This window comes from Nonomuraea sp. NPDC049784 (genome assembly GCF_040659615.1).
Taxonomy (GTDB): Bacteria; Actinomycetota; Actinomycetes; order Streptosporangiales; family Streptosporangiaceae; genus Nonomuraea.
In genome coordinates, this window is the sequence record NZ_JBFAMX010000006.1 from 1 (window position 1) to 98,917 (window position 98,917).

Sequence of the window (98,917 nt, forward strand, 5' to 3'; positions counted from 1 at the left end):
CATATCCAATTTTTTGTTATGGTTGTTACGCCGTGTCCTCTCCCTACCCCGGGGGCCCCCGGGGGCGGCCACGCCCCCCGCGGCCGCTTGAAGAAGCCGATCGCGATGTTCGTGGTCTTCGCGGTCCATGTCCGCTCGACGGTGTACGTGTCCGGCTCGGCGGGCTGCTCCTGGTCCGGCTTGCGGAAGAAGAACCAGCCGCCGACGACGAACAGCGCGAGCGACACCACCACGGCGAACACCGCGGCGAGAGAGTCGGTCATGACCAGCTCTCCACGGTCGCCCGCATCACCTCGACGGTGAACGCGTCGTACTGGACCGGCCCCCAGACCGAGCCGAACGCGATACCGCCGAAGATCCACAGAAGAGAGCAGGCCACGAATGTCGGCATGTCGGGCTTGGCGTCCTTCGCGATGTCCTTGACGACCGCGCCGGCCAGGAACGCGAACGCGGCGGCGAGTAGGAACAGCACGACCGAGCCGAGGAGAGTCGCTATCGAACCGCGCGTGGCCATCTCCACGAGCCACGCACCGAGGTTCACGAACAGGCGGCCGGTCGGCAGCAGGAACATGCTGGCCGAGAACAGCAGCAGCAGACCGGTGGCGATCACACCGAGGGGCTTGCCGGGCAGCTTGTCCTTCTTGCGGATGCCCGCGAAGACCCAGCCGAGGCCGAAGGAGAAGCCGCCGCCGAGAACAAGAGCGATCATGAGGGGTTTGCCTTTCAGAGCAGGGACAGCAGGAGGGGAAGGGAGATCATCAGCAGGTAGAAGCCGGTCGTGATCGGGCCCCAGGACTTCAGGCCCGGCCAGCACACGGCGGACCAGGCTGCGACCCACACGCGCGGGAATCCGGACAGGGACTTGAGCGGCGGGAGCTGCGCGCGGCACAGGCCGGGAAGGCCTTCCTCGCGGAACTTCCGCCAGCGGCGGCGGTAGTCGCCCGCGCCGAGGAACCCGATCGACGTGCACACGAAGCACCAGCAGACGGCGAACACGCCGTGCACACGCGCGAACGCGTCGAGCACTCCGGCCTCGAAAGGCACGTACTCGCGGTCCCGGTGGTAGGCGCGCACCGTGGCGACCGAGGGGAGCCGCGCCGTGCGCAGGCCGCGCATCCGCGCCCGGTCTTCCAGGACCTCGACCCAGGAGAGCCGCGGGACTCGCGCCGGCGAGGGCGCCGGGGCCGCCGTGGGGGCGGGCTGCTCGGCGGTCTCCTCCGGCTGGTCGGCGGGCACGCCGGTGGGCGGGTTGTACTGGAACATCACTGGCTCTTCTCCGCCTCGTCGTTCAAGGCCTCGGCGAACTGGCGGGTCTGCGTGGCCAGGTCCACGCATGCCGACTGGGCACGGCGAGGGTCGCGCTCGTGCAGCTCGGATAGTTCCGACATCAGCCAGCAGGCGGTTCGCCAGTACAGCCGCCACGGTTTGGACTTCTCCTTGGCCGCGGCCTCGATGAGCGCGACGTGCTCGGCGCGCCGGTTGGCGGCGCGGTTTGATGCCATCTGTCCTCCGTCACTGTGCGTAAGTTGTGTTACGGTGGCCTCGCGCGCGCAACGCGCAACGCGCAACGCGCCTATGCGTTGGAACCCCCGCACACCCGGCCTTGGCCTCGTCTGCGGCGCCCCGCGCCCCCGAGCGCGGTCACGAACAGTCACGACAAGCCCCCGGCGCACGCCCGCGCGAACGCGTCCCAATCCGGCTCGCAGGCGATCTCCGGCAGCGAGTCCAGGTGCCACATCAGCAGCGACCGCGGCACCCGCAGCGCGACCGGCTCGGGCGTCCGCACGTCCCACCGCGCGAACTCCTCATCCAGCGGGAACGCGGTCAGCGCCGCGCACTCGGCCCACCCGGTTAGGCCCGCGGTGAGCACGTCCAGCGGCACATCGACGCCGGCGCGGCCTTCGGCGGTGAGGCGGACGTGGTACGGGCTGTCGGCGCGGAACTCCAGCTCGACCATGACGACGGTCGGGGTGTCGGCGAGGTGGTCCCAGGTGGGGACCGGCATGTAGCGGACGGCGGTCTCGTGGGTGGGGATCATGCTGCGTCTCCTGTCGTGGTCCGGTTGGTCCGGTCGGTGTGGTGGTCCGGTGCGGCTGGTCCGGTGGTCCGCTGGTCCGGTCCCGTGTCGGGTCCGCTCGGCTGGTCCGCTGGTCCGGTTTTGGTCCGGCTGGTCCGGCCGCGCGGGCCGCGCTTTTGGTCCGGTTGGTCCGGTCCGGAGAGGAGGCGGACCAGCTCGTTGGCGACATCCGTCGAGGCGGTCTCGCCCGCCGCCCGCAGCGCGGCCTGGAGGCTGCGGCGGGTGAGTCTCTTACCGTCCTGCTTGAGCTCCTCCGCGATGCGTACACCCAGCGGGAGCAGCTCATTTGCCCGCGCATCCGGTCCGGCCGGTCCGGTCCGCGCGGGCCGATTCTTGGTCCGGTTGGTCCGGTTGCGTCGGACCGGACCAGAAGCGTCGGCGGCTGGCTTCTGGTCCGGTTGGTCCGGTACGCCGACCGGACCAGTGGCACGCTTCGTGGTCCGGTTTCTGGTCCGGCGCGGCAGCCGGAAGCGGTCCCGGATTCTGGTCCGGTAGCGCGGCCGTGGTCCGGTCTCGCGGACCGGCGTCCGGGCCGGTTCCTGGTCCGGTTGGTCCGGTCCGGTCTGTGTCTGGTCCGCCACCATGACCGGACCAAGCTGCGGCTGATAGCGCGGCAGCAGACCGGCGCCCACCGAGTTGATGAACACCGCGGCGTCGTGCAACGCCTTCTCGGCGTCCGGGCGCAAGCCGCGCGTCTCCTCCGCGAGCGCGGCCATCCGCGTCAGCGTCAGCTGAAGCTGGGCACGCTGCGCGTCGATCACCGCGCCCTGCGTCCGCGCGACCGACCGCCACGTCATCTCGACGCGGCGGGCCTGGCGGACCACCTGGACGGCGGCGGTCGGCGACTGGACTCCCTCACCGACCGCCCACCGGAACGCGGCGAACGTCTCACCCGTGTGCAGGATCCAGCGCAGGGGCGAGAACTTCGGCGCCCTCGGGTCGATCAACCCGGCATCGCGCAAGTCCTTGCGGTGCAGGTGCCGCGAATGCATCGACCACAGCCACGGCGAAGCGAGCGAGCAGGCGGCGAACAGCTCCGGCACGAGCGGGACGTGCGTGTAGTTCAGATAACCCGCGGCCGCGCCGATCACATACGACGTCATCCGCAGGCGCCAGGCCGAGTCACCCTCGCGCAGCGCGACGTGGGCGTGCCACGACACGTACACAGCGACCGACTCCACGATTCCGGCCGCGAGCACCGCCAACAGCGTCGGCCAGGCGAGGGCCTGGAACACGAGGAACTGGCCGGCCACGGCGACGACGTTGACGCCCATGTTCGTCACCGACATGACGGCCAGGCGACCAGCAGTCTGGAGGCGTGCCTTCCACCGCTTGCGCGCCTGCTCGCGGCGGCGGTCGCGTTCGGCGCGGGCGTTCTCGTCGCGGTCGCGCTGGTCGGCGTCGGCCGCCCGCGCGTCCGCGCGCCGGGCCTCTTCGGCCAGGCGGCGACGCTGAATCCGGAGACGCTCGGCTTCGAGAGCCCGCTTCTCCTTCTCCGGGTCGGCCTTGAGCAGCGACAACATCAGAAAACTCCCGTTGTGGTGGCGGTACCGCTGACGCTTTGGTGGGAACGAGGAAGGATCATTGAGATGGGTGGCCGCACGTCTGCGAGTGCTGGAGAGCCGCGAACGCGTCGCCGGTCACACCGGACACACCGCAGGCGTAACACTCGTACCGGCCCGGCGTCGTCGGGGTCGGGCAGGTGTCGAGTCCGACCGCCTCCCACGAGACGCAGCCGAACACGCGGACCACCCCGTGCCGGCCGTACGGGAGTACGTGGCACATGCCGCCGTCCGGGGCTGGGTGCTGGAGGGTCACGCCGCGTCCTTGGACGTCTTGCGGCGGGGCTTTTCGGCCTTGAGCTGGTCCACCAACTCCTTGACGGGCGCGGTCCGGGCGGAACCGGTCTCGCCGCCGCGCGCACCGCACAGCTCGTGGATGGACCCGCCGTGCACGTGGATGGACAGCGCCTCCTCGATGATGGCCAGGCGCAGGCAGGCGGGGCGGACCGTGCACGGGGCGCAGAGGAGCCGGGCCCTGCGCCGGGTCATGCCCTGCGCGAACCATCTGTTGTCGTTGGTGCCGACGCAGATGCCGTGCTCGTCGATCTTCTCGACCAGGCTGTGGGCCTCGGCACGGAGTTGGAGGTCGAGCGGCGGGAGGGGGGCGTCGTTGTGGTTGGTCGTCGTGGCTGGTGGTGCCATGATTGTGCTCATCGGGTCACCTGCTTTCTGTCGCAAGGAGAAGGTGGGCCGGATGCGGCGGCCCCGGGATCACTCCTGGGGCCGCTGTCTTTGTGAGGGGATTTCTGCCTGAACCGCACCAGGTGCAGCTGTGATCAGCCGCTATCCTGTTGGTAGGTTAATGGTAGGGCTACCAAGAGCCTACCGCAACCCCGTAGATCTCTGCCGAGTCACGATCGTCCGGCCGCCGCTCCTGGACGGATCATGAATGCCCCTAAAGTTGTCCACAGGCCGGATAACCCGTCCGAGGAGCAGATGGAGACTGGATGCCGATCCCGCCCTCGAAAGCTCAGGGCATAGCGGATGAGATCGCCGCCAAGATCAGGCGAGGCGACTATCCACCAGGCTCCTGGCTGCCCCCAGAACGCGAGCTCTCCCGCGAGCACCAGGCAGATCGGTCCACCATCCGCAACGCCATCAAGCTGCTCGTCAACGAGGGCCTGGCCACCCGTGTCCCCCGGCAAGGCGTCCGAGTAGCCGACCCCGGCACCGCCCGCACCACGACACAGCCGTCCCAAGCGGAGACTGAGATCCCTTGCGGACCACCACGATGTTGCCTCACGCTTGCCGGTATGACGGCATGGCTGGTGTCCCAGGACAGGCTGGCACTCGTGCGAATCGACGACATCGCATCAGTGCAGATCATCGTCCCGGGAGAGCCCGACCCCCGCCTGCACCCGATGAAGCGCTTGGAGCGCGCCGAAGAAGTGCAGATCATGGTCGGTAGCCGCGCCGGCGTCACGATGTGCGCGGCAACATGCCCCGGCCGCGATGCGCTGTGGGCGCGGACCGAGCTGATGCGCATGTTCTCTCTGCTGAAGGGTACGGCCGCGGACAACACGGCGACGTACGTGTATGCGCCCACGTCGTGGCCGCGCAGGCGTCCGGAGCAGTTGTGGCAGGTGTCGTCGCATATGCCGGAGCCGGAGTTGATTCAGCGGTAATCGCCAAACAACCCGATCGCCCGCACGTTATCCGGATAACATGACCGCATGGTGCGCTATCAGGAAGTTGCGGACGACCTCAGGGCCAAGATCCTCAACGAGACCTACCCGCCAGGCCAGCCCCTGCCCCACTCTCAGCTCCTCGCCATCGAGTATGGAGTGTCCAACAGCACCATCTCCCAGGCGCTCAAAACCCTCAAAGACGAGCAGCTCGTCATCCGCAACCCCACCGAAGGGATGATCGTCCAACCGCCTGCCACCGTCGTGGACCTCATCCTGCACGGAACCCACGGACACGGCCCGCTCCCCTGGGCCGCATGCTGCGAACGCTCCGGCACCCAAGGCAAGATGGTCACCGGGAAGGTGGCCACCAGCAAGGCCGCCCCCGACGTCGCCGAACTCCTGGGCCTCGACGACGGCGACGAGGTGATCACCCGCCACCGGCACGCAACCGTAGGCGACGACACCGTACGCCTCGACGAGGCGATCTACCCCCTCGCGTACGTCCGCGACACCCCGCTCGCGAAAAGAGGACAGGTCCCTGGCGGCGTCTACCAGGCACTCACCGACGCCGGCCTCGAGCCGCGCACGATCGTGCGGCGCGTCATCGCCAACCGCCACGCCACCGACGAGGAAGCGAAGGCCCTGCACATCGTGAAGCGCTCCCTCGTCCTCACCTACGACCAGGTGATCGCCGACCGCGAGGGGACGCGGATCGAGCTGCTGCGGTTCGTCGCGAACCCGGCCCGGGTGCGGTTCATGGACGAGCAGGTGCCGCTGTAGGGGTCCCGGTAGTAATGGCGCAGGCTCCAACGGATATGCCGCTCACCTCTGCTTATGCAGAGGTCTCAGGCTGATAGGCCAGCCCTGAGCCCTGTCTGTCCATGCAGGCCAGAGGCATATATGTTGGATTTCCGGCCGAAGCTACGGAAACTGCGATAACGATCAGCTTCCCGTTTTCCCAGGTCGTGGTGCTCGATGTCTACCTTTATGTCAACCCGCTGCCCCTCCAAGGCGTACTTGGTCTGCGAGCCAATGTCGGGCAAGAGCCAGGACGATTAGAACATCGTCGTCGAATCGACGCCGGCTACCGCGCGTATCTCCTGCTCGGTCATCCCGCGTATATCCGTCAGGTCCGCGCCTTCCAGATCCGCGCCTTCCAGGTCCGCGCCCCTCAGGTCCGCGCCCCTCAGGTCCGCGCCCCTCAGGTCCGCGTCTGTCAGGCCCGCGCCGCTCAGCTTCGCGGCGCGAAGGTCCGCGCCGCTCAGATCCGCGGCGCGAAGGTCCACGAGGCTCAGATCCGCACCACGCAGGTTCGCGCCGGTCAGGTCCGCCCCTCGCATGGAGGTGCCGGTTAGGTCCGCACGGGGAAAGCGGACCCGGGAAAAATCAGCACCGACGCCCGGCTCCCAAACAACATGATCGGGCTTCAGCGCGGCGAGGCGGGCCTCCACATCATCGGGGGGAAATCTCATATCGACGGCGCCGCCGATGGCCGCGACAACATCGGCTCCCGGACGGGTAACCGGGCTCTTAGCGAGTTCTTCTGCCGTCTTGGCTGTGCATGCTTGGGGGAGTTTCGTCTGCCCTTTTGACAAGGTGCACGCGTCGTGGTTGCGGACATAGGCCTCCAGCACTGCGCCGATGGTGTCCTGGTCACGGGGAGAGTCGTCGGCCACGCGCCCGAGTGCAGCGATGCCGCCCAACCGTACGTCCGACTGTTCGGAGCCGAGTTGTTCGACAGCTTTGGTGTACCGATCGGTGATCTGGCCCTCCTGTGTGGTTTCCAACGTGCGGGCCGTGTACCACAGACCCAGCCCAGTGAAGGTCGCACCTCCGATGATGACCAAGCCGGTAATGGCCTGGATGAGAGTGTGGCGGGCGACATTGAGGGCTTCGAGCCGCTCTGTGGCGGTCATCTGCTGGCGCTCGATGTCAGAGAGCGGTGTACGTTCGCCGGACAGATACCGGGCGGCGGGACCGAGCAGGAACGCCACGAGCAGGCCTGCTACGCTGGCCAGGCCCAGACCAAGCAGTGCCCAGCGCCCCCATTCCACCTCTGGCAGTGGAAGAGGCAGCCCGACGTAGCCCCACCAGATAGCGGCTGCGATCACGGCGAGGAGCAGAACCAGCAGGAGTGCTCGCAGTAAACGCCGTCCGCGGCGTGCCGGGGGCGGCGGCGCAGCATCCGGAAGGGCGGGATCCGGCGGAAGCTCGTTCGTAGCGGGCTGGGGAGACTGCGCCTCCGGTGCATCAGCACGTATGGAGGCCAAGGCTGCGCCTGCGACAGCGGAGGCGATGAGAGCAGCCGCCGTCCACGCTGCGCGCCGTAAACGGGAGTTCATGCTTCCTGAGTCCTTTCATCCACTCCGTCCTTCACGGGCGGGCGCACCCGGTTGACCTCGGCGCGGGTCACGGTCGCGGCAGGCGGCTGTGACAGCCGGGTGCGCCCCACCGATACCTTCCCTCGCCGAGCAGGTCGGCCAGCGCCTCGAGCTCGCGGGCCTGCAGAGGCTGCCACCGGAATACGGCTGGAACGGGCCGCGTCCACCGGAAGGGGTTTCCTTAGCTTCGGCCGGAAATCCAACATATATGCCTCTGGCCTGCATGGACAGACAGGGCTCAGGGCTGGCCTATCAGCCTGAGACCTCTGCATAAGCAGAGGTGAGCGGCATATCCGTTGGAGCCTGCGCCATTACTACCGGGACCCTGTAGGCCCCTGAAAATACAAAGAAGCCCCCGCCCGCCTCCGATGAGGCGAGTGGGGGCTTCCCATATGTCCAACGGCGGCCCGCTGTCCCGAGCCGCGCATGGCGCCGCCTCACGGCCGACGCGGTCTCGTGCTCTCCCGGACTCCTCCGGGCACGAGACGATCACGATATTACTGCTAGTTCGCCGAGAGGTCGGCGCCCACGATGCAGACCACCATGTTCAGCTGGGGATAGTCCCCTCCGACATCCGTTGGGAGCTGGGTGAGGTTGGGGTGAGTGAACGTCCGGGAGCCGTTCGGGTTGTAGAGGCCGGGGAAGTCAGCCATCGGGTTCTTCACCGCCAGCAGGGCTGGCGGCGCATCCCTGTACGCAGGTACGAGCGCGGTCAGCCAGATCACTCTGTCTTCCGGCCCGGCCGGCACCGGAGCGGCAAGCGGAGAGTATCGCCATCCAGTTCCGTCAAACAGCTTGATGTCGTTGCCGGTTTCGGCGATCAGTCCTCCTGTGACGCTGTAGACGGCCAGACGAGCTTCACCAGACGGGACACCTCGCCCGGCGCTCGCCAGCGGCACGCCCAGGTGCGTGATGCTCTTACCAGCCGGAAGGATGGCCTTCGCGCACACCATCTGTTGATCTAGAGCGGCCGCGCCGTTGATCTGCTCAGGCAGGACGGTCGCGCACGTCAGTTTGGACAGGTCTTCGCGCCGCAGCACGGCGGGAGCGGGCGACGGAGTGCCGCCGCAACAGTTGATCGTGATGTCGTCGGCGTTGATGGTGATCGTCATGGATACTCCAAGTAGGTCGAGCCCTGGCCAGCAGACGGATCGCGATGATGGTCTACCGCTGGTCGAGCGGCAGGTCCGGGCGCGCGGTGTGCTTGGCCCTGTATCCGGACACCCATGTGATCAGGCCCGGCAGCAGCGGAATCGACAGCGACTCCGCCCAGTCGGGCAGCCACGCGATGAGGTCGAGATCCGTGTTCACCGTCTGCAGGACGGTCAGGACCGCGACAAGGCCGAGGTAGCTGCCCGCCGTCGCGGCGGTCACCTTCCGCTCGACCGGCTTGCCGTAGGTCACAGGCTCTCCATGCATGGTTCCCTCCAAAGGGGTTGGACCTGCGAAAGGCCCACCCGGGCGGGCAGGCCATCAAGATCAGTAGGCGCGGGCGGTCAGTCCACGCGCAGCAGCCTCGGCCACGTCTTCGGCCCGCACTCGCCGTCCACCTTCAGCCCGGCCTCCGTCTGGAAGCGGCGCAGCGCCTCGTCCAGCGGTGCACCGAACACGGTGTCGTCGACGCCGCCGTTCAGGCCCATGCCGCGGGCGTGCAGCAGGTAGAACAGCGTCTTCACGTCGTAGCCGCGTGAGCCGCGCTTCAGCGTCGGCAGGGTCTTCACGATCTCCTCCGTCCAGGACACCTCAGGCTTGGGCGCGGGCTTGCCACTGGAGTAGGCCGGGTAGCCGAAGCCCGCGATCACGCTCATGGAGCGTTCGCGGCGCTTGACCTGGTTGGCGGTGTTGCCCTCGATCGTCACCACCGTGCCGTTCGATCGGACGGCCTCCACGATGCCGACGTGGTCGATCGCGAGGATGTTCTTCGAGCCGGCCCAGTCGAAGAACACGATGGAGCCCTTGCGCGGGACGCGCCCCCAGCGGTCGCGGGCCTTGAACCACTGCGCGTGCCCGACCGTCCATGCGGAATCCCCCACGACGGCGGACAGGCCCACCTGGTCGGCCGCCCACGAGATGAACATGTCGCACCACGGCGCCAGCGCCCAATCCTCCGGCTTGCCGTGCCGCTTGGCCCACCACGCGCCGAACTTCGTCCAGCCCGACCCGCTCTCGGTGTAGCCGAGATGCGAGCGGACGACGTCGAGCAGCGCATCCTCAGGCTTCTTCGCCACCATCCACCCCCTCCTCCTCGCCGTCGGGGCTCTCGTCCTCGACGGCCGACCCCGGCTCCTGCGGCAGCCACGACTGATCGGGATCCAGCTCGCTCACGTCCGCGTCCATCCACGGGCGCGGCGGCAGCTCGTCGTCGGGCATCACGTCCTCCTCGGTGAGGGTGTTAAGGGCCAGCCAGTCGGCCACGGTCAACTTCAGGTCGGCGCTGGACAGGCGAATAGGGAGCACGGCGGGCACCACAAGCACGCCGTCCTCGACGGGAAACACGGTCACGGCAGGGGTTAGCCTCTGGTCAGGCTGATCAGCGCGATGACGGCGCTGGCCACCGTCACGATCAGGCCGACGACGGCGATGATCTGCTTGGTCCGGTCGGCGAGCTGCGTACGCGTCACGGCTTCCCGCTCAACGGCGTCAAGACGCGTCTCCAGCGCTGCATGCCGGATGTCGGCGGCCGCACGGTCCTGCTCGACGCGCTGCGCGAGCTCGGCGTGCCGGTCGTCCACCTGGTCCAAGCGCTGGAGGATGAGCGCGGTGGACCCGTTCGTCTTCTCGAACCCGACCTCGACCAGACGCCGCAGCTCCGACAAGGCGAGCGCCAGGTTCGGCACCTCATCACTCGTCACAGCGGCACCGACTCGGCGCTCAGGCTGTACCTGATCGTCCAATCGTCGTACTGGCGGATAGCCACGGTGCGGCCCTGGGCAGCGAGGGCCTGAGCGAACTCGACCGCCGTCACAGGCTCAGTCCGGTACTGGCCGGGGACCCCAGTCGGCCGGTCCACGATCGCGTACAGCACCCACGACACCGGCCCATTCGCAGGTGCGGTTCGCATGCACACGAACCAGGTCCGGTCCGACAGGTACTGCACCTGCCCGCCGCTGAAGTACGCGTGACGGCCGGCGTGGCCGTACCGGTAGAACAGCTCGGCCGCCTGGTCCACCTTGACCACGTCCGGCCCGCCGTTGGGACCGTCGCCGATCGGCAGCTCCAGCTCGTCGGCGGGGGGCGAGTACAGCTCCATCAGAAATCTCCTCTGCGAGGTGGTCATGGAAGACGAGCCAGGTCAGACGGGCCGGCCCAGCAGCATCGACAACGCGTTGCGGGTGTCCGCCATCCGCGACTTGTCCGGCTTGTACGTGGCCTTCAACGCCGCCAACCGCTCGTGCGGGTCCACCTCGACCGCATCGACAGCAGCCCGGTCAAGGCCACTTGCCACAGTCCTTCGCTGGCCCCGCTCCGGGACTGTGACGCGCACCAGCTTTTCCTTCACCCACGCGATCCGCTCCAGGTGCGCGGTCCGTGCCTGCGCCGTGCTGTCAGCGTTACCCAGATGCACAGGAGCGCCCTTGCGCAACAAGCCCTTGCCCGCGGCCGGGTCGTCAGCGTGGTTGCGGCGCATGCTGGGCTCGGGAATGTGGAACTGGTGGATCGCCACGTCCAGCAGCGTGTCGATATCGTCCGGCTCGAACCCGTACTCGACGGCCAGGTTCTCGAAGGTGCAGGCAGGCATCGCGTACACGTACGGCCGGCCATCCGGGTTGGTGGTGTGAATCATCCACCACTCGGTATCGTCGTCGCCCAACCACGGGTAGGCGTCGGTGATTTCACGATTGATCATTGGTTCCACGCCCAGAACATCACGTCGTAGGCCGCACCAGGCGGCGACGGGTAGGTGTCAAAGCCGAAGCCCGAGTTGTTGCGGCTGTTAACCGAGACAGCGTGCGGGCCGAAGATGTTGAACATCGTGGTGACCACAACCGCGGTACCGCTGAACGTGAAGCCGTACCCGATCGAGCCGAGAGCGTTGGCTGGGAAGCTGGCGAAACCGCGCGTGATCGCACCATTGGCCGTGGTCCCGATCTTGCCAGTGAAAGATATCCCGGTTGACTCCCTGATCCGCAGCCCAGCGACAGCGGACGTTCCAGCGCCATTGGTCACCAGCAAGTCCACGCCATCCCCCGACAGGGTCACCAAGCCCTTTCGGTCATTCGCTATGACGGAACCCATCTGCAAGGCGTTGTCGCCGGAGACCCAGGAGGTGATGTAGTGGTACTCGGTCTCGTTCTCGTAGAAGCGAATCTCCGGGTCCACACCGTAGTTGGGATTGATCACCAGTCGCGGGCCAGAGATGCCCGACCGGATCCGGCCGACCACGTCGAACTCCCCCGTGGAGGCGTTCAGCTGCGTAGTGAGCACGCCGCTGCTGTTGTAGGCGCGCAGCCCCGCCACGTCCAGGTGTACGCGCGCGCCCGCCGCGGCGGTTTGCATGCTGAACTGACCGGTGGAGCTATTGATGTGCACCGTTCGCAGCCCAACACTGTTGAACGCTTCCAGCCCACCTGAGCCGATCTGCACGCGCGGGTTGGACTCCGACGTGCGCAGGATGGCGCCCGTGATTGTCTTGCCGTCGATGGCGGTGGCGGTGAGCTTGGACGCGTTCACAGCCCCCGCCTCGATCTTGTCGGCCGTCACAGCGTTTGCCGCGATATGACCGGCCTGGATCGCGAGGGCCTGGATCAGCCCAGCAGTGATGCTGTTGCCCACGATCTTGTCGGAGGCGGTGATCGATCCGTCCACGATGTTCGCGCCCGAGATGACCTCACCGATCACGTCGGTGTCCACCAGCGGCGCAGTCGCGATCGTCATCACGCCCGATGGGGCGGATTCGTTGCCGGACCTATCAACAGCGGTCAGCCAGATCTCGCGGTCCGCGCCGTACGGCTGGTCTCCGATCACGACCACACCCGCGCCCTGAAGGTAGTCCACGAGCGTGCTGCCCGGATCAGCTGGGGCCTTCATCCACACCAGCACCCGGTCGAAGTCGAGCGGCATGCTCTCACCCGCCGAGCCGAGCCCGTCCCACGACACGTGGATCACGCCGAGCCGCGACATCAACGCCGGCGTGGACGGCACCGGGGGCGGGGTGGTGTCGTCGGGGACGAGCAGGATCGTCTGATCGGAGAACTCGCCGCGCACCACGTCGGCGACCGCACGGACCTTGAAGGCGTACTCGACACCGACCCGAAGCGGCGAGTAGCTCGCGGTAGCGCCTTCCGTCACGGCGATCTGGTGCCAGATGCCGCCAGCGTTGTTCTCCCGCGCATACAGCTCGTAGGCGTCCACCTCGATCGCGACGCCCGCGGGGTCGGCGATCACCGGAGACCAGGTGGCGGTGATCTGCCCGCGAGCGGTGCCGGTCTCGTCGATGAACGCGGCCGCGTTCACGATGAGGCCCTGCGGCTTGGCCGGCGCGCGGCCGCCCGGCTCCGGAGCGGGCGTGCTCCCGGTCCCCCCGGAGCCGATGCCGCCGGCGAGGATGCCCGCGGCCTGCCGCGCTAGTTTGATCTCCCTTTCCAAGAAACGGTCGTTGAGCACCAGGTTGCCGGACAGCGCCCCATCTCCATCGACGGACAGCGTGATCTGCCGCACGCGCAGAACCTGCATCTGGCCGCCATCGCCCGGCGCCTTGATGAAGTCGCCCGGCCGGTACCGCGCGAACGGCAAGAACCGCGCCGCCTCGAACCGGATACCGCGGGTGAGCTGCGCACGCTCGCGCGAGGCGCGCTCGAGCGCGTTCTGTCCGAGGAGGATCGCCGTGCCCTGATCGCTGACGCCGCCCTGCGACTGTGTGGCCTCCCACCGTCCCCACGGCGCGACCGCTGAGGGGTTGGTGACCTCGACGGCCAGGCCCTTCTCTCCCCTGATGAGGATCGCCGTGGCGAAGTCCTCCAGCGTGGCGCTGTCGGGAGCTTCGTCGATGTCGCGGCCAAGCCTCAGCTCAACGGGGCTGCCCCCGGTGCCGAGCTGGCGGCCCAGGGTGGTGCCCTCACGGTAGACGCGCAGCGTGCGGCCGGACATCGTCCAGTCGAGCACGCCCTGCTCGCTGAGGTTGATCAGCAGCGTGAGCAGGTCGATGCCAGGCTCCAGCTCCAACGTGAGCAGCTTGTTGACGTCCCACGGCTGCGGGGTGCCGGGCGCGCTGTCGTGCGTGGAGGTGAAGTCGATGGACAGGCCAGGCACCGCGCCGCGGGCCTGAGCTTCCTGCACGAGCGTGCGCAGCAGCGCGCCCGGTGTGACCGCCGAGAACAGGCGCTTGCCCTCGACCATGACGCCGCCCGCGTACATGACCAGCTTGCGGAGCTGCCAGGCCCAGCCTGGGAGCTCGAAGGTTCGCGCCCCGCTCTGGTCGGTAGAGTCCGAGCCTCGCTTGATCAGAAGGAACCGGCCGCCGTCCGGCTCCACCCACTGGCCGCCGTCCACGGCGTACTCGACCGCGATCTCCACGGGCGTGGCCAGCCAGTCGGAGCCGACGCCAGCGGCCGGATAGGACAGCTTGAGCGACGGCACGTCGTTGAGTGGCGTGCCGACCTCGAAGCCCAGGTGGTGCGGCAGAGTGCCCAGCCTGGCACCGTTCGGTGCGTAGGCGACGAGCCGCAGCGCGTACCGCTCTGCCCGGCCTGGGACGATGACCTGCACGCTTCCTCCTCAATATGATCACGGGCGTGCGGACAGCGCAGCGATCTGCCGTGCCACGCGCAGGTTGTAGTCCTCACGCCGATCGGCAAGGATCAGGTTCCCGGCGACGACGCCGCGCGCGGACCGCGTCAGCGTCACCTGCTGGACCCGCATCGGCTCCAGCACCCCGCCGTTACCGGGCGCGAGGATCATGTCACCCGCCCGGTAGTCACGCAGCGGCAGGTGTCGCGCCTGATACATGGTGATCTCGCGGGTGCGCTGCACCTGTTGGCGCACCCCGCGCAGCACGGTCACCGTGCCGATGTTGTTGGCTGCGGTCGTCGTGGTGATACCGACCTCGCGTATTCCTGTCTCCCACCGGCCCCACGGCATCACGGCGGTGACGTTGACGACCTCCTGCCGGATGCTGTCGTCACCGACGACGTACGCGGCGGACGCCATGTCCTCCAACGTGACCACGTCCGGAGCGGCCGTCACATCACGGCCGGACCGCAGCTCCACCCGAGACGCTCCGGTCGACAAATCCCGCAGCAGCGTGGTGTCCGGCATGTACGCGGAGAGCTGGCGAGCACCCGTCATGCGGAAATCGGCCATCCCGTACGAGACAAGCCGCAACAGGACCGACAACAGGTCCGTACCAAGCGGGACACCCATCCCCATCGCGTTGCCCCATGTCGCCGCCGCCGAGTCCGTCGAGCCGTTGAACGTCCACGAGAACCCCGTCAGCGCGCCCCTAGCCACGGCATCGTTCAGGAGTGTCTGCATGATGAACCCGGCCGTGGCCGTGGCGCTGAATACCCGCTGCCCGTTCACGGGTGCGATGGTCGCGTGTGCGTACGTGACCGTCTTCTGCAGCGTCCACAGATAGCTGGGGCAGTCGAACTGCCACACGCCGTCCTGTGCGAGTTGGTCGCCCTCCCGCCGAATCAGCAGGAACCGGCCTTCGGAGAACTCGAACCAGGTGTTGCCGTCCGACGACCATTGCAGCCCGATCTCGCACGGCGTGGAGATCAGGTCGGCGCCGGGCGCCCGCATGCTGTAGGAGAACTTCAGCGCGGGCAGGTCGTTGAACGGGAACGCCGCCTGGATGTGGAGCGGGTGGGCGAGCAGGCCGCGCCGATTACCGTTGGGGTCGTAGACGATCAAACGGATGTCGAACGGCACCGTCGCCCCCCTTCACGGTCACAGGTAGGCGCGGCGAGCCCGGACCTCCAGCGCGGACGCCGCGGTGGTGCTGGACGCCGTGCACGAGATGAGCACCGCGCGGGAGAACGGGTCGCCGAGCGCCATCGCCGGCGTCAGGTGGATCCACCGGTTCGCCGAGAACGGCCCGAACACGCTGATCACGCCTGTCCGGTCCGTGCCGGTGGCCAGGTCCCACGTGTCCGTGGTGACCAGCGCGGCCCGCATCGCGGCCGCGTCGATCAGCAGCCGTTGCCCAGCGGTGAGAGAGTTCGACCCGGACGTGAGCAGGCCGACGCTGCCGCCGCTGGCCACGTCCGTGACCGTGATGTTCGTCGCCGGCCCGGTGACGCGCAGCAGCGCGTCCGTGACCGGCGCGGTGGAGCCTGCGAGCGTGGCCACCACCTGGTTGGAGGCGTTCGCGTTCCCCGCCCAGGTGGTGACCGTCTCGTCTCTCCAGTACACGCCGGGCACCTCGACCACCACCGTCAGCCGGGCGCGGGCGGCCCCAGTGTTGACCTCCGGCTCGGACGCGGCCGTGACCGTCACGTCGGCGACGCGCACTATCGGACCCGCCTGGTACCTCATGACCATGAGCCGGTTACGGACCCCGAGGAGCGCCGTCAACGCCTCGAGGTTGGTCTCCATCTGCGGATACCCGCCGTCCGCGCCGGCCGGGGTCGCCCCCGTCACCACGAACGTCAGCGAGAACGACGTCGCCTCGTGGTCAAGGCCGACGATCGGGAGCTCGCCGGCGCGGCCCGAGACCGAGACGCGTACGGCGCGAGCCCCAGGCAGCGGGCGGCGCTGTGTGCCCTTCTTCAGCTTCCAGCAGCCCGCGGGGTGGTCCAGCGCCACACCGTCCAGCGAATACGACGGCATCTAGATCACCCCCAGAGCGCCCGCGAGCTGGAGCCCGCGGTTGACGCTCGTGCTGGTCGGTTCGGCCTGCGGGTAGTAGTTCGTCTGATGGATCACGGTCCGGCCACTGGCCAGGCCGCCGCCTGCGAGCCGGTTCGGGACGTCGATCCCTGGCGACAGGGTCGGCATCGCGGTCGAGGCCGCCATCGCGGCGACCTTCCGCAGCGACGAGGTGACCAGGCCCGCGCCTTGCGTGATGCCCTTGGCCATGCCCGCGGGGATCATGCTTCCGACCCACGCGAACACGCGGCTCGGGCTGTGGATGCCGAGGGCGTTCTTCGCGCTTTCGACGATGTTCGAGAAGAAGCCGGAGATCTTGTTGTAGAGGTCACCGGCCAGGGATTGCAGCTTGTTCCAGAAGCCGGACACGACGTCCTGCGCGATGCCGCCCATGGTCGAGCCGATGTTCGACACCGCGTTCCTGATATTGCCTGGCAGGTCGCGGAACCAGCCGACCAGGGTCGTGCCGATCCATTTGCCGATGGCGTTGACCATGTCCGGGATGATCGAATGGCCGACGAGGATGTCGTACATCCACTGGAAGATCGCGACGCCCTTTTCGATCAGCGGCTTGATCTGGGTGACGATCTCCGCCACCTTGGCTCCGAACAGGGCGAACCCGACTCCGAGCTTGGTCAGCATGGGCAAGATCGGGATCAGGGCAGGAAGGACCTGCTGGATCGCCATGACCGCCAAATCGGTCAAAATCGGAAGAACGGGCAGAATCGCCGTAGCCAGTTGGACAAAGGCAGGAACCAGCCCATTTAGCAGCGAAGGGATCAGCTGCAGAAGCGGCGGAAGCACTTGCTGCACGACCGCGGCCGCGATCTGACCGAAGGAGGCGTAGATCGGGGCCATCAGCGGTCCGAGCTGGGTCAAAGCGGACGAAACGGCCACAAGGGCTGGCTGCAGGGCATCGGCCAGCGCCGTGATCACAGGCCCGAGCACGGCCGACAGGTTGGTCAGCGCGATCCCCAGGACCTGACCCACGATGCCCGCGAGCTGCGCCACGACCGGCAGCAGAGGCGCCACCGCGGCGAGCGCCGCCGACAGTCCTTGACCAAGCTGGAGCAGACCCGCCTGCAGAACCGGATCAGCAAACGCCTTCGCGAGCATCTCCGCGACCATGGTCAGCCCAGGTCCGAGCGCGGCCAGAGCAGGCCCGAGGGCCGACACCGCGGCGGCCAGCCCGGGACCCAAGGCGACCGCGATGTTGGCGATGTGGGGCGCGATCTGCGCGACCGCGCCACCCAGCGCCACGAAGATCGGCATCAGGGCGTTTCCGACCTGCGACAGCGATTGGAAGATCGTGACCAGGATCTGCTGGCCCTGAGCCGAGTTCAGGAATTCGTTGACCTTCCCGAGCAGCTGCCCCACCACGCCGAGCGCGTTGGTGCCCCCGGTCTGCATCGCCTGGAAGACCGACCGGACGATGCCGACGACGTTGGTCAGGATGCCGCCGAGCTGCTTGAAGACGTCGAGCGCGCCCTGCATCCACTCGGTCGCCCGCCCCGACAAGGCCGCCTGTTCGAGGAAGTCGCCGAAACGTGCAGCCGCCGCGGCTATGCCCGGCGCCAGATCCTTCAGGAACAGCGAGCCATCCACGGCAATGGCGCGGAATCCCGCCAGCACGGGATCGATGGCGGGCCGGATCGCCGCGACCGCTGACCGCAGCGAACCGAAGATCCACGTCAGCGCGTTCACCGTCGCCGACGAGGAGGCGAACCTGGCAACCTCAGCACCGGCAAGACCGAACTCCCTGGCCACGCCCTGCATGCCGGACTGGAGCGGCCCAACCGCGGCGGCCGCGACCGCCCGGAGCCGGCCAGCCAGCGGCGCGAAGAAGGCGTCCTGGACAGCGCTCTTAAGCCCATCGATCGCAGGCTTGACCGAACGCAGCTCACGCGCAGCTGACTGCGCCGCAGGTGACAGCCCTGCGATCGACTCCTTGAACTTCACCGGGTCGTCACCGAGAGCCGCCTTGAAGGCGTCACCCACCCCGGACAGGGCAACCTTCAGCGTGGCCAGAGCGCCCACACCGAGCGCGAGCGCGCCCGGCAGAGCGGCCACGATCCCCGCCGCGGGAGCGAGCGCCGCCACGAACGCGACACCGCCCTGCGCAGCCGACGCGAGCCCGGCCGCTGCGACCGAGCCGGCCAGCGCCATCGCGGTCAGGCGGGCGCTCGTGGCGGCCGCGTTTGCCGCGACCGATCCGAAGCTGGTCTGGGACTTCTTGGCCGCATCATCAAGATCGTTGGTGAACTGCTTGATCTGCGGCCTCGACCGGTTCCGGACGGAAATCGTGGCGAACAGATCGCCGACGTTGAGCGCCATGCGCCACCTCTCGGGAGTCGCGATCACAAGGGAAGCGAGGGGAAAGGCGGCAATACGCCAGCGTTACCGCTGGCGCTCAACGCCGTTTGCGGCGGGCCGCGCTGTCGTCGCCCGGGTCGAGCGCCCGCGCGATCCGCGTGTCAGCGGTCAGCAGGCCCGCGATGCGGGCCTGCAACCACCGCCACGACCGGGCACGCATCAGGCCAGGCTCGTCGAGGTCGATCCCGAACTCGCTGTGGAGATCAGCCTCGACGAGCCCCCACCTGGTCAGGAGGTCGTGCCACGTGACCCGGCCGCCGTGCCCTGAGAGGCCGTCGTCCGGGTCGTACCAGTCGCGGAGCCCCGTGCTCGGGTCGATTTCGCCGCCGAGGCTGCCGTCCGAGTCGGGGCCTCCGCTTCCCCCACTGGGCCGGACTCCCAATGCTTGCCCGCAGCCTCCAGGCCGGCCGCGACCCAGATCAGCGCTGTCTGCCCGACGTGCTGAATCTTCGGCCACACCACCTGGTCGGCGAGCAGCTCGTCCCACACGGGGCCAAGGATGCGCTGGTAGAGGTCCTTCTCCTGGTCGTCGTCGAGCACGGTCTCGGCGAGCTCGTTCAGGCCCTCCTCATCCACGTCCTGACCCGCCTGGACGGCCATGCTGGCGTGCATGAGCCGCTGACACAGCAGCCCCACCTCAGCGGACGGCGGCGGGATGACGTACGTCTTCCCGCCGACCGGCAGCTTCAGCGTCGGGTCGAAGAACTCGTCGAGGTCCTTGAAACCCGCCATCAGGGAGTCACCAGCGGGTTGGAGATCTCAGTCGGCGAGCCCTGGCCGAGCAGGGTGAACGAGAACGGCTCGAGGTCCGTGGTCTCGCCGCCCTCGGTGTACTCGGTCACCGTGCAAACGCCCTGATAGGCGTCGGGAGCGCCATCCCGCCTGTACCAGCGGACCTTGATGTTGGCGTTGAAGCCGACGATCTGCGCGGCCTTGCGGATCTTCTCCTGGCCCGGGTCCGGAGTGAACACCGGGTCGTCGGTCCGCTTGCGGCGGCCCTCGGCCTCGATCTGCCACGTCCGGCCGGTGACGACCGAGCTGCCGTAACCCTCCTCGTCGTCGAAGTCGCCGTCCTCCTCGGTGTTGTCGTCCGAACTCCGCTCGAAGCTGGTCAGGCCCTTGACCGGAGTCCAGATCGGGTCGGCTGCGCCCGGCGCGGACGTGTCCACATCCAGCCGCCAGTCACGCGCAAGAAGGCTCCGCATGATGTCTCCTTCGGGTGCATGCGAAAGCGCCGCCCCACATGAGCCGGGACGGCGCGAAAGGAAAAAAGGGAGGAGAGCTAGTCGCGGTACAGCGTCGGCCAGACCACCATCAGCTCATACGAGTCCGGCCGCTCCCACCGGCCGGACGAGTCACGGGCCAGCGCCGCCATGATCGTCCGCTGGATCAGCAGCACGACCACGCCCGTGGAAAGGGTGAGATTCGACCGGCCGTGCAGCGCCGCGAACACCGCGTCGGCGTAGTCGCCGACGATGCGCGGGTCCGTCGCCGTCCGCATGCGGGCCTGCACCAGCACCGTCGAATCCGACTGCTCGACGTCGTCGCCGCCCGTGCCGGTGCCGTAGATGGTCAGCGAGATCGCCTCGTCCGGCTTGCTCGGCAGGCCACCAAGCGTGATCGCCCGCTGCTGCGCGGTGTACGCGCCCACCGGATCCCAATGGCCCACGCCGGCGTCAGCCAGCAGAACCGCCAGGCCGGTCAGCAGGTCACGGGAGAAGGTCTTGCTCATCTGCGCAGCGCCCTCTCGATCTGGGTGCCGATGATGGCGTGCACGGTTTCCGCCTCGGCGCGGAGCGTCTTCTCCAGCCACTTGGGCTCACCTTGGATCGGGTGCTCCCACGTGATCTCTTCGTGCTGGCGAGCCGCGTACACGATGTCATAGCCCAGGGCGGCCTTCAGCTTGCCCTCGTCCACGGCGATCGAGCCCGGCCGCTCACGCGGATCACCGGACCTCTGTAGGTCGCCCGTACGCCACGGCGTACGCGGAGCCGCCTCCGTCAGCACGTGCTCCGACGCCAGATACACGCCACGCGCGGCCGCCTCGTTCAGCTCGTGCTCGATGATGTCGGGCCCGACCTTGAGATCGAGCCGCACGTCGATCTTCACCCTGACGTTCGCCTTGCCCATCAGCGGCACACCACCTCTACATGATCAGGAGTGGGCAGGCCGCCGCCGTCCCGCGCGTACGACGCGATGACCGTGGTGACCCTGCTGTTGACGGTCACCCGGCTGCCTTCAGGGCATCGGGTGCCGGGCGGGAAGAAGATCGTCGTGTCCGAGACGGTCTCGGCGCCCTGAGCGTCGCGGACAAGCCGCCGCTCATCATCGACGAGGCACTTCACCGTCACCGCAGCGCCGTAGATCGGCCCGTACGCGCCGTCCCCCTCGAACGGCTCGATCACGGCCTCATGCCTGAGCAGCCAGTCAGGAAGCATCAGGCATCACCAGGCCGTCGAGTCGAACGCGTACCCCGGCAGCAGCCCAGCGACATGCAGAATGCGGGCCGCGTCCGGAGCGTGCCGCGGCGGACCACTCTCGGTGTTCCGCCCGCCCAGCCGGACTGATCCGATCTGCACGTCACGGAACGCTGACGCCACGCCGTACGGATCGCCGAGCGCCAGCGACCAGGCGGCCTGCGCGCACGTCGCCCGCATGATCGCCTCCCGCTCCTTCGGGTCGGTCGGCATCTCCTGCTCGTCGGTGTCGTAGACCGCGCCGATCAGCAACTCATCGATCCGCTCCGACGCCCGCGCCAGCACGGCACCAATACCGTCCGGGGCAGGCTTGTCGGTGTAGGCCGCGTAGTCGTCGGCCGTCGCGTACACCACCACCACGGGCCTCCACTCCACATATGAGAAACGCCAGCGGAACCGCTGACGCATTGATCAGGCGGGCAGCTCGTACACCGCCACCTCGACGCCAGCCGGATCGTCGTAGTTGATCCACACGGTGTCGTCGCCCTGCCGATAGATCGGCGTGAACGGCGGCACGAGCACGTCCGCGCCAGCCGCGAGCACGTACGGCACGTCCCCCAGAGGCTGCCCCTCCACCTCGCCAGGGATTGCCGCCGTCACCGTGCGCGGCCCGGTAGAGGTGTTCTTGATGCGGAGCTGCCGCTTGGCCGAGTAGCTGAACTTGTGCCCGTCCACCACGGCGGGCGTGAGCGCCCCCGCGAGGGTCACGCCGGCCCGGGTCATCTTCGTGACAGCGAGGTTTGCCCTAGCCATCGCTCTCCTCCTCTTGGCCGAACTCCTCGACGAGGGCGGCCTTGCTCAGCGCCTTGGCGTCCTTCTCTGCCATGCCGCGCGAGACCGCGTACGCCACCCACACGGCCTTGTTCGCCCCCTCGGGAGGAGGACCAGGCGGAAGGACGGGCGGAACGTTGGGGGGCGGGCCGGCCGGAGCCTGCGCGGGGGCAGGCTCCGGACCGGTCGGTGTGGCCGGAGCGGCCGGGACTGCGGGCCGGGACAGGATCTCCCAGTTCGGCCAGCAGTCCAGAATCGGGTCCCGCTCCGGCAACTCCACCGTCTGCCCGGTGTTCCGGTTGTGGTACACCCAGCTCATGCCGCCTACGCCTTGGCCTTGGTGGCGCCGGTCGTGATCACCACAGCACGCTCGGGGTCCAGCGTCTTCACGCCGTAAAGCGTGTCGATGGAGACAATGTCCTGCTTGGCCTTGATGTCGTAGTCCATGACCACCCTCAAGCCAAAGCCGCGGTAAGACTCGACGTGCGCGTTCGCCGCGCCCTGCGGAAGCACCAAGGGCCGCGTCACCAGGGCAAACGCCGTCCGGTGGAACGCGACTCCGACCTCGTGATCCGGGAGCGTCTTCCCGACCGGGTCAGTCGGCAGGAACTCCGGCTCGCGAATGTTCTGGGTCTGGTAGCTATCGAATCCGAAGACCCTTCGACCCAGGTTGGCCTCGCGGAGACCCTCGGTGTCGCCGCGCGCGTCGCTCCTGTGGAACAGCTCGTCAGCCAGCCACAGCGCCTCCTGCTCCGGGCCGACCACGATGTAGCGGTCAGTCGCGGGCACATTGCGCTGGTTCAACACACGCCTGGCCGCGATGGCCACGCGCGGGTTGGCGTACTTGAACGGAGCCGGGTCGGCGTCAAGGCCAACCTTCTGCACGATGTCGTTCCGCAGCGACAGGATGTCCCGGTCGATCTTCTGCGCGATCGCCTCGGTCGCCGGGGCCAGGAGCTGCTGGTTGAAGTCGACGATGTCGAGCGTCAACTCCTCGCTGGTCACGGCGAAGGAGACGTCGGCGAACCGGTCCAGCGTGATCGGGATCGAACCTTCGGTCGCGTTCTGGATCTCGATGCCGGTCGCCCGGTTGAAGTTCTTCGCCTCGAACTTCGCGGGCTTACGGATCGTGATCGTGTCGCCGATCCGGGACACGAACTCCTCTTCGTAGTCCCGGTAGACGAGCTGCGACATGACGGTGTTCTCGTACAGGTTGGCGAGCGCCTGCCGCGCGATCACGGTCGGCGTCAGAAAGGTGTTAGCCATCGGGCCTTATCTCCAAACATGAAGCGCCAGCGGTACCGCTGACGTCTACTGCGACGACTTCTTCGCCTGCCTCTGCTTGCGGAAGTCGTCGATGGACGGCTCGGAACCGGTGACGCGTCCGCCAGGCCCGCCGGCGAACTCACCCCCCGAGCGAGAGGGCGGCCCCGCCAGGGAGCCAGCCTTGAACTTCGGGTTCTCCGTGACCGCGAGTTCGATCACCTCGCCGAGCTTGGCGGCGAAGTCCTGCGCGTCGATGTCGAGGTCACGGGCCTTCTTCAGGAACGAGCGCGAGTCGAGCAAGGCGTCAGGGTCGGCGCCGAGCTTCAGGCCCTGCCGGTGAACGGCCAGCTCCATCAGCGCGCGGCGGTGCCGCTCCTTCTCCTCGTCCCGCTCCTTCGCGGTCGTGTCACGCTCGCCGGTGAGCTGCTCGATGATCTGCTCCGGCGTGAGCTGCTGCTCCTCACCGACCAGGCCGAGAGCCTTGCCGATCTGCTTGGCCAGGTCGGACTGGACCTGCTGAGTGATCTCCTCAGCAGACGGCCCCTTCGCCTTGGCGGCCTCATCGGCGGCCTTCTGCGCCTCACGGAGCTGGTTGCGGAACTCGGCAGCCTCGTTCCGGGTCTCCCGGATGAGCTTCTGAGCCCACGAAGGAAGCTGATCCACCTTGAGCGCGTCCGAGTTGACCTGCTCATCCTTCTGCCGGAGGTTAGCGAGCGGGTCCGGCGCGGGCGGAGCCTCCTGGGTGGGCGGCGTGACCCCGGCCTCAGGGCCATCGCTCTGCGGAGCGCCCTGCTGCTGGCCTTCGCCTTCGCCCTCCGGAGCACCTCCGGCCATCAGCCTGATCGGCTGGCCGGACTTGCGGTAGCCGATGACCGCGCCAGGCGTCGTCGGCAGCATGTGATCCTCGAACATTGGCCCTCCCGGAGCCGGACATGGAAAAGGCCCGCGCCAGGCGGGGCCTACAGAACGGACAGAAATCCCAGGTCAGCGCCCGGCTGACTGGGTCCTGCGGTAGATACGCACCCACAAGAGCGCGAGCGCGCGTTGACGGTTGTCCCCTACGGGGTCGTAGGGGCAGTCAGTGATCGGGCGGCGGTTCAGCGCCGCCCACCGCGCCGTGGTGACGGCCGCCCTGTGGTCAAGTTCCGACAGGCTCACCGGCGACTCTCCTTGATCAGCCTCGCCGCCTTCTTGTCGGAGGCGCGGCCCAGCATCTGGGCGCGGAACTCGACCAACGTCATGCGGGGGTGCTTCTCCCACCACGTCTTCAGCTCGTCGGACGCCCACCGGTAGGCGACGTCCTGTCTGCCCGACAGCAGCGACCGGCCGTCGATCCCCCGGCGCCGGCCCTCAGCGTTGACGAGCACCCCGCGCGTGTAGCGTTCAGCCGCGATGAACTGAAGCTCCAACCACTCCTCGAACAGCCGCCGAACCACCTGGTCGAGAGTCTCCCCCGGCAGACGCTGCGACTCGACATGACCGCGGGACTCCTCCCGCCGCATCAGGTCCGGGTCCATCCCGTACACCTGCGCGTACGCGTCGAACTCGTCCACGCCGTCGTCGATCAGGTCCGCGACCGCGCGGTCCTCGGGCGTCTCCTCCAGGTCCCAGCGCCAGTCCGGGTCCTGCTCGCGCCGGTCCAGCTCAGCCAGCAGCCGCTCCAGCGCCACACCATCCCCGGCGCGCGAGAAGCGCTCCACCAGCTCGAGCACCTGCTCATCGGTGACCTTGGCGAAGTCCTCGGGCAACTCGCGGACGGCTGCATTCACCTGCTCGTCCCGCTGTGCTTCCCGGTCGGCGTCGCGCTTCTCCAGGACCTGCGAGATACGGTCAACCGCGGCCTGGTCGTCGGCGTGCTGCCCGAGCAACCCCGCCAGCTCCTCGTCCGACCGCTTCTCCAGATCGCGCGGCAGCACCTTGGCGCGCTGCCGGTCACGGCGGATCGGCAGACCCGACTCCTTGGCGTGCTCGCGGATCCGCTCGTTCAGTGCCTTGACCCGCCGCTCAGCCTGGTCCCGGTCCTTCTTGTCCAGCGCGACCGACGCCTGCCGCCGCGCCGACCGCAAGTCCCGCTCCATGCGGCGCATCTTCTGCGAGTCGGCGTAGTCGGCCGGGTGCTTGCGCACCGGGGGCCTCTTGGTGGCGCCCGGCAGGTACGCGAGGAGGTTGTGCCCGCATCCGGGATGCAGCAGGCCGGCCGTACGGGCCTGCTCGACGCTGCCCTCCACGAGCACATCGATCATCTGATCGGCGACGTACGACAGTTCCTGCCGCCACCCGATGCGGCCCGACTGGGTGAGGATCTTCCCCTCCCAGGGGGCGCAACGAGAGCAGGTGAACGGCAACCGGCTCACGATCACGAGATCGACGCCGTTCTCCTTCAGCGTGGCCAGATGCCCATCGACGGCGGCGCGGGCCATCGCCGACCTAACGGCCATCTCGGTGTACGAGCCGATCGACCACGACCGGCCAGACGCGTCGGTGAACCCGGTGATGCCCTTGCGGGCGAACATGTCCAGCGCGCGGGCCGTCGCCTGCTCTCTCGTCTCCGCGCCCGTCAGCGCCCGGCCAGCCACCTGCGCGACCACCTGGGAGAACACGTCCTCGGTGGTGCGCAGCGCACCCATGTGGACGCTCTGCACGCGCTTCACCGTCTGGCGGGCCAGCTCGATCACGCCCTGGCCCTGGCCGATGCGCTTGGCATTACCCAGATGCGTCAGGTCCGTCATCGCGCGCTGCACGCCGCGCCGCCACGCCGCATTGACGCCAGTCGTGACGAGCTTGTCCGACAGCCGCTCCAGGCGGAGCACCACCCGGTCAGCCTGGCGGCGCAGCTCCCGCAGCTCCGCGAACCGCGGGCCTTCCCACTCGGGTTCACCGAGCCGCGCCACGAGAGCCTCAGACACGACGCGCAGCAGCTCCCGCTCCGCGTCGTAGTAGATCGCCGCCACGGCGCGGGCGTGGTCGAGAGCGGCCTCGATCTGCTCAAGGTCCTGCTGTCCGAGGGCCTCGGCCGCCGCGGTGCTCACTCGTCATCGCCGTCCCGGTCAGGAACCAGAACGTCGTCCAGCCGGTCCGGGTCGGGGACATTCAGCCCGAGCTCGTCGCGCAGCTTGTTCATCTCGGCCCGGACCTGGTGGTCGTCCCACTCGGGGTGGACCATGCGCACCTTCGACTCCACGCTGAGGGCCTGGGCGCGGTTGAACAGCTCGATCGTGCGGGCCAGCGACTCCGGGTCCGGCATGACGCCGTCCGGCCAGTGCACCTCAGCACGCTCCGCACTGACCTTCGTGCCCCACACGCCGTGGTCCACGGACAGGATCGCGTCCGACAGCCACTGCAGCGACGGGTTCCAGTAGCCGGTCTTCCGGCCCCTGGTCGAGAACGACTTGCGCTCGCGGGAGTGGATCTCCGTCGCGGTCAGCTGGCGGCCGCTGTTGTCCGACTCGCCGAAGCTCTGCGCGGAGTAGCCGGCGCCGCGCAGGATCTGGCCCACCAACGCCTTGGCCGACTCGACGTGCTCGGTCACGCGGATCGCGAACTGGCTGATCGTCAGCATGGCGTTCGGCGCGGTGCCGGGCGGCGGCAGCATGCCCAGGCCGGAATAGATCTCCTTGTCCGGATCCCACGCCGCGCCCTTACCTCGGCCGAGGTTCTCCAGGAACAGGTCCGGCACGACGATCCGGCCCTTACCGAGCCGGATGTCCCGCATGAGGCTCGTCCACACCTCGTCCAGGCTGTCCATGAGGTGCTCGACACCCGCGTAGTCGGATCGCCCGAGCGCTGTCCCCCGGATCAGGCGGTGCGGCCTCATGTTCGGGACGTAGTTGACGAGCAGGCCGCGCGGGAAGTAGGTGTCGAAGCCGCCCGTCTCGTCCACCTTGTCGGCGTAGATCTCGGTTTCCGGGTGCTCGGTCAGCGGGATCGGCTTGCCGAGCCGGTCGCTGGTGCCCTCGTACACGCCGTGGTAGACGCGGCCGCGCTCGTGCCGTTCGAGGTGCCGGATCACGCACTTGTCGTCCTCCGCGAGGACCTTCCAGAACGTGACGGCCGCCAGCGCCCCGTACCGAAACTCTGGGATGGCGGAGTCAGGCGGGAACACCGACAGCACCGGGTGGTCGTACATCTCCGTGTCCCAGCCGACGCGCAAGAACACCCCGCCGTACGCCGAGGAGACCTCCGCGGCTTCCAGCAGCGACCCGTAGATGCCCGCCTCGTGCATGAGCGAGTCGAGCCGCTTCTGACCGTTCTTGCCCTTCACCCGCAGCGTCGGCGGCTCCGAAAACAGCAGGTCCGCCGACGTGCTGGAGATGTCGCCCGCGATCGGGATGTGAAGCTTCGTGTTCCGGATCTGCCCAGCCGGCGTCGGACTCCCCCAAAACCAGCGGCTGACGCGGTTCATGAGGCCGGTCACACCCGGCTGCGGCCGGTCCCATCCCTTGGGGTCGAGGCCGATCCCGTGCACCTGGTTCACGCCGTACACGCGCGCCAGATGATCAGGATCTCCCCCGTACCATGCCCCCCACTGCTCATAAAGCCGCAGCTCACGATGGATGTGCGGCGGCGGCCACGCCTGATCCTGCACCGGCAGCGGCATCTCACGCCCTCACTCTTCTGTTGTTGATCGCCGAAACGTGGCCGGTCAGGTCCGAACAGGCCAATGCCAGGTGCCCGGCTCGGAGCCAGGCCCGACGTTGTACTCGTGGAACCCGCCTTGCTGGCCGGGCGTGAACACCCACAGATGCACGTGGAAGGCGCTGTCGAGCGGCGGGACCGCGCCCACCTTCACCCCTTCGGGATCGAGCGTCTCCACGTCAGCGGTCACGATCGCCGCCCTGACCGCGTGCAGGCCCTGCTTGCCCCGGTAGCGGACAATCCGCCCAGTCACCGGACGTTCCATGCGAACTCCTTAAATGACGTCGATGAGCCCCGCGGGCAGCACCGGCTGCTCGACGGTGGCAGTCACACGCACCCACGCCTGGTAGGTGCCGTCCGGCCGCGCCACGGTCCCGCCTGGGCCGAACAGGATCCGGGCGGTCGCGCCGTGCTCGGTGACCGAATCGGGCTTCCACTCGGCGTCGTGCCAGTCGCCTTCAACGGGCTCCGCGCCGGGGACGGTGAGCGCCACTTCGACCTGTTCCACGCCCGTTGCGCCGCGCACGAAGAACGGCAAGTACTCGCGCGACAGCGACGAGATCGATTCCCCCACCACGGGCTCCTTACGTGTGCGATGCGGACCAGGTACGGCGAGGCGGGTCAACGCTCCAGCCGCGCGGGGACAAGCTGGCGCCCCACGTCCTGCGCGGCCCGTCAACGCCGGTGAACGGGCCACCGCGATACAGCAGCGGCGTGATCGGCAACGCGGTGTCGGCCTCGACGACCGTCACCACGAAGCCGGTTCCGATCCGCTCGACCCGGCTGGTCTCGGCCGCCTGGCCGACGCCCCGCCTCCTGACGCGGGTCAGCAGGCTCGACGAGCTCATCTCAGCGGCTACGCCGAGCAGCCTCCGGCGAACGGCCCTGGCCGATTGCACCCCATCAGTGGTCGTCGCCAGGCCGACATGACGCACCTTCACCGCAGTGACCGGCAGCGCCGCGCTGATCTCGCTGGCCGCCCTGAGAACCGGACCAGTCGCGGGGATCACCAACTGCGCCGCGCCGGACTCGCCGGCGCGGCCGAGCGTGCGCGCGTGCGCCCCAGCGGCTCTGGCCGGATCGCCAGCCTCCGCAGCCTGCCCCACCGTGCGAAGCTTCTGCGGCCGCAGTGCGGCTGCGCCGCCCGACTCACCAGCGGCGCCGAGCTGCCGCATCCGCATAGAGCGCGCCACGGCGACGGTCTCGACACCCGAGGCCGGCCCCACGGCGCGGATCTTGCGTGCGGTGATCGGCAACGCTGTGCCGCTGCCGATCACACGGCCGACCTGCGCGATGTTGATGGACGGGCCGAGCTTGGTGGCGCCGATCGCGACGTCGTCGAGCGTCCACCAGGCGGTCGTATCCTGCCAGCACAAGAAGTCAGCTTGGTACGGCTTTCCTCCCGGCCACGCGGTGGACGGCGAGATGACGTAGTTCGTGTGCGTGAGCGAGTCGGCGGTGAGGTAGGTCCACACCTCGACCGTGCCGTTGCCGGACGCGTCGATGGTGTAGCGGAACTCAAGCCGCGCCCACTGGTCGTACGGGATATCGGTACCGGTGACAACCGCCTGAGTCCCCGTCACCAGGTCGCCCGTGCGTACGGTGATGCGCCTGGTGAACGGGTCTATCCACGCCCTCGACACCACACCGGACGGGCCGGTCAGCCCGAACACCGCCCTCGCGGCCTTGAGATCATCCGACCCTGTGAGGTTGATATACAGCCGGCCGCAGATCGAATCCCCAGCCGGAGGCGTGTACCTCCAGCTCATCCGGCCATCGGCAGTCGTAGTGAGGTTGTACGCGCAATAGGCGCTCCCGCGCATCCCGGGATCCACGAAGATCATGTTTCCGGCGACTTCGGTGAACGCTGTCCCGCTCACCCCACCCGAAGTAGTCGGCAGGATCTGCTTGGAGGTCATGCCGCCGTCGAAGTTGTTCTTCGCGGGCAGCGCCACCGGAGTGATCGGCGGGGTTGAGGCGTAGAACTCGATGTTGTCGATGAACGCCGCATCGATGCCGCCCACAGGGTCAGCGTTTGAGCTGTCCTTGGTGTAGCGGAAGGTCACAGTGCCGCCCGGCGTCACTGTGTACTCGGCGGCCTGTATCCACGCTCCATTCGGTCCTGAGGCGTTGAACTGCTCTGCGCCGCCGATCAGGAATCGGAAGAAGTCGTAACCCGCTTCGCTACTGACCCGGTACCAGAACCGCAGCCGGTCACATCCAGCCGGAACAGTGATCGCGACGCTGGTAGTGCCGTTGTCGGAGATCACCGCGCTTTTGAAGGACCAGCTCCCAGCCTGCGGATTTGTGCTGTTGCGCGACCAGTTCCCGGACAGGCTGAATGGATAGCTGGTGTCCTCGAAGTCCTCCGTCACGACCGTGATCGGCGTGCCGCCCCAGTTGATAGGCGGGCTACTCGCAGCGGTCGCCCCGGTACCTCCGGACAGGGAACGACGATTGCCGCTGTAGTCGGTCGTCTCCGTCCGGTAGAGGGCGTGGGCACTGGCAAGACCAGCGGTGCGTTGCGGAAAGTGGTCGCCGTACTCCGCCTGAGCTTCGGCCTGGGTGAGAGCCGCGGCCCACACCTTCACCGCAGCAAGGCACCCGTTCAGCCACGCGGTATCGTCCGATGCCACGCCCAGCCGGAGCATGATGGCATTCACGGTTTTCACCGTCGTCCAGGTGTCCACGTTGAACGTGCCGGTCCCCTCCGCGCGGGAGGTCATGAAACCACCGCTGGCGCCGAACGAGACCGCCACGAAGTACCAGACACCCGGGGTGAAGGTCCGGCTGGCCACGGACACACCGTCGATCAGCACGCGCACGGTCGTCCCGTCGCTGTTGGTGCGCAGGCTGACGTAGTCGCTGGCGCTGCCACCGTCGATAGTCCACACCGTGGAAATGACATTGCGATCGACGCTGATCTTCACCCAGCACGACACAGTGAACGCCGTCAGCGACCCGAGGCTAAGCGACGTGGTGTGGTGCTGGCCAGCAGCGGCGTAACGGACCGCCACGCTACTGCGCCCGGAAGAAGCCCGCCGCGGCGATCTGCGCGACCACGTCGGACCCGTCCGGGGTGATCGGGAAGTCGTGCGCGGTCAGGGGCACGATCTGCGCGTCGGTGGCGGCCGCGGACGGCCGGTAGCAGACCAGCAGCTTGGCCCACTGCCCGCCGGCGGCCAGGACCTGCGGCCATGTCTGGTCGGGGATGTCAACGTCCACCCAGTCGTTGGCGTCGTTGGGCACCGCGGCGGTGAGGTCGGCCGCCACGAGGACCTTGCGCGCGTACCCGTTGCCCGCCGTGACTTCGTTGGTGGTGCCGGCCACGACGTCGGCGAGCGTGTCCTTGTCCTTCAGGACGGCGTCAGTCTCCAGGCCAGCGGCGGCCAGGGCCACCACGAGCAGCGCGCAGCCGGCTGGGTCGTTGGCGCGGACACGGTTGTGCAGCTCGGTGATGCGGCCCAGCGCGATGTTGAAGGTGAAGTCGGCCACGAGGCCCTCCCTCGAGTCGGGGGTGATCAGGTCCAGCGGTGCGGCCCCGGCCCCGCGCTGCCCCTCAACAGCGGGGGCCGGGGTCGCACCGGGTGCTCGACGCGCGTACGGGGAAGTCGCGCGGAGCGACGCACCTCCGGGCGGCCAGGCCGCCACAACCGGCCGCATGTCCGGGGTGCGCGTCTAAAAGACGGGGACGGGTTCGAGGAGCCTTAGCCATGCCGCCTGCGTGGTGTGGAGGGCGTAGCGCAGGGCATCGACGGAGTGGTCATCGACCTTGACCGGCGAGTCCTCGCCCTTCTCGGCCTTGCGCTCGTCCCACGCGTACCCGGCTATCTCGTCGAGCAGCCCGCGGCAGCTTTCGTGCACCCGCAGGTGGTCGGCTGAGATCACGTTCGAGACGGTGCGGATGCCGTCCAAGACGGCGTTATCGGCCTGCATGGGCCGGTAGCGGTCCCGGTACAGCTGCTGAATGAACGACGCCGCCGAGGGGTCCACCACCAGCCAGTCCGGTCTGACTCCGTGCGTGCCTGGCCCGTACGTGCCGGGGATGTGGTCCAGCCAGTCCGTCAGCCGCTCGCTGTACTCGCTGTCCGTCAGCTGGCGTCGTTCGGCACGCGAGTCGTAGCGCAGCTCGGAGGCGACATAGATACGGCGCTGCCCCTCCCGGTCGGGGATGGACACCCCCAGCAGCAGCGCCGCGAAAGGGTTGGTTGTGCCGTAGTCAACGCCGACGCCGAGCCACTTCTCCATCGTCGGCAGTTCGCGGACAACGTGCTTGTCATCGTCGAACATGTCGTAGATGGCGCCCTCGGCCATGACCCAGCGCCCGTCGATGAAGCGCTTGTACCAGAGCCCGGAGTACTCCGACTTCAGGGCCTTGACGTACGCCGGGTCGAGCGAGTGGTTGTCGTCGAGGCGGAAATGCCACGACCGCAAGTCGAGCTCGTGGGCGCGGTCGAGGAAGTCCCTCTTCAGCCAGTGCGACGGCGCGTCCGGGTTGGTGGAGCCGAACAGCTTCGCGCCCTTCACGCTCAACCGGGACAGGAGCATGTCCCAGAACGCCCGCTCGATCAGCGTGATCTCGTCCACGTACGCGCCGACCGCCGTCATGCCGCGCAGCCGGTTTTCGGCGCGGGCGTCGTTCGAGGTGACGATCTCGACGCGGCGGCCCAAGATCATCGCGGTCGGGGCGCCGCGCGTGTAGGTGATCCGCTTGGCGATCGGGCCAGTGATCGCGGGGTCCGTCAACGGCTCGAAGACGTTTCTGGCGACGGTGTCGCTCGTCTTGCCGACGACCACCAGGCTTCCGCCGCGCGGAGCGTTCGCCACGAAGATCACCCAGCGGATCAGGGACGCGATGGTCTTCCCCGACCGGATAGCCCCCTGCCAGATGTTCAGGCGAGCCGTCGATTCGGCGATCGACCTCTCTTGCTTCGGCGACAGCTTGACCGCCAGGCCCAGGCCGCTCATGCCTCGCCGCCGTCGTCGTCGTACTCGATCTCACCCCGGACGACGTCGGCCTGAACGATGAAGTCCGTGTCAGGGTCGGGCACCCGGTGCCGATCCTGCAGCTGGAGCAGCATGTTGCCGAGCAGGCTGGCCATGTCGTTGTCGGCCGCGCCATTCCGGTTGATCAGGTCCAGGCCCAGCAGGGACGCCCGCTTGTTCACGATCTTCAGGGCGGCCTCGACAGCGTTGACCTCGCCCTTGATGACCTTCGGCCAGACCGACGCCATCATGCGGTCGAGCCGGTTGATCTCCAGGTGCAGCAGCTCCTCAGCCGCCATCGCCTCCTGCTTGGCGGCCTTCTTCAGCGCGTTCGTGACGTCCTTGGAGACGAGCTGCGGCGAGGAGTAGCCGAGACGCTGAGCGATCACAGCGTTGCTGACCCCGGCGATCCGCATCTGAAGCGCCTGGTAGCGGCGCTCATGCCGCGCCAGCTTCACCTGGGGATCTTCAGCCATGAGGGGGCCGCCTCTCCTGTTCTGTCAGCGTTACCGCTGGCGCTCTGCGTGTGTCCTCAGCGCCGCCATCACGATCTCCGCAAGCGGCGCCTCACCGTCCCGGCTCCGGATGTCCGCGATCAGGCCCGTCACCTCGTCATGCTGCGCGGCCGTCAGCGGCACGATCAGCTCGACGGTCGATCCCGCCTTAGGCCGAGGAGGTGGAGCGGAGGCTGCGGCCGGCCCGACGTCGTCGCCCTCGTCTTCGGGTTCGTCGTCCTCGGGCTCGTCGTCGTCCTGGACGTCGGGCTGGTCGTCCTCGTCGTCGAGGTCCTCCACCGCGGGGGCAGGCGTCGGGGCGGGCGCGGGCCTGGGACTGGCGGGCTCGTCCTGCACGATCTCGATGTCGTCGCCGAGGTCGTCGAGCAGGTCCGCCAGGTCCTCGTCCCGCCAACCGGTGCCGTCGAGGTCAGGCAGGCCTGATAGCAGCTCGGCAAGCTTGGCGTCGTCGTACTCCCCGTACTCGGCCAGGCGATTGTCCGCGAGCATGATCCTCTTCGCGGTCTCGTCGTCCACGTCGATGACGACCGTGGGCACATGCTTGAGCCCCGCCTTGACGGCGCCGCGCCAGCGGTGCTCACCGGCGACGATCCGCATCCGCGACTTCTGCGCGACGACGGACCCGTAGAAGCCGTGCTTCTTGATCGACTTGACGATCACGTCCACGTCGCCACGGTGCGGATTGTCCGGGTGCGGCTCGAGGTCGCCGACCGCGACCATCCGGTATTCCTGCGGCGCGATCTTCGCCATCAGCTCTCCCCTGCCGCCCCCGGGAGGGCCAAGTAGTCGATTAGTCTGACCTGCGGCTTTGCGCGTTTCCGCAGGTCAGTATTCAAGGTGGTCGTCATCAAGCGCCACGGTGTCCAGCACGGCCGGTACGGGCGGCTCGACGATCTCGACGGTCACCCACAGCGCCCGTGCGCCCGCCTGCTCCGCGAACGCCATAAGCGTCTGCTGGCACGCCGCGTCACCGTGAAACTGGTCCGCGATCAGCGCGAACGGCTCCTCGTGGATGCCGCCCATCTCGACCAGCGGCAGCCGGAGAACGTGGATGCGCACTACTCGCCGCCGCCGGCGAGCAGCGCGAACCGGCGCTCAAAGATCGACTTCGGGACGGGCCAGAACTCGCCCGAACCGTCGTGACACACGTAGTCGCCAAGGACCGCACGTCGCATACCCTCCGGCGTCTGGATGTCCACGTACTCACCCGATCGGCCCCGGAGCGCGGTCTGCCCGACGATGCCCTTCAGATGGGAGTACGTGTTGATCCAGGACACGACCTCCTCGACCTCGGCGCCGACGACCTGCACGGCCTCGATGAGCTCCGGCGCGTGCTGGTACTCCTTGATGTCCATGATTAGCGTCTCCTCTTTCGGCGCGCATCGCTTATTTTGAGTAGGTAAGATAAGGGCATGGCAGGTCTACAACGCATCACCCAGCCGACGCTGGATGTGCTAGAGGTGCTGCTCCGCGCCCACAAGGATGGCGAGAAGATCCACGGCTGGGCGATCATGAAGCAGACTAAGCGGTCAGGGCCGACCGTCTACAGCGCCCTCGACCGACTCGAAGACGCCGGATGGATCACGGGCGAATGGGAGGAACTCGACCCAGACGCCAACCGGCCGCGGCGCCGCTTCTATCAACTCACAGGCGAAGGAGCTCCCGCAGCCCGCGCACTCCTCACGGAACGCCGCTCCGCCACACTGAAGACGAAGCCTTCGTTTGGGTTCTCTGCACTAGCTCAGTTCCGTACGCTGCTGGCCGGTGGCTGATGAACACCGAGATTGTGATGCTCATCGTGGGCGTACTCATCGCCGAAGGAACCGAGATTGCTCCGTGGGTGGCCAAGCGGCTCGTTCGTTGGTCCGCCAACCTGCGTTATCTCGACGCACGACGCGCTGAGGTTCGAGCAGAAGAACTCGAAGCGCTGATCGACAGCAGGCCAGGCAAGTTGCTCAAGCTCGCCACGGCACTGCTGTTCATGATCGGGGCAAGCATCGCATGGGCGCACCACACTGTCCTGTTGCTGCGCCTTCTGTGGGGAGTGCAGGCCCGCCAGCAGCTACAGCCAGGCGCCAACGCATTCCCAAAGAATGAAGGAGCCCCAAAGAACCTCCTCGTGATTACGCCTGAGGACAACATCACCATCACGATGACTGTGGGCACGCCCGAGGAAGCCATAAAGCGTGCCAAGGAGCTGATCAGAGCCCTGGACAGCGCCACCCTTCCCAAACCACTTGGAAAGCTCGATGTCGGACCCCGTGATGGCAGTATCGAAATCGGGCGGATGAAATACCGCATGGGACCGAAGGTCAGCGGTTGACCCACACCGACTCAACAGCGTGCCTGCGCTCGTCCGAGCTGGAGGCTCGCACCCGGTAGTCGATCCGCCGCCAGTCGGCGAGCAGCTCGTCATACATCTCCGAGCGGTACCCGGACAGCACCACGGCGCCCTTGCACTCGACGAGGAGCTGCAGGAGCCGTTCGTGCTCGGGCTCGCGGTCCATCTCCTTGACGTAGTGGCCGGGCCCGAACGCGTTGCGGGTGGAGCGCAGGTACGGCGGGTCCACGTACATCGCGGTCTGCGGCGAGTCCATCCGCTCGATCAGCTCGAACGCGTCCACCTGCTCGATGAACGCCTCCCGCAGCCGGGCCGCGTGCCAGCGCAACGCCGCGGCGGCACGCTTGGAGCCGGCCGGGTTGTTGACCCGCGTCCTCGAGGTCGGCCGCCGCCATGACGCGCCAGCCTCACCGCTGCGGGACTGGGTGCATTGGATCCACCAGCGGCGGGCGCGCTCCAGGTCGGAGGCGGTGGTGTCGCCTAGCTTGGCGGCCTGGTGCTCGGCGCGGGCGTACGGCGTCAGCTCGATCGCCCTGATCAGGGCGCGGGGCTGGTCGCGGAGCGTCTTCATGAAGGCGACGAGGTCGCCGTTGATGTCGTTGATCGTCTCGATCGGGACGGGGTCCTTGGCGAAGAACACCGCGGCGCTGCCCGCGAAGGGTTCGACGTACACCTCGTGCTTGGGGAGCAGGCTGGCCAGGAACGGGCCGAGTCTGCCCTTAGCGCCGTAGTACTGGAACGGAGGGCGCAGCGCCACGGGAACCCTCCTCGCTATGGTTATGGAGTGGACGATTCGATCAGGTGTACGAACGCGTGAGCAGGCCGAACCCGTACGACGAGGAGGCGTATCCGGTCACGGTTCCGCCGCTGGTCGCGTACGCGCCGCCCGGTGAGTTCTACCGCAGGAGCGTGTTCCTGCTCGCGTGGCGGCGCGTCGGCCCTGACCAGTGGGAGGGCCTGGTGATGTGGGTGGTGACCACGCGGACGGACGCCGGGGAGCTCCACCAGAAGTTCGTTGAGTGGGTGCCTGGTGAGGAGCTGCACCAGGTGCCCGCCGAGGCGCTGCGCGGCCGGTACAAGCAGGTTCCCCGGTTCACGCAGTGACAGGGGACTGTCGCGTTAGGCCGGGAAGTCGATGACCTCGACCAGGTCGGCCAAGCTGACGTGCTGGGCGACCTCTTGGACGCGGGAGCAGTAGGCCAGCAGGTAGCGGCGGCCGTGGACGGTCTGCATGACGCGGAAGCGTGGGCGCTGGTCGAGCACGATGACCTCTACTTCGATGCCGCGGGGCCCGTGCCAGACGCTCACGGCAAGGAGACTACGTCAAATCGGACACAAGCGCCTAATCTGCGCGCTTGTCGCTTGTGTCGCGCGGTGCGATGTCTGACCTGCGGAAACGCACCGCACCACGCTTAACGATCACGGTGTTCGCGATGCTCTGACCTGCGGAAACACGCCCAGCGCGTCTCTGAGACGTCGTGTCGCGGACCTATCCCCTAGCATGTGGACCCGCGAGATAGACGCTCAGCGTTGACTACAGCGTGCCTATCTCGCGTGTTCCGGTCTGATCAGCGCAGCTTTCCTGTCCTTGCGCGCCGAAGTTGGCAGTTGCTCATGCGAGTTGTCACGAAGGTGGCAATAGACCGGCTCGTGGTGTCAACACGCAGGTCACGTCTGTCCTGTCTCACTCGATATGGCGGAATCTCATCAGAGGTGGCGCAGTCCTTGATCTGTTCAGTTGTGGAGGCGGGTGCGACGATGGCTGGATGGATGTGGCGTTACAGGCCCTTGGATTGATGGCGGTCCTGTTGACCGGGTTCGTGTTCCCGGCATTGACGCGCCGCCGCGCCGCTAGCACCAGGGCGAAGGTGGAGGCCGCGCTGGCCGTCGGTGCCGAGGTCGGCTCGCTCAGGCTCATCGTCGCCATGGCCGTGCGGGAGGGAGCCTTGTGGCAGACGGGCACCCTCCGGTACGTCGAGCGCCGCATGACCTGGCGCGGGCCCTACGAGGAGATCGACCTGACCGGCGCGTCCGTCCGATCCTGGCGGGAACTCGAGAAGTCGGAACGGAAGGAGGTACGCCCGTACCCGATGTACATGGCACTCCTCTGTATCCACCCCGAGCTCGACGACTTCGAGCTGACGGCGGCGCCGGACGACCTGCGCGTCGTGGCCGAACTGCTCGGCCCCGAGAAATGACCGCTACCTCGCCCCCGGATACGACTCCAGGCAATGCCATCCGAATCCGGTCCCTGACCTGCATGTGGAGCAACTACTGCTTCGTGATCACGCGCCAGCTTGATGAGACGAAACGTCGCGCAAACCAAGCACGAGTTCGGCCAGGGTCCCGGCTTTTGCCATCTTCGATACGCACCCTAGGCCAGATCTCGCTCAACCTACTTGTCAATGCGCAGCTCGGAGCCTCGTCCAGGTGGCAACTTCGAGGAGCGCCAACATTTCCTCGCGGACCGCTCGGCCGGTGCGCACTTGCCCGCACCTCACCGGCATCACCAGGCGCGGACCAGCCGGTACTGCTCGACATCCTCGGCATGGTCCACCGAGGACCGGCACCCGCCGCAGACCGCACGCTTGGCCCACATGCCCAGGTTGATCGCGCCGCAGTGGTGCATCCACGCCGCCTTGTCCAGCGCGTTCGACCTCGTCCTCGACCTGGGCACGCCAGCCTCCCTACTCCAGTACCGACGCCACCAACTGGGAAGGATCCCTTTCCAGTTGGTTCGCCGTATGCAGATACAGCATCGTCGTGTTCAGGTCCTCGTGGCCGAGGGCCTCCTTGATGTCGGTCGGCGACGCGCCCAGGTCCTTCGCGATCGACGCCCACGTATGCCGCAGCACATGCGGGGTAACCTTCGCCTCGATCCCGGCCTGGCGACCGATCCGCTCGACCAGCTTCGACGCCGACGACCGGTAGAAGCGACCGCCCGTGTCCGTCACGAAGATCCGCCCCGACAGTTCGGACACCTCGACGCCGGCGCGGCGCGCCCGATCTTCCAGGTACCGGTCCAGCGCGTACGCGGTCTCCACGGGCAGGCGGCGGATCTTGGGCTTGTCGCCCTTGCCGACGATCCGCAGCGTCCGCACCCCGCGCGCCCAACCGAGCGCGTCCAACTCGGAGGCGATCGCCTCCTCCACCCGGATCCCGGTGTGCACCAGCACCCGGATGAACGCCGCGGTGCGCAGCCGAGCCGGCCCGAAGTCGACGTCGGCCGCCGCCACCAGATCGTGCGCCTCGTCGCGAGTCAGCGCAGTCGTCTCGGAGTGGTTACGCGGCACCTTCGGCCGGCGAGTGCCCTTGAGGTGGTTGACCTCGATGACGTCCTCATACGCCAGGTAGTCGTACCACGACGACACCGCCGAGATCCGGCGCGCCATCGTCTTCGCGGGGATCGGCTTCCCTGCCTGGAGCTCAAGCCACCGTTTGTAGACGTCGCCGTGCTTCTTGCGCGCCTTCAGCGGGTCGAGGCCGGTCTCGGTGCAGAACGCGAACCATCGCTCGATCTCGCGCCGGTAGGCGTCGCGCGTGTTCGGCGAGTCGTACGACAGCAGCCATGCCATCGTCGTGTCCTGTGCGAAGCCGAGCAGGGGCGGCGGGAATGCGAGCGTGCCGCCGTGCTCGGGTACCAGGTCGGCCGTCACGGCGCGTCCTCACCATGATGGTCTGGGCGGTAGTCGGCGACGACCACTCCCTTGTGTCGGATCTGCACCGCCTCGACCTCGATGTCCACACGGGTGACATGTGCTTTGGCCATGAGTTCGGCGACTTGGCGTATTGGGAGCGAGCAAACGGTGGCCCAGCCTCGGGTGCCGTCCTGATGTTCGGCCAGGACAGCGACCTCATATAGGTCTTCTCCGGCGGTGCCATCGACGGCCACCTGACTTGCCATGGCAGGTCGGCCCTGAGGATCGCTGTTGCTAGCGCGGGGCATGATCGTCTCTTCGGGTGGAGGGGTGAGAGCTCTCCCAGCCTAACAAAAATGATCTATGGACATAAGCTGGATTATGACCACTTGCTAAAGATCTTGAGCTTAGCTCACAGACCAGAGTCGGAAACCGGTACGACGACCTTCCGGATTCTGGGGGGTGTACCCCCTCGGCCTGCTCGCGAGGGCACTGCGCGGCGCGGCCCGCCGCGCAGTGCAGCGCGACGGGCCGCGGCGCGGGCCAATCAGGAGGCCGTGAGGCTATCGCGCCACCGGCCGGCGGCCTGACGGACAGCGATGATCGTCCTCGCGCTGACGCCGAACGCCGTGTGCACGATATCCGCGTCGCGGTTGCCGTTGCGCAGCCTGTCTGCGTCGGCCTGCTGGTAGTCGCGCTGGTCCACGGCGTACAGCGTGTAGTGCGACATGTCGGAGTCGTAGCCACGCTCGTGCAACCGCGCGCGGGCCTTGGCCTCCAGGAGCGGCCCGAGACCGGTGTCGCTGGCCAGTGCCCAGGTAGCGGGCGGCTCGGGCCGCTTTCCACCGTCGCGACGGACGGCGAGCAACACCAGGTCGTCGGTGAGACCGTTGGTTTCGATCATTGGAAGGCTAATACCTTTCAGGAAGTGATCGCCGACTTGACGATCACTTCTAGCGTGAAGCACAAGGGCTGAGATTTGGTAATGCCCAGCTCCACACGGCTTGCCCAAACTGCGTCATCTGACAGTCGAGCAGGGCTCGATGAGGACCAGGACGTCACCGGCGCGCGAGGCTAGTGCCGCTCGGGGAACATGTCGCCCCAGTGCATGGCCGCGCCGGTCGCGAGGACCATGTGCAGCCGCATCCACGCGTCGGCGACGGCCACGCACGAGTGGACGTGCACGGTGTCGTGGAGGTGCTTGGAGGCGTCGTCGAGGAGCGCCGCGGCCTTGTCGGCGGCCTGCTCCGGGGTCACTGCTCCGCTCCCGTCGAGGTTGTTGCCTCCGTCGTCGCCTTGCGGTTGTCGCCGCCGCGGCGACGCAGATCGACGCCCGCCTCCTCGAGGAGCTGGTGCACGAACCCGTACGAGCGGCCGATCGACAGGGCGAGCGCACGGATGGGCTCGCCCGCCTGGTAGCGGCCGGCGATGTGCTGGGCGAGCTGGGCACGTTCGGCGCCGGTGATTCGGACGCGGGGTTTGATCTGCATGAGGGGCCTTTCGTGGTCGAGGCGGGTTACGCGGCCGCGCGGGCGAGCTGGTTGCGGAGCTCGTCACGGTCTTCCGCTGTAAGAGGTACGGGGTCGCCGCGCCAGATGCAGCCCTCGATCGTGGCCAGGTCGGCGAGATCGTAGACAACCTCGCGGCCGGCCCGGCCGAGGGCTCGCGCCTGGTAGCGGCGCGCCCATTGACGGATGGTGCCCGGCTCGCGGTCGAGGTGAGTTGCTGCTTGCCGTGCCGTGGCTAGGCGCACGCCGTCCTCCTCGAATTCGGGCAAAAGGGCGAAGGTGTGCGTGCTGGGCGCGTTTCGGACGCGTGACCACGCGAAAAAGACTTGCTGTAGTCAACGCAGACAGGCGAGCAGAAGCGCTCGCATAGGAAGGGGTAGGCGCGCGATTCGACGTCTCAGAATCGCCTACAGCGCTTCATCGGTGTTTCCGCAGGTCACAAGCCTGCGACCGTGCAACAGGCACACCACACCTGTCGGCGCAAAGTGTTACACACCCTCCCAGCCTGGCGCAACGCCATCGGAACCCCTTATGCGCCCATCCATACGCCGCCCACCATTTTGCGAAACTCTGTGAAGATCGCATCCAGCAGCGAAACAATCGAACCCTTCGGATCAACGCCGGGACAGGAGCCACCATGTCTGACAGCTCAAGCCGTAGACAGCCCCCTACCCCCGCCAGTTTGCTCGCCGATGGACTTGACAACATCATCATCGAGAGTCGGCAGCCTCTGAGCGAGTTGTCGCGCTCCACCGGGATTTCCACGACACGGCTTGACAAAATCCTCACCGGATTCGCAATTCCCACCCGCGATGAGCTGCGCGAATTGCTCTCCAAGCTGAACGTGCCCCCGGGGTACAACAACCTTGCCTACCGGGGTTGGGAATTGGCGCGCCACCTCGCCGAGTACTCCAGTCGATCTCTTGTCATCCGCGACACCGTCGAGGCAATGTTTGTGGGGACGCTGGTACACGCGCGGAACGAAATTCTTGAGAGCGCAGAGTCATCGCCCGCCCGGGACATATCGGACATCCGCGAACTTACGGAACTCTTGGAAGAGATCGGAGGCGACGGGGAGAGCATCCGGCCCTGGCTTATCGCGCGTGATATCGCCGACTCCATCATGACGGCTGATTCGACAGTCAGACGTGCACACCGCTTTGGACGACGCAACCTCGTCGAGGTCGCAAGCCTCTCACGGAGAGAGCACCCGTTCGCCTACAACTTCGTCATCGATTACGAGGGACGCACACGCAACGCTGTCCTGGACGAGCCCGGCACGGGGCCTGTCACCATCTACCTGAACGACAGCGACCCCAACCGCGAACTCGCCGCCAGCCGTGACGTGGAACGCGCGGTGCGGGCGTGGCTAAAAACGCAAGGCGCTGAGATCATCTACGAGGGTAATCCGGTCGTCGGGTCCTGGTGGAAAGCCCTTGTCGCTAGGGTCAAGAACCCCACTGAGGAGGACGTCAACAACGGGGTGAAGTTCGCCGCCAGGACCGCGAGCCTCTACGGCATAGATACCCGCCAAGCTGAGGTGGACAAGATGCAGGCGGAGGCTTTCGCCGCAGTAATGCAGGCGCTGGAGAACGTCGAATCAGCCGTCATCCACTCCGGGACGCTCCTCGTCGTCAAGCACGCCGGACAGGTCGTGCGGCGTGAGCTGAGCCAGCTCGACGTGGAAAACCTGCGCCGTCACCCCATCCTGACCACCCGCCCATCGAGCATTCTGCAAGAGCTACAGGAGCTCGCCGAATGTGAGTCGCTGCCCGATCCGTCCCGCCAGCGCGAGCTCTAATCGGCTCACGCGCCCGCCTCGTCGGCGACCAGGCCCCGCTCCTCCACCCCACAACAAACGCCGGACGCCCACGAGGACAGACAGTTATCGTGACAAGTGACGCGGTTCATCGCCTGCGAACGAGGACACCTCATGCGCAAACCCCACTGGTCATGGACAACGACACTTCTGGCACTAGCGGTCCTGGCGCTCCTCGCAGCCGCCGGAATCCAGCTCGCGCACATCAGCACCGGCCTAGATGCAGCGGGCATTAGCACCCTTGCCTCCGCAGCAGCTGCCGTCATCTCCTCGACCGTCGCCTGGCTGGCGCTGCGCCAACAATCTCGCCAACAAGCTGAGAATAGAGACACTCCGCCCCCGCGAGCCGAGCCCCAGACCTACGAGGATTGCCTTGACCTGGCGTGCGTTCGGCTTGAACGCAGCAAACTTCTTAAACACGCTGACCGGCAGTTCCTCTTGCAGTTCACCATGAAAATGAAGTATCTCCAAGGGCGTGACAACGGGCATATTGGTTCGCACTGGACCGTTTTCGCGCACGACCGTGTCCCTGTCGTGCAGGAAATCTGGGAGGTAGGCCAATTCGCGGAGAAGGACCTCAACCGTGAGCGTCTTTGGCGGTGGCGGCGGCGGAAACTGGCACAGATGTACATCCGCCTCCTTACGCAGGAGATCGCTAGCCTTAGGCTCTCCGTCCCGACACGAATGGAAGAGCTGAGAGACGAACGGCGAACCCGTGCCGTCCGCCCGATGCCCGGCGACAACCTGCTATAGCTCCATGATCATGACGGGACGACTACCCAGCCTCCTCTGCGACCAGGCCCCGCTCCTCCACCTCGCTGACGTGATTCCCGCATGTCCCGCACACGAAGAACCCCACCCGCGCATCCCACCGCAGCGACCGCTCACCACACCGGCACCGTGCCGGCGACGCACCCCTCGGCTCGTCTTCCACCACCGCCCGCAGCCGCTCCTCCCACCCAAGCGACCACTCCACCAGGCCCATCGGCTCACCCTCGGCCGACCGAAGCGCACTCACCACCGACAACCCCTCCACCGCCAGCACCCCCGCGAGCTGCTCCACCAGCCACCCCACCGACCGCGACCGCGCCAGCCCCGACCGCGCACCCCGCACCCTCGGCGCGCAACCCAACTCCTCCCGCGCGAGGTCCTCGAACTCCAGCAACTCCCCCACCAACACATCCAGCAACTCCGCATCCGGAGACACCGCAGGCCTCGGCCGCGAACCCGACACCCTCGACCACCTCGACGCAGGCCTCAACCCATCCCCCCGCGCAGACACGACGGCCGCCAGCGCATCCACCTCCAGCAACGCCCGCCTCGTCGTCGCCCGACACCGACCACACACCAACGGCTCCCCCACCCACCACCGAACCACCGGCTCCACAGGCTCAGGCGGCGGCTCCCCCTCGCAGCCCTCCTCCACCCACTTGTCGACCGCATCCGCATGCTCCTCCCGAGCCCTGAGGAACGCGACCCACAACCTCCGCGCCCCGCTGTTGCACGGACCCACACACACCTGACCAGCCACAACCCACCCCCTCCGAGACGACCCACAACAGTACAAGATCAACTCCTTTCCGAGTGAACCAAGCCGAAGAGGGACAGTTTCCAACTTTGAAAATGTTTTCGAGCGCGCGAAAACTCCGCGCGCCTGGCTGGCGCGCGGAGTCGCGCGTGATCTCGTTCGCGCTACGCGCGCGGTCGCGCGGTCGGTCGGTTCTCGACGCGTTCGCGCGTGGTCTGCGCGTTGCGCGTGATCGCGTTCACCTCGCGTAGCGCGTTGGTCCGCGCGAGGGTGCTCATGCTGCGCAGTGACGCGAGCGCGTTCACCACGTAGGACGCGTCTTCCTGCGCTCGGCCGGTGGCGTGCGTGCGCGCGTAGCGGGCCTGCTGGTCGTACCGGGCGAACATGGGCGCGTCGTACTCGACTCTCACGGTTCCCTCGTGCGCGTCCACGCGGACGTGCAGGAGGAACCCACACGCGGCCAGTAGGCGCGTGATCTCGGCAACCGCGCGGCGCACGGCTGCCAGCACTCCGGACGGCTCCGGCTCGATGGGCTGCCGGATGTCGTCTAGAGACACGTCGTCGATGATCGCGCCGGACCGCTCCGCGTGCAGGAGATACGACGTGTGCAGCGACGTACGGCACGTGTCGGACACTCGCCACACGCCGTGAAGGTGAACGGCTGCCCCGTGGTACTCGACGGTGCTGCCCTGCGGCGCGTACTCCAGTAGCGCCGCGCGCGCGGTCTGGCTGGCCATGTAGACCTGGCGCTGAAGGGTGGCGCGCGTGTCGCACGGCTTGTGCCACATGCACGCGCGGCACGTTGCGGGGTGCGCGTCGAACGCCTGGCGGGCCTCCTGCGTGGCCTCTACGGCGACGTAGGCCGCGCCTCGCTTGATCGGGTTCATGCTGGTGTCTCCCGTGGTGGTGGGGTGCCGCGCCCCGCGTGGGGGCGCGGGGTGGGGGTTACTTCTTCGGGGCGGCCTTGTCGGCGGGCTTGGCCTTGGCGTCCGCCTCCGCCTTGGCGGCCTTGCGGCGGGCTTCCTTCTCGGCCTTGGCCTTGGTGCGGCGCTCGACTTCGGCGCGTCCCTCGTCCGTGAGCGAGGCCATGAGCGCGGCGCGCGCGGGGTTGGTGTCCGAGAGGTTCATGACCGCGTTCACCAACTCGCGCTGCTCGTCAGAGAGCTTGCTGCCCTTCTCCGACTCGGGGGCGGGCGTGAGAGCCGACTTGATCAGGTCGAACGGCGCGGTGACGTCGGGCTGAGTCGCGCGGTACAGGGCCGCAATGATCGCGCGGTCGGTCTGGTCGGCAACCCCGTCCCATGAGGCGGCGGGGTGCTCCTCGTCGAGCCCGTAGAGCTTGATTCCCTCGTCCACCAGAGCGGCGGGGGTCACGTCACGCAGGATCGGCCAGGACTTCGGCGACGCGTCCCAACCGCGCTTGAGAGCGGCCAGCATGCCCGCGAGCGGGACACGCGCGCCGTTGCAACGCCATGCCAGACGCGCGGGGCTGTTGGCGCTGTCCTCGGAGTTGATACGGCCGGTCTCAGCGATCAGCACGGCGGGGCGGGAAGTGCCGTCCGCCATGACGGTGAACCATCCGAGCACGGTCGCAAGGTCGGCCTTGATTGCGGCGGTGTTCGGCTTGGTCGGAGTAGCCACTTTGGATCTTGCCTTTCGGTTGGGGTGCCCCGCACCGGTCGGTGCGGGGCGGTTAGTTGGTTAGTTGTTTTAGTCAGCGGTTCCGCTGGCGCTTACAGCTACCAGCTGACGCCGCATGCGCACTGGTGCCGCTGGTGGTGGTGGCGGGGGTGAAGGTTGCACAGGTGCGCCTTGCCGTGGTGCTGGCAGTTCGCGGCCCGCTTCACTCCGCTGCATCTGTCAGCCATCGCCGCTGTCCGCGTCTACGGCTCCGTTGGCGCTGTCGGCCTTGCGGCGTCGGTGCAGCACGTAGGCGGCCACAAGCGCGCCGATGAGCAGGCACGCGGAGACGGTGGTCCACGTGTCCCACCAGGGGGTGTCCGTCGCGACGGGGGCCGCGCTGGGCCTGGCCATGTTGCGGCGGGTGCTCGACGCGCTAGGCGTGACCGTGGCCGTAGGACCGGGCTTGCCGGTGTTCCCGTCCCTGCCGGGCGTGCCCGGGTTGCCCTGCGGGCCGCTGGAACCCTCCGGACCGGGCGAACCTGCGGGACCGCTTGGGCCAGTCTCGCCCTGCTTGCCCTGCTCGCCCTTCGGACCCTGGGGACCTGCCGGACCTGCCGGACCCTGGTCACCCTTCGGGCCTTCCGGACCCTGCGGACCGGTCGGGCCAGTCTCACCCTGCGGACCCTGAGGACCGGGCGAACCTGCCGGACCCTGCGGACCGGTCGGACCGGTGAACGCGATCACGTCCATGCAGAGCGGGAACGGCATCACGGTTTCGATCACCGTGGGCGGCTCACCCGGTAGGGAGATCCGCGCCGTAGGCGTCACCGTGACGCACGTGGGGACCGCAATGGTTGCGGTCGTGGCCGCGCTACTCGGCGCGACACTCGCAGCGATAGCCAGGATTGCGGCGGTGGCGGCGACGCTCGTAAGCGCGCCCCCCGCTGCCCTGACTGCCTCGTGTCTTCTCACGCTGCACACGTTCGTTTACCGGATAACGATGGTGCAAGATGTGTCAAGTCATCGTTATACACACGTTACTAAGCAGGAGTCCCAGATATACCCCTAGACTGTATCTGACCTGCCAAGACATGTAGTTAATTAGCGAAACTAACTTCCAAGTCCGCTCGAACCATGATCCACAGACCCGCGACAAGCCACCCGCATCGTCAGGTCCTGGACCTCTCCGGTGTGTGTCTGCCTGACGTAGGAGACCTGCTGTAGTCCCTTGTGGGGGCTTGTGTGCGTGTCGGTGTCTCCTTGTACCGGTGTGCCCCTGTTCGTTTGCGTGTGTGGACTGTGTCAGGTCTTTTGACGGTCTCTAGCTTCTGGTCTGTGCTGCTTTCCGCGCGTGGTGTCTTGGACATGCGAAAACCCGTCATCGACGACCAGGTGGTGTTGGGCCTGGGTGGGTCAGTGACGGGTTGTGTGGTGGTGGGGGTTGGGAGAAGGGGCGTGTGGTGTGCACGCCCCTTCTCCGTTGCGCGGCTGCCCCCTCCTTCGAGTCGCGCTGTGGTTTGTCTATCGCGCTGCGGTTGGTTACGTAAAGCGTTCATTCTTTATCGCTATGTAGTCAGGCGTCGTTGGCGAGGCGATCGGCTGCGCAGGCTCTGCAGGGTTCGCGCATGTAGGGGTGGTGGGGGCACATGCGGCCGGCGCCGCGGTGGGCTCCGGGTAGGGGTTCGGGCTGGGGTAGGTGTTCGTGGGGGTTGGCGCGGAGTGCGCGTTGTACGTATCGGGCGGGGTTTTTCACGGTGCCTCGTGCTCGTCCGAGGATGGTTCGCCTGATGTGGGCGGCTTGCTGGTCTGTGATGGGTTGCGCGGCGAGCGGAGCGAGTTCGCGCTTGACCGTCTCGTCTGCTGCTGAAAAGTCCTGTCCGTCTGTCTGTCTGTCGTCGGGGTCGCGCGCGGGGTACGGAGGGATTGATGACTGACTAGAGAAGTTTTCAGGGGTCGGGACGGGACGGGACGGGACGGGACGGGACGGGGTTACGAACTTCTTCAGAACTTCGCCCGAACGTTCGCGAGGTGTTCGCGCGAACACCTTCATGATCGTCCGGTGGTGTGGTCGGAGCTGCACCGTCTATTTCCCCTGCTAGATCGTCGTGTCCTCTGCGCCGCGCACGCAGGTTCCGCATGCGTTCACGCGCGCGTTCGCGGTCGCTGCGCACCTCATCAGCGGAAGGGTTGTAATGAGTCCAGTCATGAAAAGCAAACCCTCTGTCAGGGCCGTCGTTCACGCGTTTCCACAGTCCTGCGACGACGAGTTCGTTCGCGAGCTTCTTCGCGCCGGGCATCAGTCGGGGTAGCACAGAGTCCGGGATGAATCCCTCGGTGAGATTGGCCGACGACCAGGACCCGGCTACCACCCACAGCCCGAGAGCTGCTGCTTTCGTCGGCATCACCTTGCGGTGAGAGTGGAACCCGTCATCGACCTTGAACCACGGCATGAAGCGCCGCCTTCCTTCCCTATAGGTGCAAAGCGGGGGCCCGCCCACCGAGGGAAGTGGTCGAGCTCCCACCGTAAGCGGTTCCGCTGCCGCTCGTCACCGGGGCCGCGGGGTGCGCCCAGTCACGTCGTACGTGGAGCGCCGGCGCGGGTCGGACAGCGCGTCGTACGCCTCCGTCACCTTCTTGAACCGTTCCGCCGCGGCGGGGTCGGGGTTGAGGTCGGGGTGGAGCTGGCGGGCCAGGCGCCGGTACGCCTTCTTGATGTCGTCCTGGGCTGCGGTCGAGGTAACGCCGAGCCGGTCGTACAGCTCGCCGGCGCGCGGCTGCGGCCTGGGCGGTGGCGGCGGGGACGTGCTGCGCGGAGGCGGGTCTATCCGTCGACGTCGTGCCGGGCCTTTGCAGGTCGCGGCGTGCGGCATCATCAGCTTTTCCCACGGATCCAGCGGCCTGACCTTGGTCACCCTGCGAGAGCGGAGTACGCCGTGGACGTCGCCCCACACCGCCGTGTTGCCTTCAAGGTCCGGGGCGAGGTTGACGGCGAGCGGCTTGCCCGCCTCCGTGGTCGTCCACCGCACGAGCTGGCCACAGCCCGGGCGGCCGCGCCCGCCGCACCTGGCCACGTCAGCTTTCGAGAACACGCTGCCTCTCCCCGGACGGCAGGACCTTGGCCAGCACCACCGTTGTCGTGTCCAGGTCGTGCTGGTCATGGCATGGCCCGCACAGCCACCGGTGACCGCCGAGAATGCTGGCCGCGTGCGGGCCGCACAAGCGGACGTCCTCCTGGTGCTCGTTGACGCAGCCGACGATGAGCCGGACCACGGTCGGTGTGGCGCCGCAGAACGACGCCAGGTTGTCGCCAGGTGGGTCCTGCGCTCCGCACGACCCACCCGGCCAGGCGGCGGTCACCCTCCACCCCCGGTGCCGCGGCCGCCGAACCCGCCGCGCTGGACGACCCTCCCGGTCCGGGTGGTGATCTGCGCGGTCGTGGGCTTGGTCGTTGTGCCTCCGCGCACGTACCCGGTCCGGCTGGTGGTGGACGAGCCGTACAGCCAGTGGTAGTAGGCGGCGTGTGAGGAGTCGTCACAGAAACGGTCGTCCACCACTTGGTAGGTGCCGTCCGCCTGCTGGGTGGCGATGACGCAGTCGGCGACGACCTCCTCGACGTCGTCGGACTCGAAGCCGCCAGTGAGGGCGGCCACGGCCAAGCCGAGCACGGCGACCGCGCCAATCACGATGGCGGGCTCCGCGCCACTGCTGCTGTAACTCTTACGCATTGGCGTCGCCACCGTCCTCGAAGAGGCGGTCGAGTAGTTGCACCCCTTCGACGAACAGCGCGCCGATCCTCCTCGTGGTCTCCTGCTCCACATACGACTGGAACTGATCCCAGTGCTCAGAGATGAGGCGCTCGGTCGCCGCCTTGCGCGCCGCGGCAGCCTCCTGGCCAGCGGCGCCAGCGGTAGGCACGTGCAGAGCGCACACGACCCGCCGCCGCCGCGCGAACCTAGACGTTCTCGGCACGCCGTTGGGTTCGAGGTCCTGTGTCAGCGACACCGCGACCGGAGGACCGCACGAGATGGTGCCCCGCTTGTTCGTCTCGGCGCACGACAAGCTGTCGCCGGGCCGCCACCGGCGAATGTAGATCCTGAATAGGGAATGGTCGCGCAGCAGTACGAAGCCCTCCTGCTCGGGCCCCAGCTCGGTCATCGGGTTCCCTCCGAGTGGTCGTTAAGGACTTTGGCCAGCTTCCGCATGGCCTGCGCGGTTGCGGTGTCGCGCCGCCAGGCCACTTCGTCGTCGAGGTAGCGGGCGAACTCGTTGGCGTGCGCCTGGACGAGACGGGCGTGCGCGGCGTTGTGCGCCTCGTCAGATATGCGTGCCGCGCCGGCCGCCCCCGGCAGGTGCAGGGGGCACACAGCGCGGCGCCGCCCGCTGATGGAGCTGCCGGAGCGGGCGAGGTGGTACGACGTGAACTGGACGAGGACGACGGCGACAGGCTCACCGCACGGCACGCCTTCCGCTTTGCGGGTGACGGCGCAGACAGGGTCGTCGCCTTCGCGCCAGCGGCGCAGCCACGTGCTGCGGTGCCGGTACTGTCCGCTCTCGTCCTTAACGAGCTGGAACCCGTCGCCCGGGTCATCCATGGGCCGCTTCCGGGTCACGCCCATCAGCGCACCGCCTCGTCGTAGATGACCTGGCTCGCCCGGGCGCCCTTGAACGAGCTGTGCTTGGCGCGGCGTTCGTCGGCCTGGGTCAGGTAGTCGCGGCCGGCCTCGGTCAGCTTGACCCGCCACACGCCAAGGCGGGGGTGCTCGACGGTGATGAGCTGCAGCTGGGAGGGCAGGCGGAACGTCTCGTCGCGGGTGGAGAAGTCTTCTCCGTCGATGCGACGGCATCCTCGAGGTGCGGGCATGAAGAGTACGCCGTCGCCCTGGTCGTGGGCGGCGATCTGCCGCAGCAGCTCCACTGAGGCGCGCTTGAGCGGCTGAGGGGAGGTCATGGGGTTACTCCTCGTTCTCTTCCGGGCGGGTGTCGCCGCCCTCTTGGTCCAGGAACTGCTTGCGGACGAGCTGGATCCCGTACGCCTCGCCGCCGCGGGCGTGGGCCTTCGTGAACGTCCACGTCGGGGCTTCGTCCGCGAGGATCGCGCCATGGTCCATCACCGTGTTCTTGACCACGGCGAACGCGCGCTCGCTGTCCATCGGGAAGCGGCGGATGCCGTGCGCTTCGCGCCAGATGACGTACTTGCCGTAGCCCTGCGCGGCGCTGACGTCATGGAGGATCAGCCACGCCTGGAACGGCTTGGCGTCGTCCCAGACGATCTCGTCGGGGTTCGGGTATCGGTGTGGGTGCCGGATCAGGCTGCCGTCCGGGTCAAACGGGACCTGCATCGTGATAACCCTCCTTATCAGCGTCGGAGTTGCGGTTGAGGGACTGTCGTGCCAGCTCGGCACCGCGCTTGGTGGCCTCGGTGTTGTCGCGCAGCGGCGTGGACGTCCACGGGTTCTTCTGCGCGTTCGTTGGCCGCCAGCCGTGGCCGACCTGCGCGTTGAGGTAATCGAGCGCGAACGCGTACGGGTCGGGCCGCTCGTCCTCCGCGAGCTGGTCACGCTCGTACACGCGGTGCGCTAACGCCTGGGCGGCTTCCCTGATGGCGCGGCGCAGCGCCGCAGCCGACGTCACGACTGCGCCTTTCGCGTAACCCGCTTCCGCTGCGGCCGGCGGCTGACCCATCCGAGGTGGATCGCGGCAGCGACGTAGCGTTCGACCATCCGCTTCGACTTTCGGGTCTCGGCGACGATCTCCTCGACGGTCAGGCCCTTGCGTACGAGGTCGGCGACCTGCATGACGTTGTCGCGACCGAGGTTGCCCTTGGGCAGCCACACGGGCGGTTCGCTGGGCTCGGGGTCGGTGATGACGCACCCGGCCTTGCCGAGTTCGACGAGGATGGTTTCGGCGGTGGGCGCCGTCTTCCTCTTCAGGATGCGGGCGATGACGGTCTCGGCTGTGCTGGACATGGTTCTCCTACTGCGGTGCCGGGGTGGCGCGGAGCGCGAGCTGCCGCGCAGCGTTGATGTCGTCCGGGGTGATGTGGCCCTCGAGGACTGCCAGCAGAGTGGTGCCGTCGTGGGACCAGATCGCCGTGCGGTTACGATGGGGCTTCTTCTTGCGGTTGCGGTTCCGCTGTCGCTTTTCGTCATGTAGGTCTGCGGGTGTTCGCACGCTTGGTCTCCTTGTCGGGGCCTGGGAGCGGTAGTTGGTAGCCGAGGACTTTGCCGTCCACGATCACGGGCTGGCCGAGCTCCAGCTTGCGTCGTGGGCTCATCCGTCACTCGTGGTGTCGTTGTCACGCTTGGGGTCGCTGGTGAGGCCCATGAGCCGGTAGTACGGCGCGGCCACGAACACGACCATGCAGGCGATGAAGACGAGCACGCCTCCCGGCTTGCTGTCCTGGTACATGACCCAGGAGGCGCCGGAGGTGGCGGCGAGGATGGCGAGGAACGCGATCAGGCGGATCATGCGGCCACCGCCTGCAGCCACGTAACCGAGTCGAGGGCTCTGCGGTGCGCCTGCGGCATGGCCGCGAGAGGGTGGCCAAGGTGGTCGGAGCCCATCGCGGCGAGCACCGCGGCGTCGCACATGTCGTCGTTGCCCTTCGTGACGAACAGGGGCAGGCGCCGGGCGACGGCGTCCTTGACCTCGTCCTTCTTCACGTTGCCCTTACCGGTGGCGTACATCTTGAGCGTGGCCTGCGGCACCTCGACGACCGGGACGCCGATCTTGTGGATCAGCGCGTCCACCACCAGGTAGTACAGGTACGCCCGCTCCCCCGCGCCGCCCGAGCCAGCCTTGCCCCGGGCGAGCACGAACTTCTCGATAAGCACGAGGTCGGCGGTCTGCAGGTGGAGCAGGATCTTGTCGGCCTGCTCGCGGATGGTCTGCGTGCGCGTCCCGATCGGCAGCGCGGTGATGCCGTCGCGTCCGGCCGTGCCGCACCAGCCGGTGTTGAAGGCCAGGCCGGTGCTGGTCAGCGAAATGTCGCAGCCTGCGACTTTAGGAGTTGTCATTTCCATTCCTTCGGGATGTCGATGTCGTGCAGTTCGTGATCAACGACGAAATCGGACCAGGCAGCCAATCCCGCCTGGCCCGTCACGTCGTCCGGTTTCAAGGAGCGGGCCCGTTCGTCGCGTCGCGCGCGGACGGCCTGCTGGTGCTGCCGTTGCAGCCACCACCCGAACAGAACCAGCCCGGCCGCGGTCCCCAGGGTGATGGCGCCGACTGCGGCCAGGAGGTAGAGCAGGAGGTCTCTCACGGGTGGGGCTGGGCCTCCGGGACGCGGTCGAACTCCTCGGTCGCGTCGTCGTCCACGGTGATCCCGGCTTCGTTGAGGCGGGCGCGGAGGGTGGCCTGACGCAGGTAGGCGTCGGCGAGGTCCTGCCTCGTCTGGTGGAGTTCGCCGGTGAGCCGGGCGCTGTCCTCGATCGCCTTAATGGCCGTGCTGACGGCGTTCTGGTACTGGTTGTCCGTCAACTCCATGCGGCGTTCGAGGTCGCGCCGCGCCGACTCCTGGCCGAAGGCGTAGCTGAGCGGGCAGCACACGACGAGCACGAGCACGACGGTGATGAACGCCCACACGCCCGCGCTGACGAAGCTCAGCCCGAAGTACGCGGCCACGGCCGCGAAGACGATCCAGCGCTGGCGGCGGGTCAGCCGGTACCAGAACTCTTCCATCAGGCGGCCTCGCCTTCGAGCGCGGCGAGTACGTCACCGAGGCTGGTGTGGGGCTTGTCGTTGAAGTACGACAGCCACCGCGTCGGCGGCATTTCGTGGGCGGGCCGGCCGAGCGCCGTGGCGATCTCGCTGCAGAGGTCCTGCGCGACATCCCAGCGGTCGAGGAAGTCGGCGTCCTTGGTGCCCGGCTTGAGGCTGGCGAGGGCGGTGGCGGGCAGCCCCGCGGCGAGGCTGATGGCCGCGACGAGGCACACCCCGGTTCGCTTGCCGTTGTCGGAGTAGTACTTGCCCTTGATCCAGCCGACCGTCTTGAGCATGTCGGCGGCTCCGGCGCGGAGGTCGGCCTTGCCGGGGATGGTGAGGGTGGTCATGTGGTGATCTCGCTTTCCGGTTACAGGAAGGACGGGGACGGGGCGAAGATGACGAGCGCGAGCAAGGCGGCCAGGAGCAGCAGCCCCACCAGCGCCCACAGGTCCGGGCGGTCGTTGCGGCGGCGGTTCACGCGACACCGCCAGCGGGCGCCCAGTCGAGTTCTTCGGGCGTGCACTGCACGAGCTCGACGCGGTCGCGGCCGCCGCTCTCGAGTGCCTGGCTGGACAGCCGGGTCCATTCGTGTGCGGCGTACGGCTGCGGGAGCGGCCAGTCGGGGTTGACCGCCGTGTTGTTCACGAAGACGACCCAGTACGGGCCGGTCTCCTTCGTGTAGTCGATGCCGGACGGGTCGATCGACCCGACCGGCAGGAGCTTGATCGTCACGCGCGGCTGGCCTCGGGGAGGCGGGCCGGCTCGTCGGCGGCGGGGAGGGGTTCACTTTTGCGCTGGTCACCCGCGGGGACGGTCTGGCCGTCGATCTTGTGGAAGTAGCCGAACCCGGTCAGCCACCCGGCGCTGCGGCCGCACCCGCACATGATGGTGTGCGGGGTGTGGGCGCCGCTGTTGGGGTCGCGGTTCTGGTCGGCGTGCCGGATCAGCGCCTCAAGCTGACGGGCCTGCTGCTTCAGGATCCCGATCTGCTGATCGGCCTGCTGCCGCACCTGCTCAGCCTGGCCGAGCAGGCTGTTGCGCTGGTTAACGAGCATTTGGATCGTGTCGTCGGTGAACAGCGTGCCCAGAGGGTCGCTGGGGTTGATGCCGAACTGCTCCTCGCTGGTCATGGCGAGTCCTTTCAAAAGGGGGAGGGTTGGGGGTTGGTTCCGTCCGGGCGCCCTGGCATGTGCGCGGACGCCCGGACGGGGCTCTATCGGGTGTCGCCGCGGCGGGACGTACGGGTGACGATCTCGCCGCCGATGGATTGGTAGATGCGGCGGGCGATCTTGCAGCCGGTGCACTTGCACTCGGCGATCAGGTCGCGCTCGTCGTCGTCGGAGTAGGCCCAGGTCGCGTGTCCGGCCAGTTCCTCGCGCAGCATGCGGAGCATGTGGTCCCGGTCCCAGCGCAGCTCGTGGATCTCCTCGGCCAGCTCAGCCTCTCGGCAGTCGCACGCCCGGTGGTGATCCGCGCAGGCCCGCCAGCGAGGGTCCAACGAGCTCTTGGGCAGCGGCAGGATCATCGGGTGCACGATGCGGGGCTCCCGCCACGACGCTCCCCTGAAGGTCACGACGTGGCGGATGGCGACCTCCGTGGACGCCATCAGAAGCCGCCGCCCTGCTCGCTCTGCTGCGTCTCGGCCGCCTGCTTGGCGGCGTTGACGATCGTCTCCCAGGTGGCGCGGGGCTGCTCGGTGCTGAGAGCCTGCTCCAGCAACTGAGCCACCGCCCCCACCTGCTCGAACGTCAGGTCGTCGGCGGTCATGACCGGCCGCTCCAAGATGACGGACAGGTCCTGGAAGCGGTCCTCGGCGGCGGGGATGCCGAGCCGGTTGAACGACTCGTTGATCTGCTTGTAGAGGCTGCCGCGCAGCTTGGCCTGCTCGACCTGGCGCCGCTTCAGCTCGGCGACGGCGCGCTGCGCCTGGTCGCGGGTGAGCGTCTTCGTCGAGCCCTCGATCTTGGCGTCGAGGAACGCCGACAGCCAGGCGAACCGGGCCTCGTCGTTCAGCTTCGTCGAGCCCTTGCCGGTGTGCGGGGTGATCCCGAGTTCCGTCATGAGGATGCCGAGGTCCCGCAGGTCCCTGGCGTCGGCGGGCTCATCCTCGACGACGTCGCCGTCCACCACGTCCTGGTCGGCCGCCGGAGGCTCCACGCCGGCGGAGGGCGTCTCGCCGTCCGGGGCCGGGCCGGCCGGTGCGGTGGTGGTGTTCTGCGTCTCGTCCGAGTCCTGCGTGGCGGGCAGGTTCACGCCCCGGTTGATGGCATTGACCACCTGGTCGGCCTGCACGGCGGTGAGGTCGGCGGCCGACTTGAACTCGTAGTCCGGGAGCAGATCACGGATATAGCCGAGCTTGTCCTGCACGTCCTTGGCGGTCAGGAGGTCGGCCAGGGCCTTCAGCTTCGCCGGGCTGGCCTTGACCACGCCGTCCACCTCCTGGGCAGCCGCAGCGGCCTCGCGTACCGAGGCGCCCGCCTGCACGGTGGCGGTGGTGATGACGATCGAGCCGTCGTCGTTGACCTCGGCGCCGAGTTCCTCCGGCGTGTAGCCGAGCCCGCACAGCGCCTCCTTACAGGCGTCCCGTGCGACCTCCGTCTGGGAGCGGGCCTTGAGCATCGCTTCGGGGTACTTGCCGTAGTTCTCGTTCTGCTTGAGCAGCCCCGCCGTCTGGGCGCGCGCGATGGTCCATTCGGACCGGAACTCGAAGTCCGGGTCATCGCTGCGAACGATCGTGGAGACGGCCTTGAGCAGGCGGCCGTTATCGTCACGCTCCACCCAGGTCCGCATCCGATGCCCGGCCTTGCGGACCAGTGCGGACACCAGGCCCGCAGACGACGACGGCTTGCCCTTGATGACGTGAACCTCGGTGATCGCGGTGATCGCGTCCACTCCGATGGACTCGCCGAACTCGATGGCCCACAGCACGTTCGCGGGCTGCTTGAAGTACTGGGGCGGCAGCAGGTTCGCGAACGCGAGCTGCTGGGAGTACTCGATCCGATCGGCCAGGGAGGTGTTGCGGATGGCGGGCAGGTTGTCGGACGTGGTCATGCTGCGGCTCCTTGCAGGTCAGGGGTTGCGGGAAGGTCGGATTCGACGACCAGGTAGGGGATGCCGCCGCCCTTTGCCTGGCGGCGGGCGACGTTGTCGAGGCCGTACCGGGCGCGGCCGGCCAGGCCCATCGCGTCGAGCAGTTCGGCGCGGACCTTCTCAGCGCGGGCCTTGGCCGCTTTCGCCTCGGCGGCCGCCGTCTTCTCCTCCGCGAGGGCGGGCAGCCACTCGGCGGCCAGCTCGTCGGGGATGTCGTAGACGTCGTTAGGGTCGATGGCGGGGTGTCGCTTGCGGATCGTCCGGATGGTGGCCTTGTGTCCGTCCACGGGCGGCATCTGGTCCCACGCGATGCTCACCATGAACGCTTCGGCCTGCTCGCGCATCCACTCGGCGTCTTCCAGGTCGCGCATGATGTGGTACTCGAGGAACTTGAAACCACGGCCGACGAGGACGGCGACCTTCCACCAGTCCAGGCCGAGGGTGGCCATGTACCACTGCACCTGAGCCGCGTAGTAGACGGGGATCTCGTTGGTGCCGGGCTCCCCCCATTCGCGGCCGTCCGCGTCGGTCTTGATCTCCAGTCCGCCGACCACGCGACCGTGCTGGAGCAACAACCGGTCGGGGTTGGCGAGCATCCAGTCCCATTGGGCGTGCACCCACGTCCCGGCCTCGACGACCTCGAAGTCGGGGTGCTCGCTGGCGAACCAGTCCGCGACCCCGCCTTCGAGGAAGTGGCCGCGGGCCTGGTCGTCGTTCTGCGGGTCGGGCTCGACGAGGCCCGCCATCTCGCACCAGGTGCTGTAGCGGGACGCGTACTTGGACAGGCCGACGACTCCGGCGATGCGGGATCCGGTCATGCGGTGCTCGCGCGCTGCGTGCCATTCGGGGCTTCCGGAGGCCCACCGGCCGAGGTACCGGCCGGTGGGCGTTGTGAGTGTGGTCATCAGAACGGCGGCTTGTTCTCGTCGCGGTAGACCAGACGCCATGGCCCGTTCGTCAGGAGCAGCTCGTCGAGCCCATCCGCGGGGTAGCTGCCTCGGGCGCTGAACAGGGTCACCCTGTTCTCGCCCATGGGGCAGACGCCGAACCACTTCAGGCCCTGGCCGTCCTCCCACACGTCGTCCTCAAGGGGTGGCCAGGAGTACGGGGTGAGCGCTTCGACCTTGAGGAGGTCGGACGCCATGGGGAGCGGGCCGACGTTCACGTTGCTGTACTCGTGCCGGAAGTTGAGGTACAGGAACCGGCCGCGCGATGTGGTCGATACCGACTCGGCGTAGCAGTCGAGGATGGTGACCCGAAGCCGGTCACCCTTCTTGATCTCCCCTTGCATCAGTTCTCCTGCTCCCAGCGGTAGACCCACTCGTCGTAGGTGGTCATGGCCTTCTCGGCCGGGTTGTTCGGGTCGCGCCACAGCGGCCGGCGCGGCGTCGGCTCGGTGGTCACGCGGTCGCCTCCGCCTCGCCGATGGCGAGCTGGTAGAGGGTGTCGCGGTCCAGGTTCGATGCGCCTTCGGCGAGGCGGACCAGCCGCTGGACCGCTCTCTCGTGCGCGGTCATGGGCAGGCCGAGCGCCGCGCAGTTGATGCGGTGGATGGCGACCCGGAGCGGGATGCTCGCAGGCTGGCCGGTCTCCACCCTCTGGACCTCGACGAGGTAGCCGGAGTGGCTCCAGCGGAAGATGCCGAGACCGTTCGTGATGCCGCCCTCCCACACGTCGGGGTAGCGCTGGACGAGCTTCTCCATGTGGGTGACCACCCGAAGGGGGTCGGCGTCGAGCGGCATGTACGCCTCAGCGAAGGGGAGCACGCCGTCGTCCCTGCGTGGGGTGAGGACCGGGAACGCGGCGGTGACGTCCTGGCCGTTCTGGTCGCGGACGGTGACGTTCCACACGCGGCTTGCGTGGCCGGGCGGGAGGGCGGCGCGGCGGGCGAGAGCCTTGCCGAGCCTCGCGTTGAACTGGTCGGCGGGCATCCGCTTCATCTCGCGGGGTCCGTCCATGCTCATCCACGCCACGGTGTAGAGGTGCGGCACCTCGGTGACGAACACGGGACAGGTGACGCCTGCTGCCGGGATGACCTGGCCGTCGCCCTGCTCCAGGTCGATGGTGACCTCGCACGGCAGGTCGCAGTAGAGCGCCAGGTAGGTGGCGAGCTGGTCGGACAGGTGGGTGGGGCTGACGGCCGCCAGCATGATCGGGTTCGGGAGCCGGTCGCATTCGATGCGGTACACCGGGTCGTTCTCGATCTTCTTGACGCGCTGGTTGATCAGGCGGTCGGCGTTCTCATGGTTGCCTTGGAGCAGGTCGATGAGCCGCGCGCGGACGGCCACTCCGATGTCGCTGAGCCGGTTGTCGATGATGGCTTCGACGAGGCTGCGGAGCCGTTTGGCTGTGACCGGAAGGGTCGGTTCGGGGGTGGTGATGGTCACTCGTTCTCCTGTTCCGAATGCGGTTCCGCTGTCGCTTTCGGCGAGTCATGCGTGTGGTGGTCTCGCGTTGGCGCGGTACCGTTTTGGCTGGTCAGTAAGCTTGTCGCTCACCTTGTTGATCTTGATCGAACAAGGTTTTGCGACATGACGACCCTATCGCGTGCGTGTCGCTCATGTCCACTTTGGACGTACTGACGTGACAAACGTGACATTCGAGAGCGCGACAGTTTGATCACAGTTAGTGATCATCTTTTCGTTGACATACGGACGATGTGGCGTTCATGTTGGTACTGTTGCGACAATTACGCCACACGAGAAGGACGCCAGCCGTGCCTACGCCACCCCAGAGGCCCGCCGACGCGGAGCTCCTCCACCGACTGCGAACCCGGCAAGACGAACTCCTGCCGGAGGTGTCCCTCAAGTCCGTCGCGGATCGCATCGCCCAAACGGCCGCCTACAACTTCTACCCCAACAAGTTGCGTCGCATCGAGTCCGGCGAGACCCGCGCCAGCGATCTTGACTACGCCTGGGTCGCCTGGGCCGTCGGCGCCACCGTCAGCCAGGTCGAGGAGGTCGGGCGGCCCGAGGCCGCACGCCTGCTGCGTGAGATCATCGCCAGGCAGACGCCCAAGGACACTGTGCTCTCTTCCGTCCTACACCCCGACGTCACCGCCGAAGATGTCGAGAAGCATCTCCGGGAGCGCCTCGCAGAAATCCGGGCAGAGAAAAGGTTCACGCCCGAGGAGCGGGCCAGCATGGAAGAGTTTCTGATCGCCCAGATCGAGCTGCTGCTCCAGTCCGTCGGGCGGCAAATCGAGATGCTCCGCTCCCGGTGATCCCGCACAGCACTGTCAGTCCATCCAGTTCCGCGCCGCGTGGAAGATGAGCGCAGGGCGAGATTCCACATTCGCAAGTTCCCTCATTCGCTTGATCCGCCGCAGAATCGTCGACTTGGACAAGTCCAACAGCCTGGCCATTTGATCGTCCGTCTGCCCAGCGACGATGTACTGAAGAATCGACATGTCGAGATGGTCAAGCTCGTCGGACGCGCGACCGGGCGGCTCCGAGTGCAGTGGCACTGCCTCGTTCCAATAGTGCTCAAACGTGACGATCATGCATTCGACCAGCGCGCCGCCTCGGATCAGCAGCGTGGACATCTGGTCTGGACAGCCGCGCGGCCAGCGCGGCACCATCGCCGTCTCCCGATCCGAGATGATCATTTTGAACGGGAGGTTCTTGGCGACCCGCACGTCCGCGCCAAGCGCCACCGCGTTGCGCAGCCCCACCATCGCGGGCTCGTTGGTCAGCACCGCCCGCTCGTAGATGAACCGGCGACGTGGCCGACGCACCGTCCCGTCCGGGTTGCGGCGCGCAGGGTCACCTGGAGCGTGAACTGCAGTCAGCGGTACAAACGGAAAGGTGATGAACTGCATCACTTCGCGGTGCGCGCCGAGTGACAGATCATCGAACGCGCCCGCAATGCGCTGACGTGATGTCATGAGCTCGAGGGGCGCATTCGGGCCGTGAGCGGTGTGCGACTCGTACACGTCGCGTAGCTCGTCGGCCCGCGCCTTGAGCCGGGCCAGACTGTATTCGGCCTGGGCCACCATAGGGCGCAGTGCGTAGTCCGGATGCCGCGCCGCGGCAGGTTCGCCGACGACGAGTCCCACGTCCCGTAACCGTTCGAGAGCTGTTTCGGCTGCTAATCCTCCGAAACGTTCCAACAGCTCCCGTGTTGGTGTGGGCCCAACCTCGATCAGGTGCTGGTAGAGCAAGGCCCCGACGTCGCCGATCCCCAAGGGCACGGCAGAACTCCTTTGTCCCCGAATGTGGCGCTATTTCTCTGCGTGAGCGCATGCCGGCTGGCGGACCAGGACGGCGTTGGCTCGTGCGTGGTACACGCCGAGCCAGTAGGCGCGGCGCCAAGCGGTCACGGCCCGGACGACCGTGACGGCGCTGACGGTGATGAGGGTCGCGACTGCGACCCACAGAAGGGTGACGGTCCCGGTCAGGCCAGAGACGATGGTGGCCATCGTGGCCGCAGCCCCCGCGGCGGCCACGGCGGTCGTCGCTGTGATGATCTGGGTGAGGAGGCTGCCCAATATCACCAGCCCCCGGTGTCACTGTCGGCGGAAGCCGGGATCTTCGTCGTGGTGACGGTTGTGGTCGACTCCGTCACGGTGCGGGTGACGATCTTGCTGCCGTCCGTGTTGTAGACGGTTTGGACGATCTCGGTTCGCGTGCGGGTGCCTGGGCTCGTGGTGCTGCTCGCACTCGGGGTGGGACTCACGGTGGTGCTGGGGGTGGGGGTGCTAATCGCGCTCGCGGTGGGCGAGGCGGGCGACGGCGAGGCAATGGGGTCGGCGGAGGCCGAGGCCGACACGGCGCCCATGATGATGAGGAGGGCGGTGGTGCTGGCAGCCAGTGCGGCGCGGAAGCGCGTGATCATTATCAGATAACTTTCCGTGATGGGCTTGTCATCTTTTGCGCACATGCGACTGCCGGATAGCGGTTTCCCAAGCTTTGCGGCGTTACGCATTGTGCGTGCCAGAGCGACCCATGTAAATGCCTGAATACTCGATATGTCCAGACAGGAGACCTGACACTTTAGACACATGACACTTTGTCGTCATTGTCAGGCAAGGCCCAGCGGCACACTGCGTAACAATCGGGCATCAAGAGCCGTTCAGGAGCGTCGAAGCGCTTCACACCTGGCCATGACTGGCTAAGTTGACCCCCGCACTATCCACGGGTTGATCCCTAAGGACGCATATGATCCGCATCACAGCGCTCGGCCTGGCTATCGTTTTCGCCGCGGCCATCATCGATTTGTCCATGAGCGGCGCCCACCCCGCCATCGTCGCCACCCTGGCGGCGTTCGCCTTGGTGAGCATCGTCGCAACGGCCGCGCTCGGGCACACCCGCCACTTCGCCGACCGCGCCTATCAGCGCGGCTACCTCGACGCCACTGCCAGCTTCAGGAAAGATCGCTAACGAACGTGCCCTTCGGGGCCTCCGTCGTGACAAGACCACGCTCCCGCAGCAGCGCGAGGGCAGCCCGCACCACCTTGCGGTTCGAACCGAACTCCTCGACCAGCCCCATCTCCCCCGGCAGCTTCTCCCCCGGCCGGTAGCGACCTGACCCGATCCGGGACGCGATCTCCTCAGCCAGGGCCTCCCCCTTCGTCGGCGCCCGCCGCACCTCCGTGCCCTCCGGGCCGACGAACCGGCCGAACCGGCCACGCGAGTGGATCAACCCCTCCTCGCGCAACTCCCGCAGCGCCGCCCGGATCGCCGGCGACGACAGGCCGTACGTGGCCATCAACTCCGGCTCCTTGGGAAGCTGGTCGCCGGGCTTGAGCCGGCCCGACGCGATGCCGACGCGGATGTCCTGGAGCATCCGCCCGGTCAAAGACATCGGGGGCTGCTCCTGGCCGGGCCTGGCGACGAAGCTTCCGCTGCCTTGCACGGTGACGATCAGGCCCTGACGGCGCAGGCGGTCCATGCCCGAGCGTACGGCCGCGCGGCCGACGCCGTACGCGGCTTGCATCTCCAGCTCGGACGGAAGCTGGTCGCCGTGCTTGAGGCGGCCCGCCTCGATGTCTGCCAGCACTTCAGCCGCGACACGTTCACCAGGTGTCATCGCGGGGGCTTCGCTGTCGTCGAGGGATTCGATCACTCGACCACGGTACCCCGCTCACCCGACAACAGGTACACCTATCGGGCCACCTTCAACCTCGTGGGAGTGCCCGCCGCGCGGCATGGATCAGGTTGTGAGCGTCAGCGCCGTACACCGCAGACTCCTGCAACGTCTTCCAGGTGCGCAGGTGAGTGTTCACGCTGGCTTGGTCGTCGATCCACAGTTCTGCGTGCCAGGTTTCCACGATGACCTGACGATCGTCGTAAATCCAGAAGGCCGTTGCCGGAGGGATCTTGAGCAGCGCGGACAGGGGGATGATCCCAAGCTGGACGGTGTCCACGCCAACCGTTCCGGCGAGGCGGTCGAGCTGGGCGGCGAGCACCGACGGCGGGCAGATCAGGGCGTGAAGAGCTGCTTCCCACATGATGAGGTGGAAGCGTTTCGAGGAGTCGTACAGCGCCTCCTGTCGCTTGATGCGGGACCGTACGGCCTCCTCGACGTCGCGTGGCGACTGCTGGAGCTCGGCGTATCTCGAGAAGATCGACCGAGCGTAGTCGGGTGTCTGGAGGATCCCGAAGATCATGGCTGGCTCCCAGCCGCGAAATACAGAGGCGTTCTCGTGCGCGCTGAGGTGGGTGTCTTGAACCGGCTTATGACCTGCGGCGAGTTGGCGCCGCCATGATCGAATGTGGGACTCGAAGCCCCTGAGCCTCGCAAGTAATTCGTCGTAGGCATCGGGCTGGTCGATCGCCTCTACCCACTTGCGCAGATCGTCGGGCGTGGGTGTTTGCTTGCCGTTCTCCAGCTTGCTGACCTTGGACTTGTTCCACCCGTACTTCTCGGCGAGCTGCGCACCGGTGAGCCGGCCTCCAGGGGCTGAGAGCCGAAGTTCGCGCAGGCGCGCTCCAAGCGCTTCCCGTGCTTGCTGGTAGTCCGTGCTCACCGGTGCGCACCTTATCTACTCCTTCGCGGTCAGCTGCGCCGCGAACTCCTCGTATGGGACGGCATGATGCATCGCCGTGTCTCGTGCCATGGAGTACCGCAGCACAGCCGGCGGTTCTGTAATCAGCTGGACGTTGACCAGATTGTCGGCGTCGTCGAAGTTGAGTAGTGCCACGAGCCGGGAATCGAAGATCCAGAAGTCTTCGGCGGGCAGGCCGAGCTGGTCGGCGTCCACTCGCCAGAGGTTGAAGATCTTCTCGCCCACGGCACTGTTGCGACGTGCGTTGTCGAGCAGGTAGAGCTGCCCCGTGGTGGGCGGGTTATCGACGATGCGGACACGCTCGAACCGCTTGCCGAGAGCGGTCTGTTCGCGGCGTTCGGCGCACCATGCCGCATCGACCCCGTCCCAGTTCACGGGCTCGCCTCGCGTGAACTGGGCGTAGGTGTCCGTGAGTTCATCGGAGGCGTAGCGACTCCGTGTCTCCAGGCGCCATGCCGTGTGCTCGAACTGTGTGAAGAGTCGATCGAATTCGTCCAGCGTGATGATGTTCGGCACGCGAGTGACCTCCTTCGGGCCGAAGTCCACGAGCAGTTCCCGCGGAACCACGATGGCCGTCTCGCCCTGATTCAGGTGCCGAAGCTGGGCGATGTCCTCGCGGTTGGTAAGTGGCGGGCCGTGCACGATGATCTCACCCGTGTCGAGATCTTCATGAATGGCAGGGCATCCGTTGACGCCGGAGTCTGTGCCGTTGAAGCGCAGTCGTCGCGCCATGGCCTTTCCCTTCCGCTGGGGGCTGATCTCTCCAGGTTCCCCCGAGGCCGAAGACTCATCTACGAGGTTCTGCCGACTTAAATTAGGAACATTGCGCAACATCACCAAGCAGTCAAGCAACTTCGCGAAACCTCCGTAGTGCCTCTGAGGGTGTCGTCCCTAACGTCCAGGTCATGGCCAGTCTTGGGTCCGTTCCCCCCACACCATCGCCCGCGTCTGGTGCCGCGAGCAGGGCTGCCGACGACGCAACCGTGACGCGGCGTCAACAGGCTGAACCAACTTCGCGTCCCATCGAGATCCCTGAGTTCCGCGAGGTTGGGCAACGACCAGACGGCTCGTGGACTGCTGTTCACAAGCCCACCGGCGAGGTCATCGCTGCGCCGACCTTTGAGTGCCTGGAGCGCGTCGAAGCCCCGGTGGTCCGCCTCGTCTACGGCTGGCGGCGCGGCCGGTGAGCGCCCGGCCAGCAGACTCGCGCAGCCGCGACAGTGCCGCCGGCCGCTGTGAGGTTGCGCGATGACAGAGGAAGAGACGCGCGCCTACTGGGACATCCCGGAAAACGGCCAGTACATGTGCGACGTGCTGATGCGTGTCCACCCGGACTGGACGCTGTGGCGAGAGGAAGGCGTCTGGCACGCCCGGTATGGGACCTGGCCTCCGCATCAGAGGATCAGCGAGCGGTGCGCCGGACTGCTCAACCTGACGATCAGGCTTGGCGGTGCACTCTCGTGAGCGGTTACACCGCCATCCCCTACACGATCGCCTACGCCAACGAGATCGTGACGGACCCGCTGGCCTTCCAGTCGTACGGGGGCCGCCTGCGGCTGGCCTACCAGCCATCCAAGCCCGGCGACTGGGTGAAAGGGCCGAAAGCAGCATCGTGGGAGGCTGGCATCCTGCGCGCCAGGGTGCGAGACCTGCACGACAAGCCAGACAAGCGCGGCCCCGAGCGAATGCGCAAGCTCAACACCCGACGCCAGTGGCGGTGCATGGACAAGCAGCTGTGTCAGGTGTGCGGCCACCCGGCGACCGATCCCGAGACGGGGCTGATCCCGTGGGCGTTGACCAAGACCGTCTTCGAGGAAACCGGGCCGGACAGTGGGCGGACCAACGCACCGCCGACGTGCTGGACGTGCATCCCCAAGGCGCTGGCCGAATGCCCCCAGCTACAGGACAACTTTGCGGTCTACACCGTTGCCGCCTGCGAGAGCGTCGGCGTGCTCGCCCACATGTACCGGCCCGGGATCGCCCGGCAGATGGTCCGCACCGAGAAGAACGTGTTCGTCGGCTGGGACTGGCACGAGCATCATCGGCGAGCGCTGGCCGTGGCCCAGGTCGTCGAACTGCACGGCATGAGGCCAGTGCCAGTGGAGGAAATCCCGCATGCTCAGACGCCTGTGCGCGTCCTGAGCCCATAGACCGCCCGGCTCCCGCGAGCAAGGCCTTCAGAACAGAGCGGGAGCCGGGCCAGCCAGACCACTCCCGCCCGACGCCTGGAGGGTCTCCGGGCGGGGGTGCAAACGCCGTCCTCGGAAGCGGGGCCTGCTGCTCGCTCGGTCGTCTCACACGGCGCGTGGCAGGAGGCCCCCTCCGAGGACGGCCCGAGGTCGCTCCCGGAAAGGACGCCAGGCCGCCTACACCCGCACAACCCTGGCGTCCGCTGTGAGCCACGGGCACGGCTCACAGCAAGAAGGCCCCAACCGGTCGGTGATCCGGTTGGGGCCTTCTTCGTGTGAGAAAACGGCAAGGAGCCGCGCTGCCCAGATTAACCGATCATGCGGGCGTTGGGTCGGCTCCGAGACAAGGTCGGCGCCTCGTCCGCGGTGACCAAGAACACGGCCAGGTGGCCGCCGTCGTTCTCATCGATGAGGGCCCCGCTGTAGTCGAGGTCGCACGGTCGGCTTGTTCGATGTCGCTTGGGGCACGATCGGCAACATCGCTCGGTGCCGCGGCGGTGGGTCTGCCCATGTCGATCGTCGCCGGTACTACCGGCGACTCAGCCATCGCCTTCCAACTGATGTTGAGGGTGGGTGCCGCCCGCTGGAGCACCCTCGACACGGCGGGCGGCACGACAACGTGTCCGAATGTGGACAGACGATTCTTGTCAACCAGCGGCATGCTTGGAACGTCCCACAGCGCCTTCCCTACGTCTCAGGAGACGCAACATGGGCTACCCGTCCCAGCCACAAGACCCGTACGGCCAGCAGCCGCCCCAGCCCTACGGCTACAGCGGCCCCCAACCGACGCACGGGTACGGGTACCAGCCGCCCACCAGCCCGCCACCCCCGCCGCCGCGACGCAACACTGGCCTGATCGTCCTCCTAGCGGTCGGCATCCCCCTGCTTCTCCTTGGGGGCTGTGCCGCCGTCGGCTTAGTCCTGTTTGACAGCAGCAAGGACAGGGTGGTGACCGAGGCCGACTCCCCGGTCGCCAGGATGCCGTCCAAGCAGCCAGAGGCGAACCAGCCACCCGCAACGGAACCCGCCCAGCAGCAGCCGCAGGAGCAGCCCAGGCAGGAGCCGCCCGCAGCGACAGTCGGTGGCGCCATCACCCTCGAGGGAACCGATCCGGGCCTGAAGATGACCGTGACGCTCACCAAGGTGATCAACCCGGCCACTCCAGCGCAGGACTTCATGAAGCCGAAGACGGGCAACAAGTTCGTGGCCCTGGAGATCACGTTGGCGAACGCTGGTCAGGCCGTTTACAGCGACTCCCCAACGAACGGCGCGATGCTGATCGATGGCGAGGGGCAGCAGTACCGGACCACGTTGTTCGACGTGCGGGAGGGACAGTCGTTCGGCGGATCGGCGACGATCAACACGGGGGACTCACGTAAAGGTGTGCTCGTGTTCGAGGTGCCTGAGGGCGCGAAGCTGGCCAAGCTCCAGTTCGCGTTGAACAGCGGGTTCGCGCAGCAAAAGGGCGAATGGACGCTGTCCTAACTCGACGGAGTCTCGGCCGGGTCGGCGTTGCCGACCCACAGCTGCGCGAGTTCGGCAGCGAGCTGGTCCAGCTCGGCCAGCAGCTGCTGCGCGAGCAGGTCGCCGACGAATGGCGGGCGCTCAGGACGAGCAGAAATTTGCCCAGTAGGTCCAGTTTTCACGTGGGACAGAGTCCAACCATCGCGGCGGCGGATTACTGCGAATGGGAGCTGGGTCGGTCGCGGGTGAGTCCTCGAGATGTCCGCCTAGGACGGTGCCATCGGGGAGCTTCAGCAGCAGATCGACTCCTGCCGTGGGCCATATGTCTCTCGCGTGCTTTAGCACCGATTGAGCGTTGAATTGCATCTCCCCTGTCGGTAGTACTTCTGGGCGCGCCAGAATTAGGACGGCGCGTTCAATTCCTCTGCCCGGCAGCGGGGTAAGGCCGTGTATGGAGGAGAGCTGGTTCAGGATAAACGCGAGGTTGTCACGTTCGCGGCGCGTAACCTTCTGGCGAATCAGCGCTTGGACGAACCCTTGGACGGCGCGAGAGAAGTACCCGAGCTCCTGTCGCGCCATGACTGTAGTCGGGCCCGAGGCTCCCGGCGCTGGGGTCGATTGGAGCCGCCCGTCAAAGTGGACGATGAGCTCTCTGTGGACGAGGGAATGGCGGAGCCCGACCGTGTTGGCGTACAGACACATGAAGCGCTTCCAGAGATCGGGTTCGTTGAGGAAGGGCTTCTGTCTGGCGAATCCATTTCCCGTGGTAGCGTTCTTGCATTTTGACTCAATGCTCAACGGGTCTCCATTCGCCCTGGGACCGAGGACCTCGTCGGCGATCAGGTCCAGGACCTTCCACGCGACACCGAAAATTAGCGGAGTAACATCCACCTGTGTAGCGCTGGCCCCATTGACGTATGCGACTGCCCTAGCAGGCGCCCCGCCGGGGGCTGCGTGGATGCGTGGCGATTGCCGATCTTCGTCGAGGTAGTCGACGATCTGTAGCCCAGGCGGCACCTCCAGCGCGGGGGCAAGCTCGTCGAGTACGTACCGTTCGAAGGCGCTCGTTTGTTCCAGCCGTGACGGGGAGAAAGCCATATCGGGATTGACGTCCCGGCTGGGAAGTTGGTTTACACGTGGCTCCTCATACGGTAGATGCTAGGCGTGTCCTTGGGGCGAAGAGTAAACAGGGCACTCACAGCGACACTTGCTCTCGGCCGGTATCACTCGCTGAGCCCGATCGGTGGGTCCGACCGATCGGGGTATCGGCGGCCCGTGCGCTATCTGGCCTCGTCGGGTAGTGGCAGCGGTTCGTTGGGGCATCCTTGGGCGATCTCGGTGAGCGCCGCCTTCTCCCGTGTATCCACCGTCAGTCCCCAGCGGACCTTCACGGCGGTCCACTCTGTAACGTATCGGCAGCGGGCCGGCTCGTATGGAGGTAGCCAGTCGGCCGGGTCCTGGTCAGCCTTTGACCTGTTGCTGCGGGCGGTCACGGCGACCAGGTGGTACGGGGCGGACAGGTCGTTGGCGTAGTCTTCGCGCTGTTGGGGTGTCCAGTTGGAGGCGCCCGAGTCCCAGGCTTCAGCCAGGGGTACTAGATGATCAACGTCGAGCGCGGATGCCTGGCCGACGGTGACGTTGTCGTAGTAGGAGTACCAGCGTCCGCCGGTGAGTGTGCAACGTTCGCCGACTTGCGGTGCCTCGATCGCCTCGTCGATCAATACTTCGTTGCGAGTGTTGCAAGAATCGCGGTCGGCGTCGATCCAGTGCTTGAAGCTAGTGCGTTGATAACCCTGCCTGTTCTCGGTGCTGACGGGTAGGTCGGCAACGGCATCCCACAGTAGGGGTGGCGCAGCTGCGGCGGCGAGGCGCTGGGCCGCGGCTTGAGAAGGAGAAGCGGCTATCAGGGTGGCGACAAGGGCGGCGGCGAGAATTGCCGAACGCCTGAGGGGGTGACGCATGAGCCTCCGCTTGCATGATAATTACTCTAAGCAATCAATCTTATACGAAGAGTATGCATCACGGCGATGTGTTGCCACTATCGCTGGAGTGAGGAACGCGTCTCGGCGTGCACGGGGTCGGGGTCCTCGGGGAGGGCAGGCTGTTGGCTTGTTCCGGGCCAGGGCGGCGCTAAGCGATCATGCCTTTATTGATTTCTTCCCTCAGATGAGGGAGGATTTCCAAGCAAGCAAGATCTATGGAGGTGCAATGGCCGAGTTGGCCCCCGATGAGAACGAAGACCCGGCCGCCCAACTGCTGCGCTTGGGCGGCCTGAAGATCCAGTACTTCCACGACGCCATCCGGGCCGGTGAGGGGGATCGTAGGGCGTGCACGTCAGACGACCCCAAGAACGCTCCCGGAAGCCGCGACTACTTCGCGCGTATGCGCACGCTGCGGCAGAGGCTCCGCAAGGAACTCCAGTGGAAGCCTTTCGATCTAAGCAACCTGCTGCCCTTGGTGGTCAACCCCGACAAGACGCTGGCCATCGGCGTCGTCCTCGGGGATGCGTACACCGGGGTTCCCGGACCTCGCCACCCGAGGAGTAAGCGCCCCCTGGGCGAGATCAAGCAGGGCCTCGTCGAACAGAATCGCCAGGGCGCCCTGTTCGACCTGCCTGCTGGCCCGAACGAAGCGGTCCTCACAGACGACGAACTCGCCGACCTGGAAACCTACTTCCTGGTCACGCATCGACGGGTGACGAACGACAAAGTGATCGTCCAATGCGAGGTATCCAAGGCCGTCGAGTTGGACCCACAGAACTACGCCTTCAGATGGCGCCCCCGCATCTGCCTGCCGCCCCTGGAGTTTGAGGGGGTGATCGACTACATCGAGGGCACCGACGACGGCCCCACCGAGTTCGAGGTGCACATCGACGAGCACTAACTCACCGGATTCCCCCTCCGGACCGAGCACGAGCATGAGGGAATCATGGTTACCCCATATCGCATCACGCTAGCCCGCAGGCGTCGCGAGCTCAGAATCAATGAGCTCGCGAGGCTTCTCCATATTCACACGCAGACCTTGTCCAACTACGAGAACGGCCGACACCAGCCGGCTGATGAGGTCGTTGACCAGATCGCCGAGGTGTTGCGCTTCCCTGTCAAGTTCTTCTATCTGGGAGATGTTGACCCGATCGAGGCGGAAGCGATCTCTTTTCGGGCACGAAGCAAGCTTGCCCCGAGACGTCGTGAACTCGCCCGGGCGGTAGGCGAGCTTGTTGTCGAGCTCCACAAATGGATCACTGGCCGATTCCGCCTCCCCGAACCCGATTTGCCTACACTAGGCAAGCCAGATCCCGAGACCGCCGCCGTCATGGTGCGCTCCCAATGGGGACTTGGTCTGGCTCCGATCTCCAACATGGTGCATCTCCTGGAATCCCACGGTGTTCGGGTGTTCTCACTGGCCCCCGAATACGAGGACGTTGACGCGTTCTCCTTCGTTCGGGACTCCACCCCCTTCGTCTTCTTGAACACCCGCAAGAGTGCCGAGCGCAGCCGCTTCGATGCTGCTCACGAGCTTGGGCACCTGATCCTTCACGGTGAGGAACGGCCGGTGGACCGCCCTCAGGCCGAGGAGGAGGCACACGCCTTCGCGCGCGCCTTCTTGATGCCTGCTGACAGCGTCGTAGCACACATGCCGCCGTCTCCGTTTGTGGACCAGATCCTGAAAGGCAAGAAGATCTGGAAGGTGTCGGCGCTAGCCCTGACCTACCGGCTACACGACCTTGGCGTAATGTCCGACTGGAACTACCGGCAGGCATGCATCGAGCTGGGCAAACGAGGCTACAAGACAGGCGAGCCAGACGGCGCTGCGCGTGAGACCTCACAGCTGCTGGACAAGGTGCTTCGTGCGCTAAGGGCTAAAGGGATCGGGACGCGGCAGATCGAGCATGATCTCGCCATACCAGCACAGATGGTCAACGACTTCGTTTTTGGGCTCACTATCGTTGCTCTAGCAGGCGATGGGGGCGGCCCAAGAGAACGAAGCCACCTGCGGCTTCTAGAGGCTTAACGCTGCTCCCTGGGAAAGGCTGCAAGAAAGGCCCCGTCCAGTAGGCGGAGCCTTTCTTGCCGTCGCCGTCTCGGGTGGTTTCTGCCCCTCGGAAGACGGGTCGGCGCTTTCGCCTTGTCTGGGGTTAGCAGGATGCGAGCATGCTGCTAAGGGCGCTCTTCTCGGCGGAGTCCACGCTGAGGCCCCAGTACCACTTCACTTGGATCCAGGCCCTGGCGTAGGTGCAGTCGAATGAGCTGCGTGGTGGCTGCCACTCCGCAGGGTCCTGGTCGCTCTTGGATTGGTTGACGTTGTCGGTCACCGCCCACAGCTGCGGGCCGCCCAGGTCGTTGGCGAAGGACTGCCGCTTGGACGTGGTCCAGGCCCAGGCCCCTGAACTCCATGCCTCGGCCAGCGGCACCATGTGGTCGATGTCGACGTCACTGGCCTGGCTCCAGGTGGCGCCGTCGTAGGGGCTGTACCAGGAGCCGGAGACGGCGGCGCAGGAGGAGTCGGTGACCACGTTCGTGCCGTCCCGCTTGAGCACCTCCTCACGCGTGTTGCAGGTTCCGCTGATGGTGATCCAGTGGGGGAACAGGGACCGGTCGTAGGTGGACTGGTGGGATTCGGGGATCACGGTCAGCGCGGCAAGCCGGCTGGTGGCCGTGGAGGCGGCGGGGATGTTGGGCGGGGTCGCTGACGCTGGTCCTGTGGTGAGCGTGAGGGCGAGTAACGCGGTGAGGCCGGAGGCGAGCATGACGGTAGCTCGTCGCATCGGGACCCTTCCTGGCAGCGGTCCTCGGCCAGGGAATCCTGGTCAGGGGGCGAGGCCGATACCAGACGGACCATCTCAAGCAATCTCGTCGCGCGAACGTGTCGGACGGGACAGATTCATGAACGCCAAGTGGCCGCAGGGGATGGCGGTGGCGCCACCACTACCGCAGTGGTCAGAAATGCGCTCTGGAGGGCAGCGCCCCGCACCCGCCGTCGCGCTGACAGGGGAGTGCGGGGCTCCGCTCGACGCGTCAAGCGCGCTTCCACCGCCACGTCGTCTTGGTGTACTGGACGCACTTGTATCGCTTGTTGGTGCCCTTCGCGTACCCGTACCGGTTGTGCGCGGCCTTGGGGCAGTATGCGCCGGGGGTGATGCAGCGCCACACGTTCCCGTCACGCTTATACGTGCACGAGGGAGCGGACGTCTGGGTGCTTGCCTGGATGGCGGCGGACGCGGGCAGCGAGATGGCCGCAGGGGCGGCCAGGGCTGAACCGATGAGGGCGGCCGACACCAGCAGACGCTTGAGCACTATGAGCTCCAGGGGGTAGTTGGAACGCGACATAGCTGAGACGACTACTGAGGCGTCGGGGTTGGCGATCTCGAGTGTCCACATCCGGCCAAGCTCTGGGGCGCTCGTTAGAGGACAGACACGACAAGAGGCTGCTGAACCAATACTGTTAGACACCGCATCAACCCGCCCCGCCACCACCACCCGGAGCACACGCCATGCCCCGCAAGGAGCCCAGCCCCAGGCAAGTCGCGTTCGTCGAACCTGGCGAAGCGGCAGCAGAACCGCCTGCGCCTCGCGTTCGCAGGCCGCAGCGCCTGCGCGAAGTGCAGTGGACCAACTTGCGTACCACCAGCGCTCGCCTGGATGCGGACACGAACGACCGGCTCACTGCCGCCGTTGGCCGCACTGGGCAGGGTGTGCAAGACATCTGGGAAGAGGCCGTCAACTTCTTCGCCGACCGGACCGGCATCCCCGAGGAGATGCCAGCCGGCGCGGACCTGAAACTGCCCTCACCGACCGAGTACCGCACGGCGGGCCAGGACCTCAAGCACACAACAGTGCGCCTCACCACGAACACACGCGCGCGGCTCGCCGCTGCGGCGTCGAGCCTCGGCCTGGGCGGCAGCGAGTGCATCGTGGAGGCGCTCAACGCGTGGTTCGACGAGTTGGGCATCCCGGGCGAGTACGACCGGGAAAAGGTCGTCGCGCGGCCGAAGCTGTACTCGACCGGGGTGCGGCTCGACGACGCGACGAATCAGCGCGTCAGGGCCGCGGCCGAGCAGACGGGCGAGAACCTGACAGGCGTGTGGGAGGCCGCGATCAACGCCTACGCCGGCCGCCACGGTGTGCCCAAGCAGATGCCGGAGGGTTCGGAGATGTCTCTGCCGACGCCGCGCAGGGGGAAGTCGGGCAGCGGGCCGAAGCCGATGGCCGTGCGGTTGACGGAGAACACGCGGGCGCGGCTGGTCGCGGTGTGCGTACGCCAGTCGCGGACGGGCGCGGAAGTGATCACGGAGGCGCTGAACGCGTACTGCGATCGTCTCGGGGTACCCGCACGCTGAGAAGGGCCGTCGCATCCATCCGCGGCGGCCTTTCTGCGTGCTCGCCCGGGTGGCGGGGCGGTTAGATGCGCTTGGCGCGGTCGAGCAGCCGGTGAGCTTCCGGGTCGGGCATCAGGCCGCCCTCCGGCATGCACCCGTGCTCGCACGGCATGCCCTCGACCGCGCCCCAGAGCCCCAGACCAGAGGACGCACCTCGTACGCCCGGCACCAGCCGTCGTCTCCGAGCGCCGCGCACGGCTCAGGCATGAACCTGTCCATCGCGCGGAGCGCTGGCCGGGCCGACGTCGGGATAGAGAACCCCGCCTCGGCCATGCGCTACGCCTCACGCTTGCCCCCGGCGATCGCCGTGCACTGGTCATGACACAGCCCCTTACAGCCGACGTCAGGCACCTTGGCGTACAGCTCCTCCAGCAGGGTGTCTTGCCGGTCGGTCCACTCGCTCATCGTTCGCGATCCAGGCCCTCGAGGTCCTGGCGGTTGAAAGAGGGAGCGTGTCGGGTGGGGCGGTTAGTGTCTGCTCTCGATCGCTGGGAGCACCGACCGGGCCCACGATTGGCGGCCCGGCCGATCATAGGCGGGTCTGGAAATATGCCCGTTCTGGCACAGCCGCAGGTCTCGACCATTGCTCGCCCCTAGTAGGCAAGAGCCAAGCACGACCACGGAAGGCCTGGCCCTTACCCACAGGTGACGGCTAGCCTGTTGTCATCCGGTACACCCATAGCACGAGCGAAACAGCTCCAGCTGTGGCGAATACCAGGATGCTGAGGCGGACGGTGCGAGACGTGCTTGCGAGGCTATTTCGCACCGTTCGCCCGATTTCGCTAGCGACCACCTTCCGCCAATCCGGCTCTTCGTCGGGCATTACCCCCTCCAATCGGTGGATCTACGCTTGGGCACCGCAACAACTTAGATGCTGATCGCGATCTGCGCAGCACCACCGAACTCCATTCTGGAGAGGAAATTGCCTACCTAGAGGGAAGCTCCTTCACCGCCAGGCGATGAACCTTATCCCTGCATCATTCTTTGTCTAGATCTTGACATGTCAGACGGTGAACACCCCTATATGCTTCCCTGAGCCCAGGAGGTGGTAATGCTCAACAGCAATAACGGCATCGAGCTGTCGCAGGCACGAATCCTCGGCGCCCTCAACAGCTCCTCACTTCCAACACGTGTCGTGACGGCAGTCAAAGAGGCGACCCACATAGGTGTGACCTACATCAAGGTGTCCCGCGACGACACCCCAGTCATATTCCGGCACTACGCCGTGACCTGCGAATACACAATACCTAGGGAGGCCGAGAAGCCCGGACGAGATAAATCCAAGGGCCGCCCCACCAGAACGGTTTCACATGAGGAAGTGACTCACGTATGGGAGATTCAGGGCGCTCGGCACACTAAGCACGAGATGCCCGGCTCATGGGTCTATGCGGATTCTCGCGCCGCAGTATCTAGCTTCGCTTACCTGCTCATGCCGCACGCAGGGATGTGGAACGAAGGCGACATCGATGAAATAGTTGATCTCCGCGACATGCTAGGCAATGTGCTACAAAGAGCCGGAGTAAGAACAACTGGAACCATACCCCGCATTCCAACAGACGATTCAGACGCAAAAGCGGCCAAATTGGCATCACTCGTGGCCACGGCTATCGATGCGAAACAGAAGGATGTCTCACCTGCCACGCGCAAAAGGATCGCGGTCGCCCTATATGAGGCCGGAGAGAGAAACATTCGCCGCATAAGTTCCCTCACCGGCCTATCCCGCGAAACAATCTACAAAGCCCTTCAAGATGAACATATCGAGCGCTGATCAGGCCTCGATGCTGAGGACTACCGCGAATATTCGGCCATACGAGTGGAGCCGTACGCCGCTCGTACGGGCCCGTGATGATCGGTCAGCGGGTGAGATCGGCCAGGGCGACGCGGGCGGCCAGGAGGTCGCCTTGGGCGTGCTCGTAGCCGTCCAGGACCTTGGCGACGAGGGGTCGGGTGTCGGCGTCGCGGACGGCGAGGGCATGGGCGAGGTCGAGCGGGGTGGACGCGCATCTTTCTGTGAGGGGTGCTGGCCCGGCGCCCGGGCCAGCGAAGAACGACGAAGGGCGCGAGCAGCCAGCTCGCGCCCGTCCGTCACTGGTGCCTTTGTCACGTACGATTCCGTGGGTGGCCGGAGGCGAGACTCCTCCGGCCACCCGACAGTACCGCGTTAGGTGACCGCGCCGGCCTTACGGACCTTCTGCGCCGCCGTGTTAATGTCGGGCACAACGTATTTGGTGAATACATCCATTATGGCTTCGCCGAACGCGGTCTTAACGATGGACTCCGGCTGCTCGCCGAAGCGGGTCGCGAGGAACAGCGCTTCGACCAGGTAGGGCACCGACTCGGGGTAGCGACGACTATGCGTGAAGCCGGCCCAATCGTTCGAAAGGGTCACCAATAGCTTGCGCAGATCCTCGTTGTGTATCCCCCAGCGACCATCCGGGATTTCTTTGATGCTTAGGAAGGCACTGACCAGTGCGTTGTAACGATCCTTCCCGGCGGCTGCGGCGCTCTCGTCCCCGTTCTTCCACGGAACGCTCACGTTCCTGTAGATCCGTTCGATGACCACGTGCGTGTACTCGTGCATGAGGGTGCTGGCGAAGTGGACTTCCGGATCGATTTTCGTAGTGGAATAGTCGGAGACGTAGACGGCTGCCGGGAGGTAGTCCGTGTAGCCGACGGCTTTGGTTGGGAGCCTGACAGCAGCCTCGATGGTATTGCCCGGGATGAGCACCGTGACGAATTTTTCCTCGTCGTGCCCCCACTTCGCAGGCTCGTCGGGATCCAGCGGGTCGCGCTCGCCGTGCATCTGACCCGCCGCAATCAGCAAGATCTCGGACAGGACCTTGTGCTTGCCCGCGGTTTTCACCAGGAAGTCGATAGCTTTATCGAAGTTGATGTAGCTTTGCCGGTAGACTTCCGGGTCCATTGAGCGCCCCGAGGAACGTAATACGTCGGCAACGCTGGCGGGGCTGCTCAGCTGGAACCTTGGATTAGCTGTACCGGCTGCCACCCATTTGGTAATCGTCGGTGACTTGTACGGTGTGGAGTACGGTTCGGCCATGACCCCTCCTGATGATCGGCTGTGCCGAGAACACTAGGTCAGATACCAGTACTCGGATAGTGGTTACCCATGCCGTTCTCCGCTACTTTTGCGCGTTCGACGGCCAAAACCTAGTACGCGAACGGGGTGCGGCCTCATTTCTACCGGTCAGCGACCCACGGCTCAGTCGCAAGATCAGAAAAGAACCTCTGCCCAACTTATAGCGCGTTATAAGTTGGGCATCCACCCTCTGGCCAACCCGGTCATGCAGCGGGCTCGTCCGGAGTGACGCCGCACTCGGTGTTACCGGTGTCGGTGTCGAGCGGCAAGCCGGTGACCCGGGTCTACAGCGGCCGCGCGGCCATCTGCCTCTTGAAGTCCGTGCCAGGCCGGAACTTCACGACCCACTTGGCCTCGACGGGGACACTCTCACCCGTCCGGGGGTTGCGCGCGTCACGGCCGGCCTGCTGCGCGGGCTCGAACTTGCCCCAGTTGGGCACCTGGACGGTGTTACCGGCCACGAGCTGCTCGCGGATGTAGTCGAACACGCCGGTCACGTACCGCTCGGCGTGCGCGCGGCTGGGCGCGTTGAGCTGCTCGGCCAGGTGGTCGACGATGTTGCTTTTGGTCTTGATTTCCATGGGGTTCTCCCTAGATCGACAGTCGCTGTGGGCAGCGTATTGCGTCAGCGGTCCCGCTGGCGCTATGGGTTAGGCGTTGTCGGCGGATTCGTGGCGGGAACCTTCGGTCCGGTCCCGGTAGTACATGACGGTCTGGTGCGTCACCCCGTACTGTGCGGCCAGCTCGGCCAGCGTCGCACCGTTGGCCAGGGCCTGCCTGGTCTCGGCCGCGCGCTGGTCGGTGCTGCCGTCTCGAGGGCGGCCGCCCTTGCTGGGCGGTGGCGGTCCGGTCTCGGGCCGACCCGCGCGCTGCCATCGCAGGTCGCAGGCGCGGCACAGGTTGCGCTTCTTCACCTGGACGGCGCGCTTCCGGCAGCACGAGCACACCCCGCTCACGTGTCGCCTGCCTGGGCGAGCCGCCAGCGCGTGACGGGCAACGGAATGCTGTAGTCGCGGTCATTGCGCAGGCCGTGCACCGCGAGGATGAGGCCCTCACGTTCCATCCTGCGCAACGTCGGGACCAGCGCAGAGCCGTCGTACTTGCCGCCGTACCTGTTGTTGTTTCCGTACCTGATGTCCAGCACCCGCGCCAGCTCGGTCGAGGTAAACTCCGACCGCGGGTAGCGCTGAAGATGCGCCATGACCTGGGGCATGTACTCGTCGTAGCGGTTCCCGTTGCGGGGTCGCCCTTCCAGCTCCCGCAGGTACCGCTGCACCGTCCGCTCGGTCGTCCACAGCCGTGCCGCGATTGCTGCGACGGTCTCCCCCTCCTCCAGCAGCTCGCAGAATGCCCGGAACCGGGCGCGCTTGTGCACGCGCATCTTCTTCAGGTCTACCGTGTGGGTCACGGCTGTACCTCTTTGATCATCTCGGCGGCCTTCACGTGCGCCGCCTTCCACGTCAGGTGTTGGGTCTCGACGAGCGCGCTGATCAGCTTGTGCCAGGCGATAGCGGCGGTCTCGGCGAACGAGACGGCCAGCTCCCCGCCGAGCGGCTCGGCGAGCGACCAGAGCCACGTCTCCTGTTCAGCTCTCGCGGCGAGGTGGCCGAGGAACGAATGGCGGCAGACGGTGATCGAGCGCCCGCATGGGGGGCAAATCGTACTGTCGAGTTGGGTCATGGTCATCTCCTAGAACAGGGCTTCCTGCAGAACGGACGGGTCGGGTTCGGGTGAGGCGGTGGATGCGGGCGGGCGCCGGGCCGGCCCGAACCGGGTCACGAGGTACGACTGGTCGCAGATGTCCGCGACCTGCGGCAGGTCCACCGGCTCCTGCTGCTCGACGTCGGCACGCCAGCCGAGCACGTCGGACAGCAGCTTGTCGGGTGCGTTGGTCAGGTAGGTGCCGTCCACGGAGTCGCAGCCGATCGCCGCGGCGTACCGGTAGCGCTTTCGCGAGTTGACGCGGCCCATGTGCCGCCATTTACCAAGGTCGCCCGCGTAGGCGGCCAGCGCGGCCGCGGCCTTGCTGAGCTTGAACGCGTCGCTCCCGGCGATAAACAAGGAGTCGTAGTCGTCGTCGTGGTCCCACATGTCGAGGTCCATCAGGTCCTGCGCGGCCAGCGCCGCGGGGAACCCTGTGTCCCTGATGCGGGGCAGCATGTCGCGTGACCGCTGCCAGGTGCCGGGGTGGTTGAACGGCACGTCCGGCGCGACCACGAACCGGCACCATGGCGCGAGGTGGCGCAGCTTCTTCAGCAGCGCCAGGAACTCCTCGTCACCGACGTACTTGCCGCTGAACGCGCCGTTGTCGATGCAGAACTCCCAGCCCTCTTGCAGCTTGTTGCCTTGGCGCGGGGTGCAGATCGCGCCGAGCCGGCCCGCGCGGATGTGCGCGCGGATCGGCTCGGTCGAGGGTGGCGTCATGTAGACGGGGGCGAACATCTACTCGTCCGACAAGCGGCCGGTCTCGTCGCCCGCCTCGTCGTTGATGACGTGGCAGTGGGCGATCTCCACCTGGTCCGCGCGGCCGACGACCAGGTTGAGGAAGCCGCCCGTGTCGAGGCATTCAGCGATCGACAGGCCGAAGTACTTACCGTCGCTTCCGATCATGTGCTCAACGATCCGGCCGACCCAGCCTTTGCTACGGATGTACTGAGGGTCGAGAACGCGGACGACCGCGCCGACCGGGATTCGCTTGCCCCGGCAGGAGGGCGCGTAGCCGGGCGTGGAGTCGTACCAGCCGCCGCGGTCACGGTTGCTCTGGAAGATGGGGCGGATGTGCGGGCTGTCCCAATCGGGCTCTCTCTTGGACATGTGGTCTCTCCTGAGGGGATGGGCCCGCCCCACGATCGGGGCGGGCATGATCGTATGCGGTACCGCTTACGCTTTATGTCAGGCGGCGAGGCTGAAGGCGAACCGGTCCAGCTCGACGTCGAGAATCGCCTCGATCACAGCGCAGGTCAGGATCTCCGCCATGGGCGGGGGTACGGCATTGCCGATGAGCTTGACCTTGTCGCGCGCGGTGTCGGCGACGAACTCGTAGTGGTCGGGGAACGACTGCGCCCTCCGCAGCTCGGGGATCCGGAGCATCCGGAACAGGATGGACGACACGTCGATCTGGCCGTCCAAGGTGAGCAGCGCCCACCGGTCCCGGGTCGGCAGCGTCCCCACCGGCTCGTTCACACCCTGCGTGCGCCCGTTGCCGTAGTACGCCATGAGCAGCGTCTCGGGCATGGGCAGGCCGGCCGGGGCGGCGACCAGCGACTGGTGCCCGGTCGTGGTCACCGTGCGCATGTGCTCGCTGGTCGGCGTGACGTGCTCGCGCCCGTCGCCCTTGCTGCCGTTGTTGCGCATCAGGAGCGATAGCGGCGGCTTCCAATCTGGCGGGATGCCGAGCCCGTGATGGAAGCCGCCGGCCGTGACCGCGTGCGCGGGGTCCTCGAACGCAGGCCTCGACTTGAACTCGTCGCCACCGCCGCGGAACGGGAACATCAGCGGCAGCATCCCGTCCCGGAAGTCCGGGTCAGTGGCCAGCGCGTGGTTAGAGCCGTCCGAGACGAGCGTCGCCAGCGGGTCCGTGGTCGGGTCGGTGTTCCGAGGGCGGCCCGACCGCATCAGCGACAGGAACGCCGGGAACGCGCCGGGCGGGGTGTCGGGGTCGAACGCGATGCCGTCTTCCAGCCGGGTCGTGCTGGTCCGCTTCGGCAGGCTGACCGGCCGCGCTACCTTGCCGTCGCGGCCTTCGCACGGTACGACGAGCGCGTTTGCCTCGCGCGTGGTGAGCGCGGGGATCGGCTCGTCCACTCCCCTGGGCCCGTCGTTCCAGGTGCCGCCCGCAGGTGTGATGAAGGGCTTGATCCAGTGCTCCTCGACTCCGGCGCGGATGCGCGCGATCGTCTTCGGCGCCAGGCCCTCGGGCTTCTTCTTCGTCTTCTTCCTGCTGCCGATCGGCGTCCCGAGGTCGGTCCAGTCGATCGTGTACGCGGCGGGGAGGACGGGCGGTTCGATGATCTGCCCCTGGCACGCAACTTCGGGGCACACCCACACGTACTGGCCGTTCTTGCCGTAGACGCCCATGTCCACGCCGCGCTTCTTCCACGCCCTGACGGCCTGCACCCAGCCGCCGTGGCGGGGGCAGAACGCGTATGGGTCGAACCACTTGCGGTAGTTCGGCGTGCGGCCCACGGACTCGTGGATGCCGGAGATGAGCATCCGGTCGCGGGACTGTGGGGTGGGCAGTGTGGTGCGTCCCTGCACGTGCGCGGCGTTGACGGCGTGGATTTGGATGATGTAGCCGAGCTTCCGCAGCTCGCGGATCCACCGGTCCCAGTGCGCCCACAGCCGGGCCTGCACGACGTTCTCGACACCGAAGCCCAGCACCGGCTTGCCGTGTTTCTCCTGGCAGTGGCGCAGGTAGGTGACTACCTCCTCCATCAGGGCGCGGCTTCTGATGCGGGTCTTCTGGTGCTCGGTCAGGTTGTCCAGGTCGTCGGCCCAGAGGGCCATTTGGTTTTCCTTGTCGAAGTACCGCGTCTCGCCCGATGCCGTGCTGAAGGCCGGGCAAGCAGGACTCGCCCAGAAAAAGCTCGCGTACGGGAAGCGCTCGATCGCGTCGGCCGCCTGGACGTCGCCGAGCCAGAAGTCCACGTCGGGATGGTTCTTGACGTACGTCCACTTCGCCGTCTTGGCGTGGTTGGAGGCGAACTTCAGCCGGGTGCCGGGGACGGCGGCGATTCCGGTCCCGGATCCGCCCCCGCCCGCGAACATCTCCGTGACGTCGATCTCATCAGGGAACAGCCGGTTCAGCATCCGGACTCCCCGCGGGCAGAGTCCTCGGCGGCGGCCCTGTCGGCGCGAACCTGCGCGACGGCCTTGGCCAGCTCGCCCTCCGTGGGGAACGGGATCCGGATCATCTCCTCGACCTGGCGGTAGAAGATGAAGCCGGAGGCCATCAGAACCGCCTCGTAGCCGCCGGGTGAGGTCCAGAGCACGGACACGGCCCCCATGGCTCGAAGCCCGGGGTCGAGCGCCCTCCCCGCGTGATTTTGGGCAGGGGGTACTGCAGAGTGGTCGTTCATCAGGGGCTTGCCTTTCGCGATTAGCGAGGGGTTAGAAAGCCAGCGAGAGCTGGGCGGGCCCGTTCAGGCTGGCCAGCCACGTCTTGTTGAAGGAGTTGAGGGTCTTGTCATGCGCCAGCGCGGGCGCGACGCACGGGAAATACCGGTTTCGGGCGCGCAGCCGTACCCGGCTGTGGCGACATCCGTCCCCCGAACGGGCGCAGGGCTCGGCTTGGTGAGTGGCGACGTAGTCGAGCAAGGCCACCTTGCCGGGCGCTCCCGGTCACGACTCGGGGCGCGCTACCGCTCACGCCTCTTGAGAAATCCTGTTGCCAGGGCCCAAGACGGAGGACACGCTGATCGGCAGGAGGTGCTGTGAGTGGCTGAGGTCGTCGTGAGCCTGTCGGTGCGCGATCTGACGGAAGTGGACTTGAAGTGGTGTTCGTGGTCTGGTTCAGATCTGCACTTGACGTCCGTCGCACGGGAGGTGGAGCGCGCTCGGCGCGGTGCAGTGGATTACCTGGCTGTGTGCCCCCCGTCCGACATGCCTGTAGCGATCGGCGGGGTTGACTATCAGGTGAGTCCGGGAGCGGGAATTCTGTTTCAACTGGCCGTACATCCTGCGTTGCAGTCCTGCGGTATCGGGACCCTCCTGATTAATGCGGCCGAACAGCGCATTTTTGCCAGAGGGCTGCAGCGAGCAGAGTTGAGCGTCGAGGAGGGCAACCCTCGCGCTCGCGCACTGTACGAGCGACTCGGATACGTCGGATATGACCGAAAACCGGAGGCCTGGGACGCAGAAGGACCTGACGGCGTGGTCACACGTTACGAGACGATCTGCATAGTGATGCGGAAGTCGCTGCCGTGACGTCCTGGCCAGCGGCAACAACACCTTGGCAGCCTCGGCCACCAGGGTTTAATGGCGTGTTGGCTCAACACTGGATGGAACAACCCGCCGAAGCACAGCCGGATTCTTGATCCACCGCACGAGGATCGTCCGGCTGTCGGTGTTGTGCCAACACAGGATCACTTTGCCGGGGCTCTTTCTGGTGTAGGTGTAGCCCCGCCCAGGCGGGCGGGGTTCGTACGATCAGGGGGCGGCGCGAGCCCGGTAGAGACGGGCTCGCGCCGCTATTGCTCTGCGAGCGCCCGGTTTTCAGCGGCGCGCTTCTCAAGCTCGGCCCGCTCGCTGGCAAGGCGCGCCTCTTGCTCGGCCAGGCGCTCGGCCTCGTGCTGGGCCTCACTCGCCCGCCGCTTGGCGCGGCGGCGCGCTCCTTCCTTGTCCAGCTCTGAGGCCTCCGGCAGAGCGTGGTAGTGCTCCAGGAGCTGCCGGACGATCTGGCCCATCTGCTGGGCGGTCGTCTCCGGGACGCGGGCCCTGCCCGCACGCCACGGGCTAAAGTACTCCCAGCTCGTGGTGGGGTAGACGATGCTGGTGGACGCGAACTCCACACCATTTAGGACCGGGGCATGCGGTCCTGCCACGGTGCGGGAGCTGTCCCAGCGGTAGGCGTGGGCCATCTCCCATTCGCGGGACACGTTGTCGCCGTACTGGACCTGAAGGGCAGGCTCGCCCTCGCTGGCCAGCTCGTAGGGGCCGATCCAGATCACGCCGAGACCGGCGACGGCGTAGCGGATGCCCGGACGGCCCATGTCCGCTCTGTGCACGAACCGGTAGCGGCGCGTCTTCGGCTTCCGCCCCTTGGCCGCGCCCTTCATCAGCGTGACCGCGCCCCAGGTCACTCCGTCGCTGTACTCGCCCAGCGGGTCATCACCGAGCTCATCGAGAACACTGGGGTCGAACCCGCCGATCTGCCTGAGCACCCGGTCAAGCGCATCAGCCACGTCCTCCCGAGACGGGACACGGCCAGCCTGCGGCATCATCACCGGACACGTGTCCGGACAGCGCTGACCCTCCTGGGTGTCACAGAAGGGGCACGGCCCGTTCTTCGGCACGGTGGCGGAGGCGGGGAACACGTCCTCGACTGGCCAGAACTTGTACGACTCCTCGACGGTCTCGGCCTCGCCGGTCTTCGGGTTCTCCACCTCCTTGGTGCGCTTCCGCTCGACCTTCGGCGCCATGATCCAGATCGCGGCCGCGTCGTCCGCGATGGCCCGGCCGTAACCGCCCCAGAAGAAGCGCGGCTGTACGTGGGTGGCCTTGGGGTTCTGCCCGAAGATCCGCATGGCGTTGCGGATGGAGTAGACGTCCATGCGGGCGCAGAACAGGCGGAACCCGTCGATCGTCTCGGGGTTGGCGGCCATTGCTGCGGCGACCTGAATCTCGACGCTCTTCGCGGTGGCACGTCCAGCGTCCTTGTGGGCCTGCCAGGCAGCAAGCTCCTCGGCGGTCATGCGGTCATCGATGCTAGTCATTCGTGGATTCGCTTTCTCTGTGGTGGCGGGCAGTGCGATAGCGGTACCGCTGTCGCTTTTTGGAGACAGCGGTACTGGGGCTAGGCGTAGAGGATCGGTGGGCCGACGTGGCCGAGACCGTCACACGACAGACACGGCCTCTCGCTTATGCTGCGGTCTCTCTCAGGCGTAGCGCGGACGTGACATACGGGCTGCCGAAGTCCTCGTCCGTATAGGCGACCATCAGCCGGACGGGGCAGGCTCGGCTTGTGAGCGCGGTCGGGGTTTCGACGTAGATATCGGTGACGGTCCCGTACCGGACGCCGACCTTCACCCGGTCGCCGACGCGGAACACCGCCATCTGATCGCGGTGTCCGCGCACGTGGGTGGTGATGTCGCGTCGGTTCAGGTGACGCCACCCGGGCGAGCCAGGTGCGCGAACGACGGCCTTGGCCGGCGCCGTCCCGTTGAACAGGACGCGGATGGTCCAGCCGTCGCGCTCCAGGACGAGCGCCTGACCGTCCCTTGTGACGAGCCAGTGCCCGAGGTTGGCGCGGGCCATTAACGTGTGCGGGTTCATACCTGTTCCTTCGTGGGGTGGATGATGATCATGTGCTTGGATCGGGCGTGCCGCCCCACCGGGTCCTCCGGGTGAACCGCCAGCTCAACCAGGCAGCCGGGGCCACGCATCGCGCTGCGCTCGATGTAGTGCGCGATCCGCAGGGCCTCGTTCTCCGGGTGGGGCTCGCCGAGCTCGACGAACTGCCACACGATGGTCTGGCCGGTCGTCTCGTACCGGATGTGCACCTCGGCGCCGGTCTCCAGGTCGCACCACAGGGTGTCGTCGTCCGGCATGACATCGTCGTCGCGGTAGAGCCGGGGGTCGCGGGGGCCGTAGAAGTCGTTCCACACCGCTTCGACCTCGGCCGCGGCCAGGTCGAACAGGCGCGGCCTCGCGGACTCCTGCGCGGTGCGGGCGGCCTGGTCCTGGGCGCGGCGCGCGAGGGTGAGCGCCTGCTTGGCCTTGTCGTACGACTTCTCGGCGCGTTGGCGGGCCTCGGCGGTGCCTCGGAAGCCGTGGTGCTCCAGGTCGCGTTCTTGCGCCGCTTCGAGGGCGCGTTCGGCGTCTTCGAGGGTGCGCTGAGGGTGGCGTACGTCGCGCGCCACTAACAGGTAGTCATCGAGCTTCGGGGCGCCGGTGGCGACGAGCTGGTCACGCACTCTTGATCTCCCATCTGTCCGGGGTGACTTGTGTAGTGATCGGGTTGGGGGTGTAGCCGGGGATCAGCTCGGCGTCCTCCTGGCACAGGGCGTACCGGTGCCCGTCGAGGACCACCGCGGCGACTACAAGCGCGACGTTGCATCCGACCGCCTTGCACGGCCCTTCCTCATCCGCCCGCAACCGGTCCCACGTGATCCCCTCGGCCGGCCCGGTCACAGGCCCGGGTCGGCGTCGGAGATGGCCAGGTCGTCGAACCATTCGCTCGGGTCCTGCATGAGCACGCAGTCGGGCTCGCAGTCCTGGTTCGCGGCGGCGCCGCACTTGGGGCACAGCTCGCTCGTGGCGTACAGGTTCACAGGACTCCGGCCTCCTCCAGCCGCGCGTACGCGGCGGTCCGGCTGGTGTTGAACTCTGCCTGCGTGGCGACCTTGCGGCAGAACTTGCACCTGTAGCGGCGCGGGGTGGCGACTGGGATCTCCTTCACGACCAGCACGACGCCGTGCAGGCAGATGCCCATCCGGTCGCAGGCGGCGTACAGGGCGTCGCCTGCGGCGTCCATGGCTGCCTGCTCCAGGTCGGCGTCACGTCGAGCGGACTCGATCGCCTCCATCTCGGCGCCGAAGTCGTCATCAAACATGCAGATCTCCCGATTGCTCTATTCGTGTGCTGGGGTGTGGTGCGTTAGGTTGGGAACAACCAACGACCGGGCTTCTTCTGGTGGGTGGCTGGTTTCTCTTTCGCGCGTGGTGGCGCGGGGGTTAGTAAGGTGGCCGGACCCGGTGACAGGTCCGGCCATCGGCGTTTTCAGACCGGTGGGAAGACGAGGGCGCGGACGTCGATGACGATCTGGCCGCAGCCGCCGCCCAGGGAGTAGCCATTCCAGGCGGGGTTCCTCGCCTTTGGTACGGCAGCGGGACGTGTGACTGCGGTACCGCTGCCGCTTTGTGCCGTGCGTTCAGCTCTCGGAGTGTCCGTCCGGGATCGTAGTGAACACCTCGCCGAGGTGGTCGATCAGGAGCTTGGTCTCGGCGTTGGTGAGCCGATCGAGCGCGTCCACGTCCCAGACGTCGGGGTTGTGGGTGGCGCACATCGCGGCCCACGTGAGCGCCTCCGACACGATCGCGTCCCGCTCGTCGCGGAGCGCCTCGTAGCGGGCCAGCGAGTCCGGGTTGTACCGGCCGGACGGGTCGGTGCCCTCGGGCCAGATGCGGCGCGCCGCGCGCTCGGTGATGATCGCACCGACCTGCACCCGCGCGTAGGCCTCGCCGTGCAGTCGTGCACGCTCGACCAGGACGCCCTGTAGCAGGTGGTCGTCGGCCATCCGGGTCGCGTTGTGCGTGATCAGCTCCCAGTCCCAGGTCATGTTGTCGGGGTTCTGCGTGTAGTTCCTGTGGCTCATCTTCAGGAAGGTGGCGATGTCGTCGCACACCCGGTGGAAGGGGATCAGCTGGTGGTGGCCAACCAGCAGGTCCGTGGCGCACATCCAGGCGACGGCGTCGATCACGCCCTGCTCGCTGGCGCCGGCCGCCGTGGCGTGCGCGGCGACTTCGTCGGGGGTGAAGTAGTAGTCGATCGGCGGGCGCTGGTCGTTGCGGGTGTCGTTCTTCATGGCGATCATCTTGTTCTCCTTCGTGGTGGTTCGTGTGGTGGCGGTACCGCTGGTGCTTTCGGTGATTTCCTTGGTGGCCTGCTCGACGAGGTGGCCGAGCAACTGCCTGGCGTCGCGGGTGTTCAGGTCGTCGAAGGTGAGGCCGTCCCAGATGTTGTACCGGCCGCTGAAGTGGGCGTCGATGTAGATGCTGGCGTTCATGCGGTAGCCGTACATGATCTCGTTGAGCAGCGCGTTCCAGTGGCTGGGGTGCCAGTCGCCGAAGCGGTGCGCGGCCACGCTGTAGGCGATGGCGTCCATGGCGTGGGTGGTGGTGCCGCCCTTCGCGGACAGGGCTGCGGAGGCGATGTCGGCGGGGACGGGGATGACGTCGCGGGGGATGCGGTTGATCTCGTAGGCGACCGTGGTGGCGGGGGTGGTCACTCGCCGTTCTCCTTCGGTGTTTTGCCTGGTGAGAGCTGTTTTTGATCATGTTGTGGTGCGGACTTCGATCATACCAGGGTCAACGAACGTATGTATACCTAAGGGGGACAGTGCATTTGACCTTGACGGACCTGCACGTCAGAAGCGCTGTAATCGCTCCTAGCGCGTCTAAGAGGCGTCCGATACGCTGTCTCCAGACCGGAGCTGATCGCGCGTCCGCGTGGACAACGACAGGTCTAGCGCCCGTTTCTGCGACGCACCGCACCGCACGCCTGACGACCGCCGCTATTTACTAAGCTTTTTCATCTTGAGCGGCACGTCCCAAGCGTCCTTGGCTACGACCGCGCCACATACAAGAGGTGCGGGCTCCAAAGTTCGCGAGAGGGCCAGGACTCGCCTCTTGTCCGCCTGACGTGCACCCTCCGCCTCTCACCCGGGCTCGTTTACTGAGGGTGCACCGGTCGCTCAACGGCCGCCCGGATGGTCGCGAAGTACTCGCGAGCCCGCGCTGTGGTCGAAGGTTGCGCATTGAAGAGCACCGCTCCGAAGGACGTGCGATCGGCCCACACGCAATAGTAGGCATCGGTGAGCCAGCACATGGACTGTCCCTCGTACGGCCAGGGAACCAATGTGTGAGCCTCCCGAGCCGTCCGCCCGAACGATGGCATCAGCCAGTCCGTGAAGATGGTGTCCGACTCCAGGCGCGGGGACTCGGCCACGAACAAGGTCACGATCGAATTCAGAGGATCGCCATTGGAGGAGCGGCGGAGCGGAACGTATAACCCGTCGGCCGACTTCGTGATCCGGAAATCGCGGCCGCGCAGGCCGCGAAGGAAGAGCTGGCCGAAGTCGTCGGTGATGTCCTGATCGCGCAGGGTGAGCCCGGCGACCTCGCGGGGCAGCGACACGGTGGTGGCGCCGCGCACGGCGGGCAGGCTCCTACGGGGGTCACTGGACGTGGACGCCGATATCGTGGCCGCCGGCGGCGAGCCGCGGTCGGCCGCCGACCGCGACGAGCCCACCACATAGCCTCCGGCCGCACCCGCCACGAGCAATACCACGCCAGCGGCCATCAGCCGCCACCAGCCAGCGCGAGGAGGGGATCCGCCCTCCGTCTCCAGCATCTCCGCGCGATCCATCGACATGCGACGCTCCAATCGTCGGGAGCGAAAGCGTAGCCCATATGATCATCCGCCGCCGCAGCGGAACACGGGAGCGGAAGAATATGAGATGAGTCGGCCTGCAGGCCGAGGTCACGTCCGCGCACGTGGTGTATGAATCGATCTTCCGCAGGTTAAGCGGTGAATGTCTGCGGGCATGGGTCCGGGGCCGGTGCGCCGCCGGGGAATCACTTGGATGCGGGCCTTGGTCAGGATGTCCGGGCCGATATAGCGGCGGGCTTCGACCCATTCGTCGGTCTGCTCGGCCTGGACGGCGCCGATGAGGCGGATGATGGCTCCTCGGTCGGGGAAGATGCCGACCACGTCGGCGCGGCGGCGGATCTCCTTATCGAGGCGTGGGCCTCTCGCACGCCATATGTGCGGGTTCGACGCAAGGCGGCGGCGAAACCCGGGCTCGTCGCCACCAGCAGGGCCCGCGCCCGTGCGGCCGGCCCGTCCTCGCCATCCGCATCCACACGCTGCACCAGGCACTGCTCTCGCGCTTCGGCGCGCTGATGCTCCCGCGCTTCGGTCTCCCGGACGGCAACGGCCGCACGCTGTGACCGCGACGCCACCACCTGACCGTCCTCGTCGAGCCAGGCCGCGAGGCGGTGCCGCACCCAGCCGGGGATGTGCCGCAGCTCGGCCACGCTCTGCCACGTGTACGTCCAGGCGCTGTCGTCGGGGCGGACGTCCAGCGCGTGCAGCACGTCGGCCACCGTCCAGCCAGCGACGAGGAAAGCCCGCAGCACCCAGCGCAGGTACCACGGCGTCATGTGCCGCAGCACGTTCGACTCCTGCCGGAGGCGTTCGCAGGCTGCGAGTCGATCACGTTTGGTCCTCGGCGATTCGTGCAATCCCCATGTCGGCGAGATACGTGGGTTACGGCGGGCACGGCAAGGTGCCTCGCGCGTGCGCGTGGGATCTTCTCTGTCTCTCTCAGGGAGAGAGACAGAGGGGGGTTCACTTATGCGTTTATCCTGGTCAGAACTGGTGTAATCGGTCGAAACAGGCGCTATTTCGCGACGGATGCACAGCACCCAGACGGCCGCACGATTGCCGAGGCCGTCGTCTTCCAGGCCCGCGCTCGTGCCCTTGCGGAAGCGGACCGTGGTGCCCTCCTCGACCACACCGAGCCAGCCGCGCTCTCTGAGCCAGCGGACCCAGCGCTTCACCGTCGCCTTGGACAGGCCGGTGCGCTCGCAGATGCCTGCGATCGTCGGCCGGGAGCACATCGTGTTCCAGTCGGCCGCCCAGGCGATCACGTGGGCGACGCGGAGCAGGTTGCCGTACCCGTCGTAGCGAAGGGCCAGCACATCGGGGTCCTCTCGCAGAGCGCGCAGGAACGTCTGCTGGTCGGGGGTGCGTCGCATGCCGCGCGGCACGCATGCCAGGATGAGCGCCTTCGACGGCAGCAGCTCCAGGTTGGGCGTCCCGGTGTCGCCCTCTGCGATCTCGTGGCCCGTCATCACGGCGCTCACGCCGGATTCCGGCGCGGGGCCGTAGGCCACCTCCTTGGGAGGCGAGATTCCCTTTGCAGGATGTCCCAGTTCGGCCGTACGCCTTTGTTCTCGCCCCGGCGTGGCGATAGAGCTAGATGATCTTTGCCCGCGCCCTGCCCGGAGAACCTGTCATCCGGTGCCGCATCGTGTCGCGAGATGGCAAAGCCACGCACCGCCGCGACCGCACAAAAAGCCAGGTCAGACTGTGTCCGACCTGGCTGGTGAAGAGTGCCCCCTGTAGGATTCGAACCTACGCACCCGGCTCCGGAGGCCGGTGCTCTATCCCCTGAGCTAAGGGGGCTCAACGAGTGAAAGGCTATCAGCATCCCGACACCACTCGGCACCGGATAAAGCTCCTCGTACGCATCCAGCGAAAACCACCCGTCACCACCCCGCTACAGGTAACTTTGCGGCCGTGGGCGAGGTTCTTGGGAAAGTACTGGTCGTCGACGACGATGAGGTCATCCGTCAGCTCATCGCGGTCAATCTGAACCTGGAGGGGTTCGAGGTCGCGACCGCCACCGATGGGCAGGACTGCCTTGATCGCGTGCTCGACGTCATGCCGGATGTCATCACGCTGGATGTGATGATGCCGTGCCTGGATGGATGGGCGACGGCGGAGAAGTTGCGCACCGGGGAGGCCACCAGTCACATCAAGGTCGTGTTGATCACGGCGCGGGCGCAGGACGATGACAAGAGGCGGGGGCTGGGGATCGGGGTGGACGCCTATCTGACCAAGCCGTTCGATCCGGCCGAGCTAATTCAGGTTGTGAGAGATCTGGCGGCTGGCGGTCCGGGCTGAGGAATGACCTCCGTCAGAGAGGGTGAGTGGAGTGCTGGGCGTGGATGCGCGGCTTGAGCGGGCCGAGGCGATGTACGAGCGGGCCGTTTTCGGTGGTGACGCCAGCGGGCTGGAGGTGGCCAACCGGGAGTTGGACGGCCTGGAGGCCGATCTGGCGCTGGCTCGCGGTCGCGTCGCGCACGCACGGTTTCTCGACGGGCAGGGCGAGGACGCGGAGGAGCTGGCGCTGTTCGAGCGGGCGGTGGCGCTCTATCGGCTGGTCGGCGACGTGCGGGGTGAGGGTACGGCGCTGTTCTGGGTGGGGGTCTTTCATCAGGTCGTCCGGCGCGATCAGGAGTCCGCGCGGGCGGTTTTCGAGCGCTCCCATGAGCTCGCGACCCAGATCGGCGACAAGCTGACGCTCTCGTACGTCCTACGCCACCTCGGCATCGCGGAGCACGTCGCCGGGCGGTTGCAGGCGGCGCGGGAGCGGCTGGAGGAGTCCGTACGGCTCCGGAGGGAGCTCGGGTTCCAGGCCGGCGTGGCGGCCAATCTGGTGGGGCTGGCCTATATCGCCGTTGCGGAAGGGCGGCGTGATGACGCGGTGGCGGTGCTCGATGAGGCCGGTGAGATTGCCGAGGCCAATGGCGCGGCAGGCGTGATGCGCTCGATCGAAGAGGCGCGGGCCAAGTTGTAGCGGATTCTTTTTACGCGCTGTAGCCGAATTCTTTACGTACGCTGGCCCTACCGCTTGTCCGACCCAGGAAGGCCCAACCGTGCGTAGCTCTATTTTCGGCAATCTCGAGTCCCAGCCGCTGCCCCCGGGATTCGCGCTCCAGAACGGCAAGATGCTCAGAGTTCAGCTACCGCACGAGGTTCTGGCCAAGCAGGGCTCCATGGTCGCCTTCCAAGGGCAGATGGACTTCGACTACGAAGGCGGAGGCCTCGGCAAGCTGTTCAAGAAGGCCGTGACGGGCGAGGGCGCGTCGCTCATGCGCGTACGCGGCGAAGGGCTGCTCTACCTCGCCGACAATGCCGACGACATTCACCTGTTCTACCTGGAGAACGAGGGGATCACCGTCAACGGCCGCAACCTGCTGGCGTTCCAGCCGCAGCTCACCTGGGACATCCAGCGCGTGCAGGGCGCCGGGATCGCGGCGGGCGGGCTGTTCAACACCACGGTCACAGGGACGGGGTGGGTGGCGGTGACCACGCACGGCACGCCGGTGCTGCTCGACGCCGCCCGCATGCCCACGTACGCCGACGGCCAGTCCGCGGTGTGCTGGAGCACCGGGCTGCGGGTCGGCGTCAACCGGACGATGAAGGTGGGGGCGCTGATCGGGCGCGGCAGCGGGGAGGCCATGCAGCTGTCGTTCAGCGGGCAGGGGTTCGTGCTGGTGCAGGCCAGTGAAGGGGCGCCCGTCGTCACCGCCTCATGATCCGTCGACCTAGACACAGGTAATTACCTTCGTGCTTGACGTTGATCTGGTCAAGGCGCTGGCCAATGACAAGCGGCTGCTGATCCTGGGCTGGCTCCGCGACCCCGAGCGCCACTTCCCGCCCCAGCGCGACGGCGATCTCGTACGTGACGGAGTCTGCTCCCTGTTCATCGCCGAGAAGCTCGCCGTCAGCCAGCCGACCTGCGGTGAGCATCTCAAGGTGCTCGCCAAGGCGGGCCTGATCCGCGGTAAGAAGATCAAGCAGTGGGTGTCAGGAGCAGGTGGGTGTGGGAGCGGTGTTCGTGCCGCTCCACGAGGCGATGAAGCCGAACGTCGTCGAGGCCCCGGGCGCGAGCGACCCGTTCCAGCCCACATTACGCACGGTCACCGAAGAGCCGCTCGCGCTCAGCGTGCCGTTCCAGAGCTGGCTGATCTGCTGCCCGTTCCCGAACGTCCACTGCACCGTCCACCCGCTCAGCGCCGCCGCGCCGCCGTTCTTGACGGTGACCTCGCCCTGGAAGCCGTCCTGCCACTGGTTGGTGATCTTGTACGTGGCCGTGCAACCGCCCGCGGGAACGGTAGGAGTAACGGTTGGGGTGACCGTCGGCGTGGAGGTCCCGGACAGGGCGCTCACCAGGGCCGGGTACCACTTGTCGGACATCTTCTGGTCCCCTGCGGCGTTCGGGTGCACGCCGTCGTACGTGTCCGTGCTCGTGCTGAACCCCGTCCACTGGTCGACCACCGTGATCGGCGACTGCTGGGTGGTGGTCGCGGCGGCCCAGGCCGGGATGGCGTTGTTGAAGTTCACGGCGCGCTGGCCGCAGTCGGCGCAGCTCGACGGGTTCATGGGGATGATCTTGGCGACGATGATCTTCATGTTGGGGTTGCTGGCCCGCATCTGGGTCACGAGCGTGGTGAACGCGCTGAGGATCGTCGCCGGCGCGATGTTGCTCCACACGTCGTTCGTGCCGAGGTGCATCAGAACGATGTCGGGTTTGGTCGCGGAGAGCCAGCCGGGCAGCTGGTTCTGGTTGGCGATGTTGGTGGCGAGGTAGCCGCCGTGACCCTCGTTGTCGCCGTCGTACGAGACGCCGCAGCCCTGGAGCGGGAGGGTGCCGACGAAGTCGATGTTGGTGTAGCCGGTGCTCTGGAGCCGGTTCCAGAGCAGGGCCCGCCAGCAGCCGGGGGATCCGGTGATCGAGTCACCCAGGGGCATGATCCTGGTGGCGGCGGCGCCGCTGGCCTGGGTGGTCGTCGCGAATAACACCGCAGCGGCCAAGGCCAGCATCGCCGCCAGCAAAGTGCTGGTCCTGCGCATCGTCTGCTCTCCCGTCGTAGCCTGCGCTGATCGTAAAAAGCGCTCCGGTACGACGAAAGGCGACTCAGTACGCACAGATCCATGACCTGCGAGAACGCCGTGTAACTTTCAGGCCTGGCCCTGGCGGACCACGACGAGCGGGCAAGGCGCGTGGTGGAGCATGGCCTGGCTGATCGAGCCCATGAGCATCCCGGCGAGTTGGCTGTGCCCGTGGGAGCCGACCACCAGCAGGTCCGTTCCCTTCGCCGCCTCCCTCAGAACCTCGACGGGATGGCCGTGCACAACCTCCGTCACCACCTCGACCCCGGGATGCCGATCGCGATGCCCCGCCAGCAGATCGTCCAGTTCCCGCAGTGCGTCCCGCTCGCTGTCGGGGTCGGCGGGCTCGAAACCGCTCGGATGCGGCCAGGCCCATGCATGTACGGCGCAGAGCCTCGCACCGCGCAATTCGGACTCGGCGAACGCGAACTCGATCGCCCGCCGGCCTCCGGGTGAGCCGTCGACCCCGACGACGATCTCGCCCCGCGGCGTCGAAGGGCGCTCGCGCACCAGGACCACGTCCGTGGTCGCGTGCGCGGCCACCCCGTACGCGACGGAGCCCACCAGCAGCCCCCGCACGCCACCGATCCCCCGGCTGCCGACGACCAGCAGCTCGGCTCCCTCCGAGGCCTTGACCAGGGCAGATCTGGGGTCACCCGGGAGCAGGACGGTCTCCACGGTGATCTCGGGCCGCTCCCGGAGCGCCCTGTCCCGCGCGGAGATGAGCACGGTCTTCGCGCCCTCACGCATCCACCGGCCCACCTCGGCGTAGCGGCCGTGGGCCTCCTCGCACACCCACTTCGGAACGGCGTGCGCCACGGTGAGCGGCGCTTGACGCAGCGTCGCTTCCGTGGCGGCCCAGCCGGCGGCGTCCAGCCCGGTGCGCGAGCCGTCGACGCCCACGATGATCACGGAATTTGCTCCTTAGGCGAACGCGTAGCACTCCACCTCGGCGCGCCGGAACGGGAGTCCCCTGGCCGTGGAGTCGCGGAGGCACTGGCGCTGCGCCTTGCCTAGTTTGAGCGTGCCGCAGACGGTAATGCCGGAGTACGTGCGGCAGTCGAGCTTGGTGTCGACTCTGCCCACGCGGTATGTCTCCTTGACCGCTTCCCGGCATTTCGCCTTACCGGTTTCGGCGTAGCGGCACTGGGAGATGAGGGTGTCGTACTGCTGCTGACTCACTTCTTGCTGGCCTGTACCGTCCGCGAAGGCGGCGGTCACGCTGGACGTGGCCATGACCACAAGTCCTGCGACAGCGGCGATCTTTTTCATTGTTTCCCCTGATGGGGACCATACCGCCCAGGGCGCTCGTCAAACCTCACGCTTGATCGCGAGCACGCCGAGCCAGGTGCGGTGGCTCGCGCTCACGCGGTGTTCGAGAACCTCGAACCCGGCCTCGGAGAGCAGGCCGAGCAGTGCTTCCGGCTCGCGGTGCACGAACCACCGGTACAGCTCGCCGCCGTACGCCACCCGCTCCCAGCCCTCGCCGTCGCCCGCCGAGGTGCTCAGCCCCAGCATGCCGCCCGGACTCAGGGCCATCGACCAGGCACGTAGCGTGAGCTCGGTCTGGGCGGCGGGCACGTGCAGGAGCGCCGCGACCGACCACAGGCCCGACAGGGAGCCGGGGGCGAGCGGCGGCCGTCGCAGGTCGCCCAGCATCGCGGGGACCCCGCGGGCGGTGGCCAGCCTGACCATCTCGTACGAGCGATCGACTCCGACGACGAGCAGCCCCTGCTCCAGAAGCCAGGCCGTGTCCCGCCCGGGTCCGCAACCCAGGTCGGCCACCAGGCTGCCTGGGGACAGCGCGTTGGCGAAGCGCTGCCTGAAGGCAAGGAAAGTGCTGTCCAAGGTTTCCGTGCGTGCGGCGAAATCGGGAGCGATGCGGTCGTAACTGGCCGTGGTCGTGGGGGTGGGATCTTCCATCGCTGGATCATGCCATGCCGCGCCACGTCAGGGTCAGGGGATGGGCTCCAGCATCCGGTGGGGTGACTCGAGGGCGCGGCTGACCGGATCGTGCCTGTTGCCCTCCAGGCCGGGGCCCGGCCGTACCTCGATTTCGTCCAGCGGGACGTTGCGGCCGCAGGCCGGGCAGTATGACTGGCGGTCGAGCCTGGTCTCGCAGGTCACGTGGTGGAACAGGCGGCGCGGGCCCCGATCGCTGAGATGCCGCTCGCCCCACTGGCCCAGGGTCAGCACGGGGATCCAGAGCTCGCGGCCCATGGGGGTCAGGACGTACTCGTCGCGCGGCGGGGTGTCCTGGTAGCGGCGCTTGGCGAGGACGCCGGCCTCGACGAGGGCGGTGAGCCGCTGGGACAGCACCGCGCGCGGGATGTCGAGGTGGGCGAGGAAGTCGCCGTAGCGGCGCACGCCGTACATGGCGTCGCGGACCACGAGGAGCGTCCACCGCTCGCCGATCACTTCCAAGGCCTTGGCCAGAGAGCAGTCCTGGCCGTCGTAGTTCTTGCCGAGCGCCATGGAATCCATGTTAGTTCATTCACCGAACCGTGCTACCGTGCGCGATATGAGTTCAATGACCGAACTGACTGTGGAGCGGCGGGCGACGCTCACCGTGGCGTCGTCGGCGCCGCTGCTCGTGCTGACGAACTACACCTTGCCGATGGTGACGCTGCCGCAGACGGCCGCGTCGCTGGGCGCGGGGCCGACCGGGCCGGTGTGGATCCTCGGGGCGATCGCGCTGGGATTGTCGTCGGTGTTGCTGGTCTCCGGCGGTCTGGCCGACGACTACGGGCGCAGGCGGGTGCTGGTGGCGGGCACGGGAGTGCTGGCAGGTGCGAGCGTGGTGGCCGCGGTGAGCACGTCTGTGCCGGTGTTCGTGCTGGCCAGGCTGGTGCAGGGCGGGGCGAGCGCGGCGATGCTGGCCGCGAGCCTGGGCATCGTCGGTCATGCCTACCCGGGAGGGCGGGAACGGGTGCGGGCCAGCGGGCGGTACGGGGCGATGATGGGGCTCGGCACGGCGCTGGGACCACTTGTGTCCGGGGCGCTGGCGACCGTGGTGAGCTGGCGGGCGGTCTACTGGCTGATGGCGGCCTGTGCGCTGGCGTTGGCCGTGGTGTCCGCCCGGGTGCTGGAGGAGTCACGGTCGGCGATGCCGCGCAGGTTCGACGTGCCCGGGGTTGCGCTGCTCAGCCTCGGCGTGGCCGCGCTGGTCGCGGGGGTCACGGAAGGGCGGGTCGGGTGGTCGCGGCCGGTCGTGCTGGGCGCCTTCGTGGTGGCGGTGGTGCTGGTGGGGGCGTTCGTGGCGGTGGAGCGCCGGCGGGCGGAGCCGCTGCTCGACCTGGAGTTGTTCCGGCGGCCGGCGTTCCTCGTGGCGACGGGCGGGGCGCTGGTCGTGGGAGCGGCGGTGGTCGGGATGCTCAGCTACCTGCCGAGCGTGCTGCAGGCCGTGCACGGGCTGACGCCGCTGGACGCGGCGCTGCTGTTCTGCGTCTGGTCGGGGCTGTCGTTCGTGGCGTCGCTGCTGACCAGGCACGTACGGCTGGGCACGGGCGCGCGGCTGGCGCTCGGCCTGGGGCTGAGCGCGGCCGGGTTCGCTGGGCTGCTGGGCGTAGGTGACTCGCTACGCCTTCCGCTGGTCGTCGCCGGGCTGGCGGTGAGCGGGGCCGGATCCGGACTGATCAACTCCTCGATCACGCAACTGGCGATCGACAGCGTGCCCGCCCACCGCGTGAGCATGGGCTCCGGGGCCAACAACACCGCCCGCTACGTTGGCTCCTCACTGGGTGCGGCCGCGGTGGCGGCCGTCATCGGCGCCTTCGGCTGGGGCCGGGGGACGACGATCACGGTGGCGGCCTGCATCGTGCTCATGGCCGTCACGGCGGTCGCCGCCCTGGCCACGCCCGCTCGTGCCCGGCACGAGCTTCCCTGAACCGCTCGTGCGATCTCATCCTGATGGGGTAGGGGGCCTTCGTTGGAAGATTCCTTCGACCGTCTCGGAGGAGGTAGCAATGAGCACATCCGGAGTCGGCAAGACCGTTCAGGACGTGATGCACCACGGAGTGGAATGCATCGGTGAAAATGACAGCCTGCGCAGGGCTTCGCAGATGATGCGTGACCTGTCGGTCGGCGCGTTGCCGATCTGCGGGGACGACGACCGGCTCAAAGGAATCATCACCGACCGGGACATCGTCATCAAGTGCTGCGCCGAGGGCAAGGACCTCGACCAGACCACGGCGAGCGAGCTCGCCAAGGGGCTGGTGTGGGTGGATGCCGGCAGCAGCGTCGAAGAGGCGCTGATGAAGATGGAGCAGCACCAGATCAAGCGACTGCCCGTGATCGACAACCACCGGATCGTGGGCATGGTAAGCGAGGCCGACCTGGCAAAGGAACTGCCGGACAACAAGCTCGCCGAGTTCGTCCACAGGGTCTACGCACCCTCCTGAGGCAACGCCTGTCCGGACCGATCAGACGAATGGGGCTCCAACCGGAGTCCCATTCGTCATGTAAAAGGAGTGCAACCTTTTGCCCCATGGGACGCGTTGGCAACGGGCGAAAGGAGAGCGCATTGGATCGTCACGACGGCTTCCGCGAGTTCGTGCTCGCCCGCCAGCAAGCGCTGATGCGAACCGCGTACCTGCTGATGGGAGACGCCCATCTCGCCGAGGACCTGCTCCAGAGCGTGCTGACCAAGGTCGTGGGGCATTGGTCCAAGCTGTCCAGGGACGGCAACCCCGAGGCTTACACGCGAAAGGCGCTGGTCAACCAGTACATCTCCTGGCGGCGCCGGCCCCGCCCCGAGTTACCGAGCGCCGACCCGCCCGAGCAGGGCACCTCCCATGACGAGGCCACGCTCGACCGGATCGTGCTGCGACAGGCGCTGGCCAAGCTGACCCGCAAGCAGCGGGCAGTGATCGTACTGCGCTTCTGGGAAGACCTCACCGAGGCGCAGACGGCCGACGCGCTCGGCTGCTCGATCGGCAACGTCAAGAGCCAGACCCATCACGCGCTGGCCCGCCTGCGCGCGCTCGCGCCAGAGCTGGCAGACCTGCACATCCAGGAGGTAGCCCGATGACGAGGTTGCGCGAGGCACTGAAGGACCTCGCGGAGGAGGCCCCGCCGGTGAGCCTGGCCAACGCGGCCATAGCGGGCCACCGGCGCAGGCAGCGGACCAGGCTGGTGGTGACCGCTGT

At 67.1% G+C, this 98,917-nt stretch carries 141 protein-coding genes, 1 tRNA gene and 3 pseudogenes; 25 read left to right on the top strand and 120 right to left on the bottom strand.

Annotated elements, in window-relative coordinates; translation table 11 throughout:
* From AB0J09_RS02670 to AB0J09_RS02705, 8 genes are all read right to left on the bottom strand, one after another.
* Positions 1-263, bottom strand: a 263-nt coding sequence (locus AB0J09_RS02670) for a hypothetical protein (protein ID WP_360683955.1), incomplete at its 3' end; no start/stop codon positions are given.
* Positions 260-709 (bottom strand): hypothetical protein, encoded by a 450-nt coding sequence (locus AB0J09_RS02675; RefSeq protein WP_360683958.1) that lies wholly within the window; start codon positions 707-709, stop codon positions 260-262. The genes AB0J09_RS02675 and AB0J09_RS02670, both read right to left, overlap by 4 nt.
* Positions 710-723: 14 nt before the next feature.
* Complete coding sequence (locus tag AB0J09_RS02680) at positions 724-1,263, bottom strand: hypothetical protein (RefSeq protein ID WP_360683961.1); 540 nt, start codon at positions 1,261-1,263, stop codon at positions 724-726.
* A complete protein-coding gene (locus AB0J09_RS02685) occupies positions 1,263-1,502 on the bottom strand; it encodes a hypothetical protein (protein WP_360683964.1) in 240 nt (79 codons plus the stop codon). The genes AB0J09_RS02680 and AB0J09_RS02685 overlap by 1 nt, the downstream gene beginning before the upstream one ends.
* 149 nt (positions 1,503-1,651) lie before the next feature.
* Positions 1,652-2,038 carry a hypothetical protein gene (locus AB0J09_RS02690; RefSeq protein WP_360683967.1) on the bottom strand — a complete coding sequence of 129 codons (387 nt, stop codon included), beginning with the start codon at positions 2,036-2,038 and terminating at the stop codon, positions 1,652-1,654.
* The gene (locus tag AB0J09_RS02695) at positions 2,035-3,600 is read right to left on the bottom strand and encodes a hypothetical protein (protein WP_360683970.1); all 1,566 of its coding nucleotides are present in this window, start codon (positions 3,598-3,600) and stop codon (positions 2,035-2,037) included. The genes AB0J09_RS02690 and AB0J09_RS02695 overlap by 4 nt, the downstream gene beginning before the upstream one ends.
* Positions 3,601-3,658: 58 nt before the next feature.
* On the bottom strand, positions 3,659-3,895 hold the full coding sequence (locus tag AB0J09_RS02700) for a hypothetical protein (RefSeq protein ID WP_360683973.1): 237 nt from the start codon (positions 3,893-3,895) through the stop codon (positions 3,659-3,661).
* On the bottom strand, positions 3,892-4,293 hold the full coding sequence (locus tag AB0J09_RS02705; protein ID WP_360683976.1) for a WhiB family transcriptional regulator: 402 nt from the start codon (positions 4,291-4,293) through the stop codon (positions 3,892-3,894). The genes AB0J09_RS02700 and AB0J09_RS02705 overlap by 4 nt, the downstream gene beginning before the upstream one ends.
* A gap of 293 nt (positions 4,294-4,586) precedes the next feature.
* On the opposite strand from AB0J09_RS02705, the pseudogene AB0J09_RS02710 reads away from it, so the two are divergent.
* The 3 genes and pseudogenes from AB0J09_RS02710 to AB0J09_RS02720 form a co-directional block, all read left to right on the top strand.
* A pseudogene (locus AB0J09_RS02710) lies at positions 4,587-4,784 on the top strand (winged helix-turn-helix domain-containing protein); the annotation flags it as partial.
* A 108-nt stretch (positions 4,785-4,892) separates the two neighbouring features.
* Positions 4,893-5,264 carry a hypothetical protein gene (locus AB0J09_RS02715; RefSeq protein ID WP_360684371.1) on the top strand — a complete coding sequence of 124 codons (372 nt, stop codon included), beginning with the start codon at positions 4,893-4,895 and terminating at the stop codon, positions 5,262-5,264.
* Positions 5,265-5,312: 48 nt separating this feature from the next.
* Positions 5,313-6,047 carry a GntR family transcriptional regulator gene (locus AB0J09_RS02720; RefSeq protein ID WP_360683979.1) on the top strand — a complete coding sequence of 245 codons (735 nt, stop codon included), beginning with the start codon at positions 5,313-5,315 and terminating at the stop codon, positions 6,045-6,047.
* 275 nt (positions 6,048-6,322) lie between these two features.
* Here the strand turns inward: AB0J09_RS02720 and AB0J09_RS02725 are convergent, their stop codons facing one another.
* From AB0J09_RS02725 to AB0J09_RS02895, 35 genes are all read right to left on the bottom strand, one after another.
* Entirely contained in the window at positions 6,323-7,378 is a 1,056-nt protein-coding gene (locus tag AB0J09_RS02725; protein ID WP_360683982.1) for a pentapeptide repeat-containing protein, read from the bottom strand.
* 773 nt (positions 7,379-8,151) lie between these two features.
* On the bottom strand, positions 8,152-8,760 hold the full coding sequence (locus AB0J09_RS02730) for a hypothetical protein (protein ID WP_360683985.1): 609 nt from the start codon (positions 8,758-8,760) through the stop codon (positions 8,152-8,154).
* A gap of 52 nt (positions 8,761-8,812) precedes the next feature.
* Positions 8,813-9,052 carry a hypothetical protein gene (locus AB0J09_RS02735; protein WP_360683988.1) on the bottom strand — a complete coding sequence of 80 codons (240 nt, stop codon included), beginning with the start codon at positions 9,050-9,052 and terminating at the stop codon, positions 8,813-8,815.
* A gap of 92 nt (positions 9,053-9,144) precedes the next feature.
* A complete protein-coding gene (locus AB0J09_RS02740) occupies positions 9,145-9,879 on the bottom strand; it encodes a CHAP domain-containing protein (RefSeq protein WP_360683991.1) in 735 nt (244 codons plus the stop codon).
* Positions 9,860-10,150, bottom strand: a complete 291-nt coding sequence (locus tag AB0J09_RS02745; protein ID WP_360683994.1) for a hypothetical protein — start codon at positions 10,148-10,150, stop codon at positions 9,860-9,862. Before AB0J09_RS02745 ends, AB0J09_RS02740 begins: the two co-directional genes overlap by 20 nt.
* An 8-nt stretch (positions 10,151-10,158) precedes the next feature.
* Complete coding sequence (locus AB0J09_RS02750; protein WP_360683997.1) at positions 10,159-10,500, bottom strand: hypothetical protein; 342 nt, start codon at positions 10,498-10,500, stop codon at positions 10,159-10,161.
* A complete protein-coding gene (locus tag AB0J09_RS02755) occupies positions 10,497-10,898 on the bottom strand; it encodes a hypothetical protein (RefSeq protein WP_360684000.1) in 402 nt (133 codons plus the stop codon). The genes AB0J09_RS02750 and AB0J09_RS02755 overlap by 4 nt, the downstream gene beginning before the upstream one ends.
* 42 nt (positions 10,899-10,940) lie before the next feature.
* Entirely contained in the window at positions 10,941-11,495 is a 555-nt protein-coding gene (locus AB0J09_RS02760) for a hypothetical protein (protein ID WP_360684003.1), read from the bottom strand.
* Entirely contained in the window at positions 11,492-14,353 is a 2,862-nt protein-coding gene (locus tag AB0J09_RS02765) for a fibronectin type III domain-containing protein (protein WP_360684006.1), read from the bottom strand. Before AB0J09_RS02765 ends, AB0J09_RS02760 begins: the two co-directional genes overlap by 4 nt.
* An 18-nt stretch (positions 14,354-14,371) precedes the next feature.
* A complete protein-coding gene (locus tag AB0J09_RS02770; protein WP_360684009.1) occupies positions 14,372-15,517 on the bottom strand; it encodes a hypothetical protein in 1,146 nt (381 codons plus the stop codon).
* 18 nt (positions 15,518-15,535) lie between these two features.
* Complete coding sequence (locus tag AB0J09_RS02775) at positions 15,536-16,417, bottom strand: hypothetical protein (RefSeq protein ID WP_360684012.1); 882 nt, start codon at positions 16,415-16,417, stop codon at positions 15,536-15,538.
* Positions 16,418-18,790, bottom strand: a complete 2,373-nt coding sequence (locus tag AB0J09_RS02780) for a hypothetical protein (RefSeq protein ID WP_360684015.1) — start codon at positions 18,788-18,790, stop codon at positions 16,418-16,420.
* A 76-nt stretch (positions 18,791-18,866) separates the two neighbouring features.
* Complete coding sequence (locus AB0J09_RS02785; RefSeq protein ID WP_360684018.1) at positions 18,867-18,989, bottom strand: hypothetical protein; 123 nt, start codon at positions 18,987-18,989, stop codon at positions 18,867-18,869.
* Between the two features lie 68 nt (positions 18,990-19,057).
* Positions 19,058-19,561: a hypothetical protein gene (locus tag AB0J09_RS02790; RefSeq protein WP_360684021.1), complete on the bottom strand. Its 504-nt coding sequence runs from the start codon at positions 19,559-19,561 to the stop codon at positions 19,058-19,060.
* Entirely contained in the window at positions 19,561-20,034 is a 474-nt protein-coding gene (locus AB0J09_RS02795) for a hypothetical protein (RefSeq protein WP_360684024.1), read from the bottom strand. Before AB0J09_RS02795 ends, AB0J09_RS02790 begins: the two co-directional genes overlap by 1 nt.
* A 77-nt stretch (positions 20,035-20,111) precedes the next feature.
* The gene (locus AB0J09_RS02800) at positions 20,112-20,561 is read right to left on the bottom strand and encodes a minor capsid protein (RefSeq protein ID WP_360684027.1); all 450 of its coding nucleotides are present in this window, start codon (positions 20,559-20,561) and stop codon (positions 20,112-20,114) included.
* Entirely contained in the window at positions 20,558-20,959 is a 402-nt protein-coding gene (locus AB0J09_RS02805; RefSeq protein WP_360684030.1) for a hypothetical protein, read from the bottom strand. The genes AB0J09_RS02800 and AB0J09_RS02805 overlap by 4 nt, the downstream gene beginning before the upstream one ends.
* Positions 20,959-21,267: a hypothetical protein gene (locus AB0J09_RS02810; protein ID WP_360684033.1), complete on the bottom strand. Its 309-nt coding sequence runs from the start codon at positions 21,265-21,267 to the stop codon at positions 20,959-20,961. Before AB0J09_RS02810 ends, AB0J09_RS02805 begins: the two co-directional genes overlap by 1 nt.
* Before the next feature lie 6 nt (positions 21,268-21,273).
* Positions 21,274-21,663 carry a hypothetical protein gene (locus AB0J09_RS02815; protein ID WP_360684036.1) on the bottom strand — a complete coding sequence of 130 codons (390 nt, stop codon included), beginning with the start codon at positions 21,661-21,663 and terminating at the stop codon, positions 21,274-21,276.
* Positions 21,664-21,717: 54 nt separating this feature from the next.
* A complete protein-coding gene (locus AB0J09_RS02820; RefSeq protein ID WP_360684039.1) occupies positions 21,718-22,059 on the bottom strand; it encodes a hypothetical protein in 342 nt (113 codons plus the stop codon).
* Positions 22,052-22,396 carry a hypothetical protein gene (locus tag AB0J09_RS02825; protein ID WP_360684042.1) on the bottom strand — a complete coding sequence of 115 codons (345 nt, stop codon included), beginning with the start codon at positions 22,394-22,396 and terminating at the stop codon, positions 22,052-22,054. Before AB0J09_RS02825 ends, AB0J09_RS02820 begins: the two co-directional genes overlap by 8 nt.
* 5 nt (positions 22,397-22,401) lie before the next feature.
* Complete coding sequence (locus AB0J09_RS02830; protein ID WP_360684045.1) at positions 22,402-23,343, bottom strand: P22 phage major capsid protein family protein; 942 nt, start codon at positions 23,341-23,343, stop codon at positions 22,402-22,404.
* 45 nt (positions 23,344-23,388) lie between these two features.
* Positions 23,389-24,255 carry a hypothetical protein gene (locus AB0J09_RS02835; protein WP_360684048.1) on the bottom strand — a complete coding sequence of 289 codons (867 nt, stop codon included), beginning with the start codon at positions 24,253-24,255 and terminating at the stop codon, positions 23,389-23,391.
* A 72-nt stretch (positions 24,256-24,327) separates the two neighbouring features.
* On the bottom strand, positions 24,328-24,501 hold the full coding sequence (locus AB0J09_RS02840) for an Rmf/CrpP family protein (RefSeq protein ID WP_360684051.1): 174 nt from the start codon (positions 24,499-24,501) through the stop codon (positions 24,328-24,330).
* Positions 24,498-26,372: a phage minor capsid protein gene (locus AB0J09_RS02845; RefSeq protein ID WP_360684054.1), complete on the bottom strand. Its 1,875-nt coding sequence runs from the start codon at positions 26,370-26,372 to the stop codon at positions 24,498-24,500. The genes AB0J09_RS02840 and AB0J09_RS02845 overlap by 4 nt, the downstream gene beginning before the upstream one ends.
* Complete coding sequence (locus AB0J09_RS02850) at positions 26,369-27,940, bottom strand: phage portal protein (protein WP_360684057.1); 1,572 nt, start codon at positions 27,938-27,940, stop codon at positions 26,369-26,371. The genes AB0J09_RS02845 and AB0J09_RS02850 overlap by 4 nt, the downstream gene beginning before the upstream one ends.
* A 45-nt stretch (positions 27,941-27,985) precedes the next feature.
* Entirely contained in the window at positions 27,986-28,243 is a 258-nt protein-coding gene (locus tag AB0J09_RS02855; protein ID WP_360684060.1) for a hypothetical protein, read from the bottom strand.
* Between the two features lie 9 nt (positions 28,244-28,252).
* Positions 28,253-28,552 (bottom strand): hypothetical protein, encoded by a 300-nt coding sequence (locus AB0J09_RS02860; RefSeq protein WP_360684063.1) that lies wholly within the window; start codon positions 28,550-28,552, stop codon positions 28,253-28,255.
* Positions 28,553-28,562: 10 nt separating this feature from the next.
* Entirely contained in the window at positions 28,563-30,995 is a 2,433-nt protein-coding gene (locus tag AB0J09_RS02865; protein WP_360684066.1) for a LamG-like jellyroll fold domain-containing protein, read from the bottom strand.
* A 1-nt stretch (position 30,996) separates the two neighbouring features.
* On the bottom strand, positions 30,997-31,473 hold the full coding sequence (locus tag AB0J09_RS02870; RefSeq protein ID WP_360684069.1) for a hypothetical protein: 477 nt from the start codon (positions 31,471-31,473) through the stop codon (positions 30,997-30,999).
* Between the two features lie 183 nt (positions 31,474-31,656).
* Entirely contained in the window at positions 31,657-32,946 is a 1,290-nt protein-coding gene (locus tag AB0J09_RS02875) for a PBSX family phage terminase large subunit (RefSeq protein ID WP_360684072.1), read from the bottom strand.
* Entirely contained in the window at positions 32,943-33,440 is a 498-nt protein-coding gene (locus tag AB0J09_RS02880) for a hypothetical protein (RefSeq protein WP_360684075.1), read from the bottom strand. The genes AB0J09_RS02875 and AB0J09_RS02880 overlap by 4 nt, the downstream gene beginning before the upstream one ends.
* A gap of 30 nt (positions 33,441-33,470) precedes the next feature.
* Positions 33,471-34,229: a ParB N-terminal domain-containing protein gene (locus AB0J09_RS02885; protein ID WP_360684078.1), complete on the bottom strand. Its 759-nt coding sequence runs from the start codon at positions 34,227-34,229 to the stop codon at positions 33,471-33,473.
* 75 nt (positions 34,230-34,304) lie between these two features.
* Positions 34,305-34,538, bottom strand: a complete 234-nt coding sequence (locus tag AB0J09_RS02890; RefSeq protein WP_360684081.1) for a hypothetical protein — start codon at positions 34,536-34,538, stop codon at positions 34,305-34,307.
* Complete coding sequence (locus tag AB0J09_RS02895) at positions 34,538-34,834, bottom strand: hypothetical protein (protein ID WP_360684084.1); 297 nt, start codon at positions 34,832-34,834, stop codon at positions 34,538-34,540. The genes AB0J09_RS02890 and AB0J09_RS02895 overlap by 1 nt, the downstream gene beginning before the upstream one ends.
* 57 nt (positions 34,835-34,891) lie before the next feature.
* Here AB0J09_RS02895 and AB0J09_RS02900 point away from each other — a divergent pair, with 57 nt between their 5' ends.
* Complete coding sequence (locus tag AB0J09_RS02900) at positions 34,892-35,251, top strand: PadR family transcriptional regulator (protein ID WP_360684086.1); 360 nt, start codon at positions 34,892-34,894, stop codon at positions 35,249-35,251.
* Positions 35,251-35,802 carry a hypothetical protein gene (locus AB0J09_RS02905; protein WP_360684089.1) on the top strand — a complete coding sequence of 184 codons (552 nt, stop codon included), beginning with the start codon at positions 35,251-35,253 and terminating at the stop codon, positions 35,800-35,802. The genes AB0J09_RS02900 and AB0J09_RS02905 overlap by 1 nt, the downstream gene beginning before the upstream one ends.
* Here AB0J09_RS02905 and AB0J09_RS02910 read toward each other — a convergent pair.
* The gene (locus tag AB0J09_RS02910; protein ID WP_360684092.1) at positions 35,792-36,577 is read right to left on the bottom strand and encodes a DNA adenine methylase; all 786 of its coding nucleotides are present in this window, start codon (positions 36,575-36,577) and stop codon (positions 35,792-35,794) included. The genes AB0J09_RS02905 and AB0J09_RS02910 overlap by 11 nt on opposite strands.
* 56 nt (positions 36,578-36,633) lie before the next feature.
* Between AB0J09_RS02910 and AB0J09_RS02915 the strand changes: the two genes are divergently transcribed.
* Positions 36,634-36,924 carry a hypothetical protein gene (locus AB0J09_RS02915; RefSeq protein ID WP_360684095.1) on the top strand — a complete coding sequence of 97 codons (291 nt, stop codon included), beginning with the start codon at positions 36,634-36,636 and terminating at the stop codon, positions 36,922-36,924.
* A 15-nt stretch (positions 36,925-36,939) separates the two neighbouring features.
* Here AB0J09_RS02915 and AB0J09_RS02920 read toward each other — a convergent pair whose 3' ends face one another.
* On the bottom strand, positions 36,940-37,128 hold the full coding sequence (locus AB0J09_RS02920; protein ID WP_360684098.1) for a transposase: 189 nt from the start codon (positions 37,126-37,128) through the stop codon (positions 36,940-36,942).
* A gap of 458 nt (positions 37,129-37,586) precedes the next feature.
* On the opposite strand from AB0J09_RS02920, the gene AB0J09_RS02925 reads away from it, so the two are divergent.
* The gene (locus AB0J09_RS02925; RefSeq protein ID WP_360684101.1) at positions 37,587-38,018 is read left to right on the top strand and encodes a hypothetical protein; all 432 of its coding nucleotides are present in this window, start codon (positions 37,587-37,589) and stop codon (positions 38,016-38,018) included.
* Positions 38,019-38,326: 308 nt separating this feature from the next.
* Here the strand turns inward: AB0J09_RS02925 and AB0J09_RS02930 are convergent, their stop codons facing one another.
* The 7 genes from AB0J09_RS02930 to AB0J09_RS02960 all read right to left on the bottom strand — a co-directional run bounded on the left by AB0J09_RS02930 (position 38,327) and on the right by AB0J09_RS02960 (position 41,235).
* Positions 38,327-38,497, bottom strand: a complete 171-nt coding sequence (locus AB0J09_RS02930) for a hypothetical protein (protein WP_360684104.1) — start codon at positions 38,495-38,497, stop codon at positions 38,327-38,329.
* 10 nt (positions 38,498-38,507) lie between these two features.
* Positions 38,508-39,476 (bottom strand): tyrosine-type recombinase/integrase, encoded by a 969-nt coding sequence (locus AB0J09_RS02935; protein ID WP_360684107.1) that lies wholly within the window; start codon positions 39,474-39,476, stop codon positions 38,508-38,510.
* Positions 39,473-39,712 carry a hypothetical protein gene (locus AB0J09_RS02940; RefSeq protein WP_360684110.1) on the bottom strand — a complete coding sequence of 80 codons (240 nt, stop codon included), beginning with the start codon at positions 39,710-39,712 and terminating at the stop codon, positions 39,473-39,475. Before AB0J09_RS02940 ends, AB0J09_RS02935 begins: the two co-directional genes overlap by 4 nt.
* A 293-nt stretch (positions 39,713-40,005) precedes the next feature.
* A complete protein-coding gene (locus AB0J09_RS02945; RefSeq protein ID WP_360684113.1) occupies positions 40,006-40,362 on the bottom strand; it encodes a hypothetical protein in 357 nt (118 codons plus the stop codon).
* Between the two features lie 170 nt (positions 40,363-40,532).
* Positions 40,533-40,715, bottom strand: coding sequence for a hypothetical protein (locus tag AB0J09_RS02950; protein ID WP_360684116.1), 183 nt, complete (start codon positions 40,713-40,715; stop codon positions 40,533-40,535).
* On the bottom strand, positions 40,712-40,948 hold the full coding sequence (locus tag AB0J09_RS02955) for a helix-turn-helix domain-containing protein (RefSeq protein ID WP_360684119.1): 237 nt from the start codon (positions 40,946-40,948) through the stop codon (positions 40,712-40,714). The genes AB0J09_RS02950 and AB0J09_RS02955 overlap by 4 nt, the downstream gene beginning before the upstream one ends.
* A gap of 26 nt (positions 40,949-40,974) precedes the next feature.
* Positions 40,975-41,235, bottom strand: coding sequence for a hypothetical protein (locus tag AB0J09_RS02960; protein WP_360684122.1), 261 nt, complete (start codon positions 41,233-41,235; stop codon positions 40,975-40,977).
* 413 nt (positions 41,236-41,648) lie between these two features.
* On the opposite strand from AB0J09_RS02960, the gene AB0J09_RS02965 reads away from it, so the two are divergent.
* A complete protein-coding gene (locus AB0J09_RS02965) occupies positions 41,649-42,767 on the top strand; it encodes a helix-turn-helix transcriptional regulator (RefSeq protein ID WP_360684125.1) in 1,119 nt (372 codons plus the stop codon).
* Positions 42,768-42,899: 132 nt separating this feature from the next.
* Positions 42,900-43,538, top strand: coding sequence for a hypothetical protein (locus AB0J09_RS02970; RefSeq protein ID WP_360684128.1), 639 nt, complete (start codon positions 42,900-42,902; stop codon positions 43,536-43,538).
* Positions 43,539-43,560: 22 nt separating this feature from the next.
* On the opposite strand, the gene AB0J09_RS02975 is transcribed toward AB0J09_RS02970, so the two are convergent.
* From AB0J09_RS02975 to AB0J09_RS03110, 28 genes are all read right to left on the bottom strand, one after another.
* The gene (locus AB0J09_RS02975) at positions 43,561-44,268 is read right to left on the bottom strand and encodes a hypothetical protein (RefSeq protein ID WP_360684131.1); all 708 of its coding nucleotides are present in this window, start codon (positions 44,266-44,268) and stop codon (positions 43,561-43,563) included.
* A 209-nt stretch (positions 44,269-44,477) separates the two neighbouring features.
* On the bottom strand, positions 44,478-45,200 hold the full coding sequence (locus AB0J09_RS02980; RefSeq protein WP_360684134.1) for a hypothetical protein: 723 nt from the start codon (positions 45,198-45,200) through the stop codon (positions 44,478-44,480).
* A 58-nt stretch (positions 45,201-45,258) separates the two neighbouring features.
* A complete protein-coding gene (locus AB0J09_RS02985; RefSeq protein WP_360684137.1) occupies positions 45,259-45,954 on the bottom strand; it encodes a hypothetical protein in 696 nt (231 codons plus the stop codon).
* A 219-nt stretch (positions 45,955-46,173) separates the two neighbouring features.
* Entirely contained in the window at positions 46,174-46,719 is a 546-nt protein-coding gene (locus tag AB0J09_RS02990; RefSeq protein WP_360684140.1) for a hypothetical protein, read from the bottom strand.
* A 1,163-nt stretch (positions 46,720-47,882) separates the two neighbouring features.
* The gene (locus tag AB0J09_RS02995; RefSeq protein ID WP_360684143.1) at positions 47,883-48,386 is read right to left on the bottom strand and encodes a hypothetical protein; all 504 of its coding nucleotides are present in this window, start codon (positions 48,384-48,386) and stop codon (positions 47,883-47,885) included.
* Positions 48,387-48,482: 96 nt separating this feature from the next.
* On the bottom strand, positions 48,483-49,025 hold the full coding sequence (locus AB0J09_RS03000) for a DnaJ domain-containing protein (RefSeq protein WP_360684146.1): 543 nt from the start codon (positions 49,023-49,025) through the stop codon (positions 48,483-48,485).
* Positions 49,009-49,293 carry a hypothetical protein gene (locus tag AB0J09_RS03005; RefSeq protein WP_360684149.1) on the bottom strand — a complete coding sequence of 95 codons (285 nt, stop codon included), beginning with the start codon at positions 49,291-49,293 and terminating at the stop codon, positions 49,009-49,011. The genes AB0J09_RS03000 and AB0J09_RS03005 overlap by 17 nt, the downstream gene beginning before the upstream one ends.
* A complete protein-coding gene (locus AB0J09_RS03010) occupies positions 49,290-49,661 on the bottom strand; it encodes a hypothetical protein (protein ID WP_360684152.1) in 372 nt (123 codons plus the stop codon). The genes AB0J09_RS03005 and AB0J09_RS03010 overlap by 4 nt, the downstream gene beginning before the upstream one ends.
* The gene (locus AB0J09_RS03015) at positions 49,654-50,091 is read right to left on the bottom strand and encodes a hypothetical protein (protein WP_360684155.1); all 438 of its coding nucleotides are present in this window, start codon (positions 50,089-50,091) and stop codon (positions 49,654-49,656) included. The genes AB0J09_RS03010 and AB0J09_RS03015 overlap by 8 nt, the downstream gene beginning before the upstream one ends.
* Positions 50,088-50,552: a hypothetical protein gene (locus AB0J09_RS03020; protein WP_360684158.1), complete on the bottom strand. Its 465-nt coding sequence runs from the start codon at positions 50,550-50,552 to the stop codon at positions 50,088-50,090. Before AB0J09_RS03020 ends, AB0J09_RS03015 begins: the two co-directional genes overlap by 4 nt.
* Positions 50,552-50,884: a hypothetical protein gene (locus AB0J09_RS03025; protein ID WP_360684161.1), complete on the bottom strand. Its 333-nt coding sequence runs from the start codon at positions 50,882-50,884 to the stop codon at positions 50,552-50,554. Before AB0J09_RS03025 ends, AB0J09_RS03020 begins: the two co-directional genes overlap by 1 nt.
* A gap of 4 nt (positions 50,885-50,888) precedes the next feature.
* A complete protein-coding gene (locus AB0J09_RS03030; protein WP_360684164.1) occupies positions 50,889-51,275 on the bottom strand; it encodes a hypothetical protein in 387 nt (128 codons plus the stop codon).
* The gene (locus AB0J09_RS03035; protein WP_360684167.1) at positions 51,259-51,567 is read right to left on the bottom strand and encodes a hypothetical protein; all 309 of its coding nucleotides are present in this window, start codon (positions 51,565-51,567) and stop codon (positions 51,259-51,261) included. Before AB0J09_RS03035 ends, AB0J09_RS03030 begins: the two co-directional genes overlap by 17 nt.
* A complete protein-coding gene (locus AB0J09_RS03040; protein WP_360684170.1) occupies positions 51,564-51,902 on the bottom strand; it encodes a hypothetical protein in 339 nt (112 codons plus the stop codon). The genes AB0J09_RS03035 and AB0J09_RS03040 overlap by 4 nt, the downstream gene beginning before the upstream one ends.
* 7 nt (positions 51,903-51,909) lie before the next feature.
* Positions 51,910-52,107, bottom strand: a complete 198-nt coding sequence (locus tag AB0J09_RS03045; protein ID WP_360684173.1) for a hypothetical protein — start codon at positions 52,105-52,107, stop codon at positions 51,910-51,912.
* Complete coding sequence (locus AB0J09_RS03050) at positions 52,082-52,210, bottom strand: hypothetical protein (protein WP_360684175.1); 129 nt, start codon at positions 52,208-52,210, stop codon at positions 52,082-52,084. Before AB0J09_RS03050 ends, AB0J09_RS03045 begins: the two co-directional genes overlap by 26 nt.
* Positions 52,207-52,404, bottom strand: coding sequence for a hypothetical protein (locus tag AB0J09_RS03055; protein ID WP_360684178.1), 198 nt, complete (start codon positions 52,402-52,404; stop codon positions 52,207-52,209). Before AB0J09_RS03055 ends, AB0J09_RS03050 begins: the two co-directional genes overlap by 4 nt.
* Positions 52,401-52,952: a hypothetical protein gene (locus tag AB0J09_RS03060; protein ID WP_360684181.1), complete on the bottom strand. Its 552-nt coding sequence runs from the start codon at positions 52,950-52,952 to the stop codon at positions 52,401-52,403. The genes AB0J09_RS03055 and AB0J09_RS03060 overlap by 4 nt, the downstream gene beginning before the upstream one ends.
* The gene (locus AB0J09_RS03065) at positions 52,949-53,197 is read right to left on the bottom strand and encodes a hypothetical protein (RefSeq protein WP_360684184.1); all 249 of its coding nucleotides are present in this window, start codon (positions 53,195-53,197) and stop codon (positions 52,949-52,951) included. The genes AB0J09_RS03060 and AB0J09_RS03065 overlap by 4 nt, the downstream gene beginning before the upstream one ends.
* Positions 53,194-53,616: a hypothetical protein gene (locus tag AB0J09_RS03070; RefSeq protein WP_360684187.1), complete on the bottom strand. Its 423-nt coding sequence runs from the start codon at positions 53,614-53,616 to the stop codon at positions 53,194-53,196. Before AB0J09_RS03070 ends, AB0J09_RS03065 begins: the two co-directional genes overlap by 4 nt.
* Positions 53,616-53,987 carry a hypothetical protein gene (locus tag AB0J09_RS03075; protein ID WP_360684190.1) on the bottom strand — a complete coding sequence of 124 codons (372 nt, stop codon included), beginning with the start codon at positions 53,985-53,987 and terminating at the stop codon, positions 53,616-53,618. Before AB0J09_RS03075 ends, AB0J09_RS03070 begins: the two co-directional genes overlap by 1 nt.
* A 127-nt stretch (positions 53,988-54,114) precedes the next feature.
* Entirely contained in the window at positions 54,115-54,372 is a 258-nt protein-coding gene (locus AB0J09_RS03080; RefSeq protein ID WP_360684193.1) for a hypothetical protein, read from the bottom strand.
* Positions 54,369-54,770 carry a hypothetical protein gene (locus AB0J09_RS03085; RefSeq protein WP_360684196.1) on the bottom strand — a complete coding sequence of 134 codons (402 nt, stop codon included), beginning with the start codon at positions 54,768-54,770 and terminating at the stop codon, positions 54,369-54,371. Before AB0J09_RS03085 ends, AB0J09_RS03080 begins: the two co-directional genes overlap by 4 nt.
* An 83-nt stretch (positions 54,771-54,853) precedes the next feature.
* Positions 54,854-55,246: a hypothetical protein gene (locus AB0J09_RS03090; RefSeq protein WP_360684199.1), complete on the bottom strand. Its 393-nt coding sequence runs from the start codon at positions 55,244-55,246 to the stop codon at positions 54,854-54,856.
* The gene (locus tag AB0J09_RS03095) at positions 55,246-56,691 is read right to left on the bottom strand and encodes a hypothetical protein (protein WP_360684202.1); all 1,446 of its coding nucleotides are present in this window, start codon (positions 56,689-56,691) and stop codon (positions 55,246-55,248) included. The genes AB0J09_RS03090 and AB0J09_RS03095 overlap by 1 nt, the downstream gene beginning before the upstream one ends.
* A complete protein-coding gene (locus AB0J09_RS03100; RefSeq protein WP_360684205.1) occupies positions 56,688-57,635 on the bottom strand; it encodes a lambda-exonuclease family protein in 948 nt (315 codons plus the stop codon). Before AB0J09_RS03100 ends, AB0J09_RS03095 begins: the two co-directional genes overlap by 4 nt.
* Entirely contained in the window at positions 57,635-58,021 is a 387-nt protein-coding gene (locus AB0J09_RS03105; protein ID WP_360684208.1) for a hypothetical protein, read from the bottom strand. The genes AB0J09_RS03100 and AB0J09_RS03105 overlap by 1 nt, the downstream gene beginning before the upstream one ends.
* 109 nt (positions 58,022-58,130) lie before the next feature.
* Positions 58,131-59,117 carry a hypothetical protein gene (locus AB0J09_RS03110; RefSeq protein ID WP_360684211.1) on the bottom strand — a complete coding sequence of 329 codons (987 nt, stop codon included), beginning with the start codon at positions 59,115-59,117 and terminating at the stop codon, positions 58,131-58,133.
* Between the two features lie 329 nt (positions 59,118-59,446).
* Between AB0J09_RS03110 and AB0J09_RS03115 the strand changes: the two genes are divergently transcribed.
* A complete protein-coding gene (locus AB0J09_RS03115; RefSeq protein WP_360684214.1) occupies positions 59,447-59,953 on the top strand; it encodes a hypothetical protein in 507 nt (168 codons plus the stop codon).
* Positions 59,954-59,968: 15 nt separating this feature from the next.
* Here AB0J09_RS03115 and AB0J09_RS03120 read toward each other — a convergent pair whose 3' ends face one another.
* Genes AB0J09_RS03120 through AB0J09_RS03130 form a run of 3 tightly spaced genes read right to left on the bottom strand, consistent with a single transcriptional unit; the run spans position 59,969 to position 61,566 of the window.
* The gene (locus AB0J09_RS03120) at positions 59,969-60,922 is read right to left on the bottom strand and encodes a hypothetical protein (protein ID WP_360684217.1); all 954 of its coding nucleotides are present in this window, start codon (positions 60,920-60,922) and stop codon (positions 59,969-59,971) included.
* 30 nt (positions 60,923-60,952) lie between these two features.
* Positions 60,953-61,225 carry a hypothetical protein gene (locus AB0J09_RS03125; protein ID WP_360684220.1) on the bottom strand — a complete coding sequence of 91 codons (273 nt, stop codon included), beginning with the start codon at positions 61,223-61,225 and terminating at the stop codon, positions 60,953-60,955.
* Positions 61,222-61,566 (bottom strand): hypothetical protein, encoded by a 345-nt coding sequence (locus tag AB0J09_RS03130; RefSeq protein WP_360684223.1) that lies wholly within the window; start codon positions 61,564-61,566, stop codon positions 61,222-61,224. The genes AB0J09_RS03125 and AB0J09_RS03130 overlap by 4 nt, the downstream gene beginning before the upstream one ends.
* A gap of 323 nt (positions 61,567-61,889) precedes the next feature.
* On the opposite strand from AB0J09_RS03130, the gene AB0J09_RS03135 reads away from it, so the two are divergent.
* On the top strand, positions 61,890-62,111 hold the full coding sequence (locus tag AB0J09_RS03135) for a hypothetical protein (protein ID WP_360684226.1): 222 nt from the start codon (positions 61,890-61,892) through the stop codon (positions 62,109-62,111).
* Here AB0J09_RS03135 and AB0J09_RS03140 read toward each other — a convergent pair.
* From AB0J09_RS03140 to AB0J09_RS03150, 3 genes are read right to left on the bottom strand one after another with little or no spacing between them, the layout of a single operon-like run.
* Positions 62,095-62,796 (bottom strand): GntR family transcriptional regulator, encoded by a 702-nt coding sequence (locus AB0J09_RS03140; protein ID WP_360684229.1) that lies wholly within the window; start codon positions 62,794-62,796, stop codon positions 62,095-62,097. The genes AB0J09_RS03135 and AB0J09_RS03140 overlap by 17 nt on opposite strands.
* Positions 62,797-62,848: 52 nt before the next feature.
* Positions 62,849-63,700, bottom strand: a complete 852-nt coding sequence (locus AB0J09_RS03145; RefSeq protein WP_360684232.1) for a helix-turn-helix transcriptional regulator — start codon at positions 63,698-63,700, stop codon at positions 62,849-62,851.
* A gap of 15 nt (positions 63,701-63,715) precedes the next feature.
* Positions 63,716-64,471: a DUF6879 family protein gene (locus AB0J09_RS03150; RefSeq protein ID WP_360684235.1), complete on the bottom strand. Its 756-nt coding sequence runs from the start codon at positions 64,469-64,471 to the stop codon at positions 63,716-63,718.
* Positions 64,472-64,987: 516 nt separating this feature from the next.
* Here AB0J09_RS03150 and AB0J09_RS03155 point away from each other — a divergent pair.
* The 3 genes from AB0J09_RS03155 to AB0J09_RS03165 all read left to right on the top strand — a co-directional run bounded on the left by AB0J09_RS03155 (position 64,988) and on the right by AB0J09_RS03165 (position 67,413).
* Positions 64,988-65,203, top strand: coding sequence for a hypothetical protein (locus AB0J09_RS03155; protein WP_360684238.1), 216 nt, complete (start codon positions 64,988-64,990; stop codon positions 65,201-65,203).
* Positions 65,200-65,889: a hypothetical protein gene (locus tag AB0J09_RS03160; protein WP_360684241.1), complete on the top strand. Its 690-nt coding sequence runs from the start codon at positions 65,200-65,202 to the stop codon at positions 65,887-65,889. The genes AB0J09_RS03155 and AB0J09_RS03160 overlap by 4 nt, the downstream gene beginning before the upstream one ends.
* Before the next feature lie 747 nt (positions 65,890-66,636).
* On the top strand, positions 66,637-67,413 hold the full coding sequence (locus tag AB0J09_RS03165; RefSeq protein ID WP_360684244.1) for a DUF4352 domain-containing protein: 777 nt from the start codon (positions 66,637-66,639) through the stop codon (positions 67,411-67,413).
* Here the strand turns inward: AB0J09_RS03165 and AB0J09_RS03170 are convergent.
* Together AB0J09_RS03170 and AB0J09_RS03175 are read right to left on the bottom strand one after the other, a co-directional pair.
* Complete coding sequence (locus tag AB0J09_RS03170; protein WP_360684246.1) at positions 67,410-67,574, bottom strand: hypothetical protein; 165 nt, start codon at positions 67,572-67,574, stop codon at positions 67,410-67,412. The genes AB0J09_RS03165 and AB0J09_RS03170 overlap by 4 nt on opposite strands.
* 1,098 nt (positions 67,575-68,672) lie before the next feature.
* Positions 68,673-69,353 (bottom strand): HNH endonuclease family protein, encoded by a 681-nt coding sequence (locus AB0J09_RS03175; protein ID WP_360684249.1) that lies wholly within the window; start codon positions 69,351-69,353, stop codon positions 68,673-68,675.
* A gap of 247 nt (positions 69,354-69,600) precedes the next feature.
* Here AB0J09_RS03175 and AB0J09_RS03180 point away from each other — a divergent pair, with 247 nt between their 5' ends.
* Both AB0J09_RS03180 and AB0J09_RS03185 read left to right on the top strand, forming a co-directional pair.
* Entirely contained in the window at positions 69,601-70,275 is a 675-nt protein-coding gene (locus AB0J09_RS03180; protein WP_360684252.1) for a hypothetical protein, read from the top strand.
* A 45-nt stretch (positions 70,276-70,320) separates the two neighbouring features.
* Entirely contained in the window at positions 70,321-71,403 is a 1,083-nt protein-coding gene (locus AB0J09_RS03185; RefSeq protein ID WP_360684255.1) for an XRE family transcriptional regulator, read from the top strand.
* Positions 71,404-71,527: 124 nt separating this feature from the next.
* On the opposite strand, the gene AB0J09_RS03190 is transcribed toward AB0J09_RS03185, so the two are convergent.
* On the bottom strand, positions 71,528-72,157 hold the full coding sequence (locus AB0J09_RS03190; RefSeq protein WP_360684258.1) for an HNH endonuclease family protein: 630 nt from the start codon (positions 72,155-72,157) through the stop codon (positions 71,528-71,530).
* 250 nt (positions 72,158-72,407) lie between these two features.
* Positions 72,408-72,770, bottom strand: a complete 363-nt coding sequence (locus tag AB0J09_RS03195; protein WP_360684261.1) for a hypothetical protein — start codon at positions 72,768-72,770, stop codon at positions 72,408-72,410.
* 113 nt (positions 72,771-72,883) lie between these two features.
* Between AB0J09_RS03195 and AB0J09_RS03200 the strand changes: the two genes are divergently transcribed.
* Positions 72,884-73,729, top strand: a complete 846-nt coding sequence (locus AB0J09_RS03200) for a hypothetical protein (protein ID WP_360684264.1) — start codon at positions 72,884-72,886, stop codon at positions 73,727-73,729.
* 61 nt (positions 73,730-73,790) lie between these two features.
* Here the strand turns inward: AB0J09_RS03200 and AB0J09_RS03205 are convergent, their stop codons facing one another.
* Together AB0J09_RS03205 and AB0J09_RS03210 are read right to left on the bottom strand one after the other, a co-directional pair.
* Positions 73,791-73,964: a hypothetical protein gene (locus AB0J09_RS03205; protein WP_360684267.1), complete on the bottom strand. Its 174-nt coding sequence runs from the start codon at positions 73,962-73,964 to the stop codon at positions 73,791-73,793.
* An 80-nt stretch (positions 73,965-74,044) separates the two neighbouring features.
* Positions 74,045-74,173: a hypothetical protein gene (locus AB0J09_RS03210; RefSeq protein ID WP_360684270.1), complete on the bottom strand. Its 129-nt coding sequence runs from the start codon at positions 74,171-74,173 to the stop codon at positions 74,045-74,047.
* Positions 74,174-74,819: 646 nt separating this feature from the next.
* Between AB0J09_RS03210 and AB0J09_RS03215 the strand changes: the two genes are divergently transcribed.
* The gene (locus AB0J09_RS03215; protein ID WP_360684273.1) at positions 74,820-75,536 is read left to right on the top strand and encodes a hypothetical protein; all 717 of its coding nucleotides are present in this window, start codon (positions 74,820-74,822) and stop codon (positions 75,534-75,536) included.
* Positions 75,537-75,621: 85 nt separating this feature from the next.
* Here AB0J09_RS03215 and AB0J09_RS03220 read toward each other — a convergent pair whose 3' ends face one another.
* From AB0J09_RS03220 to AB0J09_RS03270, 11 genes are all read right to left on the bottom strand, one after another.
* Complete coding sequence (locus AB0J09_RS03220; protein WP_360684276.1) at positions 75,622-75,915, bottom strand: hypothetical protein; 294 nt, start codon at positions 75,913-75,915, stop codon at positions 75,622-75,624.
* Positions 75,916-75,929: 14 nt separating this feature from the next.
* Positions 75,930-76,826, bottom strand: coding sequence for a hypothetical protein (locus AB0J09_RS03225; RefSeq protein WP_360684279.1), 897 nt, complete (start codon positions 76,824-76,826; stop codon positions 75,930-75,932).
* Between the two features lie 323 nt (positions 76,827-77,149).
* Positions 77,150-77,446, bottom strand: coding sequence for an HU family DNA-binding protein (locus AB0J09_RS03230; RefSeq protein ID WP_360684282.1), 297 nt, complete (start codon positions 77,444-77,446; stop codon positions 77,150-77,152).
* Between the two features lie 69 nt (positions 77,447-77,515).
* Positions 77,516-77,821: a hypothetical protein gene (locus tag AB0J09_RS03235; protein ID WP_360684285.1), complete on the bottom strand. Its 306-nt coding sequence runs from the start codon at positions 77,819-77,821 to the stop codon at positions 77,516-77,518.
* The gene (locus AB0J09_RS03240; RefSeq protein WP_360684288.1) at positions 77,818-78,273 is read right to left on the bottom strand and encodes a hypothetical protein; all 456 of its coding nucleotides are present in this window, start codon (positions 78,271-78,273) and stop codon (positions 77,818-77,820) included. Before AB0J09_RS03240 ends, AB0J09_RS03235 begins: the two co-directional genes overlap by 4 nt.
* A complete protein-coding gene (locus AB0J09_RS03245; RefSeq protein WP_360684291.1) occupies positions 78,270-78,545 on the bottom strand; it encodes a hypothetical protein in 276 nt (91 codons plus the stop codon). The genes AB0J09_RS03240 and AB0J09_RS03245 overlap by 4 nt, the downstream gene beginning before the upstream one ends.
* A gap of 9 nt (positions 78,546-78,554) precedes the next feature.
* Positions 78,555-79,307 carry a hypothetical protein gene (locus AB0J09_RS03250; RefSeq protein ID WP_360684294.1) on the bottom strand — a complete coding sequence of 251 codons (753 nt, stop codon included), beginning with the start codon at positions 79,305-79,307 and terminating at the stop codon, positions 78,555-78,557.
* Positions 79,308-79,679, bottom strand: a complete 372-nt coding sequence (locus AB0J09_RS03255) for a hypothetical protein (protein WP_360684297.1) — start codon at positions 79,677-79,679, stop codon at positions 79,308-79,310. It abuts the gene before it with no gap.
* Between the two features lie 78 nt (positions 79,680-79,757).
* A complete protein-coding gene (locus AB0J09_RS03260) occupies positions 79,758-81,674 on the bottom strand; it encodes a DNA cytosine methyltransferase (protein WP_360684300.1) in 1,917 nt (638 codons plus the stop codon).
* The gene (locus AB0J09_RS03265) at positions 81,668-81,862 is read right to left on the bottom strand and encodes a hypothetical protein (RefSeq protein ID WP_360684303.1); all 195 of its coding nucleotides are present in this window, start codon (positions 81,860-81,862) and stop codon (positions 81,668-81,670) included. Before AB0J09_RS03265 ends, AB0J09_RS03260 begins: the two co-directional genes overlap by 7 nt.
* A 112-nt stretch (positions 81,863-81,974) precedes the next feature.
* A complete protein-coding gene (locus AB0J09_RS03270) occupies positions 81,975-82,181 on the bottom strand; it encodes a hypothetical protein (RefSeq protein WP_360684306.1) in 207 nt (68 codons plus the stop codon).
* A gap of 120 nt (positions 82,182-82,301) precedes the next feature.
* Here AB0J09_RS03270 and AB0J09_RS03275 point away from each other — a divergent pair, with 120 nt between their 5' ends.
* Positions 82,302-82,790: a GNAT family N-acetyltransferase gene (locus AB0J09_RS03275; RefSeq protein ID WP_360684309.1), complete on the top strand. Its 489-nt coding sequence runs from the start codon at positions 82,302-82,304 to the stop codon at positions 82,788-82,790.
* 263 nt (positions 82,791-83,053) lie between these two features.
* Here the strand turns inward: AB0J09_RS03275 and AB0J09_RS03280 are convergent, their stop codons facing one another.
* The 11 genes and pseudogenes from AB0J09_RS03280 to AB0J09_RS03330 all read right to left on the bottom strand — a co-directional run bounded on the left by AB0J09_RS03280 (position 83,054) and on the right by AB0J09_RS03330 (position 90,494).
* The gene (locus AB0J09_RS03280; RefSeq protein WP_360684312.1) at positions 83,054-84,298 is read right to left on the bottom strand and encodes a hypothetical protein; all 1,245 of its coding nucleotides are present in this window, start codon (positions 84,296-84,298) and stop codon (positions 83,054-83,056) included.
* A 145-nt stretch (positions 84,299-84,443) separates the two neighbouring features.
* Positions 84,444-84,857 (bottom strand): hypothetical protein, encoded by a 414-nt coding sequence (locus AB0J09_RS03285; protein ID WP_360684315.1) that lies wholly within the window; start codon positions 84,855-84,857, stop codon positions 84,444-84,446.
* On the bottom strand, positions 84,854-85,498 hold the full coding sequence (locus AB0J09_RS03290; protein ID WP_360684318.1) for a hypothetical protein: 645 nt from the start codon (positions 85,496-85,498) through the stop codon (positions 84,854-84,856). Before AB0J09_RS03290 ends, AB0J09_RS03285 begins: the two co-directional genes overlap by 4 nt.
* Positions 85,491-85,715, bottom strand: a complete 225-nt coding sequence (locus AB0J09_RS03295; RefSeq protein WP_360684321.1) for a hypothetical protein — start codon at positions 85,713-85,715, stop codon at positions 85,491-85,493. Before AB0J09_RS03295 ends, AB0J09_RS03290 begins: the two co-directional genes overlap by 8 nt.
* Positions 85,712-85,855: a hypothetical protein gene (locus tag AB0J09_RS03300; protein WP_360684323.1), complete on the bottom strand. Its 144-nt coding sequence runs from the start codon at positions 85,853-85,855 to the stop codon at positions 85,712-85,714. Before AB0J09_RS03300 ends, AB0J09_RS03295 begins: the two co-directional genes overlap by 4 nt.
* On the bottom strand, positions 85,852-86,136 hold the full coding sequence (locus tag AB0J09_RS03305) for a hypothetical protein (RefSeq protein ID WP_360684326.1): 285 nt from the start codon (positions 86,134-86,136) through the stop codon (positions 85,852-85,854). Before AB0J09_RS03305 ends, AB0J09_RS03300 begins: the two co-directional genes overlap by 4 nt.
* Positions 86,137-86,454: 318 nt before the next feature.
* The gene (locus AB0J09_RS03310; RefSeq protein ID WP_360684329.1) at positions 86,455-87,531 is read right to left on the bottom strand and encodes a hypothetical protein; all 1,077 of its coding nucleotides are present in this window, start codon (positions 87,529-87,531) and stop codon (positions 86,455-86,457) included.
* A 443-nt stretch (positions 87,532-87,974) separates the two neighbouring features.
* Positions 87,975-88,655, bottom strand: a complete 681-nt coding sequence (locus AB0J09_RS03315; RefSeq protein ID WP_360684332.1) for a hypothetical protein — start codon at positions 88,653-88,655, stop codon at positions 87,975-87,977.
* 129 nt (positions 88,656-88,784) lie between these two features.
* Positions 88,785-89,048, bottom strand: a pseudogene (locus tag AB0J09_RS03320) (transposase); the annotation flags it as partial.
* Between the two features lie 788 nt (positions 89,049-89,836).
* Positions 89,837-90,160 (bottom strand): annotated as a pseudogene (locus tag AB0J09_RS03325) (hypothetical protein); the annotation flags it as partial.
* 262 nt (positions 90,161-90,422) lie between these two features.
* Positions 90,423-90,494 (bottom strand) — tRNA-Arg (locus tag AB0J09_RS03330).
* A 114-nt stretch (positions 90,495-90,608) separates the two neighbouring features.
* Here AB0J09_RS03330 and AB0J09_RS03335 point away from each other — a divergent pair.
* The 3 genes from AB0J09_RS03335 to AB0J09_RS03345 all read left to right on the top strand — a co-directional run bounded on the left by AB0J09_RS03335 (position 90,609) and on the right by AB0J09_RS03345 (position 92,413).
* Positions 90,609-90,995 carry a response regulator gene (locus AB0J09_RS03335; RefSeq protein WP_360684335.1) on the top strand — a complete coding sequence of 129 codons (387 nt, stop codon included), beginning with the start codon at positions 90,609-90,611 and terminating at the stop codon, positions 90,993-90,995.
* 40 nt (positions 90,996-91,035) lie between these two features.
* Positions 91,036-91,671 carry a hypothetical protein gene (locus AB0J09_RS03340; protein ID WP_360684338.1) on the top strand — a complete coding sequence of 212 codons (636 nt, stop codon included), beginning with the start codon at positions 91,036-91,038 and terminating at the stop codon, positions 91,669-91,671.
* Positions 91,672-91,750: 79 nt separating this feature from the next.
* The gene (locus AB0J09_RS03345; RefSeq protein ID WP_360684341.1) at positions 91,751-92,413 is read left to right on the top strand and encodes an AIM24 family protein; all 663 of its coding nucleotides are present in this window, start codon (positions 91,751-91,753) and stop codon (positions 92,411-92,413) included.
* Here AB0J09_RS03345 and AB0J09_RS03350 read toward each other — a convergent pair.
* The 6 genes from AB0J09_RS03350 to AB0J09_RS03375 form a co-directional block, all read right to left on the bottom strand.
* Positions 92,400-92,627: a hypothetical protein gene (locus AB0J09_RS03350; RefSeq protein ID WP_360684344.1), complete on the bottom strand. Its 228-nt coding sequence runs from the start codon at positions 92,625-92,627 to the stop codon at positions 92,400-92,402. The genes AB0J09_RS03345 and AB0J09_RS03350 overlap by 14 nt on opposite strands.
* Positions 92,628-92,684: 57 nt before the next feature.
* Positions 92,685-93,731, bottom strand: a complete 1,047-nt coding sequence (locus AB0J09_RS03355; protein ID WP_360684347.1) for a cellulose binding domain-containing protein — start codon at positions 93,729-93,731, stop codon at positions 92,685-92,687.
* Between the two features lie 108 nt (positions 93,732-93,839).
* A complete protein-coding gene (locus tag AB0J09_RS03360; protein WP_360684350.1) occupies positions 93,840-94,682 on the bottom strand; it encodes a universal stress protein in 843 nt (280 codons plus the stop codon).
* 12 nt (positions 94,683-94,694) lie between these two features.
* Entirely contained in the window at positions 94,695-95,042 is a 348-nt protein-coding gene (locus tag AB0J09_RS03365; protein ID WP_360684353.1) for a hypothetical protein, read from the bottom strand.
* A gap of 39 nt (positions 95,043-95,081) precedes the next feature.
* Positions 95,082-95,693 (bottom strand): class I SAM-dependent methyltransferase, encoded by a 612-nt coding sequence (locus AB0J09_RS03370; protein WP_360684356.1) that lies wholly within the window; start codon positions 95,691-95,693, stop codon positions 95,082-95,084.
* Between the two features lie 33 nt (positions 95,694-95,726).
* Positions 95,727-96,245 carry a helix-turn-helix domain-containing protein gene (locus AB0J09_RS03375; protein WP_360684359.1) on the bottom strand — a complete coding sequence of 173 codons (519 nt, stop codon included), beginning with the start codon at positions 96,243-96,245 and terminating at the stop codon, positions 95,727-95,729.
* Positions 96,246-96,291: 46 nt separating this feature from the next.
* Here AB0J09_RS03375 and AB0J09_RS03380 point away from each other — a divergent pair, with 46 nt between their 5' ends.
* The 3 genes from AB0J09_RS03380 (at position 96,292) to AB0J09_RS03390 (ending at position 98,799) form a co-directional block, all read left to right on the top strand.
* Positions 96,292-97,656 (top strand): MFS transporter, encoded by a 1,365-nt coding sequence (locus AB0J09_RS03380; RefSeq protein ID WP_360684362.1) that lies wholly within the window; start codon positions 96,292-96,294, stop codon positions 97,654-97,656.
* A 79-nt stretch (positions 97,657-97,735) separates the two neighbouring features.
* Complete coding sequence (locus AB0J09_RS03385; RefSeq protein WP_360684365.1) at positions 97,736-98,170, top strand: CBS domain-containing protein; 435 nt, start codon at positions 97,736-97,738, stop codon at positions 98,168-98,170.
* A 122-nt stretch (positions 98,171-98,292) separates the two neighbouring features.
* Positions 98,293-98,799, top strand: a complete 507-nt coding sequence (locus AB0J09_RS03390; RefSeq protein ID WP_360684368.1) for a SigE family RNA polymerase sigma factor — start codon at positions 98,293-98,295, stop codon at positions 98,797-98,799.
* Positions 98,800-98,917 lie beyond the last annotated feature (118 nt).

Bases quoted from the DNA above. Each gene is read 5' to 3' on its own strand.
- AB0J09_RS02675 (WP_360683958.1), bottom strand. From the start codon at position 709: ATGATCGCTCTTGTTCTCGGCGGCGGCTTCTCCTTCGGCCTCGGCTGG.
- AB0J09_RS02680 (WP_360683961.1), bottom strand. From the start codon at position 1,263: ATGTTCCAGTACAACCCGCCCACCGGCGTGCCCGCCGACCAGCCGGAG.
- AB0J09_RS02685 (WP_360683964.1), bottom strand. From the start codon at position 1,502: ATGGCATCAAACCGCGCCGCCAACCGGCGCGCCGAGCACGTCGCGCTC.
- AB0J09_RS02690 (WP_360683967.1), bottom strand. From the start codon at position 2,038: ATGATCCCCACCCACGAGACCGCCGTCCGCTACATGCCGGTCCCCACC.
- AB0J09_RS02695 (WP_360683970.1), bottom strand. From the start codon at position 3,600: ATGTTGTCGCTGCTCAAGGCCGACCCGGAGAAGGAGAAGCGGGCTCTC.
- AB0J09_RS02705 (WP_360683976.1), bottom strand. From the start codon at position 4,293: ATGAGCACAATCATGGCACCACCAGCCACGACGACCAACCACAACGAC.
- AB0J09_RS02715 (WP_360684371.1), top strand. From the start codon at position 4,893: ATGACGGCATGGCTGGTGTCCCAGGACAGGCTGGCACTCGTGCGAATC.
- AB0J09_RS02720 (WP_360683979.1), top strand. From the start codon at position 5,313: ATGGTGCGCTATCAGGAAGTTGCGGACGACCTCAGGGCCAAGATCCTC.
- AB0J09_RS02730 (WP_360683985.1), bottom strand. From the start codon at position 8,760: ATGACGATCACCATCAACGCCGACGACATCACGATCAACTGTTGCGGC.
- AB0J09_RS02740 (WP_360683991.1), bottom strand. From the start codon at position 9,879: ATGGTGGCGAAGAAGCCTGAGGATGCGCTGCTCGACGTCGTCCGCTCG.
- AB0J09_RS02755 (WP_360684000.1), bottom strand. From the start codon at position 10,898: ATGGAGCTGTACTCGCCCCCCGCCGACGAGCTGGAGCTGCCGATCGGC.
- AB0J09_RS02760 (WP_360684003.1), bottom strand. From the start codon at position 11,495: ATGATCAATCGTGAAATCACCGACGCCTACCCGTGGTTGGGCGACGAC.
- AB0J09_RS02775 (WP_360684012.1), bottom strand. From the start codon at position 16,417: ATGCCGTCGTATTCGCTGGACGGTGTGGCGCTGGACCACCCCGCGGGC.
- AB0J09_RS02780 (WP_360684015.1), bottom strand. From the start codon at position 18,790: ATGGCGCTCAACGTCGGCGATCTGTTCGCCACGATTTCCGTCCGGAAC.
- AB0J09_RS02785 (WP_360684018.1), bottom strand. From the start codon at position 18,989: ATGCGTGCCCGGTCGTGGCGGTGGTTGCAGGCCCGCATCGCGGGCCTG.
- AB0J09_RS02790 (WP_360684021.1), bottom strand. From the start codon at position 19,561: ATGGCGGGTTTCAAGGACCTCGACGAGTTCTTCGACCCGACGCTGAAG.
- AB0J09_RS02795 (WP_360684024.1), bottom strand. From the start codon at position 20,034: ATGCGGAGCCTTCTTGCGCGTGACTGGCGGCTGGATGTGGACACGTCC.
- AB0J09_RS02800 (WP_360684027.1), bottom strand. From the start codon at position 20,561: ATGAGCAAGACCTTCTCCCGTGACCTGCTGACCGGCCTGGCGGTTCTG.
- AB0J09_RS02805 (WP_360684030.1), bottom strand. From the start codon at position 20,959: ATGGGCAAGGCGAACGTCAGGGTGAAGATCGACGTGCGGCTCGATCTC.
- AB0J09_RS02810 (WP_360684033.1), bottom strand. From the start codon at position 21,267: ATGCTTCCTGACTGGCTGCTCAGGCATGAGGCCGTGATCGAGCCGTTC.
- AB0J09_RS02820 (WP_360684039.1), bottom strand. From the start codon at position 22,059: ATGGCTAGGGCAAACCTCGCTGTCACGAAGATGACCCGGGCCGGCGTG.
- AB0J09_RS02825 (WP_360684042.1), bottom strand. From the start codon at position 22,396: ATGAGCTGGGTGTACCACAACCGGAACACCGGGCAGACGGTGGAGTTG.
- AB0J09_RS02830 (WP_360684045.1), bottom strand. From the start codon at position 23,343: ATGGCTAACACCTTTCTGACGCCGACCGTGATCGCGCGGCAGGCGCTC.
- AB0J09_RS02835 (WP_360684048.1), bottom strand. From the start codon at position 24,255: ATGTTCGAGGATCACATGCTGCCGACGACGCCTGGCGCGGTCATCGGC.
- AB0J09_RS02850 (WP_360684057.1), bottom strand. From the start codon at position 27,940: ATGCCGCTGCCGGTGCAGGATCAGGCGTGGCCGCCGCCGCACATCCAT.
- AB0J09_RS02855 (WP_360684060.1), bottom strand. From the start codon at position 28,243: ATGGAACGTCCGGTGACTGGGCGGATTGTCCGCTACCGGGGCAAGCAG.
- AB0J09_RS02875 (WP_360684072.1), bottom strand. From the start codon at position 32,946: ATGAGCGGCCTGGGCCTGGCGGTCAAGCTGTCGCCGAAGCAAGAGAGG.
- AB0J09_RS02880 (WP_360684075.1), bottom strand. From the start codon at position 33,440: ATGGCTGAAGATCCCCAGGTGAAGCTGGCGCGGCATGAGCGCCGCTAC.
- AB0J09_RS02885 (WP_360684078.1), bottom strand. From the start codon at position 34,229: ATGGCGAAGATCGCGCCGCAGGAATACCGGATGGTCGCGGTCGGCGAC.
- AB0J09_RS02895 (WP_360684084.1), bottom strand. From the start codon at position 34,834: ATGGACATCAAGGAGTACCAGCACGCGCCGGAGCTCATCGAGGCCGTG.
- AB0J09_RS02900 (WP_360684086.1), top strand. From the start codon at position 34,892: ATGGCAGGTCTACAACGCATCACCCAGCCGACGCTGGATGTGCTAGAG.
- AB0J09_RS02905 (WP_360684089.1), top strand. From the start codon at position 35,251: ATGAACACCGAGATTGTGATGCTCATCGTGGGCGTACTCATCGCCGAA.
- AB0J09_RS02925 (WP_360684101.1), top strand. From the start codon at position 37,587: ATGGATGTGGCGTTACAGGCCCTTGGATTGATGGCGGTCCTGTTGACC.
- AB0J09_RS02945 (WP_360684113.1), bottom strand. From the start codon at position 40,362: ATGATCGAAACCAACGGTCTCACCGACGACCTGGTGTTGCTCGCCGTC.
- AB0J09_RS02955 (WP_360684119.1), bottom strand. From the start codon at position 40,948: ATGCAGATCAAACCCCGCGTCCGAATCACCGGCGCCGAACGTGCCCAG.
- AB0J09_RS02970 (WP_360684128.1), top strand. From the start codon at position 42,900: ATGCGCAAACCCCACTGGTCATGGACAACGACACTTCTGGCACTAGCG.
- AB0J09_RS02980 (WP_360684134.1), bottom strand. From the start codon at position 45,200: ATGAACCCGATCAAGCGAGGCGCGGCCTACGTCGCCGTAGAGGCCACG.
- AB0J09_RS02995 (WP_360684143.1), bottom strand. From the start codon at position 48,386: ATGCCGTGGTTCAAGGTCGATGACGGGTTCCACTCTCACCGCAAGGTG.
- AB0J09_RS03010 (WP_360684152.1), bottom strand. From the start codon at position 49,661: ATGCGTAAGAGTTACAGCAGCAGTGGCGCGGAGCCCGCCATCGTGATT.
- AB0J09_RS03015 (WP_360684155.1), bottom strand. From the start codon at position 50,091: ATGACCGAGCTGGGGCCCGAGCAGGAGGGCTTCGTACTGCTGCGCGAC.
- AB0J09_RS03020 (WP_360684158.1), bottom strand. From the start codon at position 50,552: ATGGGCGTGACCCGGAAGCGGCCCATGGATGACCCGGGCGACGGGTTC.
- AB0J09_RS03025 (WP_360684161.1), bottom strand. From the start codon at position 50,884: ATGACCTCCCCTCAGCCGCTCAAGCGCGCCTCAGTGGAGCTGCTGCGG.
- AB0J09_RS03030 (WP_360684164.1), bottom strand. From the start codon at position 51,275: ATGCAGGTCCCGTTTGACCCGGACGGCAGCCTGATCCGGCACCCACAC.
- AB0J09_RS03040 (WP_360684170.1), bottom strand. From the start codon at position 51,902: ATGTCCAGCACAGCCGAGACCGTCATCGCCCGCATCCTGAAGAGGAAG.
- AB0J09_RS03050 (WP_360684175.1), bottom strand. From the start codon at position 52,210: ATGAGCCCACGACGCAAGCTGGAGCTCGGCCAGCCCGTGATCGTGGAC.
- AB0J09_RS03055 (WP_360684178.1), bottom strand. From the start codon at position 52,404: ATGATCCGCCTGATCGCGTTCCTCGCCATCCTCGCCGCCACCTCCGGC.
- AB0J09_RS03060 (WP_360684181.1), bottom strand. From the start codon at position 52,952: ATGACAACTCCTAAAGTCGCAGGCTGCGACATTTCGCTGACCAGCACC.
- AB0J09_RS03070 (WP_360684187.1), bottom strand. From the start codon at position 53,616: ATGGAAGAGTTCTGGTACCGGCTGACCCGCCGCCAGCGCTGGATCGTC.
- AB0J09_RS03075 (WP_360684190.1), bottom strand. From the start codon at position 53,987: ATGACCACCCTCACCATCCCCGGCAAGGCCGACCTCCGCGCCGGAGCC.
- AB0J09_RS03085 (WP_360684196.1), bottom strand. From the start codon at position 54,770: ATGACCAGCGAGGAGCAGTTCGGCATCAACCCCAGCGACCCTCTGGGC.
- AB0J09_RS03090 (WP_360684199.1), bottom strand. From the start codon at position 55,246: ATGGCGTCCACGGAGGTCGCCATCCGCCACGTCGTGACCTTCAGGGGA.
- AB0J09_RS03095 (WP_360684202.1), bottom strand. From the start codon at position 56,691: ATGACCACGTCCGACAACCTGCCCGCCATCCGCAACACCTCCCTGGCC.
- AB0J09_RS03100 (WP_360684205.1), bottom strand. From the start codon at position 57,635: ATGACCACACTCACAACGCCCACCGGCCGGTACCTCGGCCGGTGGGCC.
- AB0J09_RS03105 (WP_360684208.1), bottom strand. From the start codon at position 58,021: ATGCAAGGGGAGATCAAGAAGGGTGACCGGCTTCGGGTCACCATCCTC.
- AB0J09_RS03130 (WP_360684223.1), bottom strand. From the start codon at position 61,566: ATGATCACGCGCTTCCGCGCCGCACTGGCTGCCAGCACCACCGCCCTC.
- AB0J09_RS03135 (WP_360684226.1), top strand. From the start codon at position 61,890: ATGATCCGCATCACAGCGCTCGGCCTGGCTATCGTTTTCGCCGCGGCC.
- AB0J09_RS03150 (WP_360684235.1), bottom strand. From the start codon at position 64,471: ATGGCGCGACGACTGCGCTTCAACGGCACAGACTCCGGCGTCAACGGA.
- AB0J09_RS03155 (WP_360684238.1), top strand. From the start codon at position 64,988: ATGACAGAGGAAGAGACGCGCGCCTACTGGGACATCCCGGAAAACGGC.
- AB0J09_RS03165 (WP_360684244.1), top strand. From the start codon at position 66,637: ATGGGCTACCCGTCCCAGCCACAAGACCCGTACGGCCAGCAGCCGCCC.
- AB0J09_RS03175 (WP_360684249.1), bottom strand. From the start codon at position 69,353: ATGCGTCACCCCCTCAGGCGTTCGGCAATTCTCGCCGCCGCCCTTGTC.
- AB0J09_RS03180 (WP_360684252.1), top strand. From the start codon at position 69,601: ATGGCCGAGTTGGCCCCCGATGAGAACGAAGACCCGGCCGCCCAACTG.
- AB0J09_RS03185 (WP_360684255.1), top strand. From the start codon at position 70,321: ATGGTTACCCCATATCGCATCACGCTAGCCCGCAGGCGTCGCGAGCTC.
- AB0J09_RS03190 (WP_360684258.1), bottom strand. From the start codon at position 72,157: ATGCGACGAGCTACCGTCATGCTCGCCTCCGGCCTCACCGCGTTACTC.
- AB0J09_RS03195 (WP_360684261.1), bottom strand. From the start codon at position 72,770: ATGTGGACACTCGAGATCGCCAACCCCGACGCCTCAGTAGTCGTCTCA.
- AB0J09_RS03200 (WP_360684264.1), top strand. From the start codon at position 72,884: ATGCCCCGCAAGGAGCCCAGCCCCAGGCAAGTCGCGTTCGTCGAACCT.
- AB0J09_RS03210 (WP_360684270.1), bottom strand. From the start codon at position 74,173: ATGAGCGAGTGGACCGACCGGCAAGACACCCTGCTGGAGGAGCTGTAC.
- AB0J09_RS03215 (WP_360684273.1), top strand. From the start codon at position 74,820: ATGCTCAACAGCAATAACGGCATCGAGCTGTCGCAGGCACGAATCCTC.
- AB0J09_RS03225 (WP_360684279.1), bottom strand. From the start codon at position 76,826: ATGGCCGAACCGTACTCCACACCGTACAAGTCACCGACGATTACCAAA.
- AB0J09_RS03230 (WP_360684282.1), bottom strand. From the start codon at position 77,446: ATGGAAATCAAGACCAAAAGCAACATCGTCGACCACCTGGCCGAGCAG.
- AB0J09_RS03245 (WP_360684291.1), bottom strand. From the start codon at position 78,545: ATGACCCAACTCGACAGTACGATTTGCCCCCCATGCGGGCGCTCGATC.
- AB0J09_RS03250 (WP_360684294.1), bottom strand. From the start codon at position 79,307: ATGTTCGCCCCCGTCTACATGACGCCACCCTCGACCGAGCCGATCCGC.
- AB0J09_RS03255 (WP_360684297.1), bottom strand. From the start codon at position 79,679: ATGTCCAAGAGAGAGCCCGATTGGGACAGCCCGCACATCCGCCCCATC.
- AB0J09_RS03260 (WP_360684300.1), bottom strand. From the start codon at position 81,674: ATGCTGAACCGGCTGTTCCCTGATGAGATCGACGTCACGGAGATGTTC.
- AB0J09_RS03280 (WP_360684312.1), bottom strand. From the start codon at position 84,298: ATGACTAGCATCGATGACCGCATGACCGCCGAGGAGCTTGCTGCCTGG.
- AB0J09_RS03285 (WP_360684315.1), bottom strand. From the start codon at position 84,857: ATGAACCCGCACACGTTAATGGCCCGCGCCAACCTCGGGCACTGGCTC.
- AB0J09_RS03305 (WP_360684326.1), bottom strand. From the start codon at position 86,136: ATGTTTGATGACGACTTCGGCGCCGAGATGGAGGCGATCGAGTCCGCT.
- AB0J09_RS03315 (WP_360684332.1), bottom strand. From the start codon at position 88,655: ATGCTGGAGACGGAGGGCGGATCCCCTCCTCGCGCTGGCTGGTGGCGG.
- AB0J09_RS03350 (WP_360684344.1), bottom strand. From the start codon at position 92,627: ATGCTCACCGCAGGTCGGCTGGCTGACGGCGAGCTTCTCGGCGATGAA.
- AB0J09_RS03355 (WP_360684347.1), bottom strand. From the start codon at position 93,731: ATGCGCAGGACCAGCACTTTGCTGGCGGCGATGCTGGCCTTGGCCGCT.
- AB0J09_RS03365 (WP_360684353.1), bottom strand. From the start codon at position 95,042: ATGAAAAAGATCGCCGCTGTCGCAGGACTTGTGGTCATGGCCACGTCC.
- AB0J09_RS03370 (WP_360684356.1), bottom strand. From the start codon at position 95,693: ATGGAAGATCCCACCCCCACGACCACGGCCAGTTACGACCGCATCGCT.
- AB0J09_RS03375 (WP_360684359.1), bottom strand. From the start codon at position 96,245: ATGGCGCTCGGCAAGAACTACGACGGCCAGGACTGCTCTCTGGCCAAG.
- AB0J09_RS03380 (WP_360684362.1), top strand. From the start codon at position 96,292: ATGAGTTCAATGACCGAACTGACTGTGGAGCGGCGGGCGACGCTCACC.
- AB0J09_RS03385 (WP_360684365.1), top strand. From the start codon at position 97,736: ATGAGCACATCCGGAGTCGGCAAGACCGTTCAGGACGTGATGCACCAC.